General features: G+C 72.3%; 115 protein-coding genes, 1 tRNA gene and 1 riboswitch (1 of these 117 cut by a window edge). Of the genes, 58 read left to right on the top strand and 58 right to left on the bottom strand.

Features of this window, described 5'->3' with window-relative positions; translation table 11 throughout:
• The 3 genes from ACIBBA_RS14475 to ACIBBA_RS14465 all read right to left on the bottom strand — a co-directional run.
• On the bottom strand, nt 1-116 hold the 5' end (the start) of the coding sequence (locus ACIBBA_RS14475; protein ID WP_396697249.1) for a low temperature requirement protein A. 1,066 nt of this gene lie to the left of the window's left edge; the window shows 116 of its 1,182 coding nt (coding positions 1-116); it begins with the start codon at nt 114-116; the stop codon falls past the left edge of the window.
• A 230-nt stretch (nt 117-346) separates the two neighbouring features.
• Nucleotides 347-1,903, bottom strand: coding sequence for an ArnT family glycosyltransferase (locus ACIBBA_RS14470; RefSeq protein ID WP_396697247.1), 1,557 nt, complete (start codon nt 1,901-1,903; stop codon nt 347-349).
• An 84-nt stretch (nt 1,904-1,987) separates the two neighbouring features.
• Complete coding sequence (locus ACIBBA_RS14465) at nt 1,988-3,226, bottom strand: MFS transporter (protein ID WP_396697245.1); 1,239 nt, start codon at nt 3,224-3,226, stop codon at nt 1,988-1,990.
• Nucleotides 3,227-3,294: 68 nt separating this feature from the next.
• Here ACIBBA_RS14465 and ACIBBA_RS14460 point away from each other — a divergent pair, with 68 nt between their 5' ends.
• The 6 genes from ACIBBA_RS14460 to ACIBBA_RS14435 all read left to right on the top strand — a co-directional run bounded on the left by ACIBBA_RS14460 (nt 3,295) and on the right by ACIBBA_RS14435 (nt 6,628).
• A complete protein-coding gene (locus tag ACIBBA_RS14460; RefSeq protein ID WP_396697243.1) occupies nt 3,295-3,792 on the top strand; it encodes a MarR family winged helix-turn-helix transcriptional regulator in 498 nt (165 codons plus the stop codon).
• Between the two features lie 82 nt (nt 3,793-3,874).
• Nucleotides 3,875-4,390, top strand: a complete 516-nt coding sequence (locus ACIBBA_RS14455) for a DUF2087 domain-containing protein (RefSeq protein WP_396697241.1) — start codon at nt 3,875-3,877, stop codon at nt 4,388-4,390.
• 57 nt (nt 4,391-4,447) lie between these two features.
• Nucleotides 4,448-4,921 carry a MarR family winged helix-turn-helix transcriptional regulator gene (locus tag ACIBBA_RS14450; protein ID WP_396697239.1) on the top strand — a complete coding sequence of 158 codons (474 nt, stop codon included), beginning with the start codon at nt 4,448-4,450 and terminating at the stop codon, nt 4,919-4,921.
• Nucleotides 4,922-4,997: 76 nt separating this feature from the next.
• Nucleotides 4,998-5,420, top strand: coding sequence for a DUF6069 family protein (locus tag ACIBBA_RS14445; RefSeq protein WP_396697238.1), 423 nt, complete (start codon nt 4,998-5,000; stop codon nt 5,418-5,420).
• A 184-nt stretch (nt 5,421-5,604) separates the two neighbouring features.
• The gene (locus ACIBBA_RS14440; RefSeq protein ID WP_396697237.1) at nt 5,605-6,099 is read left to right on the top strand and encodes a GNAT family N-acetyltransferase; all 495 of its coding nucleotides are present in this window, start codon (nt 5,605-5,607) and stop codon (nt 6,097-6,099) included.
• Between the two features lie 103 nt (nt 6,100-6,202).
• Nucleotides 6,203-6,628: an Hsp20/alpha crystallin family protein gene (locus tag ACIBBA_RS14435; protein WP_357058548.1), complete on the top strand. Its 426-nt coding sequence runs from the start codon at nt 6,203-6,205 to the stop codon at nt 6,626-6,628.
• Between the two features lie 79 nt (nt 6,629-6,707).
• Here the strand turns inward: ACIBBA_RS14435 and ACIBBA_RS14430 are convergent, their stop codons facing one another.
• The gene (locus ACIBBA_RS14430; protein WP_396697235.1) at nt 6,708-7,607 is read right to left on the bottom strand and encodes a LysR family transcriptional regulator; all 900 of its coding nucleotides are present in this window, start codon (nt 7,605-7,607) and stop codon (nt 6,708-6,710) included.
• Nucleotides 7,608-7,678: 71 nt separating this feature from the next.
• On the opposite strand from ACIBBA_RS14430, the gene ACIBBA_RS14425 reads away from it, so the two are divergent.
• On the top strand, nt 7,679-8,566 hold the full coding sequence (locus tag ACIBBA_RS14425) for a dihydrodipicolinate synthase family protein (RefSeq protein ID WP_396697233.1): 888 nt from the start codon (nt 7,679-7,681) through the stop codon (nt 8,564-8,566).
• A gap of 6 nt (nt 8,567-8,572) precedes the next feature.
• Here the strand turns inward: ACIBBA_RS14425 and ACIBBA_RS14420 are convergent, their stop codons facing one another.
• Complete coding sequence (locus tag ACIBBA_RS14420; protein ID WP_396697231.1) at nt 8,573-9,586, bottom strand: helix-turn-helix transcriptional regulator; 1,014 nt, start codon at nt 9,584-9,586, stop codon at nt 8,573-8,575.
• Between the two features lie 87 nt (nt 9,587-9,673).
• Here ACIBBA_RS14420 and ACIBBA_RS14415 point away from each other — a divergent pair, with 87 nt between their 5' ends.
• Nucleotides 9,674-10,672 (top strand): tyrosine-type recombinase/integrase, encoded by a 999-nt coding sequence (locus ACIBBA_RS14415; protein ID WP_396697229.1) that lies wholly within the window; start codon nt 9,674-9,676, stop codon nt 10,670-10,672.
• 72 nt (nt 10,673-10,744) lie between these two features.
• Here ACIBBA_RS14415 and ACIBBA_RS14410 read toward each other — a convergent pair whose 3' ends face one another.
• The 3 genes from ACIBBA_RS14410 to ACIBBA_RS14400 are packed head-to-tail and all read right to left on the bottom strand — an operon-like array spanning nt 10,745 to nt 14,064.
• On the bottom strand, nt 10,745-11,116 hold the full coding sequence (locus ACIBBA_RS14410) for a VOC family protein (protein ID WP_396697227.1): 372 nt from the start codon (nt 11,114-11,116) through the stop codon (nt 10,745-10,747).
• Nucleotides 11,117-11,151: 35 nt separating this feature from the next.
• On the bottom strand, nt 11,152-12,327 hold the full coding sequence (locus tag ACIBBA_RS14405; protein WP_396697225.1) for a hypothetical protein: 1,176 nt from the start codon (nt 12,325-12,327) through the stop codon (nt 11,152-11,154).
• Nucleotides 12,328-12,360: 33 nt separating this feature from the next.
• On the bottom strand, nt 12,361-14,064 hold the full coding sequence (locus ACIBBA_RS14400) for an acyl-CoA dehydrogenase family protein (protein ID WP_396697223.1): 1,704 nt from the start codon (nt 14,062-14,064) through the stop codon (nt 12,361-12,363).
• Between the two features lie 117 nt (nt 14,065-14,181).
• Between ACIBBA_RS14400 and ACIBBA_RS14395 the strand changes: the two genes are divergently transcribed.
• Both ACIBBA_RS14395 and ACIBBA_RS14390 read left to right on the top strand, forming a co-directional pair.
• Complete coding sequence (locus ACIBBA_RS14395; RefSeq protein WP_396697221.1) at nt 14,182-14,640, top strand: hypothetical protein; 459 nt, start codon at nt 14,182-14,184, stop codon at nt 14,638-14,640.
• A 68-nt stretch (nt 14,641-14,708) separates the two neighbouring features.
• Nucleotides 14,709-15,863 (top strand): low temperature requirement protein A, encoded by a 1,155-nt coding sequence (locus ACIBBA_RS14390; RefSeq protein ID WP_396697219.1) that lies wholly within the window; start codon nt 14,709-14,711, stop codon nt 15,861-15,863.
• On the opposite strand, the gene ACIBBA_RS14385 is transcribed toward ACIBBA_RS14390, so the two are convergent.
• The 6 genes from ACIBBA_RS14385 to ACIBBA_RS14360 all read right to left on the bottom strand — a co-directional run bounded on the left by ACIBBA_RS14385 (nt 15,830) and on the right by ACIBBA_RS14360 (nt 21,330).
• On the bottom strand, nt 15,830-16,546 hold the full coding sequence (locus ACIBBA_RS14385; protein WP_350874414.1) for a thymidine kinase: 717 nt from the start codon (nt 16,544-16,546) through the stop codon (nt 15,830-15,832). The genes ACIBBA_RS14390 and ACIBBA_RS14385 overlap by 34 nt on opposite strands.
• A gap of 91 nt (nt 16,547-16,637) precedes the next feature.
• On the bottom strand, nt 16,638-18,026 hold the full coding sequence (locus ACIBBA_RS14380) for an MFS transporter (protein WP_350874415.1): 1,389 nt from the start codon (nt 18,024-18,026) through the stop codon (nt 16,638-16,640).
• A gap of 15 nt (nt 18,027-18,041) precedes the next feature.
• Nucleotides 18,042-18,809: a glycerophosphodiester phosphodiesterase gene (locus tag ACIBBA_RS14375; protein WP_396697217.1), complete on the bottom strand. Its 768-nt coding sequence runs from the start codon at nt 18,807-18,809 to the stop codon at nt 18,042-18,044.
• Nucleotides 18,810-18,916: 107 nt separating this feature from the next.
• On the bottom strand, nt 18,917-19,876 hold the full coding sequence (locus ACIBBA_RS14370) for an SDR family NAD(P)-dependent oxidoreductase (RefSeq protein WP_396697215.1): 960 nt from the start codon (nt 19,874-19,876) through the stop codon (nt 18,917-18,919).
• Nucleotides 19,877-19,927: 51 nt separating this feature from the next.
• Nucleotides 19,928-20,512: a TetR/AcrR family transcriptional regulator gene (locus ACIBBA_RS14365; RefSeq protein ID WP_396697213.1), complete on the bottom strand. Its 585-nt coding sequence runs from the start codon at nt 20,510-20,512 to the stop codon at nt 19,928-19,930.
• A 41-nt stretch (nt 20,513-20,553) separates the two neighbouring features.
• A complete protein-coding gene (locus tag ACIBBA_RS14360; protein WP_350874421.1) occupies nt 20,554-21,330 on the bottom strand; it encodes a lysophospholipid acyltransferase family protein in 777 nt (258 codons plus the stop codon).
• A 239-nt stretch (nt 21,331-21,569) separates the two neighbouring features.
• Here ACIBBA_RS14360 and ACIBBA_RS14355 point away from each other — a divergent pair, with 239 nt between their 5' ends.
• Genes ACIBBA_RS14355 through ACIBBA_RS14345 form a run of 3 tightly spaced genes read left to right on the top strand, consistent with a single transcriptional unit; the run spans nt 21,570 to nt 25,094 of the window.
• Nucleotides 21,570-22,985 carry a cytochrome ubiquinol oxidase subunit I gene (locus ACIBBA_RS14355; protein WP_396697479.1) on the top strand — a complete coding sequence of 472 codons (1,416 nt, stop codon included), beginning with the start codon at nt 21,570-21,572 and terminating at the stop codon, nt 22,983-22,985.
• Nucleotides 22,986-23,001: 16 nt separating this feature from the next.
• Nucleotides 23,002-24,000, top strand: coding sequence for a cytochrome d ubiquinol oxidase subunit II (gene cydB, locus ACIBBA_RS14350; RefSeq protein WP_350874423.1), 999 nt, complete (start codon nt 23,002-23,004; stop codon nt 23,998-24,000).
• Nucleotides 24,001-24,056: 56 nt separating this feature from the next.
• Nucleotides 24,057-25,094 carry a nitronate monooxygenase gene (locus tag ACIBBA_RS14345; RefSeq protein WP_396697210.1) on the top strand — a complete coding sequence of 346 codons (1,038 nt, stop codon included), beginning with the start codon at nt 24,057-24,059 and terminating at the stop codon, nt 25,092-25,094.
• Nucleotides 25,095-25,172: 78 nt separating this feature from the next.
• Here the strand turns inward: ACIBBA_RS14345 and ACIBBA_RS14340 are convergent, their stop codons facing one another.
• The gene (locus ACIBBA_RS14340) at nt 25,173-25,631 is read right to left on the bottom strand and encodes a MarR family winged helix-turn-helix transcriptional regulator (RefSeq protein WP_396697208.1); all 459 of its coding nucleotides are present in this window, start codon (nt 25,629-25,631) and stop codon (nt 25,173-25,175) included.
• A 96-nt stretch (nt 25,632-25,727) separates the two neighbouring features.
• On the opposite strand from ACIBBA_RS14340, the gene ACIBBA_RS14335 reads away from it, so the two are divergent.
• A complete protein-coding gene (locus ACIBBA_RS14335) occupies nt 25,728-26,186 on the top strand; it encodes a MarR family winged helix-turn-helix transcriptional regulator (RefSeq protein WP_396697206.1) in 459 nt (152 codons plus the stop codon).
• 61 nt (nt 26,187-26,247) lie between these two features.
• Here the strand turns inward: ACIBBA_RS14335 and ACIBBA_RS14330 are convergent, their stop codons facing one another.
• From ACIBBA_RS14330 to ACIBBA_RS14320, 3 genes are all read right to left on the bottom strand, one after another.
• Entirely contained in the window at nt 26,248-26,943 is a 696-nt protein-coding gene (locus ACIBBA_RS14330; protein WP_396697204.1) for a hypothetical protein, read from the bottom strand.
• Nucleotides 26,944-27,018: 75 nt separating this feature from the next.
• A complete protein-coding gene (locus tag ACIBBA_RS14325; RefSeq protein ID WP_396697202.1) occupies nt 27,019-27,474 on the bottom strand; it encodes a peroxiredoxin in 456 nt (151 codons plus the stop codon).
• Nucleotides 27,475-27,518: 44 nt separating this feature from the next.
• Nucleotides 27,519-28,352 carry a patatin-like phospholipase family protein gene (locus ACIBBA_RS14320; RefSeq protein WP_396697200.1) on the bottom strand — a complete coding sequence of 278 codons (834 nt, stop codon included), beginning with the start codon at nt 28,350-28,352 and terminating at the stop codon, nt 27,519-27,521.
• A 76-nt stretch (nt 28,353-28,428) separates the two neighbouring features.
• Here ACIBBA_RS14320 and ACIBBA_RS14315 point away from each other — a divergent pair, with 76 nt between their 5' ends.
• Nucleotides 28,429-29,157 (top strand): SDR family oxidoreductase, encoded by a 729-nt coding sequence (locus tag ACIBBA_RS14315; RefSeq protein ID WP_396697198.1) that lies wholly within the window; start codon nt 28,429-28,431, stop codon nt 29,155-29,157.
• Nucleotides 29,158-29,218: 61 nt separating this feature from the next.
• On the opposite strand, the gene ACIBBA_RS14310 is transcribed toward ACIBBA_RS14315, so the two are convergent.
• Both ACIBBA_RS14310 and ACIBBA_RS14305 read right to left on the bottom strand, forming a co-directional pair.
• The gene (locus tag ACIBBA_RS14310; RefSeq protein WP_350874432.1) at nt 29,219-29,344 is read right to left on the bottom strand and encodes a hypothetical protein; all 126 of its coding nucleotides are present in this window, start codon (nt 29,342-29,344) and stop codon (nt 29,219-29,221) included.
• Nucleotides 29,341-30,759 carry an OFA family MFS transporter gene (locus tag ACIBBA_RS14305; RefSeq protein WP_396697196.1) on the bottom strand — a complete coding sequence of 473 codons (1,419 nt, stop codon included), beginning with the start codon at nt 30,757-30,759 and terminating at the stop codon, nt 29,341-29,343. The genes ACIBBA_RS14310 and ACIBBA_RS14305 overlap by 4 nt, the downstream gene beginning before the upstream one ends.
• A gap of 237 nt (nt 30,760-30,996) precedes the next feature.
• Here ACIBBA_RS14305 and ACIBBA_RS14300 point away from each other — a divergent pair, with 237 nt between their 5' ends.
• The 8 genes from ACIBBA_RS14300 to ACIBBA_RS14265 all read left to right on the top strand — a co-directional run bounded on the left by ACIBBA_RS14300 (nt 30,997) and on the right by ACIBBA_RS14265 (nt 38,856).
• Complete coding sequence (locus ACIBBA_RS14300; RefSeq protein ID WP_396697193.1) at nt 30,997-31,416, top strand: DUF6086 family protein; 420 nt, start codon at nt 30,997-30,999, stop codon at nt 31,414-31,416.
• Nucleotides 31,417-31,460: 44 nt separating this feature from the next.
• Nucleotides 31,461-32,036, top strand: a complete 576-nt coding sequence (locus ACIBBA_RS14295; protein WP_396697191.1) for a GNAT family N-acetyltransferase — start codon at nt 31,461-31,463, stop codon at nt 32,034-32,036.
• A 144-nt stretch (nt 32,037-32,180) separates the two neighbouring features.
• Nucleotides 32,181-32,762, top strand: a complete 582-nt coding sequence (locus ACIBBA_RS14290; RefSeq protein ID WP_396697189.1) for an RNA polymerase sigma factor — start codon at nt 32,181-32,183, stop codon at nt 32,760-32,762.
• Nucleotides 32,759-33,682 (top strand): CU044_5270 family protein, encoded by a 924-nt coding sequence (locus tag ACIBBA_RS14285; protein WP_396697187.1) that lies wholly within the window; start codon nt 32,759-32,761, stop codon nt 33,680-33,682. Before ACIBBA_RS14290 ends, ACIBBA_RS14285 begins: the two co-directional genes overlap by 4 nt.
• A gap of 101 nt (nt 33,683-33,783) precedes the next feature.
• Nucleotides 33,784-35,382: a beta-N-acetylhexosaminidase gene (locus tag ACIBBA_RS14280; protein ID WP_396697185.1), complete on the top strand. Its 1,599-nt coding sequence runs from the start codon at nt 33,784-33,786 to the stop codon at nt 35,380-35,382.
• Nucleotides 35,383-35,501: 119 nt separating this feature from the next.
• Entirely contained in the window at nt 35,502-36,026 is a 525-nt protein-coding gene (locus ACIBBA_RS14275) for a PadR family transcriptional regulator (protein ID WP_396697183.1), read from the top strand.
• On the top strand, nt 36,023-36,703 hold the full coding sequence (locus ACIBBA_RS14270) for an ABC transporter ATP-binding protein (RefSeq protein WP_396697181.1): 681 nt from the start codon (nt 36,023-36,025) through the stop codon (nt 36,701-36,703). The genes ACIBBA_RS14275 and ACIBBA_RS14270 overlap by 4 nt, the downstream gene beginning before the upstream one ends.
• On the top strand, nt 36,700-38,856 hold the full coding sequence (locus ACIBBA_RS14265) for an FtsX-like permease family protein (RefSeq protein WP_396697179.1): 2,157 nt from the start codon (nt 36,700-36,702) through the stop codon (nt 38,854-38,856). The genes ACIBBA_RS14270 and ACIBBA_RS14265 overlap by 4 nt, the downstream gene beginning before the upstream one ends.
• Before the next feature lie 184 nt (nt 38,857-39,040).
• On the opposite strand, the gene ACIBBA_RS14260 is transcribed toward ACIBBA_RS14265, so the two are convergent.
• A complete protein-coding gene (locus tag ACIBBA_RS14260) occupies nt 39,041-39,910 on the bottom strand; it encodes an SDR family NAD(P)-dependent oxidoreductase (protein WP_396697177.1) in 870 nt (289 codons plus the stop codon).
• A 59-nt stretch (nt 39,911-39,969) separates the two neighbouring features.
• Between ACIBBA_RS14260 and ACIBBA_RS14255 the strand changes: the two genes are divergently transcribed.
• The 6 genes from ACIBBA_RS14255 (at nt 39,970) to ACIBBA_RS14230 (ending at nt 45,930) form a co-directional block, all read left to right on the top strand.
• On the top strand, nt 39,970-40,638 hold the full coding sequence (locus ACIBBA_RS14255; protein ID WP_396697175.1) for a TetR/AcrR family transcriptional regulator: 669 nt from the start codon (nt 39,970-39,972) through the stop codon (nt 40,636-40,638).
• An 85-nt stretch (nt 40,639-40,723) separates the two neighbouring features.
• Nucleotides 40,724-41,173 (top strand): helix-turn-helix transcriptional regulator, encoded by a 450-nt coding sequence (locus ACIBBA_RS14250; protein WP_396697173.1) that lies wholly within the window; start codon nt 40,724-40,726, stop codon nt 41,171-41,173.
• 5 nt (nt 41,174-41,178) lie between these two features.
• On the top strand, nt 41,179-41,589 hold the full coding sequence (locus ACIBBA_RS14245) for a VOC family protein (RefSeq protein ID WP_357058616.1): 411 nt from the start codon (nt 41,179-41,181) through the stop codon (nt 41,587-41,589).
• Between the two features lie 53 nt (nt 41,590-41,642).
• Complete coding sequence (locus tag ACIBBA_RS14240) at nt 41,643-44,024, top strand: ATP-binding cassette domain-containing protein (RefSeq protein ID WP_396697171.1); 2,382 nt, start codon at nt 41,643-41,645, stop codon at nt 44,022-44,024.
• A 107-nt stretch (nt 44,025-44,131) separates the two neighbouring features.
• On the top strand, nt 44,132-45,271 hold the full coding sequence (locus ACIBBA_RS14235) for a sensor histidine kinase (protein ID WP_396697169.1): 1,140 nt from the start codon (nt 44,132-44,134) through the stop codon (nt 45,269-45,271).
• Nucleotides 45,268-45,930 carry a response regulator gene (locus ACIBBA_RS14230; RefSeq protein ID WP_396697167.1) on the top strand — a complete coding sequence of 221 codons (663 nt, stop codon included), beginning with the start codon at nt 45,268-45,270 and terminating at the stop codon, nt 45,928-45,930. The genes ACIBBA_RS14235 and ACIBBA_RS14230 overlap by 4 nt, the downstream gene beginning before the upstream one ends.
• A gap of 154 nt (nt 45,931-46,084) precedes the next feature.
• Here the strand turns inward: ACIBBA_RS14230 and ACIBBA_RS14225 are convergent, their stop codons facing one another.
• Entirely contained in the window at nt 46,085-46,507 is a 423-nt protein-coding gene (locus ACIBBA_RS14225; protein ID WP_396697165.1) for a DUF6223 family protein, read from the bottom strand.
• Nucleotides 46,508-46,912: 405 nt separating this feature from the next.
• On the opposite strand from ACIBBA_RS14225, the gene ACIBBA_RS14220 reads away from it, so the two are divergent.
• From ACIBBA_RS14220 to ACIBBA_RS14210, 3 genes are all read left to right on the top strand, one after another.
• The gene (locus ACIBBA_RS14220; RefSeq protein WP_396697163.1) at nt 46,913-48,763 is read left to right on the top strand and encodes a CocE/NonD family hydrolase; all 1,851 of its coding nucleotides are present in this window, start codon (nt 46,913-46,915) and stop codon (nt 48,761-48,763) included.
• 286 nt (nt 48,764-49,049) lie between these two features.
• Nucleotides 49,050-50,252: a M14 family zinc carboxypeptidase gene (locus ACIBBA_RS14215; RefSeq protein WP_396697161.1), complete on the top strand. Its 1,203-nt coding sequence runs from the start codon at nt 49,050-49,052 to the stop codon at nt 50,250-50,252.
• Between the two features lie 13 nt (nt 50,253-50,265).
• Nucleotides 50,266-51,288: a M14 family zinc carboxypeptidase gene (locus tag ACIBBA_RS14210; RefSeq protein ID WP_396697159.1), complete on the top strand. Its 1,023-nt coding sequence runs from the start codon at nt 50,266-50,268 to the stop codon at nt 51,286-51,288.
• A 94-nt stretch (nt 51,289-51,382) separates the two neighbouring features.
• Here the strand turns inward: ACIBBA_RS14210 and ACIBBA_RS14205 are convergent, their stop codons facing one another.
• On the bottom strand, nt 51,383-51,508 hold the full coding sequence (locus ACIBBA_RS14205; protein WP_396697500.1) for a hypothetical protein: 126 nt from the start codon (nt 51,506-51,508) through the stop codon (nt 51,383-51,385).
• Nucleotides 51,509-51,582: 74 nt separating this feature from the next.
• Here ACIBBA_RS14205 and ACIBBA_RS14200 point away from each other — a divergent pair, with 74 nt between their 5' ends.
• The 4 genes from ACIBBA_RS14200 (at nt 51,583) to ACIBBA_RS14185 (ending at nt 56,582) form a co-directional block, all read left to right on the top strand.
• On the top strand, nt 51,583-51,744 hold the full coding sequence (locus ACIBBA_RS14200) for a hypothetical protein (protein ID WP_396697157.1): 162 nt from the start codon (nt 51,583-51,585) through the stop codon (nt 51,742-51,744).
• A gap of 188 nt (nt 51,745-51,932) precedes the next feature.
• Nucleotides 51,933-53,066, top strand: a complete 1,134-nt coding sequence (locus ACIBBA_RS14195; RefSeq protein ID WP_396697155.1) for a DUF559 domain-containing protein — start codon at nt 51,933-51,935, stop codon at nt 53,064-53,066.
• A gap of 104 nt (nt 53,067-53,170) precedes the next feature.
• Nucleotides 53,171-54,424: a hypothetical protein gene (locus ACIBBA_RS14190; protein WP_396697153.1), complete on the top strand. Its 1,254-nt coding sequence runs from the start codon at nt 53,171-53,173 to the stop codon at nt 54,422-54,424.
• A 715-nt stretch (nt 54,425-55,139) separates the two neighbouring features.
• The gene (locus ACIBBA_RS14185) at nt 55,140-56,582 is read left to right on the top strand and encodes a hypothetical protein (RefSeq protein WP_396697151.1); all 1,443 of its coding nucleotides are present in this window, start codon (nt 55,140-55,142) and stop codon (nt 56,580-56,582) included.
• Nucleotides 56,583-56,785: 203 nt separating this feature from the next.
• Here the strand turns inward: ACIBBA_RS14185 and lexA are convergent, their stop codons facing one another.
• Nucleotides 56,786-57,436, bottom strand: coding sequence for a transcriptional repressor LexA (lexA, locus tag ACIBBA_RS14180; RefSeq protein WP_396697149.1), 651 nt, complete (start codon nt 57,434-57,436; stop codon nt 56,786-56,788).
• Nucleotides 57,437-58,595: 1,159 nt separating this feature from the next.
• Between lexA and ACIBBA_RS14175 the strand changes: the two genes are divergently transcribed.
• The 9 genes from ACIBBA_RS14175 (at nt 58,596) to ACIBBA_RS14135 (ending at nt 65,719) form a co-directional block, all read left to right on the top strand.
• Complete coding sequence (locus ACIBBA_RS14175) at nt 58,596-59,921, top strand: DUF4041 domain-containing protein (RefSeq protein WP_396697147.1); 1,326 nt, start codon at nt 58,596-58,598, stop codon at nt 59,919-59,921.
• A gap of 194 nt (nt 59,922-60,115) precedes the next feature.
• Complete coding sequence (locus tag ACIBBA_RS14170; protein WP_396697144.1) at nt 60,116-60,352, top strand: hypothetical protein; 237 nt, start codon at nt 60,116-60,118, stop codon at nt 60,350-60,352.
• Between the two features lie 108 nt (nt 60,353-60,460).
• Nucleotides 60,461-60,979, top strand: coding sequence for a histidine phosphatase family protein (locus tag ACIBBA_RS14165; protein ID WP_396697142.1), 519 nt, complete (start codon nt 60,461-60,463; stop codon nt 60,977-60,979).
• Nucleotides 60,980-61,129: 150 nt separating this feature from the next.
• Nucleotides 61,130-61,447 carry a hypothetical protein gene (locus tag ACIBBA_RS14160; RefSeq protein ID WP_396697140.1) on the top strand — a complete coding sequence of 106 codons (318 nt, stop codon included), beginning with the start codon at nt 61,130-61,132 and terminating at the stop codon, nt 61,445-61,447.
• Nucleotides 61,411-61,848: a GNAT family N-acetyltransferase gene (locus ACIBBA_RS14155; RefSeq protein WP_396697138.1), complete on the top strand. Its 438-nt coding sequence runs from the start codon at nt 61,411-61,413 to the stop codon at nt 61,846-61,848. Before ACIBBA_RS14160 ends, ACIBBA_RS14155 begins: the two co-directional genes overlap by 37 nt.
• Before the next feature lie 639 nt (nt 61,849-62,487).
• On the top strand, nt 62,488-63,159 hold the full coding sequence (locus tag ACIBBA_RS14150; protein WP_396697136.1) for a hypothetical protein: 672 nt from the start codon (nt 62,488-62,490) through the stop codon (nt 63,157-63,159).
• Nucleotides 63,160-63,638: 479 nt separating this feature from the next.
• Complete coding sequence (locus ACIBBA_RS14145) at nt 63,639-64,619, top strand: PIN domain-containing protein (protein ID WP_396697134.1); 981 nt, start codon at nt 63,639-63,641, stop codon at nt 64,617-64,619.
• Nucleotides 64,620-64,634: 15 nt separating this feature from the next.
• Entirely contained in the window at nt 64,635-64,874 is a 240-nt protein-coding gene (locus tag ACIBBA_RS14140; protein WP_396697132.1) for a hypothetical protein, read from the top strand.
• Nucleotides 64,875-64,939: 65 nt separating this feature from the next.
• A complete protein-coding gene (locus ACIBBA_RS14135; protein ID WP_396697130.1) occupies nt 64,940-65,719 on the top strand; it encodes an HNH endonuclease in 780 nt (259 codons plus the stop codon).
• A gap of 462 nt (nt 65,720-66,181) precedes the next feature.
• On the opposite strand, the gene ACIBBA_RS14130 is transcribed toward ACIBBA_RS14135, so the two are convergent.
• A complete protein-coding gene (locus tag ACIBBA_RS14130; protein WP_396697128.1) occupies nt 66,182-66,760 on the bottom strand; it encodes an AAA family ATPase in 579 nt (192 codons plus the stop codon).
• A 53-nt stretch (nt 66,761-66,813) separates the two neighbouring features.
• Between ACIBBA_RS14130 and ACIBBA_RS14125 the strand changes: the two genes are divergently transcribed.
• Nucleotides 66,814-67,809 carry a tyrosine-type recombinase/integrase gene (locus ACIBBA_RS14125; protein WP_396697126.1) on the top strand — a complete coding sequence of 332 codons (996 nt, stop codon included), beginning with the start codon at nt 66,814-66,816 and terminating at the stop codon, nt 67,807-67,809.
• A 6-nt stretch (nt 67,810-67,815) separates the two neighbouring features.
• On the opposite strand, the gene ACIBBA_RS14120 is transcribed toward ACIBBA_RS14125, so the two are convergent.
• The 4 genes from ACIBBA_RS14120 to ACIBBA_RS14105 form a co-directional block, all read right to left on the bottom strand.
• Nucleotides 67,816-69,072: a low temperature requirement protein A gene (locus tag ACIBBA_RS14120; protein WP_396697124.1), complete on the bottom strand. Its 1,257-nt coding sequence runs from the start codon at nt 69,070-69,072 to the stop codon at nt 67,816-67,818.
• Between the two features lie 134 nt (nt 69,073-69,206).
• Nucleotides 69,207-69,857: a fasciclin domain-containing protein gene (locus ACIBBA_RS14115; protein ID WP_396697122.1), complete on the bottom strand. Its 651-nt coding sequence runs from the start codon at nt 69,855-69,857 to the stop codon at nt 69,207-69,209.
• 81 nt (nt 69,858-69,938) lie between these two features.
• Nucleotides 69,939-72,047 carry a M14 family zinc carboxypeptidase gene (locus tag ACIBBA_RS14110; protein ID WP_396697120.1) on the bottom strand — a complete coding sequence of 703 codons (2,109 nt, stop codon included), beginning with the start codon at nt 72,045-72,047 and terminating at the stop codon, nt 69,939-69,941.
• Nucleotides 72,048-72,188: 141 nt separating this feature from the next.
• Nucleotides 72,189-72,968: an endonuclease/exonuclease/phosphatase family protein gene (locus ACIBBA_RS14105; protein WP_350874463.1), complete on the bottom strand. Its 780-nt coding sequence runs from the start codon at nt 72,966-72,968 to the stop codon at nt 72,189-72,191.
• A gap of 251 nt (nt 72,969-73,219) precedes the next feature.
• Here ACIBBA_RS14105 and ACIBBA_RS14100 point away from each other — a divergent pair, with 251 nt between their 5' ends.
• The 4 genes from ACIBBA_RS14100 to ACIBBA_RS14085 all read left to right on the top strand — a co-directional run bounded on the left by ACIBBA_RS14100 (nt 73,220) and on the right by ACIBBA_RS14085 (nt 77,528).
• Nucleotides 73,220-74,122 (top strand): LysR family transcriptional regulator, encoded by a 903-nt coding sequence (locus ACIBBA_RS14100; RefSeq protein ID WP_396697118.1) that lies wholly within the window; start codon nt 73,220-73,222, stop codon nt 74,120-74,122.
• Nucleotides 74,123-74,176: 54 nt separating this feature from the next.
• Nucleotides 74,177-74,950, top strand: coding sequence for a sulfite exporter TauE/SafE family protein (locus ACIBBA_RS14095; protein WP_396697116.1), 774 nt, complete (start codon nt 74,177-74,179; stop codon nt 74,948-74,950).
• 1 nt (nt 74,951) lies between these two features.
• Nucleotides 74,952-75,722, top strand: coding sequence for a GNAT family N-acetyltransferase (locus tag ACIBBA_RS14090; RefSeq protein WP_396697114.1), 771 nt, complete (start codon nt 74,952-74,954; stop codon nt 75,720-75,722).
• 228 nt (nt 75,723-75,950) lie between these two features.
• Complete coding sequence (locus ACIBBA_RS14085; protein WP_396697111.1) at nt 75,951-77,528, top strand: VWA domain-containing protein; 1,578 nt, start codon at nt 75,951-75,953, stop codon at nt 77,526-77,528.
• Nucleotides 77,529-77,629: 101 nt separating this feature from the next.
• Here the strand turns inward: ACIBBA_RS14085 and def are convergent, their stop codons facing one another.
• Together def and ACIBBA_RS14075 are read right to left on the bottom strand one after the other, a co-directional pair.
• Complete coding sequence (gene def, locus ACIBBA_RS14080) at nt 77,630-78,139, bottom strand: peptide deformylase (RefSeq protein ID WP_357058649.1); 510 nt, start codon at nt 78,137-78,139, stop codon at nt 77,630-77,632.
• A gap of 10 nt (nt 78,140-78,149) precedes the next feature.
• Nucleotides 78,150-78,938 (bottom strand): TetR/AcrR family transcriptional regulator, encoded by a 789-nt coding sequence (locus ACIBBA_RS14075; protein ID WP_396697108.1) that lies wholly within the window; start codon nt 78,936-78,938, stop codon nt 78,150-78,152.
• A 74-nt stretch (nt 78,939-79,012) separates the two neighbouring features.
• Between ACIBBA_RS14075 and ACIBBA_RS14070 the strand changes: the two genes are divergently transcribed.
• A complete protein-coding gene (locus ACIBBA_RS14070; RefSeq protein WP_396697106.1) occupies nt 79,013-79,972 on the top strand; it encodes an ATP-binding cassette domain-containing protein in 960 nt (319 codons plus the stop codon).
• Entirely contained in the window at nt 79,969-80,781 is an 813-nt protein-coding gene (locus ACIBBA_RS14065) for an ABC transporter permease (protein ID WP_396697104.1), read from the top strand. The genes ACIBBA_RS14070 and ACIBBA_RS14065 overlap by 4 nt, the downstream gene beginning before the upstream one ends.
• Here ACIBBA_RS14065 and ACIBBA_RS14060 read toward each other — a convergent pair.
• On the bottom strand, nt 80,726-81,949 hold the full coding sequence (locus tag ACIBBA_RS14060; RefSeq protein WP_396697102.1) for a chorismate-binding protein: 1,224 nt from the start codon (nt 81,947-81,949) through the stop codon (nt 80,726-80,728). The two genes, ACIBBA_RS14065 and ACIBBA_RS14060, sit on opposite strands and share 56 nt — an antisense overlap.
• A 167-nt stretch (nt 81,950-82,116) precedes the next feature.
• On the opposite strand from ACIBBA_RS14060, the gene ACIBBA_RS14055 reads away from it, so the two are divergent.
• Complete coding sequence (locus ACIBBA_RS14055) at nt 82,117-82,317, top strand: DUF5999 family protein (RefSeq protein WP_350874477.1); 201 nt, start codon at nt 82,117-82,119, stop codon at nt 82,315-82,317.
• 117 nt (nt 82,318-82,434) lie between these two features.
• Here ACIBBA_RS14055 and gcvP read toward each other — a convergent pair whose 3' ends face one another.
• Together gcvP and ACIBBA_RS14045 are read right to left on the bottom strand one after the other, a co-directional pair.
• Complete coding sequence (gcvP, locus tag ACIBBA_RS14050; RefSeq protein WP_396697100.1) at nt 82,435-85,257, bottom strand: aminomethyl-transferring glycine dehydrogenase; 2,823 nt, start codon at nt 85,255-85,257, stop codon at nt 82,435-82,437.
• Between the two features lie 73 nt (nt 85,258-85,330).
• Nucleotides 85,331-85,429: riboswitch (glycine riboswitch) on the bottom strand.
• Nucleotides 85,430-85,516: 87 nt separating this feature from the next.
• Nucleotides 85,517-86,410: an NAD-dependent protein deacetylase gene (locus tag ACIBBA_RS14045; protein WP_396697098.1), complete on the bottom strand. Its 894-nt coding sequence runs from the start codon at nt 86,408-86,410 to the stop codon at nt 85,517-85,519.
• Nucleotides 86,411-86,459: 49 nt separating this feature from the next.
• On the opposite strand from ACIBBA_RS14045, the gene ACIBBA_RS14040 reads away from it, so the two are divergent.
• A complete protein-coding gene (locus ACIBBA_RS14040) occupies nt 86,460-87,116 on the top strand; it encodes an NAD(P)H-binding protein (RefSeq protein ID WP_396697096.1) in 657 nt (218 codons plus the stop codon).
• Nucleotides 87,117-87,184: 68 nt separating this feature from the next.
• Here ACIBBA_RS14040 and ACIBBA_RS14035 read toward each other — a convergent pair whose 3' ends face one another.
• The 15 genes from ACIBBA_RS14035 to ACIBBA_RS13965 all read right to left on the bottom strand — a co-directional run bounded on the left by ACIBBA_RS14035 (nt 87,185) and on the right by ACIBBA_RS13965 (nt 99,178).
• Nucleotides 87,185-87,880 carry a DivIVA domain-containing protein gene (locus ACIBBA_RS14035; protein WP_396697094.1) on the bottom strand — a complete coding sequence of 232 codons (696 nt, stop codon included), beginning with the start codon at nt 87,878-87,880 and terminating at the stop codon, nt 87,185-87,187.
• A gap of 106 nt (nt 87,881-87,986) precedes the next feature.
• Nucleotides 87,987-89,168 (bottom strand): globin domain-containing protein, encoded by a 1,182-nt coding sequence (locus ACIBBA_RS14030; protein ID WP_396697092.1) that lies wholly within the window; start codon nt 89,166-89,168, stop codon nt 87,987-87,989.
• A 2-nt stretch (nt 89,169-89,170) separates the two neighbouring features.
• The gene (locus tag ACIBBA_RS14025) at nt 89,171-89,569 is read right to left on the bottom strand and encodes a group 1 truncated hemoglobin (RefSeq protein ID WP_396697090.1); all 399 of its coding nucleotides are present in this window, start codon (nt 89,567-89,569) and stop codon (nt 89,171-89,173) included.
• 502 nt (nt 89,570-90,071) lie between these two features.
• Complete coding sequence (locus ACIBBA_RS14020; protein ID WP_396697088.1) at nt 90,072-90,668, bottom strand: MerR family transcriptional regulator; 597 nt, start codon at nt 90,666-90,668, stop codon at nt 90,072-90,074.
• 213 nt (nt 90,669-90,881) lie between these two features.
• Nucleotides 90,882-91,346 carry a bifunctional nuclease family protein gene (locus tag ACIBBA_RS14015; RefSeq protein ID WP_120331353.1) on the bottom strand — a complete coding sequence of 155 codons (465 nt, stop codon included), beginning with the start codon at nt 91,344-91,346 and terminating at the stop codon, nt 90,882-90,884.
• 195 nt (nt 91,347-91,541) lie between these two features.
• Nucleotides 91,542-92,237 carry a MerR family transcriptional regulator gene (locus ACIBBA_RS14010; protein WP_350874518.1) on the bottom strand — a complete coding sequence of 232 codons (696 nt, stop codon included), beginning with the start codon at nt 92,235-92,237 and terminating at the stop codon, nt 91,542-91,544.
• A 50-nt stretch (nt 92,238-92,287) separates the two neighbouring features.
• The gene (locus ACIBBA_RS14005; RefSeq protein WP_007071101.1) at nt 92,288-92,740 is read right to left on the bottom strand and encodes an FHA domain-containing protein; all 453 of its coding nucleotides are present in this window, start codon (nt 92,738-92,740) and stop codon (nt 92,288-92,290) included.
• A gap of 215 nt (nt 92,741-92,955) precedes the next feature.
• Complete coding sequence (gcvH, locus tag ACIBBA_RS14000) at nt 92,956-93,336, bottom strand: glycine cleavage system protein GcvH (protein WP_350874486.1); 381 nt, start codon at nt 93,334-93,336, stop codon at nt 92,956-92,958.
• Nucleotides 93,337-93,395: 59 nt separating this feature from the next.
• Complete coding sequence (locus ACIBBA_RS13995) at nt 93,396-94,388, bottom strand: DUF881 domain-containing protein (RefSeq protein WP_396697086.1); 993 nt, start codon at nt 94,386-94,388, stop codon at nt 93,396-93,398.
• A gap of 10 nt (nt 94,389-94,398) precedes the next feature.
• A complete protein-coding gene (locus ACIBBA_RS13990; protein ID WP_350874488.1) occupies nt 94,399-94,731 on the bottom strand; it encodes a small basic family protein in 333 nt (110 codons plus the stop codon).
• Entirely contained in the window at nt 94,728-95,660 is a 933-nt protein-coding gene (locus ACIBBA_RS13985; protein ID WP_396697477.1) for a DUF881 domain-containing protein, read from the bottom strand. Before ACIBBA_RS13985 ends, ACIBBA_RS13990 begins: the two co-directional genes overlap by 4 nt.
• 44 nt (nt 95,661-95,704) lie before the next feature.
• Nucleotides 95,705-96,346: a CDP-alcohol phosphatidyltransferase family protein gene (locus ACIBBA_RS13980; RefSeq protein ID WP_350874490.1), complete on the bottom strand. Its 642-nt coding sequence runs from the start codon at nt 96,344-96,346 to the stop codon at nt 95,705-95,707.
• A gap of 285 nt (nt 96,347-96,631) precedes the next feature.
• Entirely contained in the window at nt 96,632-97,102 is a 471-nt protein-coding gene (locus tag ACIBBA_RS13975; RefSeq protein WP_396697083.1) for a MarR family transcriptional regulator, read from the bottom strand.
• 50 nt (nt 97,103-97,152) lie between these two features.
• A complete protein-coding gene (locus ACIBBA_RS13970) occupies nt 97,153-98,331 on the bottom strand; it encodes a PP2C family protein-serine/threonine phosphatase (protein WP_396697081.1) in 1,179 nt (392 codons plus the stop codon).
• A gap of 100 nt (nt 98,332-98,431) precedes the next feature.
• Nucleotides 98,432-99,178: an SAM-dependent methyltransferase gene (locus ACIBBA_RS13965; protein WP_396697079.1), complete on the bottom strand. Its 747-nt coding sequence runs from the start codon at nt 99,176-99,178 to the stop codon at nt 98,432-98,434.
• Between the two features lie 119 nt (nt 99,179-99,297).
• Between ACIBBA_RS13965 and ACIBBA_RS13960 the strand changes: the two genes are divergently transcribed.
• From ACIBBA_RS13960 to ACIBBA_RS13950, 3 genes are all read left to right on the top strand, one after another.
• Nucleotides 99,298-100,179, top strand: coding sequence for a universal stress protein (locus ACIBBA_RS13960; RefSeq protein ID WP_396697077.1), 882 nt, complete (start codon nt 99,298-99,300; stop codon nt 100,177-100,179).
• 73 nt (nt 100,180-100,252) lie between these two features.
• Complete coding sequence (locus ACIBBA_RS13955; protein WP_350874495.1) at nt 100,253-100,465, top strand: phosphatidylethanolamine-binding protein; 213 nt, start codon at nt 100,253-100,255, stop codon at nt 100,463-100,465.
• The gene (locus tag ACIBBA_RS13950) at nt 100,462-100,938 is read left to right on the top strand and encodes a hypothetical protein (protein WP_396697075.1); all 477 of its coding nucleotides are present in this window, start codon (nt 100,462-100,464) and stop codon (nt 100,936-100,938) included. Before ACIBBA_RS13955 ends, ACIBBA_RS13950 begins: the two co-directional genes overlap by 4 nt.
• On the opposite strand, the gene ACIBBA_RS13945 is transcribed toward ACIBBA_RS13950, so the two are convergent.
• Complete coding sequence (locus ACIBBA_RS13945) at nt 100,935-101,141, bottom strand: hypothetical protein (protein WP_350874497.1); 207 nt, start codon at nt 101,139-101,141, stop codon at nt 100,935-100,937. The genes ACIBBA_RS13950 and ACIBBA_RS13945 overlap by 4 nt on opposite strands.
• 127 nt (nt 101,142-101,268) lie before the next feature.
• On the opposite strand from ACIBBA_RS13945, the gene ACIBBA_RS13940 reads away from it, so the two are divergent.
• Nucleotides 101,269-101,922: a hypothetical protein gene (locus tag ACIBBA_RS13940; protein ID WP_396697073.1), complete on the top strand. Its 654-nt coding sequence runs from the start codon at nt 101,269-101,271 to the stop codon at nt 101,920-101,922.
• Between the two features lie 4 nt (nt 101,923-101,926).
• Here ACIBBA_RS13940 and ACIBBA_RS13935 read toward each other — a convergent pair whose 3' ends face one another.
• The 8 genes from ACIBBA_RS13935 to fdh form a co-directional block, all read right to left on the bottom strand.
• Nucleotides 101,927-102,109 (bottom strand): hypothetical protein, encoded by a 183-nt coding sequence (locus ACIBBA_RS13935; protein ID WP_350874521.1) that lies wholly within the window; start codon nt 102,107-102,109, stop codon nt 101,927-101,929.
• A gap of 84 nt (nt 102,110-102,193) precedes the next feature.
• Nucleotides 102,194-102,391 (bottom strand): hypothetical protein, encoded by a 198-nt coding sequence (locus ACIBBA_RS13930; protein WP_046570210.1) that lies wholly within the window; start codon nt 102,389-102,391, stop codon nt 102,194-102,196.
• 142 nt (nt 102,392-102,533) lie between these two features.
• Complete coding sequence (gene selB, locus ACIBBA_RS13925; RefSeq protein ID WP_396697070.1) at nt 102,534-104,297, bottom strand: selenocysteine-specific translation elongation factor; 1,764 nt, start codon at nt 104,295-104,297, stop codon at nt 102,534-102,536.
• A 1-nt stretch (nt 104,298) separates the two neighbouring features.
• Nucleotides 104,299-105,603: an L-seryl-tRNA(Sec) selenium transferase gene (selA, locus tag ACIBBA_RS13920; RefSeq protein ID WP_396697068.1), complete on the bottom strand. Its 1,305-nt coding sequence runs from the start codon at nt 105,601-105,603 to the stop codon at nt 104,299-104,301.
• Nucleotides 105,604-105,624: 21 nt separating this feature from the next.
• Nucleotides 105,625-105,720: transfer RNA gene (locus ACIBBA_RS13915), tRNA-Sec, on the bottom strand.
• Between the two features lie 65 nt (nt 105,721-105,785).
• Nucleotides 105,786-106,730, bottom strand: coding sequence for an NrfD/PsrC family molybdoenzyme membrane anchor subunit (gene nrfD / locus ACIBBA_RS13910; protein WP_396697475.1), 945 nt, complete (start codon nt 106,728-106,730; stop codon nt 105,786-105,788).
• 230 nt (nt 106,731-106,960) lie between these two features.
• Nucleotides 106,961-108,088, bottom strand: a complete 1,128-nt coding sequence (locus ACIBBA_RS13905) for a 4Fe-4S dicluster domain-containing protein (protein WP_396697473.1) — start codon at nt 108,086-108,088, stop codon at nt 106,961-106,963.
• Nucleotides 108,081-111,353 carry a formate dehydrogenase gene (gene fdh / locus ACIBBA_RS13900; protein ID WP_396697066.1) on the bottom strand — a complete coding sequence of 1,091 codons (3,273 nt, stop codon included), beginning with the start codon at nt 111,351-111,353 and terminating at the stop codon, nt 108,081-108,083. The genes ACIBBA_RS13905 and fdh overlap by 8 nt, the downstream gene beginning before the upstream one ends.
• Nucleotides 111,354-111,841 lie beyond the last annotated feature (488 nt).

The raw sequence follows: 111,841 nt of genomic DNA, 5'->3' as shown, positions 1-111,841 counted from the left end.
ATCGAGACCAGCGCCAGGGCGGCCACGAAAACCACGTCGAAGAGCAGCTCCAGCAACGTGGCGCGGGCCGACCCGTCCGGTCGGCGCACCAGCTCGGTGCTGCCTCCGGTCGTCATGCCCGGCCTCCCGCCGCATCCGGCATCGCCCCGTCGCTTCCTCCTCGCGGGGCGACGCCGGCACCGCGTACCGCATAGGTCGCCGGCGCGGCCGTGGCGCGCCCGGTCACCCGCTCGGCCGCGGCGCCGCGTCTCCGAGGATTATCGGCGGGTGGCGCGCGGCCCGTCCCGGGATCGGCGATTCCCGCCCGACGGCGCGATCGCCTCGACGCCGGGTGGGAGATCGGTGGCTAGCCGGCGTGCCGTACCTCGGTCTCCCAGATCTGCGCCCACGGTCGGCGCAGCCCGGTGCAGACCCAGATCGGGCCACCGTTCTCCTCGTTTTCCACGTCGACCCGCTGGTCGACCTGGCCGGCGAGGTCGACCTCGGTGAACCAGGCGCGCAGCCGCTCGGGGCGGTCCCAGCCGACGGCGATCACCACATCCGCGTCGGCGGGTGGACGGCCGAAGTCGGCCATGCTGTTGTGCCCGGAGTAGGCGGGTGGCAGGCCGCGGGCCGGGCCGTAGCGGGCGAGGGCGCCGGCCTCGCCGTAGTTGCCGGTAAGGATGACCGCCCGTGACCGCTGCTCGGCGGGGAGCGCCCGGTGCACGGCGGCGACGGAGTCGGCGAACGCCGGCCAGCCGATGGTCTCGCCGGCGTCGTAGTTGACCTCGACGACGAAGGCCGGCAGCTGGTCGGCGGGCAGGGTGGGCAGCAGCAGCACCGCGTTCGGGGCGACCAGCGGCAGCACGCCGAGGACCAGCAGCCCGCGGCGCAGCGTGCTCGCGCCGCGGGCGGCCCAGCCGGCGGTGACCACGGCGCCGGCGGCGGTGAGCACCAGCAGCATCGGCGCGTCGTAGTAGCCCTTGCCGCCGGCGATCAGCACGACGCCGATCACCACGAGACAAGCCCAGGCCATCGCCCGGTACGCTCGCCAGGCCGGCCGGCGCAGCAGCGCCACCAGCCCGGCGATCCAGATCGGCACGGCGTACGGGCTGATGATGACGAACTGCAGGGTGAGCGCGTCGAGCCGGCCGCTGTAGGAGCTGTCGCCGTCGGAGATCGAGGCGGCCACGGAGAGCTGCGGGAACCCGTGCGCGGCCTGCCAGATCAGATTCGGGGCGGCGAGCAGCAGGAACAGGCCGGCGGCCGCGAGCACCCGTCGGTCGCGCAGCAGCGGGCGCGGCCCGGCGATCGCCACCCCGGCGAGCAGGCCGACGGCGAGCAGCGCGGGCAGCAGTTTGTTGAGCATGCCGAGGCCGAGCACCAGCCCGATGCCGAGTGCCCACCGGGTGTCGCCGGTGCGCAGCAGCCGCACCGCGCACAGCGCCGCGCCCAGCCAGACGAGCATGTCGACGGTGGTGGTGCTGAGCAGGTGGCCGCTGGCCAGCACCAGGCCGGAGGAGCCGGCGAGGAACGCCGCGAAGCTCTGCGCGCCCCGGCCGGCGCCGAACTCCCGGGCGATCGCCGCGACGAGCAGGACGCACCCACCGGCGATCAGCGCCGACGGGGTGCGCAGCGCCAGGAGACTGCCCGGCGCGACGGTGTCGACGAGCCGGGCCAACGCGGGGACCAGCGGACCCTGGTCGACGTAGCCCCAGTCGAGGTGCCGGCCGGCGAGCAGGAAGTACAGCTCGTCGCGGTGGTAGCCGTAGCGGTTGGCGAGCAGCAGCAGCACGGCGCTCACCGCGCCGGCGACCAGCCAGGGACCGCGGGCGCGCGGGCCCGGACGGGGCGGCGCGCCGCCGGTTGCGGGCTCCGGCTGACGGGGGTGGTCCAGGTCGGCTACGGATTCGGCCACGTCCATATCATGGCCCGCACCCGCCGGTCCGCGGTGCCCCCGTCGGCCCCGTCGAGGGTCACGGATCGGCCACGGGCTGTGGGGACCGCGTCACCGCGTGGCGACGGTCGCCGCGGTCGGTTCCGGCGTCGCCGGCGCCGGCCAGGCCAGCCGGCGTACGCCGGGCACCAGGGCGGTGCCGGCGCAGGCCACCAGGACCAGCACGCCGGCGGCGGCCAGGGGAGCCGGATCGCCCCAGGCCCGCGCGGCGAGCGGTGCGAGGGCGTAGCCGACCGGCGTCGCCCCCAGCGACACCAGCCAGTCGTACGAGGTGACCCGGGCCAGCACCTGGGGCGGGAACTGGCTCTGCACCACGGTCTCCCAGACCGGGTTGAGGTAGCCCAGGGCGGCCAGCGCGATGCCGTACGCGAGGACGACGGCCGGGGCGGGCGCGGCCACGGCGAGCAGGACCAGCGGTGCGGCGTATCCGGCCAGCCCGAGGTTGGCCAGAAGCACCGGCCGGCGGGGCCGGAGCCGACCGGCGAGCATCGAACCGGCGAGCATGCCGACCGCCCCGGCCTGCAGCATCAGCAGCCAGACGCCTTCGCCGCCGAGCCGGTCCACGGCGACGGCCGGGCCGAGGGTGATCAGCACCGCCGCGGCGCCGTTCCACACGCCGTGCGCCAGCAGGCTGCTCCAGAACCAGCTCCGGGCGCGTACCTCGTGCCAGCCGTGCACGAGGTCGGCGGTGAGCGACCGGCGCGCCGGCTGCGGCACGTGCCGCACCCGGATGACCGCGAGCAGGGCGGCGCTGAGCGCGAACGAGCCGGCGTCGAGGACGAAGGCCCAGCCGGGACCGGCGGCCCAGATGAGCGCGCCGGCCAGGGCCGGGCCGGCGAGGCGGCTGGCGTTGGCGGTGGTCCCGAGCAGCGCGTTGGCCTGCTGCCGCTGGGCGGGGTCGACGGTTCCGGCGACCAGCGGGGACGCGGTGGGCAGGGCGAACGCGGCGGCTGCGCCGCCGACCGCCGAGGCCACGGTGATCGACGTCAGCGACGGGTCACCGCCGAGCAGTTCGAGGCCGACCGCGAGTTGCGTGACGCAGCGGGTCAGGTCGGCCAGGATCGCCACCCGGCGGGCGTCGAACCGGTCGGCGAGCACGCCGCCGAGCGGGAGCAGCAGCAGCCGGGGGACCATCGCCGCCCCGAGGACGAGGGCGATGGCGGCGGTCGAGCCGGTGGCGCGCAGCACGGCGAGGACCAGGGCGGCGGGGACCACCGCGTCGCCCACGGCGGAGACGGTACGACCGAGGAAGAGCAGCCGGAAGGTGCGCAGGCGCAGGGGATGGCTCATGGACAGAAGATACTTCGACATCGAAAGTTTCGGCAACGAATAATTCGGTGTCGTAGTACCATGGCCCGGTGACCAGCGCGGACTACACCGATCGGCACGTGCAGCGTTGGCTGCCGGTGCTGCCCGACCTCGACCCGGACGTCGAAGGCGCGGTGACCCGGATGGGCCGCCTGACACGTCACCTGCGCACCGTCAAGGAACGGGCGCTGGCCGACGTGGACCTGCCGGCGCACGAGTACGACACCCTGCACGCACTGGCCGGCCGAGGAGGCCGCGCCGCCCCCAGCGACATCGCCGCCGACCTCGGCATCGCACCGGCTTCGGTCACCGCCCGGGTCGACACGTTGGTGCGGCGGGGATTCGTCGAGCGGATCCCGTCCACGACGGACCGGCGACGGGTCGACGTGGCGCTCACCGAGGCCGGTCGCGCGGCCTGGCGCGCCGCGATGGAGGCCCGGGGCACCGAGGAGCACCGGCTGCTGGGCGCGCTCGACCCGGACGAGCGACGACTCCTGTCCGACCTGCTGCGCCGCGTCCTGCTCGTCGCCGAGCAGCCGCAGGACTGACCGGCGAGCGACCCGCGTTCCGTCCGCGGGCGCCGGTGAAATCGCCTGGCGCCGCGCGCGCCGACGCTGGCAGGGTGACGCCATGAGCACACAAGCGCTGGCCGGTTCGCTCGCCGAGGACGGACGGCGGCGGGTCTTCGCCGCGATCGTGCTCGGCGCGACGGACGTGGCACAGGTCGCGACCCGAGCCGAGTTGCCGGCCCGCGAGGTGGTGACCGCCGTCCGGAGGCTCACCGACGTCGGCCTGGTCACCGGCGCCGACGGCACGCTGGCGGTGGACGCCGGGCGACTGCGCGAGCTGGCCCGCACCCCGCGGCCGGAGCGGCCGGTGCAGCAGCCGGGGGATGCGGTGCTGCGGACGTTCCTGCGCGACGGGGTGCTGGTCGGCCTGCCTGCGCAACGGGGGCGGCGGCGGATCCTGCTGGAGCACATCGCGGTCCGGTCGTTCGAGCCGGCCACGTCGTATCCCGAACGGGCGGTGGACGACGCGTTGCGCCCCTGGTGCGTGGCCGGCGGGTCCGACCACGTCACGCTGCGCCGGTACCTGGTGGACGAGCAGCTGTTGACCCGGGAGCGGGGTGTCTACCGGCGGCCGTGAGCCGCCGGTCCGGGAGGAGACGATCCCGACCAGGACCATCTTGTTAGCCTCCCTGGCATGACCTCCCGTTCGGCCGGCGACAAGACGCCGGACCTGCTTCTCCTGCTCTCCTGGGCGAGCCACGCGCTGATGGTCGAGCAGGCCGCGGCCCTGGCCGAGCTGAACATCTCCCCTCGGGCGCACTGCGTGCTGCGGCAGGCGCGGGGCGGCGAGCTCACCCAGCGGCAGATCGGCGATCTGTGCGGAGTGGACAAGACCACCATGGTGGTGACCCTGGACCAGTTGGAGGCCGCGGGCCTCGCGCAGCGCCGACTCTCGCCGACCGACCGGCGGGCCCGCCTGGTCGCCGTCACCCCGGAGGGGGAGCGGGTCCTGGAGCAGGCCAGGGAGATCGCCCGACGCATCCAGGACGACGTGCTCGCCGTTCTGCCCGACGGCGACCGGGAAGCCCTGCTGCGCGCCCTCGGCACCCTGGTGACGGGCCGCTTCGCCGGCGCTCCGGGGTGCGGGCCGGCGAACCCCGTCCAATAGTTCCGAGGAAGATAGTCCCGCGCAAGACTATCTGTTACGGTCGCAGTTGTTCGTTGCTGCCGACCGAGGAGCCGCCATGAGCGCGACCGCACCGCCCGCGAGCACGTCCACCCCCACCACCACCTCGTCGCTGCGGCGGCGCGCCGCCGGCGTGGCCACCGCCGTGCTGGCCTGCGTCCTGATCTGGGCCGTCGGAGAGCTGGCCGGGGTCGACTTCACCGTCGAGTACCCGGAGCAGCCCGCCCGGGTGATCGGGCCCGGCGCGGTCGTCACCGCCTCCCTGGCCGCGGCCCTGCTCGGTTGGGCGGCGCTCGCCGTCCTGGAACGCCTCACCCGGCGGGCAGCCGTCGTCTGGACCGTGCTGGCTGTCGTGGTGGCGGTGATCTCGCTGGCTCCGGTCTTCGGCACCGAGGCCACCGGCGGCGCGAAGCTCACGCTCGGTGCGATGCACCTCGCGGTGGCCGCCGCGCTGATTCCCCTTCTGCCAACCCGCCGCTGACCTCACCGCCCCCTGGTGCGCATTCGACCAACTGCCGCGCGCGCCGCCGGCCCACGGTGGATGGGCCGGCGGCGCGCCGGCTCGACCCCGCCACCGGCAACCCACCGACCATGGCCGAGCCGGGGCCGACCGCCCACACCGGTCGGTGCCGAAACTCCGTTGACCGGTGGGTGACGATCGGCGGGTGACGACGACAGGTTTCCAGGCGGCCTGGGTGGTGGACCCGGCCCGGCCCGACCAAGCCGACGCCGCGACCATGCTGTGGGAGTACTACGAGGAGATCGTGGCGCGCTACTACCGCCGCCCACTGCGAGTGGGCGAGGTCGAGGCCGCGATGGCCGAGTTTCCCAGCGACGATCTGGTCGCCCCGACCGGGATCTTCCTGGTGGCCCGGCACGAGGGGAGTCTGGCCGGCTGCGCCGGGCTGCGGTTCCGGCCCGGCTGGGCCGAGCTGACCCGGGTCTACGTCCGCCCGCAGCGACGCGGACGCGGCGGCGGCGCGGCCCTGCTCGCCGCGGCCGAGGCGCGGGCCCGGGCCGCCGGCGCCGACCGGATCCGGCTGGACACCCGCAGCGACCTGGTCGAGGCCCGGGCGCTCTACGCCCGGCACGGCTATGTGGAGATCCCAGCGTTCTCCCGGGACGAGTACGCCGAGCACTGGTTCGAGAAGTTGCTCTGAGCGGTTGACGACGACGGCCGGACGCGCTAAATACAGAGATAGAACTTGAGTCTCCCAGACTCAACCCGACACCTTCGGCCAGGAGAACCGAGGAGGCAGAACAATGCTGATGCGTACCGACCCGTTCCGTGAGATCGACCGCCTCGCCGAGCAGTTCTTCGGCACCACCACCCGTCCGGCGGTCATGCATCTGGACGCCTACCGCGACGGCGACCACTTCTACGCGGCGTTCGACCTGCCGGGCGTCGACCCGGAGAGCATCGACTGCACGGTAGAGCGCAACGTGCTCACCGTCCGGGCGGAGCGGCGCCGGCCCACCGGCGACGATGTCGAGCTCGTCGCCGCCGAGCGTCCGATGGGGACCTTCACCCGACAGGTCTTCCTGGGCGACACGCTGGACGCCGACAACCTCGAGGCCGGCTACGAGAACGGTGTGCTGACGCTGCGGATTCCGGTGGCGGAGCGGGCGAAGCCGAGGCGGGTGCCGATCACCCGCAACGGCAACGGCCGCAAGCAGATCAACGCCTGACCGGCGGGCGCGGTCGGGGCGGCCGGACCGGGTCGTCCCGACCGCGCTTCCCGGTCAGCGCGCCAGGGACTCCCGCCGGTCAGCGGGCCAGGAACTCGTCGGTCGCCGTTCGGATGGCGGTGACGAAGGCAGCCACGGCCGGATGGGCGGCGGCGCCCCTGCGGTAGGCGACCCGGGTGCGCCGCCGGGTCGGCAGCGGCAGCAGCCGGACTCCGCCGGGTGGGTCCGCGGCGGCGAGCTGCGGCACCAGCGAGACGCCCTGCCCGGCCGCGACCAGCGCGAGCACGGTGGCGAAGTCGTCGGCCTGGTGGCGCACCCGGGGCGCGAAGCCCGCGCTGCGACAGACGTGCAGCGTGACCGTGTGGCAGAGGGTGCCCGGGCTGGCCATGACCCAGCCCGCGTTTCGCGTCGCCGGTAGCGGGTCGGCATCGTCGCCGACCGGTGTGGCAGCGGGCATGGCGAGGAAGACCGTCTCGTCGAGCAGCGGCACCGCGTCCAGCGTCGGGTCAGCCTCGGCCGGCGCCACGTCGTAGTCCTGCAGCAGCCCGACGTCGAGCCGCCGCTCGCGCAGCGCCGCCGGGACGGCGACCGGGTCCAGTTCGGTGACGGTCAGCTCCAGGCCCGGGTGCTGGCGACCCAGCGCGACCAGGGTCGCCGGCAGCAGCGTGCGGACCGCGGTCGGGAAGGCGCCGATGCGCAGCGGACCGGTCAGCCCGGTGGCGACGGCGGCGAGCGCGGCGGTGGTCTGCTCCAGCGCGGCGAGGACCGCCTCGGCGTGCGTGACGAGCACCCGCCCCGCAGCGGTGAAGGTGACCCGGCGGCCGGTGCGTTCCAGCAGCGGCACCCCGGCCTCCCGCTCCAACGCCGCGAGCTGTTGGGAGACCGCCGACGGGGTGTAGGTGTGCGCCTGCGCGACGGCGGCGATGGTGCCGAGGCGGGACAGGTCGCAGAGCAGGCGCAGCCGGCGCACGTCGAGCATCAGTTCAGCTTACGCATCTGCCAAGGAATGTGAACTGGACCTTACCGGTCCTGGTGTCGGACGCTGAGGTCATGACGCTCTCCGGTGTGTACGTACCGCTGATCACCCCGTTCGACGCCGCCGGCGCGGTCGCCCACGCCGCGCTGGAAGCTCTCGCACACCAGGTGCTGGACGCCGGCGCGGCGGGCCTGGTCGCGCTCGGCACCACCGCCGAGCCGGCCTCGCTGGACCCGGCGGAACAGCGGGCCGTGCTCGACACGCTCACCCGGGTCTGCCGGGAGCGCCAGGCACCCCTGCTGGTCGGCGCGAACACCCCGGCGGCGGTGACGGCCCTGGGCGGGCGCCCCGAGGTGGCCGCCGCGCTCAGCCTGGTGCCGCCCTTCGTCCGCCCCGGCGAAGCCGGGGTGGTGGCGCACTTCGCGGCGCTCGCCGCGGCCAGCCCGGTCCCGCTGGTCGTCTACCACGTGCCGTACCGCACCGGCCAGCAGCTCCGCCCCGACACCCTGCGACGCCTCGCCGAACTGCCCGGCGTGATCGGCGTCAAGCTCGCCGTCGGGGCGCTCGACACCGATGCCGTCGACCTGCTGGCCGAGCCGCCGGCCAACTTCGCGGTGCTCGGCGGCGACGACGTGGTCATCTCGCCGCTGTTGGCGCTCGGCGCGCACGGCGGCGTCCTCGCCTCCGCGCACCTCGCCACCGCCGGTTTTGTGGAGCTGGTCGACGCCTGGCGGGCAGGCGACGCGGGGCGGGCCCGGGCGCTCGGCCACCGGCTCTCCGCGCTGTCGGCCGCGCTCTTCGCCGCGCCCAACCCCACCGTGGTCAAGGCCGTCCTGCACGCCGAGGGCCGGATCCCGACCGCCACGGTACGGCTGCCGCTGCTGGCACCCGACGACGCGACGGTCGAGGCGGCGCTGGCCCGCCTCGCCGGCGTCGGCGCCCCGGTCGGCGCGCGGAGCTGACCGGGGTCAGCCAGGCCCCTCGTCCGCCACCGGGTCGACCGCGACGGGGGCCGGGTAGAGCGCGGCGAGTCGGTGCGCGGTGGCGGTGAACCGCTCACACAGCTCGGCGGGAGCGAGCACCTGCACCTCGGCGCCGAGCTTGAGCAGCTCGATGTGACCGTGCTTGATCGACTCGATCGGCACCGTGGTGAGCAGCCAGCCGTCGGCGTCCGGCTCACCGGCCGCCGCCCGGGCCGCCCGGCTCATCGCCGGCGGGAAGACGTACGCCATCAGCTCCAGCGCCGCCACGCTCATCCGCACCCGGGCCTCGGCTCGGTAGACGCCGCGCTCGTAGCCTTCGGCGTGCTCCTGCCAGCAGCTGACCAGGTCGAACCCGTCCGGCCGGTCGACCGGCTCGTCCAGCACGGTCAGCTCCAGGACCGCTCCGACCCGGTAGGTGCGCACCTGGCCGTCGACCGCGGCCACCAGGTACCAGCGCCCGGCCTTGAGCACCAGACCCAGCGGCGCGAGGGTGCGGGTCACCTCGCGGGGCCCCCGCGACCGGCGGTAACGCACCCGCACCTGCCGATCCGCCCAGACCGCCTCGGCGAGCGCGGCCAGGTGGGGGGTGGGCTCCGGCTCGCGGAACCAGGTCGGCGCGTCCAGGTGGAAGCGCTGCCGGATCCGCCCGCCCCGGTCGGCCAGCTCGGCCGGCAGCGCGGCCCGCAACTTCAGCTCGGCGGTGCTCAGCAGCGAACCGAGCCCCAGCTCACCGGCCGGGCCCGGGACGCCGGCCAGGAAGATCGCCTCGGCCTCTCCGGCGGTCAACCCGGTCAGCCGGGTGCGGTAGCCGTCGACGAGCCGGTAGCCGCCGGTCGGGCCGCGCTCGGCGTAGACCGGCACGCCGGCCTCGCCGAGCGCCTCGACGTCGCGGTAGACCGTGCGGACCGACACCTCCAGCTGCGCCGCGAGCTCCTGGGCGGTCATCCGGCCGCGGTTCTGCAGGAGCAGCAGTAGGGAAACCAGCCGACTGGCGCGCACCGACCGACGGTAACCGGCCGGCCCGACCTGATCGTCGTCGGGCGCGCCTCACCCCGTTCCGCACCCGGAGCTGAGAACCTTTTTCACATGGTTTTCCCCGACGCCCCGGTGCTGGCCCGCCCGTCGACCGGCCCCGCGCTGCCCGACGCCCCGGTGGACTTCACCGAGGCGTGGCTGCGCAACCGGCGGCTGTCGGCGCACACCCGTGACGCGTACCGGCGGGACATCGCCGGGTGGCTCGCCTGGTGCGCCGGTCAGGAGCTGGACCCGCTGCGGGTCAGTTTCCTGCACGTCAACGAGTACGCCCGCGCCCTGGAGTCCACCGTCGGCGCGCGCACCGGACGGCCGCTCACCCCGGCCACCGTGGCCCGCAAGCTCTCCGCGCTGTCCAGCTGGTACGACTTCCTGGTCAAGCTGCGGGCGGTCGACGCCAACCCGGTCGCCGGCGCGGACCGGCCCCGCGTCGACCGGGACCACTCGGCCACCGTCGGGCTCACCCCCGACCAGGTCGACGCGCTGCTGGCCGCCGCGGAGGCGGAGAACGGGTCCACCGCGGCCCGCAACCGGGCCGCCATCGCGCTCCTGGCCGACCTCGGCCTCCGGGTCGGGGAGCTGGTCTCCCTCGACGTGAGCGACCTCGGCGCCGAGCGGGGACACCGCAGCGTGCGCTTCGTCGGCAAGGGCGGCAAGCCGCGCCGCCGGGCGCTCACCCCCGGCACCGCCTACGCGGTGGACGCCTACCTCGCGCAGCGCGCCGCCGCCCAGGGCGTGCCGGTGCCCGATCTGACCGGCGCGCTGCTGGTCACCACGACCGGCGCCCGGCTGGACCGGCACTCGGTGTTCCGCCTGGTGCGCCGGCTGGCCCGGACGGCCGGCATCCCGGCCTGGGAGAAGCTCTCCCCACACTCGCTGCGGCACGCGTTCGCCACCACGGCCCGCGCCGAAGGGGTGCCGCTGGAGGACGTGCAGGACGCGATGGGGCACGCCGACCCGCGCACCACCCGCCGCTACGACCGGGACCGGCACAACCTCGACCGGGACCCGGCGTACGTCATCTGGGCGGCCCGCTCCCGCCGGCGCGGCTGAGCGTCGTCACACCACGGCCGTACGGTCGGCGCCGGGCCGGCCGCAGCCCCGTACGGCCGGCCCGGGCCGCGCTCAGCCCTGCGGTCGGGGGCAGATGCAGAACGGCTGGCCGAGCGGGTCGGTGAGCACCACCCACCGCTCGCCGCCGGGCTGGAACTCCGGCTTCGCCGCGCCCGCGGCGACGAACTCCTTCTCGGCCCGGGCGAGGTCGTCGACGTAGAGGTCGAGGTGGTAGCGCTTCCCGCCGGCCGGGTCCGGCCAGGACGGTGGCTGCCAGCCGTCGACCAGGCCGAAGCCGATCGACACCCCACCGCCGGTGAGCATCGCGTACTCGGGCTGGCTGTGGGTGACCTCCCAGCCGAGCACCCGCTGGTAGAAGGCGGCGTGCGCGGCCGGGTCGGAGCTGTCCAGGTTGACCATGGCGAGGTCGGCGTTGACTGTCATGCCGGCAGTCTGGCCCCGGTACCTGCCACCCACTGTCAGGTACGCCCGGCGGCCGGCGTCGGCCACACGGTGAGCCGTCCGGCGCTGTCCCGGCAGGCCAGCGCGGCGGCGACGGCACGGCAGTCCCGGGTGCCGCCGGGCAGCACCCCGGTCACCCGAGGTGCGACCCGGCCCGCGACGGCGACCAGGTCGCGCTGGCCGTCCCGCTCCCCGCGCAGCAGCAGCTGCGGCCCGCCGCCGCGCGCGCCCGGGACGGCGCGCCAGGCCGCCCCGCCCGGCCACGTCCACACCCGTTCCCCGGTCAGCGGGTCGAGCGCCCACCGGTCCCGCCGGTCCGCGCCGCAGAGCAGACCCTGGCAGCCCCGGATCGTCACCTCACCGCCGGGGGCCGGCACCCGCCAGCGCACCGACAGCGCGGGCAGGTCGTATCCGAGCAGCTCGTCGCCGCCCGGGACCGGGTGGCGCAGCACCAGGTGCTCCCCGATCACCTGCGGGTTGTCCGGCGCGTAGTCCGCCGCGGGTAGTCGTCCCACGCCGCGCACCGTGCCGTCCCGGACGTCGTACAACCGGGCAAGGCCGTCGTCGCGCAGCACCAGCACCCGCCCGGGCGGGCCGGGCAACGCGATCAGCACGGCGGTGGACGGCACCGACACCGACCAGCGGGTCGCCCCGGTGGCCAGGTCGACACCGTGCACGACGCCCTCGATCCGGCGCCCCGGGTCGGCGACGCTGCGCACCTCGGTCACCGCGACCGCGCCGTCGCCGGCGGCGTAGACCCGGTCGGGGCGGCGCCAGCGCGGCTCGCCGGTGCGCGCGGAACGGGCGGTGGTGGCCACCACCTGCCGCACCGGATCCCGCTCGGTGACCAGCAGCAGGTCGCCGCTGGCCTCGGCGGACCAGCCGGCAGCCGGCGGAACGTCCACCCGCCAGCGCGCCGTGCGCCGCGGCGCCATCGGGTCGTACGCGGCCAGCGTCGGCGGGTCGACGCCGGGATCGGCGACCATCAGCAGCGGACCCGCCCCGACCAGCACGGCCCGCTCCGGCAGCACCGGCCCGGTCAGCGCCGGCAACCGGGCCGGCGGGGCGGCCGCGGCCAGCAGCGCGCACATCAGCAGCAGCGCCACCGCCCGCCCCCAGCGGGGCGTCGGCGGCCTGGGCTCGTCCAGCTCCGGGGCGCCCCGGTCGGCCCCCAACTCGATCAACGTCTGCACCGGCCCCGCCCGCCTCGGCTCTTCGCCGGATGTTCAGCCGAGCAGGTCCAGGTGGTGGTGGGCGTCCTCGGCGATGTCCTCGTGCCGCAGCCAGCGCCGGGTCCACAGCCGGGCGGCCAGCTCCGCCTGCTCGTCGCCCCACGCCGCGTGCTCGACCAGCAGCGCGGCGGTCAGCGCGTGCGCCAGGCGCAGGGCCAGCCCGCGCGCGCCGGCGAGCAGCGCGACGGACTGCGGGTCGGCGGTGATCCCGGCGAGGGTGTCGCGCAGTTCGGCGGTGACGGCGGCCAGCGTGTCGGCCAGCGCGGGGGAGAGCGGCCGGGCCAGCTCGGCCGCGACGGCCAGCCGGCGCAGCAACGGCTCACCGGCATCCTCGCGGCTGACCGCGCGCAGCACGTCCAGGGCGAGCACGTTGGTGGTGCCCTCCCAGATCGGCAGCACCTGGGCGTCGCGCAGCAGCCGGGGCACGCCGGTGTCCTCCACGTAGCCCGCGCCGCCGAAGCTCTCCACGTACTCGCTGGCGGAGCTGACCGCGAGCCGGCCGGTGGCCAGCTTGGCCAGCGGCGCCACGATGCGCAGCTCGGCGGCGGCATCCGGGTCGGCGCCCACCTCGACCCGGCCGAGCAGCGCGAAGGCGTGCCCGGCCAGCACGAACGCGCCGGCGGCGTCGACGGCGAGCGTGCCGAGGGTGGCCCGGTGCAGCGGGGAGGTGGCGAGCGCTCCGCCGGCGACGTGCCGCGCCGAGGCGTAGGCCCGGGCGTAGGCCAGCCCGCGGCGCATCCCGCCGGCGGCCGCGGCGGCGTTGTGCACCCGGGTCACCACCACCAGGGTCATCGCCCGGACCAGGCCGGGCCGCGCCGGGTCACCCAGCGGCAGCGCGTACGCGTCGCGCAGCCCGATCTCGGCGGTGGGCAGCGCCCGGGTGCCGAGCTTGTCCTTGAGCCGGTGCACGGTGACGCCGGGCGCGGGCGTGTCCGGGGCGGCGCCGCCCGCGAGGGGCGAGTCGGCGGCGTAGCGGGGCACCAGGAACGGGGCGAGCACCCGGCTGCCCCGCCCGGCGCCCTCCGGCCGGGCCAACGCGACCGCCATCACCGCGTCGGCGGCCGAGCAGAACCACTTCTCGCCGGTCAGCCGCCACGAGCCGTCCGCGGCGGGGCGGCCGGTGGTGGTGGAGCGGGCCACGTCGGAGCCGCCCGTCGACTCGGTCATCCACTGCCCGCTGGTGATCGCCGTGGCGGGGTCGGTGGAGATCAGTCGGGGCAGCCAGGCGTCGCGCACGCCCGGGTCGACCTCGGGGAGGCTGAGCAGCGCCGCCGCCCCGTCGGCCATCGCCACCGGGCAGGAGAAGGTGGCCGACTCCGGGCCGTACAGGTGCAGCAGGGCGTGCTGCACGACCCGGGCGGCGGCACCCCAGGTGCCGCGCGCCGACTCCAGGTAGGGCAGGGCGACCACGGCGTGCCGAGCGGCGGCGACGCGCTGCGCCTGCCAGCCGGCCGAGGTGTCGATCCGGTCGACCCGGGCCCCCCACGGGTCGTAGCGGACCAGCGTGGGCGGGTGCGCCTCGGCGTCGGCGTGCGCCGCGCGCAGCGGCCCCACCACGTCGGCGGCCAAATCGCCCAGCCGCCCCTTGGCGGCGGCGTGCCCGGCGGCGCCGAGCTGCCGCTCCAGCCACGAGCGCAGCAGCGGGTCACCGGCGTACGGGTCGGCGGGGGCGGGTACCGGCTGCACGTAGCGGGTCATGGTCTCGCTCCTGGCGGTGCTCGGGGGGTGGTGCGCCCGACGGTAGACGATCCGGTCGTACCGGCGACAGAGCCGGTTTGCCGCCCGCGGAGGGGCGGGTTTCTCTACCGTCGAATCGTGGGGGCTGGGCAGTCGTGGAGCCGGCCGGCCCGGCGGCACCGCCCGATGCGCACCGGGCTGGCGTTCACCGGGATCGGTGTGGCGTTGTGCTGCGTCGGTGTGTCCGGCCTGGGCGTGTGGAACCTGCAGTTGGTCACGCAGGCCGCCGGGCCGGTGCGGGAGACCACCGACGAGTTCATGCGCTCGGTGACCGCCGGCGACACCGACGGGGCCTACGAGCGGCTCTGCGCGGACGCCCGCGGCCGGTGGAGCGAGATCGGGTTCACCAGTTGGATGCGGACCCCGCCGATGGTTCGCGACTACGAGATCACGGACGTGTCGGTGTCGACCCGCGGCGGGCGTCCCCGGGGCACGGTGACCCTCGAGCTGACCCGCGACAGCGGCGCGACCGAGGAACGCAAGCTGCCGGTGGTGCTCGAGGACGGCCAGTGGCGGGTCTGCGGTGACCCGCTCTGAGCGGCGCGGCGAGCGGTGAGCCGGGCGGCGGGCCGGTCCACCCGGAGCTGCTGCGCCAGCGCCACGGGGTGGAGCGGACGACCTCCATCGAGCTCTTCTTCGACCTGGTTTACATCTTCACGATCACCCAGCTGGCGCACTACCTGAGCGACCACCTGGACTGGCGGGGCGTCGCCCGGGCCGGGGTGTTGCTGGGCCTGGTCTGGCTGGTCTGGATCTACACCGTCTGGGTGGGCAACTGGCTGCAGCCGGACCGCACGCCGGTACGGGCCATGCTGCTCGGGGTGGCGTTGGGCAGCCTGTTGCTCTCCGCGGCGCTGCCGGCCGCGTTCGCCGGCAGCGGCCTGCTCTTCGCCGCGACCTACGCCGTCGTGCAGGTGGGACGCACGGTGTTCGCCCTGTGGGCGGTACGCGGTCAGGCCCGGCTCAGTGACGGCTTCCGCAAGTCCGCCGTCTGGATGACCGGCACCGGCGCGCTGGCGGTCACCGGCGGCCTGGTGGACGTGCCGGCACGGGAGCTGATCTGGACCGCGGTGATCGTCATCGACGTGCTCGGGCTGGCGACCGGGTTCCCGGTGCCGGGTCTGGGCCGCGCCCGACCGGAGCACTGGGAGGTGGAGGGCGGGCACCTGGCCGAGCGCTGCCAGGCGTTCATCCTCATCGCGCTGGGCGAGTCGATCCTGGTCACCGGCGGCACCCTCACGCAGCGGCTGGACCGGGTGACGATCGCGGCGTTCCTGCTCGCCTTCGCGGGCTCGGTGGCCCTGTGGTGGGTGTACTTCGACCGGTCGGCGCCGGCCGGGGTGGCGGTGCTGGCCGGCGCGGGCGAGCGGACCGGGCGGTTGGGGCGGCTGGCCTTCAACTACCTGCACCCGCTGCTGGTCGCCGGGATCGTGGTCACCGCGGTCGGCGACGAGCGGCTGCTCAGCGGCCCGGGCGAGCGGGCCGATGTGGCCAGGGCGCTGGTGGTGCTGGGCGGCCCGGCGCTCTTCCTCGCCGGGCACGCCGCCTACCAGGCGGTGCTCGGGCAGCCCGGGTGGGCCAGCCGGGGTGCGGGGGCGCTGCTGCTGCTGGCGTTCTCGGCGGTGGCGGCGGCGCTGCGGGTGCCGCTCGCGGCGGCTGCGGGGGTGGCGCTGCTGGTGACGGTCGGCGTGATCGTGGCCGACCGGCTACCGGGGCGGTGGTCGCCTCAGCGGCGCGGGCCGAGGTCGCCGCTGCGGTAATGCCGCCGGCACAGCACCTGGTAGCGCACGTCGGCGCTGTCCACGGTGTCGCCGATCACCACCTGTTCGCCCTCGCGGGCCACCCGCCCCTCGACCACCCGGGCGTTGAGCAGCCCTTCCCGGCCGCACCAGCAGAGCACCTCGACCTGGATGCGGGCCACCTCGTCGGCCAGTTCGAACAGCCGCTGCACGGCAGGGAAGAGGCAGGAGCGGAAGTCGGTGGCCAGCCCGAAGGCGTAGACGTCGACGTCGTAGCTGTCCACCAGTTCGGCCATCTGCTCGACGTGCTCGACGGTGTAGAAGCTGGCCTCGTCGCAGATCAGGTAGTCGACGCGTACCCCCTCGGCCCACCGGCCGCGCACCAGCGCCCGCAGGTCGAGGTCGTCGGTGACCTCGATGGCGGTGTGCGCCAGGCCGATGCGGGTGGTGACCTGCGGTCCCAGCGACCGGTCGATGCGGGTGGTGACCAGACCCCGGCGTCCCTGCCGGGCGTGGTTGTAGTTCATCTGCAGCGCCATCGTGGACTTCCCGCAGTCCATCGGCCCCCAGAAGAACTTCAGCGCGGCGGCGTGCAGCGGCCGTCCGTCCAGCCCGCGCGACGCGGCGCACCCGGTGGGGGAGTCGTCCGGCCCGGCGAGGGGGCGGGCCAGGCAGGTCGGTGCGGCAGCGGCGTCGTCGGTCACGGTCGGGCAGCCTAGCCCATCGACAGCCCCGGATCCGGTCGGGGGGGGGGGGGGGCCGGCCCCGGCGCCCCCCCCCCCCCCCCGACCGGGGTCAGAGCACCCGGGGCGGGGTGTTGCCGGCCGCGACGATGGCCCGGCGCATCGGCACCGCCAGCAGCAGCAGGAAGCCGACCACGAAGAAGATCAGCAGCGAGACCAGGCCCACCCGGTAGGACGCGGTGAGCTGGAAGACCAGGCCGAACGCCAGCGGCCCGAGCCAGCTGGTGCCCTTGTCGCTGATCTCGTAGAAGCCGTAGTACTCGCCTTCCTTGCCGGTCGGGATCAGCTGGCTGAACAGCGACCGGCTCAGCGCCTGGCTGCCGCCGAGGACCAGGCCGATGGCGGCACCGAGGATCATGAACGGCAGCGGCGCCTCGGCGGGCAGCCGGAACGCGGCGATGATCACACCGGTCCAGAGCACCAGGCTGAGCAGCACCGTCTTCCAGGCTCCGATGCGCTTGGCGAGCGCGCCGAGCGACAGCGCGCCGCCGAAGGCGAGGAACTGCACCAGCAGGATGGTGACGATCAGGGTGCTCTGCTCCAGCTTCAGCTCTTCGGTGCCGTACTGGCTGGCCAGGGTGATGACGGTCTGGATGCCGTCGTTGTAGACCAGGAAGGCGAGCAGGAAGAAGAGCGTCAGCGGGTACGCCTTGATCTGGCGCAGGGTGCGGCCGAGCTGCCGGAAGCCGTCGGTGAGCACGTTGCCGCCGCCGGTCAGCGCCGCCTCGCTGGGACGCTCGCGCAGCCAGCGCAGCGGCACCAGGGTGAACAGCGCCCACCACACGCCCGCGGAGACGATCGACCAGCGGGCCAGGTCGAGGGTGCGCTGCGGGTTGCCCTCCTCGCTGAACAGGGTGACCGCGACCAGGTTGAGCGCGAGCAGCAGGCCGCCGCCGAGGTAGCCCAGCGCCCAGCCGCGGCTGGAGATGCCGTCGCGTTCGTCGGGGCCGCCGAGCTGCGGCAGGAACGAGTTGTAGACCACGATCGCCGCGCCGAAGCTGATGTTGGCGATCAGGAAGAGCGCCCCGCCGAGCAGGTAGCGGTCACCGGTGACGAAGGCCATCGCGATGGTCGCGCCGCTGCCGGTGAACGCCGCGCCGGCCAGCAGCCGCTTCTTGTGCGCCGACCGGTCGGCGATGGCGCCGATCACCGGCAGTACGAAGACGGTGAGGAACACCGACAGGGAGATCAGGTACGGGTAGTACGAGCCGGCGGCGACCCGGATGCCGAGCGGGTGCACGTAGCCGTCGCAGCTGTCCGCGCCGAGTTCGCAGCCGGCGGCGAGTTCGGCGACGGTGGTGAGGAACGGTCCGAGGAAGACGGTGATGACCGTGGTCTGGAAGGCCGAGTTCGCCCAGTCGTAGATGTACCAGCCGGTGCGTTCGCGGCGGGTGCTCGCCGGGGGTGGAGTGCTCGCCGTGGAGGTCACGGTCTCGGCCATCGGTTCCTCGCCGGGTCAGGCGGCCCAGTGGCCGCGGCTGCGGTAGACGTCGCGCAGCACGCCGACGTGATCGGTCATGATGCCATCCACACCACGATCAAGTAAGTCGTGCATTTCGGCGGGTTCGTCGATCGTCCAGACGTGCACCTGTAGGCCGAGTGAGTGGGCGTAGCGCAGGAACCGGCTGTCGACGACCGGCACCCGGCCGTAGCGGACCGGGACCTGGGCGGCCACCACGGACGGCGGCAGCCGCAGCCGGCTGCCGGTCAGCGAGGCCATCCGCAGCCGGGCCACCCCGCGCATGCCCAGCGAGGTGGCGACCCGCCCCTCGGTGAGCGCCCGCAGCCGGGCCAGCCGGGCGTCGCTGAACGAGGCGAGCAGCACCCGGCCGCCCGCGCCGACGCGGGCCACGGTGGCCACGGTCGGCTCGACGCCGGGGTCGGACTTCACGTCGATGTTGAACCGCACCTCGGGCCACGCGCCCAGGACCTCGTCGAGGCGGGGTACCACGGCGGCGCCGCCGACGCGTACCGCGGCGAGGTCGGCCCAGCGCAGATCGGCGATGCGGCCGGGCTCGCCGGTGACCCGGCGCAGGGTGGCGTCGTGGAAGACGACGCTCACCCCGTCGGCGGTGGCGTGCACGTCGGTCTCCACGTACCGGTAGCCGAGCGCGACCGCGCGGGCGAACGCCTCGGCGGTGTTCTCGTCGCCGTCGGCGGCGCCGCCGCGGTGGGCGAAGGCGAGCGGCGCGGGCGCGTCCAGGTAGGGATGACCGGTCAGCACGCAGCGCAGTATGCCCGGTGCCGGTGGCCGTCGGGTGGCCGGCCGACGACTGTTCAGAGCCGGTGTTGGTCCCCGCACGCCGGGCGCCGCACGGGGACCGGCCGGGGTCAGCGCCCCAGGAGCCGGAGCGTCTCCTCCCAGAGGCGCTCGGCGTCCTTCTCGTCCAGGGCGTACGGGAGCACGCCGCTCATCCCGTCGGCCCGCTCGGTGAGCAGCACGGCCTCGTTGCCGTCCTCGAAGTAGCGGCCGGTCACGCCGTCGACGTGCGGGGAGGCGGCGAGCAGGACGGAGGTGGCGGCGCCCTGCTGCGGGGTCTTCCAGCCCGGCGGCACCGCCAGGCGGTTGCCCTGCTCGTCCACCGCGCCGACGTACCGCAGCTGCGCGTCGTCGAGGTGCCGCTGCAGGTTGGTCATGATGCCGCCGGGGTGCAGGGCGTTGACGGTGATGCCGTCGGCGGCCCACCGGCTGGCCAGGGCGACGGTGAACAGGATGCTCGCGGTCTTCGACTGCCCGTAGGCCGACCAGGCCTCGTACGGCCGGTCGGTGAAGTGGATGTCGTCGAAGACGACCGGGGACTGCTGGTGGGCCGAGGAGCTGACGACGACGATCCGGGCGCCCCGCGCGGCGGCGAGCGCGTCGTGCAGACCCAGGGTCAGCGCGGCGTGACCGAGGTGGTTGATGGCGAACTGCCGCTCCCAGCCCTCGACGGTCCTGCTCACCTCCGGCAGGGCCATGACCCCGGCGTTGTTGACGAGGATGTGCAGCGGACCCATCCAGCCGGCGACGAAGGCGTCGATGGAGCCGCGGTCGGCCAGGTCGAGGCGGGCGACGTGGACCGTGCCGCGGCTCGTGCCCGCGGTGATGTTGGCCGCGGCGCGCTCGCCGGCGGCGGTGTCGCGTACGGCCAGCGTCACCTCGGCGCCGGCGTCGGCCAGCGCGCGGGCGGTCTCCAGGCCGATGCCGGACGCGCCGCCGGTGACCACGGCCCGCTTACCGGTGAGGTCCACGTCGGCGATCACGTCGGCGGCTGGCGACTGTGCGGAGTAAGGGGTGGTAAAGCGTGACATTTCGGAACTCCCGGGGTGCAGGGATGGTGGGAAGGGGTGGGTCGGCGGGTGTCAGGCCGCGGCGCGGCGGATCAGTCCGAGGGCGCGGCGGATCCGGTCGCGGAACTCGTCGCGGGTGGCCGAGGTCGACTTCCAGGTCAGCGCGGCGGCGAAGAGCACGTCCATCACGTCGTCGGCACGCAGCTCAGCGTCGAGCAGGCCGGGCGGGGCGAGGGCGTCGATGTGGGCGCTGAGCGTCGCCCGGGCCCGCTCCTGGTAGTCGTGGAACATCGAGCCGAGCTGGGGCTCGCTGTTCTCCAGCAGCTCGTTGAGGTCCCGGGCCAGCTGGGTGTCGATGTACTGGCCCATCAGCGCGTCGAGCCCCGCGACGATCCGCTCCTCGAAGCTCAGCGTCCCGTCGGCGAAGCGTGCCTCCATGCCCTGCTGGGCGCGCTCCATGACGCCCTGCATGGTGGCGCGATAGAGCTGCTCCTTGTTGGCGAAGAGCAGGTAGAGACCGGGCCGGGAGATGCCGGCGGCCTTGGCGACCAACTCCATCGACGTTTTCTGGAATCCGTAACGCCCGAACACGCCCACCGCCGCGTCGAGGACGGCGGCGCGCTTCGGGTCGTCGTACTCCACGTCCGCGTTGCTCACGCTAGACAGCCTAGACAACTTTCCGAATATTGTCTAACGCGTCAGGCCGGCGGGCGGCGGCGGTGCTTTCGGCTGGTGTCCGCGGGGCGACCGGGGTCGACGTGCCGGGGGCGCTCGGGTTCATCCGGACGCAGCGGGACCAGCGCGTCGGTGATTCGGTCGATGATCCGGTCGGTGGCCCGGCGGGCCGCGCCGGGCGTGCCGGGGGCCAGGCTGCTGAGGTCGATCGGGTCACCGAAGTGCACCCGGATCACCGGGCGGCGCACCAGTGCGCGGGCGAGTCCGCGCAGTAGCCCCTTCGGCGCCCGGTACGGCAGCACCTCGTGCGAGCCCCACTGGGCCACCGGGATCACCGGGGCGCCGCAGGAGAAGGCGAGCCGGGCGGCACCGGTCTTGCCCCGCTCGGGCCACATCCCGGGGTCCAGGCCGATGCGGCCCTCCGGGTAGACCAGGATCACCGAGCCGGCGGCGACGGCCGAGGCGGCGTCGTCGAGGGCCTGGCCGACGGCGGCGGTGCCCCGGTCGACGCGGATGTGCCCGGCGTGGCGCATCGCGGCTCCGATCACCGGGGCGCGGAAGAGCCCGGCGGTGGCCATGATCCGGGGGGCGACGCCCCGACTCCGGCAGGCCGCGGTGAGCACCACCGGGTCGAACGGGCTGATGTGGTTGGCGGCGAGGATCAGCGGCCCCCGGCGCAGCGCCTCGGGCACCTCCCCGCTGACCTCGAGCCGGGCCACGGCGGCGACGACGCCGCGAGCGAGCAGTTGGGCGGCGCGCCAGATCGCCGGGGGCTGCCAGGTGGTGTGGGCGGTGTCCATCAGCGCTGAATGGTCGCACGCGCTGCCGGCCTCGCGGCGGTGAGGGCGATTCTTTCCCTCTCGGCAGCCCCGCCGCAGGCCAGAGCCGGGCGTGCGGTGCCCGCCCGGCGGGCCGCGCGGCCCGGGGTGATCAGGGTCATTGGTCCCGGGGCGATTCGGGCCCCCCGCCCCTGCCGATTCTTCTACGACGAGCAGTAGTATTTACTACGTCCCGTAGTATGAATAGCTGGGGGTTCCAGGTGGACGCGTTGGACGTCGCCCGCTGGCAGTTCGGTGTCACCACCGTCTACCACTTCCTCTTCGTGCCGTTGACCATCGGCCTCTCCGTGCTGGTCGCCATCCTCCAGACGATGTGGCACCGCACCGGCAACGAGCGCTACCTCAAGCTCACCAAGTTCTACGGCAAGCTCTTCCTGATCAACTTCGCGATGGGGGTGGTCACCGGCATCGTGCAGGAGTTCCAGTTCGGAATGAACTGGAGCGACTACTCCCGCTTCGTCGGCGACATCTTCGGCGCGCCCCTGGCCATCGAGGCACTGGTCGCCTTCTTCCTCGAGTCCACCTTCATCGGACTGTGGATCTTCGGCTGGGACCGGCTGCCCAAGCGGGCGCACCTGGCCAGCATCTGGGCCGCGGCGATCGGCACCAACCTCAGCGCGTACTTCATCCTCGCCGCGAACTCCTTCATGCAGAACCCGGTGGGCTACCGGATCAACCCGGACACCGGCCGCGCCGAGCTGACCGACTTCGTCGCGGTGCTCACCAACAAGGTCGCCCTGGTCACCTTCCCGCACACCATCGCCGGGGCTTTCCTGGTGGCCGGCTCGCTGCTCGTCTCGGTCGCCCTGTGGCACCTGATCCGCCACCGCGACCCGGCCGAGGCCCCGACCTACCGCTTCGCCGCGAAGTTCGGCTCCTGGGTCACCCTGGTCGCCGCCGCCGGCGTGCTGATCACCGGTGACATCCAGGGCAAGATCATGACCCAGGTGCAGCCGATGAAGATGGCCGCCGCCGAGGGCCTCTACGGCACCGAGAGCCCCGCCTCGTTCTCGGTGCTCACCGTCGGCAGCCTCGACGGCTCCCGCGAGATCTTCTCCATCAAGATCCCCTACCTGCTGTCCTACCTCGGCACCGGCGACATCAACGGCACCGTGCACGGCATCAACGACCTGCAGGCCCAGTACGCCAGCCAGTACGGCCCCGGCAACTACGCCCCGATCATCCCGGTCACCTACTGGAGCTTCCGCTTCATGATCGCCTTCGGGCTGGCCGCCGCCGCGATCGCCCTGCTGGTGCTCTGGACCCACCGCAAGGGCCGCACCCCGAGCAGCCGCTGGCTGCTGCGTGCCGGCCTGGCCATGCCCGTGCTCCCGCTGCTGGCCAACTCCTTCGGCTGGATCTTCACCGAGATGGGCCGCCAGCCGTGGATCGTCTTCGGCGAGATGCTCACCCGCAACGGCGTCTCCCGCAGCGTGTCGCTGGCCGAGGTGCTCACCTCGTTCACCGCGTTCACCCTGATCTACGCCACCCTCGCCGTGATCGAGTTCAAGCTGCTGGTCCGCTACGCCAAGGCCGGCGTACCCGACCTGACCCCGGAGCCCGAGATCGACGACAGCCACGACGACGCCGAGCGCCCGCTCGCCTTCGCCTACTGACCCCGGGGAGCGCACCGTGGACCTCACCACCATCTGGTTCCTGCTCATCGCCGTGCTCTTCACCGGCTACTTCATCCTGGAGGGCTTCGACTTCGGCGTCGGCATGCTGCTGCCCGTGCTCGGCCGCGACGACCGGGAACGCCGCGTCCTGATCAACACCATCGGCCCGGTCTGGGACGGCAACGAGGTCTGGCTGATCACCGCCGGCGGCGCCATGTTCGCCGCGTTCCCCGAGTGGTACGCCACCCTCTTCTCCGGCTTCTACCTGCCGCTGCTGCTGATCCTGTTGGCCCTGATCGCCCGCGGCGTGGCCTTCGAGTACCGGCACAAGCGCCCCGAGCCGTCCTGGAAGCGGCGCTGGGACGCGGCGATCTTCTTCGGCTCGTTGGTGCCGGCGGTGCTGTGGGGGGTGGCGTTCGCCAACATCCTGCGCGGGGTGCCGCTCAACGCCGAGCACGAGTACGTCGGCGGGCTGTTCGACCTGCTCAACCCGTACGCCCTGCTCGGCGGCGCGACCACCGCGGCGCTCTTCCTGACCCACGGCGCGGTGTTCGTCGCGCTGAAGACCGTCGGTGAGATCCGCGAACGCGCCGGCGCGCTCGCGGTGCGCGTCGGCGTGGTCGCCGCAGTCCTCGCCGTGGCGTTCCTGACCTGGACGCTGGACATCCGCTCCAGCACCGCCGCCGTCGTGCTCGCGGTCGGCGCGGCGCTCGCGCTGCTCGGCGGTCTCGCCGCCGCCCGGGTACGCCGGGAGGGCTGGGCGTTCACCGGCACCGCCGTGGCGATCGGCCTGGCCGTGGCGACCCTGTTCGCCGCGCTCTTTCCGAACGTGCTGCCCTCCACCCTGGACGCGGCCGGCACGCTGACCGCCACCAACGCCGCCTCCACCCCCTACACCCTGAAGATCATGACCTGGGTGGCCGTGGTGTTCACCCCGGTCGTGCTGGCCTACCAGGGCTGGACGTACTGGGTGTTCCGCAAGCGCATCGGGGTGGTGCACATTCCCCGGCACTGACCGGGCCGGGCCCGCCGCGTCCGCGCGGTGGGCCCGGTGCGTCGTAAGGTGAGGCGGTGACCGGTGCGCCGTGGACCCCGCTGCTCGGCGCCGCGACACCGTTCGTCGCCGCGCCGATGGCCGGCGGTGCCACCACCCCCGCCCTGGTACGGGCCGTCACCGGGGCGGGCGGCTTCGGCTTCCTCGCCGCCGGCTACCGGACCCCCGAGGCGGTCGCCGCCGACCTGACCGCCCTGGCGGCCACCGGCACCGAGTGCGGAGTGAATCTCTTCGTCCCCGGCCCGCGTGAGATCGACGAGGCCGGCTTCCGCCGCTACGCCCGCCAGATCGCCGTCGAGGGCGAGCCCTACGGCCTGGACCTGACCGACGCTCCGCTGGTGCACGACGACGACCAGTGGCCCGAGAAGATCGACCTGCTGGTGCGCCAGCCCGTGCCGGTGGTCAGCTTCACCTTCGGGCTGCCCGACCCGGCGGCGCTCGCCGCGCTGCGCCGGGCCGGCTCCCGGGTGCTGGTCACGGTGACCTCGGTGCCCGAGGCGCTCGCCGCCCGGGACCTCGGCGTCGACGGGCTGATCGCCCAGGGCACCGAGGCCGGCGGCCACAGCGGCACCCACACCCCGGGCCGGCCTGCCGCGCCGGTGACGACCCGGGCGCTGGTACGCGACGTCGCCGGGGCCACGGGACTGCCCGTGCTGGCGACCGGCGGCGTCGCCGGCCCCGCCGACGTGCGCGACCTGCTCGCCGCCGGCGCGAGCGCGGTGGCGGTGGGCACCCTGCTGCTGCGCACCGACGAGAGCGGGGCCAGCGACACCCACCGCGCCGCGCTGGCCGATCCGGCGCGGACCGGCACGGTGCCGACCCGGGCCTTCACCGGCCGGCCCGCACGCGGGCTGCGCAACGCCTTCATCGACCGCTACGAGCCGGTCGCGCCGCTCGGCTACCCGGAGCTGCACCACCTGACCCGGCCGCTGCGAGCGGCTGCCGCTGCGGCCGGGCATCCGGACCGGCTGCACCTGTGGGCCGGCACCGGCTACCGCCACGCCGGGACCGGATCGGCCGCCGCGGTCGTCGAGCGGCTCACCGCGACGCTCTGACGCGGCGGCCGCGATCGCGACGAGCGCCGGTGGGCGCGTCGTCGGCCGGGGGCTCGGACCGACGCGTCCACCCGCGCGTCACACCGCCGGCGTTGCTCCGCCGGCGGCCAGGGCGAGCTCGGCGTCGGCCCGCTGCCGCACCAGGGTGAGGACGCGTCCGGCAACGGCCAGGTCGTCGGCGGGGATGTCGCCGTACAGCCGGGTGGTGATGGCGGTGACGGCCTCGGCGACGCGGCGCTGGACCGCGCGGCCGGGGTCGGTGAGCGCCAGGCCGGAGCCGCCGGCGGGCGCTCTGCCCAGCAGACCGGCGTCGGTCAGGTCACCGACCACCGCCAGCACCGCCGATGCGTCGATCTTCAAAGCGCCGGTCATCCGCTGCACGAGGTGCGCCGGTTCGACGGCCCCGTCCTCGGCGGCGACCGCGTTCAGCGCGAGCGACTGCTGGAAGGTGAGGCCGAGCCCGGCCAGTTCCCGCTCCAGCAGGCTCCGGGTGGCGTAGTGGGCCAGGCCGATGATCTGGCCGTTCAAGGTGGTCATGACACTCCTCGCCGCATTCGTTGGAAGGGCCAACGTTGGTATCGCCAACATAGCAGGATTCGTGGGTCACACCAACGATTGGGTTAGGCTTGCGGCATGGACCACACCGGCGAGCAGGAGAGCCTCACCCGGCTGCTCACCACCCCGAGCTGGCTGCTCAGCCAGAGCGCCGCCCACGCCGGCCGACTGGTCAGCGACGGTTTCGCCAACATCGGTGCCCGCGGCTACCACTACCGGATCCTCGCCGCGCTCGAGGAACTCGGCCCCGCCAGCCAGGCCGACCTCGGCCGACGTGGCGGCATCGACCGCAGCGACGTGGTGGCCACCCTCAACGAACTCGCCGCGAAGAACCTCGTCGTGCGGGCGCCCGACCCCGCGGACCGACGGCGGAACGTCATCACCCTCACGCCCGCCGGGCACCGCGAGCTGCGGCGGATGGAGAAGGCCCTCGCCGGCGTCCAGGACACCCTGCTCGCCCCGCTCACGCCCACCGAACGCGACCAGCTCACCCGCCTGCTCGGCAAACTCCTCGCGCACCACCGGCAGCGGCACTGACCGGCGGAAAACGACGGCGGGGCGTACGGCGCCAGCGCCGCCGCCCCGCCGTCGGCGACTCTCAGCCGGCCTCGCGCAGCTCCGCCAGCCGGGCCTCGATCTCGGCCAGCTCGGCGCGCAGCTTCTCGGCCTGCTGTTCCGCCTCGGCCCGCTCGGCGGCCAGGATCTGCTCGACCGCCTCGTGCACCCCGGGCACGTCGACCAGCGCCACCATGCGCAGCGCTTCAGCCGGCTTCACCACGTACGGCTTAGCGAGGGCCTTGCTGCCCTGCTGCGCCGCCACCGTCCACTCGCCGTCGGCGTAGGCCAGGGTCACCGTCAACCCGGCCGGTCCCTTCGGCTTCGCCGCCTTCACCGGCCGGCGCGCCGGCTTCGTCGCCTCCACCGTTTCCACCTTCGGCTCCTCTCGCCGCTCCGAGCGCTGCGCCGGCACCCGGTCCAAGACGAACTCCGGCTCCGCCACCGCCGGCGCCTCCTCGGCCGGCGGCTCCGCCGGCGCCTCGACCGGCTTACGCCCCGCGCCGCGCGGCGCCACCGCCACGTCGGCGGGGGAGAACGGCAACTCGTCACGACCGAACCGGACCACCACGAACTCGTCCGACGCCGTCGGATCGGTCAGCTCCACCACCTGACCGACCTGCCCGGCGATCTGCCCGGCCGCGGCGGTGAACACCACCTTCGGCTTACGGCCCGCCGCCAACGCCTCCCGGAAGCTGCGCACGTCGTCTTCGGACAACCCCTGGCCCGCGGCACTCATCTGCAACCTCTTCCGTACACCTGTTTGATTCCTGCTTTGATACCAGCCAGCTGCGACACCACCCGATCGGGGGGCTCAGCCGCCCAGCGCCCGCAACGCACGGTCCGCGTGCCCGGTCATGCTGAGCTCACTGTGGACCACCTCGATCACCCGCCGGTCCTGGCCGATCACGAAGGTCATCCGCTTGGTGCTCAACGGCCCCAACGGCAGCCGCCGCCGCACCCCGAACTGGTCCGCCACCGCACTGTCCGGGTCGGACAGCAGCGGATAGTCGAAGCCGTGCAATTGGGCGAACTCCGCCTGCTTCGCCACCGGGTCGCGGCTGATCCCCACCCGCTGCGCGCCCAGCGCCGCGAACTCCGCGGCCAGGTCCCGGAAGTGGCAGCTCTCCGCCGTGCACCCCCGGGTCATCGCCGCCGGATAGAAGAAGAGCACCACCGGCCCCGCGGCGAGCAGCTCCGACAACCGCCGCACCGCCCCGGTCTGGTCCGGCAGCGCGAAATCCTCCACCACGTCCCCGACATCCACCACCGCGCACCTCCACCTCGACACCGACGCGCGGCGAGCCTAAGGGATCAGCTCCACACCGCTGACACCTCGTCCAGCACCGAGGCCGCCTGCGCCCGCCCCGATCGCGCCGCGGCCGCCCGCCGCGCCGGGTCCAGCATGTTGCGCCCGATCGCCGAGCGCGCCGCAGCGTCCGGTGCCACCACCGCCACCTGCGCCCCCGCCGCCTGCAGCGCCGTCACCTGCGCCGACAGCCGAGGCATCGGCCCGAACGCGGCCGCGGTCGGCGCCAGCACCACCACCCGCTGCGCGCCGGCCGCCAGATCCGCGTTCACCGGCGAGCGCATCCCGCCGTCCACGTACCGCCGCTCACCGATGCTCACCGGCGGCCACACCCCGGGCACCGCGCAGCTGGCCCCCACCGCGTCCACCAGCGACACCCCGGACCCGGCTTCGAAGACCACGAACTCGCCGGAGGACGCGTCCACCGCCGTGACCAGCAACCGCCGCTGCGGCCACTCCCGCGCCGGCAGCCGCGACTCGATCACCGCCCGCCGCGACGCCTCCGACGGGGTACGCGCGGCCAGCGCCATCGCCCCGATCCGGGCCCGCGACCGGGCCGCGTCCCGGGTACGGCCACCCGCCCACACCAGCCGCGCCACCGCCGCGAACCCGAACCGCGCAGCCACCTCGCCCTGTGGCGGCGCCAACTGCGCGCCGTACGACTCCTCGACCGGTCGCCCCGAGCACAGCTGCGCGCCGACCACCGAACCGGCCGAGGTGCCCACCACCAGATCCGCGTCGGCCAGCTGCACCCCCCGCTCGGCCAGCCCGGCCAGCACGCCCCACTCCCACGCCACCCCGGTGACCCCGCCACCGCCCAGCACCAACGCCCGCGTCATGTGATCCTCGCCTCGCCGTCGCCACGTGCCGGTCACGGTAGCGTCGGCGCACCGGCAACGGCAGGGGAGAGGCTCGATGGGTTCCATCACCGTCATCACCGGCGGCAGCCGTGGCATCGGCGCCGCCACCGCCCGGCGTCTCGCGCGCGCCGGGCATGACATCGCCTTCGGCTACCGGCGCGACCACGACGCCGCCGCGGCGGTGCTCGCCGACGTCCGCGCCGCCGGCCGCCGTGGCCTCGCGCTGCCCGCCGACACCACCGACCCCGACCAGGTGGCCGCGCTGTTCGACGCGGCCGCCGACCTCGGCCAGCTCACCGGCCTGGTGAACAACGCCGGCATCACCAGCCCGATCGGCCCGTTCGTCGACCTCGACCCCGACGACCTGCGCCGCGTGGTCGACGTCAACCTCATCGGCTATGTGCGCTGCGCCCAGCACGCCGCCCGCCGGATGGGCACTGGCGCCGCCATCGTCAACGTCTCCTCCGCCGCCGCCACCCTGGGCAGCCCGGGCGAGTACGTGCACTACGCCGCCGTGAAGGCCGCCACCGACACCCTCACCATCGGTCTGGCCAAGGAGCTGGCCCCACGCGGCATCCGGGTCAACGCGGTCGCCCCGGGCATCATCCGCACCGACATCCACGCCGTCTCCGGCGTACCCGACCGCGCGGACTCCGCCGCCGGACGCGTTCCGCTCGGTCGCGCCGGGGAAGCCGACGAGGTCGCCGGGGCCATCGCCTGGCTGCTCGGCCCCGACGCCTCGTACACCACCGGCGCCGTGCTGCGCGTCGCCGGCGGCCTGTGACCGCAGGCGAACAGCACGGCGACGAACGACGGCCCGGGGCGCACGCCCCGGGCCGCCCACGTCAACTCGTGAACAACTTCGCCGCCGTGATCACCGTCTGGACCACCCCGTAGCCCAGCAGCACCGACACCACCAGCCAGGAAATCCACAACCGGGCCTGCTGCCCGCGCGGGTCCACCTCGTTCATCGCGTACCGCTCCTCTGCGCAGTCTCCGTCTCGACATCGCCCGCCACGTCCCGGGTCGCGGGTTCGTGGAACCGCTCCGGCACCGGGCGGATCAACAGGTTCGCGATGAATCCGACCGCCAGCACCCCGACCATCGTGAACAGCGCCGGCCGGTACGCCGCCGCCGTCAACGTCCCCGGCTCACCCTGCGCGTCGAGGAACCCGTTGACGATCAGCGGCCCGGCGATCCCCGCCGCCGACCACGCCGTCAACAGCCGACCGTGGATCGCGCCCACCTGGAACGTGCCGAACAGGTCCCGCAGATATGCCGGCACCGTCGCGAACCCGCCGCCGTAGAAGGAGAGGATCACGCACGCCAACAGCACGAACAGCGCCGTCGCCGCGTGCCCGACCAGCGCCAGCAGCGCGTACAGCACCATGCCGACGCCCAGGTAGACCAGGTAGATCGGCTTGCGGCCGATCACGTCCGACGTCGACGACCACGCGAACCGGCCGGCCATGTTGAACAGCGACAGCAACCCGACAAAGCCGCCCGCCGCGGCCACCGACACCGCCGAGGTCCCGTTGTCCCGGAAAAAGTCCTGGATCATCGGGCTGGCCTGCTCCAGGATGCCGATACCGGCGGTCACGTTGCAGAACAGCACCACCCACAGCAGCCAGAACGAGCGGGTCTTCACCGCGTTGGCCGCCGACACGTTCGCCGCGGTCACCAGCGGCTTCGCCGCGACCTGCGCCGGGTCGAAGCCCGCCGGGCGCCAGTCCGGCCCCGGCACCCGGACGTTGAACACCCCGAACATCATGATCAGGAAGTAGCCGACGCCCAACGTCACGAAGAGCCACACCAGCGCGCTGCCGGAGGCCGTCGAGCCCGCGTTCGCCGGGTCGTACCCGGGGTCGTAGAACGACAGCAGCTGCCGGGACAGTGGGGAGGCCACCATCGCGCCACCGCCGAAGCCCATGATCGCCAGCCCGGTCGCCAGGCCGGGCCGGTCCGGGAACCATTTGATCAACGTGGAGACGGGGGAGATGTAGCCGATTCCCAGCCCGATGCCGCCGAGCACGCCGTACCCCAGGTACAGCAGCCACAGCTGCCCGGTCGCGATGCCCAGCGCGCCGACCAGAAAGCCCGCCGCCCAGAAACACGCCGAGACGAACATCGCCTTACGCGGCCCGTTCGCCTCCACCCACGTGCCCGCCACCGCGGCCGACAGGCCGAGCATCACGATCGCGATGCTGAAGATGACCCCGATCGCGGTCTGACTCGCGTCGAAGTGCGCGATCAACGAGTTCTTGTACACGCTCGTCGCGTAGACCTGGCCGATGCAGAGATGGATCGCCAACGCCGCGGGCGGAATCAGCCAACGGCTGTAGCCCGGCGGCGCGACGGTGTGCCCACGATCGAGTGCGGAAAGCATGCGCTGCTTCCTCTCCGGTGATGGCGAGAAACCTTCCCGGAATTCATGCCCCTGATCAAGGCTCGCGGCAAACCCGCCCGGGGGTGGTCCGTCGCCGGACGGTTGACCCGGTGAGCCGAACGGTCACTGTGCGCCCCACCCACCACCGGCTCGCACCGTGCGGGCGCGTACGCCTGGTCTTCGGCGAGGTCGCCGACGTCGTCGACAGCCACACTCCCGTTCCGTGATCATGGGGGCATGAGCCAGTACTTCCAGGTCGGCACGCAGGTGCTGTGGAACCCGTCCAACAACGTCGCCGAACTCTTCGTCCGCACCGGCGACGCCCTCAGCCCGCTGGTCGGCCTGCCCACCGGCGTCGGCCCGAACGTCAACGACGGCTACGAGATCGACCTCGACGCCTTCGGTGCCTTCGTGACCGCGCTGGCCGACCGGTACCGCTCGAGCACCCACCTGATCCTGCGCTCGCTGATCGAGGGACACCTCGTGACCGCCGTCGTCATGCTGGGCCGAGCCGGTTGCGCCGTACCGGACCTCGACGCCACGGCCGCACCGCACCCGCGGGACGTCTCCGTCGGCCCGGCCGGCTTCGGCCGGCAGGCCGAGCCGGGCCGGCTGCGCGCGCTCGTCGCCGAGCACGCCCGCTCGATGCCCTGCTGATCCCGCGCCCCCGGGTGCGGCGGGCACCGGTGAGAATCACACCCATGCCGCTGACCGTCGCACCCGCCCTCGCCCCGGGCGGGATGGCCCGCCTGCCCCAGCCCGAGATCGCCGCGGACGGCCTACGGCTGAGGCCGTGGCAGCCGGACGACCGACCGGCCGTGCTCGCCGGCTACGCCGACCCCGCCATCCGGCGCTGGCACTGCCGCACAATGGACGACGACGAGGCCCGCGGCTGGATCGCCGCCTGGCCCGAGCGGTGGCGGCGGGAGACCGGCGCCGGCTGGGCCATGGTCGACGGCTGCGAGGTGCTCGGCCAGATCAGCCTGCGTCGACTCGAGCTCGCCGACGGCCTGGCGGAGGTTTCCTACTGGGTGCTGCCCGCCGCGCGGGGCCGGCGCAGCGCACCCCGCGCCCTGTCGGCGCTGGCCGGCTGGTGTTTCACCACTCTGGGGCTGCACCGGGTGGAGCTGTCCCACTCGACCGCGAACCCGGCATCGTGCCGGGTGGCCCAGCGCGCCGGCTTCCTCGCCGAGGGCACCATGCGTGGCGCGGCGCTGCACGCGGACGGCTGGCACGACATGCACGTGCACGCCCGCCTCGCCACTGACGCTGCCTGAAGACGGGCCGCCCCGCGCGGGAGAGGCAGCGCCGTCCGCGCCTTGGGCGCGGGTTGCTGGCACGACGGTGGGTTCGCGGTGTAACGCGGCGGCGCCGCCGGACCAATGAAGGGGTGCAACGGCGGCCCGAGGAGGGGACAGCCTATGAGTATCCCGAGTCCGGACGGCGATGACCTCGTCGCCATCGGCACGGATCCGGCGGCGTTCGAGGTGTTCTACCGCCGACATGTGGAGACGATCGGCCGGTTCGTCGCGCGTCGGGTCGACGACCCGCACACGGCGGCCGACCTGACGGCTGAGGTGTTCCTGGCCGTGATCGACTCCGCCGCTGGGTACCGGCCGGAGAGGGGCAGCCAACTGGCCTGGCTCTTCGGGGTCGCCCGCAACGTGATCGCCGCCGAGCACCGCCGGGTGGCCCGGCAGTTGCGAGCGAGCACGCGCGTGGCGGGACGCCGGCTGCTCGACGCGGACGACATCGCCCGGATCGAGGAGCGCATCGACGCCGAGTCGGCGGCCCGCCGCACCTATGAGGCCTTGCGGGGGCTGCCGGAGCGTACCCGCGCGCTGCTGGAACTCGTCGCCGTGGACGGCCTGTCGATGACGGACGCGGCCGGCGCGCTGGGAATGACCCCGGTCGCCGCCCGGGTCCGCCTGCACCGGGCCCGCCGCACCGTACGCCTGGCGCTCACTCACCCCGCACTCGTGCTGACGGAGGGACGATCATGATGACCGGCAACGGCTCGTCCTGGGGCAACTTCGAGGAACGCCTCCTCACCGAACTGAAGGAGCACGTCGGCGTCAGGGCGGCGGATGGGGCACTGGTCCGCTCGACCCGCTCCGGCCGGTGGCGTCCGTCGGGCTGGCGGCTGGCCGCGGTCGCCGGGCTGGTTGCCGTGGCGACCGTCGGCGGGCTGGTGGTCCAGACGACGGGCGACGCGCCGCCGACGGCGAGCGCCGCGCAGGTTCTCACCGACGCCGCGGCGGCGGCCCGGCAACAACCCGACCTGGTGGCGCGCCCGGGCCAGTTCCTCTTCGTCGAACTGCACGTCGCCCACCGGGATCGGCCGGATTCCGGCCCGTACATCTCGCAACGGCTCCAGCGGTGGGTGCCGGTCGGCGACGAGCCGACCTGGCAGCAGCGGAGGCGGTCGGCGGACCGCCCCGACGAGTGGCGGGACGACCCCGTCTCGCACCTGCCCCGGCCGCCCGGCTACTTCGTCGACCTGCCCACCGACCCGGAGCAGATGACCCGCTACCTGCGGGACCAGCCGCTTACGGTCCCGCTGCCCGCCGGCGCCGATCTGGAAGCCATCCGCAACGATCCTCAGACGCCGTTCGCCACCGGCATGTCGATGCTCGAGGGCTACCTGCCGCCTGAGTCGCTGGGTGCGCTGTTCCAGGCGATGGCCCAGGTGCCCGGAGCCCAGGTGCTGCCCGGCGAGATGCGCGACGCGGCGGGCCGGCGCGGAGTGGCGCTGCGGACGCCCGGCGTGTTCGGGGCCCACATCGACCTGATCTTCGACCCGGCCACCCACCGCTACCTCGGCACCCGCCGCGTCCTGGTACGGGACGGCAAGGAGTCGCTCTACAGCGACGTCGCCGTCGTCCGGATGGCGATCGTCGACCGGTCGGGGCAGGTGCCCTGAGCGGGCCGGCTTCCATAAGGAAGGTTTACAGTCCGAAGGCGGCGCGGGTAGCGTGCGGGTCAGATCGATCACCGCCGATCAGACGAGGCCTGGAGGTATCCGTGCGTCGCCGACCCACCACCATGACGCGGCTGCTGGCCATAGCCGCCCTCGGACTACCGTTCGTCCTCCCGGGCGCTCCGGCAGTCGCCACGCCCACCACCCCGACCCGACAACTGGGCGAGGTGATCCCCGCGCCGGTCGAGACCCGCCCCGACGCCCGGGGCACCTTCACGCTCGGCCGGCACACCGTCATCCGCACCTCGCCCGGCTCGGGTGCCGCCTGGCGGGTGGGCCGACAGCTCGCCGAGACGCTGCGCCCGGCGACCGGCTACCCGCTGCCCGTCCTGCCGGTGCGCGCCACGCCGCTGCCCGAGATCGCCCTGCTGCTGGGCGGCGCGGACGCACGCGTCAGTCAGGAGGGCTACCAGCTCGACGTCACCCGCCGCGGCGTGACGATCCGGGCGAACACCGCCGCCGGGCTCTTCGCCGGCACCCAGACACTGCGCCAGCTTCTGCCGGCCGAGATCGAGGCGTCGCAGCGGCAGCGGGTCACCTGGAGCGTTCCCGGCGGCCGGATCGTGGACTACCCGCGTTTCGCCTACCGGGGCGCGATGCTCGACCTGGCGCGGCACTTCCACACCGTCGACGAGATCACCGCCTACCTGGACCTGCTCAGCCAGTACAAAATCAACTACCTGCACCTGCACCTCAGCGACGACCAGGGCTGGCGCATCCAGATCGACTCCTGGCCGAGGCTCACCACGGTCGGCGGGGGCCCCGGCACCGGCGTCGACGGCGTCGGGCCTGGCTACCTCACCAAGGCCGACTACAAGGCGGTGGTCGCCTACGCCGCCGCCCGGCACATCACCATCGTCCCCGAGATCGACATGCCGGGACACACCAACGCCGCCCAGTCCACCTACGCCGAGCTCAACTGCGACGGGGTCGCGCCGGCGCCGCGTACCGACATCGCGGTCGGCTACAGCTCGCTCTGCATCGACGACGAGCTGACCTACCGCTTCGTCGAGGACGTCATCCGCGAGCTCGCGGCGATCACCCCCGGGCCGTTCCTGCACATCGGTGGGGACGAGGCCCACGCCACCACCGACGAGGAGTACCGCACGTTCATGACGCGGGTCCTGCCGCTGGTCGCGAAGTACGGCAAGCGCGCCTACGGCTGGAACGAGGTCATGCAGGTCGACCCGCCGACCGACGTGGTGGCCCAGTTCTGGGGCACCGGCACGACCAACGCCGACCTGGCCGAGGCCGCAGCCCGGGGCAACAAGGTGGTCATGTCGCCGGCGAACAAGGCGTACCTCGACATGAAGTACGACCGCAACACCCGCCTCGGCCTCTCCTGGGCGGCCTACATCGAGGTCCGCGACGCCTACGACTGGGACCCGGCGACCCGGGTCGCCAACGTCGGCGAGCAGTCGATCCTCGGCGTCGAGGCGCCACTGTGGTCGGAGACGCTGCGCAGCCTCGACGACATCGAGTACATGGCCTTCCCGCGGCTGCCCGCGATCGCCGAACTCGGCTGGTCGACGGCGGCCAGCCACGACTGGGAGTCGTTCCGGACGCGGCTGGGGGAGCAGGCGCCGCGCTGGCGGCTGCAGCAGGTCGACTTCTACCCGTCGCCGCAGGTGCCGTGGATCTGAGCAGGTGAGGTGGGGGTCCGGTTCGGACCCCCACCTCCGCGGTCGGCGCGCGTCCCGCCTCATCCGAGGATTCTCCGAGTGTATATACGCGAGGTATACCCTCGGTGTAGTCTCCTCGCATGAGCGTGCCACTGACCCTTCTCGGCCTCCTCGAACGAGAGCCCAGCCACGGGTACGACCTGAAACGCGACTACGACGCCTTCTTCGGGCGCGGCAAGCCCCTGCCGTTCGGCCAGGTCTACTCCACCCTCAGCCGCCTGGCCCGCGACGGCAAGGTGGTCATCAGCGACGTCGCCCCCGGCGCCGGCCCGGACCGCAAGCGCTACATCATCACCGACCTGGGCGCGACCGAGGTCGAGCAGTGGCTGACCCAGCCGGTCGAGCCGGAGCCTCACCTGCAGACGGTGCTCTTCGCCAAGGTCGTGCTCGCGCTGATGCTGGATCGTCCGGCCGACGACTACCTCGACACCCAGCGCAGCGCGCACCTGCATCGGATGCGCGAGCTCACCGAGGTCAAGCGCGCCGGCAACCTGGTCGACGCGCTGCTCGCCGACCACGGCCTCTATCACCTGGAGGCGGATCTGCGGTGGATCGAGATGACCGGCGCCCGGCTGGACGCCCTGCGGAAGGCGGTGCGGCCATGAGCGTCGTGATCGAAGCACGCGAGGTGGAGTTCTCCTTCGGTCGAACGCCCGCGCTGCGCGGCGCCAGCGTCGCCGTGGAGGCGGGCGAGATCCTCGCCATCATGGGTCCCAGTGGCTCGGGCAAGTCCACCCTGCTGCACTGTCTGGCCGGCATCCTCGTGCCCGACTCCGGTGAGATCCTCTTTGCCGGGGCCCGGATCGACACCATGGCCGAGACCGAACGCAGCAGCCTGCGCCGGGACCGGTTTGGCTTCGTGTTCCAGTTCGGCCAGCTCGTCCCCGAGCTCACCGCGGTGGAGAATGTCGCCCTGCCGCTGCTGCTCAGCGGCGTCCGCCGGGCGCAGGCGCTGCGCAAGGCGCGAGCCTGGTTCGAGCGCCTCGGCCTGGACGGCCTGGAGCAGCGCCGGTCCGGTGAGCTGTCCGGCGGGCAGGCGCAGCGCGTCGCCCTCGCCCGCGGCCTGGTCGCCGAGCCGCAGGTGCTCTTCGCCGACGAGCCGACCGGCGCGCTCGACTCGCTCACCGGCGAGCAGGTCATGGACCTGCTGGTCGACGCCGCCCGCGAGCAGGGCACCACGGTCATCCTGGTCACCCACGAGCCCAGGATCGCGGCGTACGCCGACCGTGAGGTCATGGTCCGCGACGGGCGTGTGAACGCGCCGGACCGGATCGCCTCATGATCGCCTTCGCGTTCCGCCTCGCCGTGGCCGGCGGCCGGGAGGCCCTCACCCGCCTGGTCGTCATCGCCGCCGCCGTCGCGGTCGGCACCGGGCTGCTGCTGACCACCCTCGCCGGGGTCAACGCCGTCAACGCGCAGCTCACCCGGTACGCGTCGGTGTATCCCAACGCCTCGACCGGCGGCGACGCCGACCCGCTGTGGTGGTCGACCCGGGACGACTACTTCCACGGCTGGCAGATAACCCGGATCGACGTCGCGGCGACCGGCCCGAACGCGCCCACCCCGAACGGCATTCCGGCCACCCCCGGGCCCGGGGAGTACTACGCCTCGCCCTCGCTGCGGACGCTGTTGGCCGCCCACCCGGCCGACCAACTGCGCGACCGCTACCCGGGGCGTGACCTCGGCGTCGTCGGCCCGGCGGCGCTGACCTCACCGGACACCCTGCTGGTCATCGTGGGCGGCACCCCCGACGAGGTCGCCAAGCTGCCCAACGCCAAGCAGGTCACCAGCGTCGGCGACAAACCCGCGCTCCCCGAGACCACGGTGAACCTCATCCTGGGCGTGATCGCCGGTGGGCTGCTCTTTCCGGTGCTGATCTTCATCGGCACCGCCACCCGGCTCAGTGCCGCCCGACGCGAGCAGCGCTTCGCCGCGATGCGCCTGGTCGGCGCGACACCGAAGCAGATCTCGGTGGTCGCCGCGGTGGAGGCGACCGCAGCGGCCGTCGCCGGCACCGCCGTCGGCTTCCTGCTGTTCTACGCGTTCCGCGGCCCGCTCGCGGGCATCCCGTTCACCGGCATGCCGTTCTTCCCCAGCGACATGTCGCTGGGCGTGCTGGACGTCCTGCTCGTCGCGCTCGGCGTCCCGGCCGGCGCCGCGGTGGCGGCCCAGGTGTCGCTGCGCCGCGTACGGATCTCGCCGCTGGGCGTCACCCGCCGGGTCACCCCCCGCGCCCCGCGTGCGTACCGGTTGATCCCGGCCCTGCTCGGTGTCGCGGTGCTGTTCTTCGCTCTCGGTTTCCGGCCCGAGACGTCCGACGGTCAGACGGCGGTGTTCCTGCCCGGCCTGCTGCTCATCATGGCCGGCCTGGTCTTCGCCGGCCCGTGGTTGACGATGGTCGGCGCCCGCGTCATGGCCCGGTACGCCAGTCGCCCGGCCACGCTCATCGCCGCGCGACGCCTCGCCGACAACCCGAAGGCCGGCTTCCGGGCGATCAGCGGGATCATGCTCGCGCTCTTCGTCACGAGCGTGGCCGTCGGCGTGATCACCACGATCGTCGCGAACCGCGGCCCGGCCCCGGTCGGCTCGACCGACGCGGGCACGGTGACAACCGTCTTCGACGAGAAGGCCTCGTCGGTGCCCGACACTCTCTTCGCCGACCTGCACGCGATCACCGGCGTGCGCTCCGCGACCGCGATCCGCGAGAACCCGGTCCTGACCGGCTCCAGCGAGGTCGGGGTGATCGCGTGCACCGACCTCCCGAGCGCGTACGGCCGGTGCGCCGAGGGCGCCACCGTCGCCGAGGTGCCGTCGGGCCTCAGCCTTTTCGGGGAATCGGCGTCGTCCACAAAGGTCTGGCACGCCGCGTCGGTCACGATCGACGATCTTCAGCGGCTGCCGGTGATGTCGATCGTCGTCGGCACGGACGGATCCGCCGCCGCCGTGGAGCGCACCCGCACCGTGCTCGAGAACGCCTACCCGACCTTCTGGGTGGGGCCGAACGTGCCCGGCGACTTCGAGTCGGACTTCGCCAACACGCTGCGCGGCTGGGAACAACTGGCCAACGTCGTCATCATCGCCAGCCTCGCGCTCGGCGGGTGCAGCCTCGCGGTCAGCGTGATCGGCGGTCTCACCGAGCGCCGACGTCCGTTCAGCCTGCTGCGCCTCAGCGGCGCACCGGTGCGGGTCCTGCGCAGGGTGGTCGCGCTGGAGAGCGCCGTACCGATGCTCGCCGTCACCGCCATCGCCATCGGGATGGGCTTCCTCGCCGCCCACCTGTTCCTCCGGGCGCAGATGGACTACACGCTCGTCGCGCCGGAACCGCGCTTCTACGTGATCATCGTCGTCGGGTTGGCCACCTGCCTCGGCGTCATCGCTGCCACGATGCCGCTGCTGGAGCGCGTCACCGGACCGGAGACCGCACGCAGCGAGTAGCCCTCCCACCTGGCGCGGCCGGGTGGGCGGGCGCACGGGCCGATCGGCGCCCCGTCACTGCGCACCCGGCCGCGGGGGGGGGGGGGGGGGGGGGGGGCGGGGGGGGGGGGGGCCCGGCCACGGCCCCCCCGGCCGCCCCCCCCGGGGCCCCCCGCCCCCGCGGCGACGCGGCCGTGCGGCCGGCTCAGCCGTTCGCCGCGGGCTGCTGCGGCGGCAGGTCGACCGGGTACGGCTGGTCGAAGTCGGCCGACCGGCTGACCTGCTCCCACGCGCTGGCCTCGGCGATCTGCTGCCGCGAGTAGTCCAGTGCCATCGTCGCCGCGAGGGCGCCGATCGGCAGGTGTGAGGGCAGGTCGCCGCGGTGCACCATGCGCACCAGGATCTCGGCGGCGCGCTTGGGGTCGCCGGCGGTCAGCAGCGGGTTGTTCTGCCGACGCAGGCCCACCGTGTCCGCGTACTCCGGCGGTACGTCGTGCACCGTCATCGACGAGCCCGCCCAGTCGGTGGCGAAGCCGCTGGGCTCGACGACGAGGGTGCGGATGCCGAACGGGGCCGTCTCGGCGGCGAGGACCCGGGTGAAGCCGTCGACGGCGAACTTCGCCGCCTGGTAGGAGCCCAGCCCGGGGCTGCCGCCGACCCGCCCGCCGATGGACGAGAACTGGATGATTGTGCCGCCGCGCTGCGCCCGCAGCACCGGCAGCGCCGCCTTCGACACGTGGTAGACGCCCCAGAAGTTCGTGTCGAACTGGCGTCGGAAGTCCTCGTCGGCGCCGGTTTCGATCGGTGCGAGGTTCGCGTATCCGGCGTTGTTGACGACCACGTCGATGCGGTCGAAGCGGTCGACCGCGGTCTGGATGGCGGCCACGGCCGCAGCCTGGTCACTCACGTCGAGGGCCACCGGCAGGATGCGGTCGCCGTACTGGTCGACCAGGTCAGAGAGCTGCTCAGGCGTCCGCGCGGTGGCGACGACCTGATCGCCGGCATCGAGCGCGGCGGTGGTGAGGGCTCGCCCGAAGCCGCGGGTCGAGCCGGTGATGAACCATGTCCTTGCCATGCATCTAGCGAAACACGGTTTCGTTATTAGTGCAACCGAGTTGTGTTAAGCTGGATGTGATGTTTCCGACCCCTCCGAAACGTGCCCGCAGCGGCGAGGCCAAGCAGCGTCGCGAACGCGCCATCCTCGACGCGGCGCGCTCCCTCGGCGCCCAGCGCACGGTCCGCGAGGTGACCCTCACCGACATCGCGGCAGCCGTCGGCATGCACAAGTCCGCCATGCTGCGCTACTTCGAGACCCGCGAGCAGATCTTCCTGACCCTCACCGCCGAGGGGTGGCGCGAGTGGTCCGCCGCCGTCCGCGCGGCCCTCGACACCCTCGACCCGGCCACCCCCGAGACCATCGGGGCCGCCCTCGCCGAGACGCTGACCGCTCGCCCCTTCTTCTGTGACCTGCTTTCCCAGGCCCCGCTGAACCTCGAACGCAACGTGTCACTCGACGCCGCCCACCGGTTCAAGACGATCGCCCTGAGCCAGGTCGCCGCGATCGTCGAGGAGTTGCGCCGGCACCTCGACGTCACCGAGCGCCAAGCGGTCGACGTCGTCGCCACCGCCACGAGCATGGCCGGCGCCCTCTGGCAGATGGCCGCCCCCGGCACCCAGCTGCGCACCCTTTACGAGACCCACCCCGAGCTCGCCCACGCCGCGGTCGACGTCGGCCCCCAGCTCACCCGCATCCTCACCGCGCTGCTGACCGGGATGCGGGCCGGCGCCGAAGCCACCACCTGACCGGCGGGCCCGCACCACCGGCGTGCCACGCCCACCGGGCGCGGGGCGTGGGCAACTGTCGGTCAGGTGTGGCACCATCCAGCACGTGACCAGCAGACCCGCCGAGGAGCAGCACCTGCGTGACCTCGCCCGGCTGCGCCGCGTCCGCGACCGCATCGACAGGGAATACGCCAAACCCCTCGACGTCGAGGCGCTCGCCCGCGGGGCCAACATGTCCGCTGGGCACCTCAGCCGCCAGTTCCGCCAGGCCTACGGCGAATCGCCCTACTCCTACCTCATGACCCGCCGCATCGAACGGGCGATGGCGCTGCTGCGCCGCGGCGACCTCACCGTCACCGAGGTCTGTTTCGCCGTCGGCTGCTCGTCGTTGGGCACCTTCAGCACCCGCTTCACCGAGCTGGTCGGGGTGCCGCCGAGCATCTACCGGGCCCAGGCCGCCCCCGCCACCGCGGAGATCCCCCCGTGCCTGGCCAAACAGGTCACCAGACCGATCAGGAATCGAGAAGCGCGGGCCAGCCAGCCGCAACTAGCGTGACGGCCATGAACATCACCATTCACTACGCCTTCCTCCCGCAGACCGACCCGGAGGCCGCCCTGGCCTTCTACCGCGACACCCTCGGCTTCGAGGTCCGCAACGACGTCGGCTACTCCGGGATGCGCTGGCTCACGGTCGGCCCCGCCGATCAGCCGGGCACCTCCATCGTCCTGCACCCGCCGGCCGCCGATCCCGGCATCACCGACGACGAGCGCCGCACCATCCTCGAACTGATCGCCAAGGGCAGCTACGGAGCCATCACCCTGGCCACCGACGACCTCGACGGCGTCTTCGAGCGACTGCAGGCCAGCGACGCCGAGGTCGTCCAGGAGCCCACCGAGCAGCCGTACGGTGTTCGCGACTGCGCCTTCCGCGATCCCACCGGCAACCTCATCCGCATCAACGAGCTGCGCTGAGCCGTCCCGCGCTCACCACCCTGGTCCGCACCACCGGCACAGATGGAGACACGATGAGCATGGCCACCCGGTCGCCCGGGCTGCACGACGCCGACAGCCACGATCTGATCCGCGTGCAGGGCGCGCGCGAGAACAACCTGAAGGACGTCAGCGTCGAGATCCCGAAGCGTCGGCTGACGGTCTTCACCGGCGTCTCCGGCTCGGGCAAGAGCTCGCTGGTCTTCGGCACCATCGCCGCGGAGTCGCAGCGGATGATCAACGAGACCTACAGCGCCTTCCTGCAGGGCTTCATGCCGACGCTGTCCCGCCCCGAGGTCGACATGCTCGACGGGCTGACGACGGCGATCATCGTCGACCAGGAGCGGATGGGCGCCAACCCCCGCTCCACCGTCGGCACCGCCACCGACGCCAACGCGATGCTGCGCATCCTCTTCAGCCGGCTCGGGCAGCCGCACATCGGCTCGCCCAACGCCTACTCGTTCAACGTCCCCTCGGTGAAGGCCAGCGGCGCCATCACCATCGAGCGCGGCGCCGGCAGGACGAAGACCGAGAAGGCGACCTTCAACCGTCTCGGTGGCATGTGTCCGCGCTGCGAGGGCATGGGCTCGGTCAACGACATCGACCTGGCCCAGCTCTACGACGACAGCAAGTCGCTCAACGAGGGCGCGCTCACCATCCCCGGCTACAGCATGGACGGCTGGTACGGCCGCATCTTCCGCGGCTGCGGCTACTTCGACCCCGACAAGCCGATCCGCAAATACACCAAGAAGGAGCTGTACGACCTTCTCCACAAGGAGCCGACCAAGATCAAGGTCGACGGGATCAACCTGACCTACGCGGGTCTCATCCCGCAGATCCAGAAGTCGTACCTGTCCAAGGACGTCGACGCCCTGCAACCGCACATCCGCGCCTTCGTCGAACGCGCGGTGACCTTCACGACCTGCCCCGAGTGCGACGGCACCCGCCTCACCAAGGAGGCCCGCTCGTCGAAGATCAACGGGAAGAACATCGCCGACGCCTGCGCGATGCAGATCAGCGACCTCGCCGACTGGGTCCGGAAACTCGACGAGCCCTCGGTGGCCCCGCTGCTCACCGGCCTACAGCACCTCCTCGACTCGTTCGCGGAGATCGGCCTGGGATACCTCTCGCTCGACCGGCCCGCGGGCACCCTGTCCGGGGGAGAGGCCCAGCGCACCAAGATGATCCGCCACCTCGGCTCCTCGCTCACCGACGTCACGTACGTCTTCGACGAGCCCACGATCGGCCTGCACCCCCACGACATCCAGCGCATGAACAACCTGCTGCTGCGACTGCGGGACAAGGGCAACACCGTGCTCGTGGTCGAGCACAAGCCCGAGACGATCGCGATCGCCGACCACGTCGTCGACCTCGGCCCCGGAGCCGGCACGGGCGGCGGCACCATCTGCTACGAGGGCCCCCTGGCGGGGCTGCGCAGCAGCGACACCATCACCGGACGCCACCTCGACGACCGGGCGAGCCTCAAGGAATCGGTGCGTGCCGCCGCCGGCGCGCTGGAGGTCCGCGGCGCGTCGACGCACAACCTCCAGGACGTGGACGTCGACATCCCGCTCGGGGTGCTCTGCGTCCTCACCGGCGTCGCCGGCTCCGGCAAGAGCTCGTTGATCCACGGCTCGGTCGCCGGCCGCGACGGCGTCGTGGTCATCGACCAGGGTGCCATCCGCGGATCGCGACGCAGCAACCCCGCCACCTACACCGGCCTGCTCGACCCGATCCGCAAGGCGTTCGCGAAGGCCAACGGCGTGAAGCCGGCTCTTTTCAGCTCCAACTCCGAGGGCGCCTGCCCCGCCTGCAACGGCGCCGGCGTCATCTACACCGACCTGGGCGTCATGGCCACCGTCGAAACCACCTGCGAGGAGTGCGAGGGCCGGCGTTTCCAGGCATCGGTGCTGGAGTACACACTGGGCGGCCGCAACATCGCCGAAGTGCTCGCGATGTCGGTGACCGAGGCCGAGGAGTTCTTCGGCGACGCAGAGGCCCGCACGCCGGCCGCCCACAAGATCCTCGACCGGCTCGCCGACGTCGGGCTCGGCTACCTCACCCTCGGCCAGCCACTCACCACCCTCTCCGGCGGCGAGCGCCAGCGGCTCAAGCTGGCCACCCAGATGGCCGAGAAGGGTGACATCTACATCCTCGACGAGCCGACCACCGGCCTGCACCTCGCCGACGTCGCGCAACTGCTCGGGCTGCTCGACCGGCTCGTCGACTCCGGCAAGTCCGTCATCGTCATCGAACACCACCAGGCGGTCATGGCCCACGCCGACTGGATCATCGACCTCGGACCGGGCGCCGGCCACGACGGCGGCCGGATCGTCTTCGAGGGCACCCCCGCCGACCTCGTCGCCGCCCGCGCCACCCTCACCGGCGAACACCTCGCCGACTACGTCGACCACTGACCGAGAACGCCGCACCGCCACCCGCAGCCCGAGGCGGGGAGGTCACCGCACCGCCCCGCCCGGCCGGGCCTTCTTCCGCCCCGCCACCGGAGGCTAGGCTTCGACGCATGTCCAGCTGGCGATGGCACGGCCGGGCGGCGAACACGGCCCTGATACTCGGAGTCGGCCTGGTCGCCCTCGTCGGCCTGCTGGCCCAGTCACGTGGCATCGACACCACCAACGACTGGGCGGCGCTGCTGGCCGTGCTGGCCTCCACCGGCGCGCTCCACCTGCGCCGCCGTCACCCGGTGGCGGTGGGCGTGGTGGCGCTGGCCGCCGTCGGCGCGTACGGGGCGTTGCTGCACCGCCCCGGCCCCATCATGCTGGTCTTCGTCGTCGCGCTCTACACCGTCGTCGACGAGGGCCACCTCGCGGTCGCCATCGGGCTCGGTGTCGCCTCCGTGGCCGCCTTCGCCCTCGCCGACGACTACGACCCCACCGCCAACACCGCGAACGGGGCCACGCTGCTGCACGCCGGCTGGCTCATCGCGGTCATCGTCGGCGTGACCCGCAACCGCCGGGCCTACCTCGCCGAGGCGCAGGCCCGCACTCTCGCCGCCGAGCAGGGCAGGGAGGAGGAGGCCCGGCGCCGGGCCACCGAAGAGCGGCTGCGCATCGCCCGCGAGCTGCACGACGCCCTCGGCCACCACCTGTCACTGATCAACGTGCAGGCCAGCGCCGCGCTGCACCGCCCCGACCCCACCCGCTCCCTGCAGGCGCTCACCGCCATCAAACAGACCAGCAAGGAGACGCTGCGCGAGTTGCGCACGACGCTCGGCATCCTGCGGCAGGAGGGCGAGGCGCCGAAGACGCCCGCACCCGGCCTGAACCGCCTCGACGAACTGGTCAGCACGGCCGGGCACTCCGGGCTGGCGATCCGCACCGAACTCACCGAGACCCGGCCGCTGCCGCCGGAGGTCGACCTGGCGGCGTACCGGATCGTCCAGGAGGCGCTGACCAACGTGACCCGGCACGCCGGCGCGACCACCGCGGTGATCCGGGTCCGACCCGACCGCGACGACGTGCTCGTGGAGGTCGACGACGACGGCACCGGCACACCGGGCCGGCCCGGCAACGGCATCCTCGGCATGGGGGAGCGGGCCCGAGCGCTGGGCGGCTCGCTCACCACCGGCCCCGGGCCGGACGGCGGCTTCCGGGTGCACGCCCGCCTCCCGCTGCGGCCCATACCGGCGGGAGCGCCAGCGTGATCCGGGTGCTGCTCGCCGACGACCAGACCCTGGTACGCGCCGGCTTCCGATCCATCCTCGACGGCGAGGACGGCATCGAGGTGGTCGGCGAGGCCGTCGACGGCGCCGAGGCGGTCCGGCTCGCCCGGCAGCTGCGACCGGACGTCGCCCTGCTCGACATCCGGATGTCGCGGCTGGACGGCCTGGCGGCCACCCGGGAGATCACCGCGAACTCCGACGTCCGCGTGATCATCCTGACCACGTTCGACCTGGACGACTACGTCTACGGCGCGCTGCGCGCCGGCGCCAGCGGTTTCCTGGTCAAGGACACCGAGCCGGCGGAGCTGATCCACGGGGTGCGGGTGGTGGCCCGCGGTGACGCGCTGCTCGCGCCGTCGATCACCCGCCGGCTGATCTCCGAGTTCGCCGCCCGGGCCACGCACCCGGACCCGCGGCCACGGCTGAACGCGCTCACCGAGCGGGAACGTGAGGTGATGGCGCTGGTCGCCACCGGCCTCTCCAACGACGAGATCGCGGCGCGGCTGGTGCTGAGCCCGGCCACCGCGAAGACGCACGTCAGCCGGATCATGACCAAGGCCCAGGTCCGGGACCGGGCCCAGTTGGTGATCCTCGCGTACGAGTCGGGCCTGACCGTCCCCGGCTGGCTCGCCGGCACCTGACAACAACCATCCGGGGACGCCACCCCGAGCTGTACGGCGATCGTCCGCCCGAGCAGGCCGGCCTTCACGCGCCTGCTCGGGCCGCATGGACACGCACGTGCCCGAGCTGCCCGGCGGACGCCCGCCGCGCCGCCTGCCGGGCGTTGGTGCCGGGTCAGTTGGTGCGGCGGGCGCGGGCCAGAGCCAGCCCACCGAGGACGATGCCGATCAGCCCCACCACCAGGGCCACGTAGGCCCCACCTCGGCCGTTGCCGGTGCCGATGCCACTGTCGGAGGTGGCCACCACCAGCCCGCCGAGGACGATGCCGATCAGCCCTGCCACCAGGGCCATGAGGGCGCCGCCGCGCCCGTTCGCGGTGCCGATCCGGGTGGCGGGACGGGCCAGAGCCAGCCCACCGATCACCACGCCGATCAACCCCACCACGGCGGCCACGGAGGCCCCGAGTCGCCCGGCGCTCATGGCGAAAACATCGGCGGCGGCCGGCTGGACCGAGACGTGCGCGGCCGCCGGTGCGGCGAGCCCGAACCCCCCGAGCAGGGCGGCTGAGGTGGCGGCAAGCAGGTGACGAACGTACATCTAGGATCCCCTTCGCTCGCTTGACGGGTACAGGCGGCAGCGTATGTACCGGCGTGGTCACTCGTCGTCATGCCGGAGTTGGCTGTGGGCGTACCACCCGGGTTGTCAGCGCTCGGGGCGGCGTACCCCCGCAGTTGTCTCCTCCGGCGAGCTGATCAGAGCTCAGCAGCAGGCGATCGCCGATATCTCGGATCGGACTGTTTGCATGGTCATCACCGGAACGGCCCGTACAGCACGACATTTGTCGTAGCGGAGGAGAACCTCTTCGCTACGGATGGTCATTGACCCGTCCGATCGATATAGATCACGCTGCATTAACCATGCATCTCTGGAGCTGACGGAGGTAGGGACATGGCAGTTGTGCGGCGATTGCTAGCCGTCGGAACTGTTGTCGGGGTGGTGATCATGAGTGCGCCCGCGGCGGCGAGTGCCACGGCGGACACACCCGGAATCGTGATCGAGAATGGAGTGACGCAACCGGTCTTCTCGTACGGCGAGGCGGTCCAGGAGGTCGTCTACGTCGAGGCACCGATGGACAGCGACGCCGACGGCCGCCGGGATCTGATCGAGGTCGACGTGATCCGGCCGGCGGAGACCGAGGCGGGCATGCGGGTGCCCACCATCATGGAGGCCAGCCCGTACTACGGCCGGGACGCCGGTGACCCGCTGCCGGATCAAACCCGCGGCTTCCCCGGCTGGTGGGACGAGTACTTCGTCCCCCGGGGCTACGCCGTCGTCCAGGTGGAGATGCAGGGCACTTCGCGCTCCTTCGGCTGCCCAACCACCGGCGGACCCGAGGACACAATCAGCATCAAGGCGGTTGTCGACTGGCTCAACGGCCGCGCGCCGGGCTTCCACCACGACGGAAGCGCGGCGATCGCCGACTGGAGCACCGGCAACGTGGGGATGCAGGGTGTGTCCTACGTCGGCACCCTGCCCAACGCGGTCGCCACCCAGGGCGTGCCCGGCCTCCGGACCGTGGTGCCCATCTCCGCGATCTCCAGCTGGTACCGGTACGTGAACGACCAGGGGATCGCCTGGTCGACCTGGAGCGAGAACGTCGACAACCGGTACACCGAGTACCTCGCGGACTATGTGTCTGTCGGCCGGACGCTACCGGGATCGGTGACGGCACCGGCCTGTGAGTCGGTCATCACCGGAATCGGCGACGCCGAGGAGGCCAGCGCCTCCGACTTCACCCCGTTCTGGCAGGAGCGGAACTACCTGCCGGACGCCAACAAGATCAAGACGGTCGACACGTCCGTGTTCATGGTGCACGGCCTCACCGACTTCAACGTCAAGACCATGCACTTCGCCGACCTCTGGCGTGAGGTCGAGAAGCGCCAGATGCCCCGCAAGATCTGGCTCCACCGCGGCGCGCACGTCAACCCGACCAGCTTCCGCCTCACGGAGTGGCAGGCGGTCATGCACAGGTGGATGGACCACTGGCTGCATGACATCCCCAACGGGGTCATGAACGAGCCGATGGCGGACATCCAGCGTCCCGACGGCACCTGGGAAACCCACTCGAACTGGCCGGACGCAGACGCCAAGAACGTGAACCTGCGCTTCGGTCCGACGACGGCCGACGCGGCGGGCACCCTGTCGCTCGACGCGCCGAACGGCAACCCCTCGCAGAACTTCGTCGACCAGATCGAGTCGCAGGCAGTCAAGATCGGAAACGCCGAGCAGACCAAGCCCGGCCGGCTCGCGTACGTGACCCCTCCGCTCGCGGCGGACGTACGCCTCTCCGGCACGCCGCAGCTGGCGGTCCGGATGTCGACAACGGGCGAGACGGCGCTGCTGTCGGCCCTTCTCGTCGACTACGGCGCGGGGCCGACCGTCGCCCTGGCGGGCAAGGACCCGCTGGAGGTAGTGCAGGAGTCCTGCGAGCCCGCGGACCTGGCCGGTCGGACCGGATGCGCCGAGCCGATGGAGGCGAGCGTCGAGATCACGCCGGAGCGCGTCCTGGCCTGGGGCCACATCGACGTGAAGAACTCGCCCGACCTTCGGCAGAGCCACGCGCTGACGCCGGGCGAGGAGTACAACGTGCGGTGGAAGACCCTCCCGTCCGAGCACGTCATCCCGGCCGGGCACCGGATCGGCGTCGTCATCACCGGTAACTACAACGCGAACCCGACGTCGAACCGCCCGGCGCGCGACGCGGCCGCGGTGGGCAGCCAGGTCACCGTGTACCTCAACGGCAGTGCCCTGACGCTTCCCGTCGTGGGGGGCACGGACGTCCTGGGCTTCTGACCAGGAAGTCCCGTTGTTGACTGCGTGAACGAGCGGACGGTCCCTCGCCAGGGCTTGGCGCCGGGGTGAGGGACCGTCCGCCCGGTGACGCGTCATGCCGCCTCGAGCCTGCAGCCGGCCTTGCGGCTGGGACGAACTTTTCATCATCTGAGCAAAAGTTAACGCGTGGTCGACGAATGTCATCCCCCTGATCACGCACCGTACTCGACCTTGACACCCACAGTAGGACGTTGTTGGCTCGGCAGCCAACGGAGCTGTGCATGCCCATGCGGCAGAAGGGACAACGATGCGTCGACGTGCATTCCTGGGTGGGGTGGCCGGCGTTGGGGCAGGTGCGTTACTGCCCTCGCTGGCTCACGCCGACCCGCAGTCCATCCCCAACGGTCCATGGAACCAACCAGAGCAGGTCGTCCAGAAGGCGGCACTCACCGCCAACACGGAACTCGGCCCGAAGCTCGAGCAGATCGCGGCCCGGTCGAAGGGCCGCATGGCGGTGGAGGTCGTGGGGCGATCCGCGGCCGGCTGGCCCATCCACCTCGCCCGGTTCGGAGAGCCGTCGTCCGGCAAACTGCCTGTCCTCATCCAGACCCAGATCCACGGCGGCGAGCCGCTGGGCACCGAGGTCGTGCTGCATCTCATGCAGACCCTCGCCACCAGTTCGCACCCGACCGTACGCGGGATCCTGGACCGACTCGCCCTGTGGTTCATCCCGCGACTGAACATGGACGGTGCGGACTTCCGCAACGCCGAAGGCTTCCTCGTGCAGCGCCGGCAGAACACGCAGGCGTGGACGCCGGGTGAGTGGGGTCTGGTGGGCGGGACGCCGGCACCGTGGTACCTGCCTCGATCGCTGCTGCAGCCCGGCAGCGTCTCCGGTTACGACATCAACCGCGACTTCCACCCCGACCTGACCTTCCGGTTGCGGCCCGGAGACGAGCCGCTGCTGCCCGGGGCGTCGGAGCTGCCCGGCTTCTTCGTGACACCGGAGGCGCGCACGTCAGCCGCGGTCTTCCAGCGACTACGCCCGTGGTTCTTCATCGATCATCACCACCGCGGCAGCAACACCCAGTCGGAGACCGACAACCAGCTCACCACCCTGCAGGTCATCGGCCTCGTCACGCAGGGGACGGCGGCGTTTCCGCTCGACCCGGCCGTGCGCGATCTCAGCTTCCGGGTCAACGTGCTGGTCTGGGACAAGCTGCGCGCCCTCGGCAACTCGCCGTTCGGCGGAATCACCCGCTACCCCGACGTCGAGCTACCCGGTACGGCGCTCGGATCGTACGCGCTCAACGGCTCCGGGATCATGCTCTACGAGACGCGTTCGGTCGCCCAGAAGTCGATGGGCATGCTGATCCGGCAGTCGCTGATCGGCATGGGCGCCACGCTGGAAGCGGTCGCGTTCGATCAGCTCGACACCATCGACCCGGCCAGGTATCTCGACATCCCGCCGGCCGGGCCGTCCATCGGCAACCCGCGTTCCGACCTCTGAGAAAGGCGCGACGATGCGCAGAATCCTGACCACGATGACCGTGGCCAGCCTGCTGGCCGCCGGATTGACCACTGCTACGCCCGCGCTCGCGCAGAACCCGGGCGGGCCCTGCCTCCAGCCGGGGCAGACCGTCAGCCTGTCAAGCGTCGCCGGGTACGCCGACGTTGTCCAGCAGCTCAACCAGATCGAGCGGACGAGCAACGGCCGCGTGGCCGTCGACTCCGCCGGGACGTCCGGCGAGGGACGTGAGTTGTTCTACGCGACCGTGGGCACCGGGCCGACCACCTTCTGGCTGCAGGCCCGCATCCACGGCAATGAGTTGCACAGCACCGAAGCCGTCCTGCAGATCCTCAAGTACCTCGCCGGTGGTTCCCCCGAGGCACGGGCCATCCGGGAAAAGCTCACCGTCGTGGTCATCCCGATGTACAACCCGGACGGCAGCGAGGCCAACATCCGGCAGAGCACCACCCCGACCCGGGTCGACCTCAACCGCGACTGGGAGAACTTCGCCCAGCCCGAGTCGGTGGCGTTCTGGAAGCTGTGGCGTGACGTCGCCCCAGAGCTGGCACTCGACCTGCACCACATGAGCGAGGCGCCGGTGGTGGCGGGGACCGACGACCTCAACCAGTTTCAGATCGGTGCCCGCTCGATCGCCCCGAACCGGATGACGGATGAGCAGTGGCGCACCAACCGGCAGATGGCCATGGTCAGCGTCGAGGCGCTGGACCGGTACGGGCTGGCCAACGTTGCGCACTACCCGCTCATCGACATCACCAACGCGGTGTTGAGCCGGATGCTGATGGGCGGCACCGCGCCCGCTGGTGAGCAGCCGGTGCCGGGTACGCCGACCAAGGGCGCGATCTTCTATGAGGTGCGCTCGGTCGGGCAGAAGAGCAACGGGCAGCTCGAGAACCTGTTCCGGGTGCCGACGATGGCGGTGCTCCTGGCTGCCGCTGACGGTTCGCTGGCCGGGCAGGACATCTCGGCGTACCCGGCCGTGCCGTTCGCCGAGTCCGGGACCTGCGGTCAGTTCTGATCCCTACCGCACACCGGCGCCCGCAGCCGTGGCTGACCGCGGCGCAGGGGAGGGGCCCCCGGTCACCGGCTCGGTGACCGGGGGCTCCTCCGCGTCAGTCGAGGTCGAACCGGTCCAGGTTCATGACCTTGACCCACGCCGCGACGAAGTCCTGGACGAACTCCTGCGCGATGGCGCGGAGCTGGGAGCTCGCGCCGAAGACGAAGAAGGAGACGTGCACGGCCGGGTGATCCGCATCGGCCGCGAGGCCCTGCGCTAACCAACGACGACGAGATCGTCGACCGGGCGGTCGCCGTGCAAGCCCTCGCCGGCCGGCCTGTCCGGCTGGTCACCTACGACACGAAGATGGCCATGCGCGGCCGCCACGTCGGTCTGCGGGTGCACAGGCTGGAACAGGCGGAGAAGGAAAAGGAAGACGAGAAGCAGCCGCGGCGGCGCCGTGGCCGAACCCCCTGACCGGCGTCGGCCTGTAACGGCGGCCTCCCCTTGCGGGCGGACCTGACCAGCACTGCCGTTGGCTTTGGGTTGGAAATTACGGACGGGCTTGAACACTTCCTACGGCCTCGGGTTAGCCGGTGACTACGACCTTGCGAAACCGGCGCTGAGGGCGGCTCGTCGGGGACTAGCAGTACACTCCGGGCCCGATGATGTCCTCGCCGATACAGCGCGCGACCGCGACGGGCCGGATCACCCACGTCACCCGCCGCCGCCTGGTTGAGGGGTTCGCGGCCATGCCCACGGCACACTGGAGCGGCGACCTCGACGAGCCAGACTTCCTGGCCCGGCTCTACCCGCTCGAAGAGATGCCGAGCAACGACCCGCGTTACGACACCGCCGGTCGCGACATCTTCCAGCACCGTGTGCTCAACCCGCTCGACTGGCCCGACGACTGGATCTTCAGAGATGAGCGGTTCGGGCTGGCGGACAACGACGAAGCACTGCTGGCCTTCCTCGTCGAGATGCTGCACCCCGAGGTCCGCACCAATCTTGCCGAGGTCGAACAGCTTCGGGACTTCCTCAACGAGGTGCTGATCCACGACGGCTACGAGATCGTCCAGGTCGATGCCATCAGCGGTGCCCCGATCTTCGACTACCGCCTGATCGGCTCCGGCGTGCGCGGCTCCATGAAGAACCTCATCTTCGCCGCGCTCGGGCCCAAGCCGGAGATCGTGCTGGACGACGCGGTCAACAACGACCTGCACTTTGTCCGCAACGCCGAGAACTGCCTGGTGTACGACCGGCCGCTGGGCGCACACGGCCTGACCTGGGCCGAGCTGACCGACTGGTGGGCCGATCGACAAGGGATGACCGGCGAGCCGTACCGGGACATCTCACGCAGCCTCTATCGCAGACTGGACCAGTCGCTCGGCGACAACGACGCCGAGCGGCGCATCCTGCGCACCTACGCCGGGCGCTACGTCCGGCTCGGTCCCGACATCCCGGCCCTGATCCCGCAGGTCTACCTGCACTACGACCCATACACCGCGACCGAGCGACGGGCACCCGGCCCGCTCCCACGTCAGCGCATGGACTTCCTGCTGTTCCTGTCTCACCGGGCCCGTGTCGTCATCGAATGTGACGGCAAGCAGCACTACGCCGACGCCGACGGTCGCGCCGACCCGCGCCAGTACGCCGACATGATGCGCGCAGATCGCGACCTTCGCTTGAAGGGGTACGAGGTGTACCGCTTCGGCGGCGCCGAGCTCGTTGACGACGATGTCGCACAGCACCTGCTCAGCGCGTTCTTCGACCGCCTGCACCAGCGGTACCACTCATGACCGGGACGCAGGCACCAGTACCGTGTCGGTGTCTTCGCCTACAGTGACACCCGTGCCCGAGGGACGCCACGGTGGATAGCCAGACGAGCCAGGAGCTAGCCACCGTGTCGCAGATGCTGGTCCAAGCCGGGAACCAGCACACGGCGCGGCTGCTGTCACTGGCCGAGCAGGCAGAGATCGGGCAATCGCTGCCCTGGGAGCCCGCGCCCGTTCCCGTGGTGCTGCGCGTACATCCCGCGTTCGTTGGGCTGTTTCGGCCGGCGGATCTGCAGGTGATCGCAGCGCAGTTCGATCGGGTCCGACAGTGGGGGAACGGCGACCGTCACCAGGTGAGCATCGCACCCGTGCTCGCCGACCCCTTCGTCCGCAATGACCTGGGCAGCGGCACGGACGCCATGCAGTTGCGCGACGAGATCGCCGAGACATTGTGGCAGGAGGTCAGTGCCACCAAGCTCCCGGACGTCTGTCGGGCGCTCGGGCTCGATGATGGCGACGTCGACGAGGCGATGGCCAGCAAGCGCGCGTACGTGCGCAGCCGGACCAGCGACTACACCCTGGACCAGCTGTGTCAGCTCGGCTCACGTGTCGTCGAGCAGCATTACCGTCCGCGGCTATGGGGGCTGCTCCAGGTGCACGCTGGCCGGCGTACCGGAGTCGACTCGCCGTTCAAGAACCTCATCTTCGCCGCGGACGGTCCCAAACCGGAATTGGTGCTGACCGACGCGGTGAGCAACACCATCGAGATCAGCAAGAACGGCGAGTTCTGCCTCGTCTACGACCGCGGCTTGGACCCCGGCGGGTTGAGCTGGCGGCAACTGGTCACCTGGTGGACCGTAACCCACACTGAGCCCGGGACCAGCGAACAGGAGGCCGGTCGGCAGCTGTACCTGCGTCTCCGGCGCTCGCTGGACCGCGACCGCAAGCCCTCGGACCCGCCCGGCCCCGAGCGGCAGGTATTCCGCGCATACGGCGAACTGCTCCGCGAACACGGCTTTGACCTGCCGGCGCTGATTCCACAGGTCTACCTGCACTACGACCCCTACACCCGGGCCCAGCGGCGTGAGCCGGGACCGCTACCGCGCCAGCGGATGGACTTCCTGCTGCTGATGCGCGGCCGTTGGCGGCTCGTCATCGAGTGCGACGGCAAGCAGCACTACGCCGAGGACGACGGGCGGGCAAGCCCTCGTCGCTACGCCGAGATGGTCGCCGCAGATCGGGAACTCCACCTGGCCGGCTACGAGGTCGTGCGCTTCGGCGGCGCGGAGTTCCAGTCGCAGGAACAGTCTCTGCCGATGCTGCGCCGCTACTTCACCCGGTTGTTCATCGGCCACGGCTACCTGCCTGAATCCGCAGCGTGACATCGCTGGTCGACGGCCGGGAGAGCACGCCGCCAGCTCGGGCAGCAACCACCGAATGACGACCCGGCACCACGGCTGGGCCAACGCGAGCACACCGGGACGTAACCCTGACCCGACACGGATGGCGACCGGCCTGCCGGTAGTAAGCAGCGAGAAACCAACGGTAACGCTGGTCAGAGCCGGTACCGCAGGATGGCGGGACCGCTCGTGCCGACGACCAGCTGACCAGCGCTACCGTTGATTCCGGACTGAAAACTACGGCTGGGCCAAATCAGCGCGTCGTCACCCATCTCGGGGAAGCAGTTATCGCTGCCCATCGCGAAGGCGCCCCAACGATGAAGGACACCAGGACCAGCCCTAGCAGGCCGAACGTGCCGAGCAACGCGACCAGGCTCGACCGAGTGCGCGTACGGGCCGAGTCGGGATACAGCGGCTCCATCTTCGGATGCACGAGAGGGCACGCTATCGCAGGTCCGCAACACACTTGGGCGGGCGACGGAGACCTAGTGGTGGTCACTGGCGCTCTTCCCAGCGGGAACACCAGAGCCGCCTCTGCAGCGACGATGCTACTGGCCCGCCGGTAGTTTCCAGCCTGAACCGGCGCAGATGATGGCCCGGCCCCCGATCGGCGGTTACCGGGGCCAGGACCCGACCCACCACGGCGTCCGATGGCCAGTTGCGCCCGGGCTCGGTCGAGGGGACTACCCTCGCCGTCATGAGCGGATCACTGGAGCCCCGCCCGGCCGGCACTGTCGCGACTGGATCGCCCGAGACTGCCCTTGCAGGGCTGCAGTCCTTCGAGGTCATGATCCTCGACCGTCTCGCCGCGGCCGGCCTTCCGACCCAAGGCATCCTGGTCGATCTCGGCCAGCGGGACGTATTGATGCGGACCGCCCCATTCGCGCTCACCGACCTGACTCCCGAGAAGCTGATCCAGTCCAGCTACATCTCCAAGATGATCATTGCTGGGTCCGTGGGCCTGTTCGACGCGGCGCTGAACTACCTCTGGGACGAGACCGTCCTGGAGCTTCGCAAGCGTGTCGTGAACTTCGACTTGCAGTACTTCTACGAGGTCGCCGAGAAGTCCGACAAGAGGCGCCAGGAGCTCAAGACCGAGGATGACCTGCCCAAGCTCGACGACCAGAAGCTTCTCACTGGTTGCCGTGAGATCGGTCTGGTCAGCGAGATCGGCTTCCAGGAGTTGGAGCTTATCCGCTACATGCGGAACTGGGCCAGCGCGGCCCACCCCAACCAGGCCGAGTTGAACGGCCTCCAGTTGGCCAACTGGCTAAGCGTCTGCATCCGGAACGTCATCACGCTGCCCTACGACCACATCACCGCTGAGGTGAAACGGCTTCTGGTCAAGGTGAAGGAGCAGCGGCTGGACGACAGCACGATCAGGGAGATCAGCGCCTTCTTCGTGAACCTCCCGGCCGCCCAGGCCGACCCACTCGCGTCCGGACTTTTTGGCCGATACACCGATCTGACCACCACACAGGACACCCTGGACAACATTCTGCGGCTCTGGCCCGCGCTCTGGAACCGGACCTCGGACGAGATCCGCTACAACTTCGGGTTCCGGCTCGGCCGGTTCCGCGCCAACGGCGATCAGGCCGAGGCGACCCTCGCCCGGCAGCTGATCGACCTCGTCGACGGCGCCGCCTATCTGACGGTCGAGGAACGGTCCTGGGAGATCGACAGCACCCTCGATGAGCTTCGCGACGTGCACTACGCCTGGAGCAACTTCTACAACGAGCCGCCGGTCGCCCGTCGGCTCCGTGAGGTCGTTGGCCAGAACAGCGCCATTCCGGCCAGTCTGAATCGGAAGTACGTCCTCGGCCTCGTCGAGGTCTTCCTGACCAACGGCAGCGGCGTTGCGGTCAGCGCCGACCCGATCTATCAGGAGCTGATCGAGAAGTTCACCCCCGAGCAGGCGTCAGTGGCGCTGAGGTCGTTCACCGACCCTGACGTCGTCGCCAAGCTGCACCGGCCGCTCTCCCAGCAGAAGTGGGCCCAGCTCCTTCAGATCATCGGGCACAAGCTCACCGGCCGGAACGAGCGCGAGCTGTTCGATGCCGTTCAGGCCTTCGCCGGCGAGCCCTTCCATCTGGCCAAGGACGCTGGAATCAAGCTCCAGCTCCAGCGATTCCCGAACTAGAAGCCCGGCGGCCATGGTCGGCGCCACCGTCCGCGCGTCGACGGTCGTGCGTCCGGCGCGTCGCGGACGGGGGGCTCCGGTGACCCATCATGGCGTGCCGCCGGGTGCCTTGACCCCGCACCCCTGGACAGACAGCCCCAACGAGTGGACATCGCAGTAGACCAAGGACGGCGCCGACACCCGTAAGCAGACGCCGGTTGACCCTAGACGCGCCGAAGCACACAGACGACCTTGCCCATGATGACCGCGTGTTCTGCGGAGATCACCTCGTAGAGTGGATTTCGGGGGACCAGCTCGATGCGACCGTCGCAGGTCCGGTAGGCCTTGACCGTCGCCTCCCCCTCGATCATGGCAGCAACGATGTCGCCGTTCTCGGCGACCGCCTGCTGGCGCACAACCACGACGTCTCCGTCGCAGATTGCCGCCTCGATCATGGAATCGCCCTTAACCATCAATGCGAACAACGTGCCGTGCCCTACCAGGGCGCGAGGCAGCGCCAGCTCGTCCTCCACGTGTTCCTGAGCGAGGATCGGGGCGCCAGCAGCGATAGTGCCAAGCACCGGAACTTTGACACCTGGCTCGTCTGCTCCGTTCGATGTTGTACCAACCTGCGCCCTGCGGATGTCGACCGCCCTGGACGCGTTTGCCTCACGACGCAGGAGGCCACGCCGTTCCAGCATGTTCAAGTGGTGCGCCACGGACGAGGGGGAGCCAAGCCCGACTGCTGCGCCGATCTCGCGCACCGTGGGTGGGTAGCCGTGCTGCAGGATCCAATCGCGTATCACAATCAGGATGCGCTGCTGCTTGGCACTGATGTGGGGCGGCTCGGCTTCAGCCCCATCGGAGGTTGTCATCCACGGACAATACAACGAATTTAGAACGCGCGTACTAACACGCTTGGTGCGGGCGCCGGTCGCCCGGCATCGGCACCGCGTACGGCACGGCGGGCATCATCGGGTACCCGAACCCCTCGGGCTCCCCGCCGGGAGGCGGCGAAGCCGTATCCAGACGTGCGTTCTGAGGCAGGCGTGGGTGTAGCCGATGTTGTCGCCGATCACCGTCAGCCGCGAACACGTGCCCGGCTGTGGGAGGTTCGTCTCCACGAACAACCGCCGCTGCACATCCGATCTGGCCTCGTTAGGATATGAGGCTCAAAGCGACCGCCACCGGCAGCTGGCTGAATCTCCTTCCGGTCTTCGGTACGGCCGATCGATATTCGGTTGAAATCAACTCGGACCCCGGCGTGGCCCGCTGAATGTCCTCCGCCTTCGGCCATGCGACCGCTACTATCATGGTCGATCAATTCAGAGAGCCTCGCGGTGGCGGAGCACCAGCGGCTGCGAGTCGGGTGGTGGCACCCATCTGCACCGCGGCATCCGCCTCTGCTCGCCCAACCGGTACATGACCCCGTAGACGGGATGACCCTTGACGGTGAGCACCTCGGCACCATCGTCGATGGCGTCGTCGTCCGGTCCGGGGCGCGGATCCTCCGGGTGGCGAATGGATCGGTCAACCCTTCTCAGGCTGACGCACTAGGTCTGCGACCCCAGCTACATCTCGCCGAAGTAGCCCTCTTCCTCGCCCACCAGCGTACGGAGCAGCGGGGACATCCGCCCTGCGCTGGCGGGTGGAGTGGCGCGGCCGCGACGGGCCACTGCGCTTGCTAGGGACGGTGCTAACGGTCTGCCCGCCGCGGCCCGTCGGCCTGACACCCAAGCACCTGCGGCCGATTGACCAGTTCATCGAAGACCTCCACGCTTGATCAGTTCGCTTCCGTCCGGCCCTCCACGGGCCGGCGCGGTGGCTGACTGGTGTGCGGCAGCTGGAAAGGACACACGACTCCCCGTGACGACGCGATACAACCCACCGCCGAACTGGCCCCCGCCCCCGGCCGGGTGGACGCCCCCGGCCGGCTGGACGCCGGACCCGGCATGGGGCCCTCCGCCGCCGAAGTGGCAGCTCTGGGTCGATGAGGAAATCCCCCTGTTCGGGGCCCGCGGCAAGGCGCGAGAGTTGGCCGCCGAGAACGGTGAGCTGCAGAAGAAGCTGAACGCGTGGCATGCCGAGGCCACCAAGCTGCAAGGCCAACTGAACCAGCGCCAGGGTGAGCTCACCCAGCTGCGAGGCGAGCACGACCGTCTGCAGTCCGAGATGCGGCGCCTGGGGCAGATGGCGGCGTTCGAGCTGGAGCAGTACCGCGACCGGCTGACGCAGCAGACAGCCGAGCTCGAACAGCGAGTGGGCGCGCTGAGCCAGCAGGTGGTCGTCACCGAGGAGACCGTGCTGCTGCAGGAAGCCGGCGTGTACGAGTACCGGCACCCGCTGACCGACGCCGTCGCCTACCAGAGCAAGCTCGCGACCGTCCAGGACCAGATCAAGGCTATGGCCATGAAGGATGGTGGCGCCGTCCAGGCGGACACCCGCGTAACCATCTCCGGTTCCGAGGCCAAAGGACGGGCCATGGTCCGGGACTACTCGAAGCTCATCCTGCGCGCCTACAACGCTGAGGCCGACAACCTGGTTCGCGGCCTCAAGCCCTACAAGATGGACTCGGCCATCGAGCGCCTGAACAAGGTGGCGGAGACGATCGCGCGTCTGGGCAAGTCGATGGACATTCGGATCTCCAACGACTACCACCGCCTGCGCAGGAAGGAGCTCGAGCTCACTGCGGACTATCTGGCGAAGGTTGCCGAGGAGAAGGAGCGGGAGCGGGAGGAGAAGGCGCGCCTGCGCGAGGAGCGGAAGGTCCAGCAGGAGATCGAGCGCGAGCGCGCACGCCTGGAGAAGGAGAGGCAGCACTACGTCAATGCGCTCGCCGCCCTTCGGGCCAAGGGTGACGCCGAGGGCGTGGCCCAGATGGAGGAACGCCTCGTCGAGGTCGAGGCGGCGGCGGAGGCCGTGGACTATCGGGCCGCGAACGTTCGCGCCGGGTACGTCTACGTGATCTCCAACATCGGAGCGTTCGGCGAAAGCATGGTGAAGATCGGCATGACCCGGCGGCTCGACCCGCTCGACCGTGTGCGGGAGCTCAGCGACGCCTCGGTCCCGTTCAACTTCGACGTGCATGCCCTGTTCTTCTCCGAGGACGCCGTCGGCATCGAGACCCAGATGCACACCCGCTTGGCGGATCGCCGCGTGAACCTCGTCAACCAGCGCCGCGAGTTCTTCCACGTCACCCCTCAGGAGGCCAAGACGCACCTGCTCGCGCTGACCGGCAACCTCTTGCAGTACGACGAGGTGCCTGAGGCCCTGGAGTACCGGCAGAGTCTCACCAGCGTGCGGGTGGAGCCGTTGAGCGGCACCAGCAGCGCGGCAACTGCCGACGGGCCCAACGCCTGACCGTCTGGCCCGCCAGGCGCGGGCCGGCGCGGTGGATGAGCGATCAGCGGCAACCAGTACCGAAAGCAGTTGCTCGCTCGTCGTGCCCTAGCTCAGCTTCCACTCAGCCGGCTGCCCCTGGTTGGCCCCTCCCTCGTACACCGCGACGGACGGTTTGCTGGGCGGCATTCCCGCGTCACCATGGACCTGCCCGCTTGTTCACGCTCGCGCCAGGGCATGTCGGCCGATATCGAGCCAACTTCCGGTTCACCGGCTGCGCCGGTGAACCCAGCTGGTTCTACGAGGAATGGGTGGTACACGTCAGCAACGGCCAGGTCGAGCCTGACCGGTTCATCCAGGGCGCACCGGACCGCGACGTCGACGACCGCGTGCATCTCTACGGCGGACGACACGGCCAGAAGGCTATAGCCATCGCCGACAGGCCAGGCTGACGCGCTGACGGCGGCAGAAGAGTGCACCTGGCCCCCTGTTCTCGGCCGGGCCCTCCGTGCTTCCGTGACCTATCGTGCTCATCGTCGAATACAGACCGGAGGTAGCTGATGGCTCGAACACAGCTGTACCTCGTCCGCCACGGCGAACAGGATCCGGCGTCCGGTCACGCCTCGGACGGAGGCCTTTCGCAACTCGGTCGCGAGCAGGCGGACAGGCTGGGCCGACGGCTGCGTACGGTGCCCTTTTCGACGATCCACCACAGCCCGTTGGCCCGGGTGGCCCAGACCGCCGACATCATCGCCGGCCATCTCCCACAGGTGCCACGACACGACTGCGACCTTGTAGCGGACCGAACGCCGGTGCCCTCCGCCGGACAACGTGGCCGATACCCGGGCCGGTGGCTCGACTGGCTCGATGGCGTGCCCGACGAGGAGCGCGACGAAGACGCGACGGCCCTGCAGGCCGCTGTCGAACACTTTGGTGTCACCGGCGACAACGACCGGCACGAACTGCTGATCACGCACAACTTCGTGATCGGGTGGTTCGTCCGCCACATGCTTGAGGCCCCGGTGTGGCGTTGGATCGGCCTCAACCAGGACAACTGCGCGATCACCATCGTGCAGTGAAATTCCGACCGACCGCCGACCTTGGTTAGCTTCAACGACACCGGGCACCTGTAGCTGTGCGGCATGCGCTCTTCGGCTAGGAGAGGGCGCCGTCCCTGACAGCTGCGAACTCGGTGGCGTGAGCTCTGGGTCAGGCGTGAGGATGCGTCCATGGCCTGTGATCCGTCGCTCGCTCGCGCTCGACAGGTCTGGCTTGAGATGGCTGGTGTTCCGATGGCCTTTCCCGCTGACGGCGGCGTTGACGTGGCCGTCTCGACCGGATCGCGGATCTCCCCGCCGGGTTGGATCGGAATCGTCGCGTTGGGCGACGCCGCCATCATCACCGTGCCGGCCAACAGTTGGGTCGGGACCGTTCGCGAGGTGCTGCAGGGTCTGCCGGTCGAGGTTTTGACCAACTCTGACCGGCTGGCGCAGTCCTGCCGGTCGCCGAGGTGCTGGGTCCGGCGAGCCTGGCTTACCTCCATGTAGGCGACTTCCGTCCGGCTGGGCTCGATACCGTGGATGTGGTTCCTGGGGAGCCTACCGATCTCGCCAGGCTCCTGGCGTCTGTCACGGCCGACGACGCCGACGAATGCGGGTTGGCCGATATCACCTCCCGCGCGTTTGTGGTGCGCTGGGGGAACCAGGTTGTCGCGGCGGCTGGCTACCGACGATGGCCGGGGCTGGTGGCCCACTTGTGCGTCCTCACTGCGCCGAATCACCGCGGGCGCGGGCTGGCACGTGCCGTTGCCTCCGTAGCAGCCGCAGACGGCGTGGCGAACCATCTGCTGCCGCAGTGGCGGGCCCGCCCGGAACCCTCCCGCCGAGTGGCGCGGGCGCTGGGATTCCGCCAGCTCGGCGCCCAAATGAGCATCCGAATCGGAACCTGAGCCCACACACCAGTCGCCGGCTACGGCCTTGCTCGAGCGCGGCGCGAGTCGCGCGACCTGCGGCAGATCCGTGCACCTGATCGTGGCTGATCGCCTGTGCGCCGCGAGAAGCCGGCGAGCGACTAACGCACCTAGGTCCGGAGCGCGGCGCAGCATGAGCAAGGAGCCGCGATCGCATGCTCAGGCATGCGACCGCTGGAACCGGCAGCTACTAGGGAGCATTCACGGTCACGGTGAGTCCGTTCGGCGAAACGGCGATCTCGCCCCCCGCAGTAGAGAGGACCTTCAGTGCCACTAGCCCGAGCAACACTATGGCCGGCAGCATCACCGGCCTCGCCAGATCAGCCCAGTCCTGCCTGGCCGCGTTAGAGCCGCTCGTTCGCGAGCCGCCTCGCTGGTGAGGTGCAGAACCCGCCTTGTTGCTGGTTGGTCGCATGGTCATGCCGAAGACTCCAATCATGTCTGTGTCGAGCAGTGTACGCACGCTGTATCAGCTTCTGCAAGACTGATAAGAAGGCTACGTATGCATCTCTCTGAGATGCGTTGTGGTAGATTCGGAGCGTGAGGCGAGGAACACCGTCGGCCCAGCTTTTTGGTGCGCTGCTCGGCCTGGTTCGGACGGTAGGGACCGGGGAGTCCATGCGGCAGGTTGCGGAAAAGATCGGTGCGCCGGTCGCGACCGTGTCGCAAACCGAGAAGGGCCAGCGGGCTCTCAAAGAGCCGAAGATCGGGGTGTGGGCTGCTGCGCTCAAGGTGGGCGAAGCTGAGCTGCACGAACTCTGGGTGTTGTCCCAGGGCCTTGTCCCCGCAGGTGACCGCCTCGTCTTCTACGCCGACCCGTCCAATCCCCTGGCTGCGGCGTTCCTGGGTGCCGAGACCCTCCGGGCGTTGCGTGAACGGCCTGACCTCGAACCGATCTACCGTCTCGCCGAGCGGATAGCAGATGTGTTGGGCCGTCTACTTCCATACGGGAAATTCCAAGTTGAACCGGACGATATTGGACGATTCAAGGAGGAAAGGGGTTTGACGGGGCGTGCACTGGCGAATGAAGCCGAAGAGTACGCAGCTGTCATAGCCGCCTTTGTCCCCATACCGTTCATCAATTACTACGAGGACGGCTGGAGCGGCCCCTCTTACGGCGTTGGGGTGCCTCTTCTAGAGAAACCCACTCGCGTCGTGCGGCGACGCGGCAAGTCCGTGAACACGGTTGAGCTTGAGGACCTCATTCGCGACCTGTCAGGGCCCGAAAGGGAGCGGGTGCGGGGCTACGTCGAGGCCATCGTCGAGCAGCGAGCTCACTCGGAGGACTAAGCCCAGCCGGAAAGCCTCGCCCGGGGGTGACACCGCGAAGGACGCGCACATGGCGATTAACCAGCATCTCAGGAGAGCACGGGGCGGCATGAATGGCGACCGGTCGGGTCGGGGCTCCCGATTCTCACCCGACGCCTTCCGAGGCAGCCCACTCTGACGCCTGTTGACTGCGCGGCGACGTCTCGCTCCTGAGACACCTCGAAATCTCTGGAGACCCGTCCCACTTGGGCTCTTGGATCAGGTCGGGGCCCTCGCGCACGGCGTCGACCCGGCGTGGCGAGCATCGGCGCGACCGGCCGGCGCAGCGCGGGGTCCACGGCCGCGCTAGCCCGGCGTCGGGCCGGGCTCACCGCCCGCGCCGGCCGCGAACGCTCCTCACCTCCGAATCGTGGGGGAGGGGACACCGTGCGGAGGCGAAGATCCGCAGAAACGAATGCCCGTGCTGGCGCGCGAGCACCCTGCGAGGCAGGATCACCGGCGTGCTGATCGCCTCCGTCCCCGGCGTGAACCGGGAACACCTACTCGACACGCTGAACAGCCTGCACAATTCACTCGTCTCCGTGCAGGCCGCTGGTCCGATCTCCGCCGTGCAACGAGCCCTCCGCTACCTGGAATGGACGCATGAGACCCGGCGGATGCTGCGGCGCCAGGTCCACCCGGACAGCCTGGAGTACCTGATGCCGGGCAGGAGCTACGAGGTGGTGCTGACGGCGGCCGCCGCGGTGCGCGACTTCAACCTTGCAGCCGCCGAGTCTGGCGAGGAGAGCTACTCCCGATCCGCATCGCGCGATGGTTCGCGGCAGCTGAACGGGCTGCTCGCGATGCTGATGGACGAGCAGGTCGAAACGCTGATCGCCGCCCGGGATGCGCTGGCCGGGGAGATGCAGCGGTTCCAACGCGACGGCGTCCTGGTCGTGCTCGACACCAACATCTACATGGAACACCCGCAGCAGATTGAAGACATCGACTTTGCTGCCCTCCTGCACGCCGGGTTCGAGCCGATCCACATCCTGGTGCCCCTCGTCGTCGTCGACGAGCTCGACAAGGGCAAGCGGTCCGGCTGGAATGGGTGGAGGGCCGGCTACTCGTTGTCCTACATCGACCGCGTCGGGCAGCAGGGTGGCCTGATGCGGGAGAAGGACATGAGGCACGACGAGACCGCGCGAGGCCAGGTCACCATCGAGGTGGTCCTCGACCCGCCGGGCCACGTCCGGCTGCCGATTAACGACGACGAGATCGTCAGCCGCGCTCTCGCTATCAAGACTCTCGCCGGCAAGCAGGTCAGACTGGTCACCTACGACACGGGCATGGCGATGCGTGGCCGAGCTGCGGGGCTCCAGGTGTGCTGGCTCGAGCAGCCACCGAAGGACAAGAAGATGCAGGCGCGACGCCGCCATGGGGAAGAGGCCGACGATGGAGAGCGGCGAGGCCAGCGTGGCTCGGCAGGAGCCGCCGGCTGAGATCGGCCGCCGGCGGTGGTCGTCTTCGAGGTGGCCACCGCGCGGCGGGTCGGCGCGCATCTGCGCTACAACGGCGGGCCGCGGCTTGACGAGATCCGGTGTAGGTGTGGCAGCGAATGTTGCCACGCGTGGAACACCATCGCCCGTGCCAACGGCGCCGACCTGGAGGACCGGCAGCACCACGAGCCCGAGACTGAGACCGAGTCCGCCTCCGCCATCGCGGACTACAAGCGGGCGCTGGGCATCGCCCAGTGACGCGAACGGGTGGAGGGGTCAGAACCCGCTGGCATGATCATGGCCTCCTCCACGGAAGGACATGAGTGAGGCTCTGCGAGATCAAAGGCTGTGACGGCAAGTTCGTCGCTCGCGGCTGGTGCCGGAAGCACTACATGCAGTGGAAGCGCACCGGAGACCCATTGGGCACGGCGCGGAGGCCGAAGCCGACGTGCGGCGAGGATGGCTGCGAGCGCGATCACTATGCCAAGCAGCTCTGCCATAGGCACTACCAGCTTGCCAAGAAGTGGGGCAAGAACTGGCGGGAGCTGGCTCGGCCGACTCCGCAGCCACGAGCCGAGACGTGCTTTGTCGACGAGTGCCCCAACCCTGTCCTGGCGGTCGGGTACTGCGGCTCCCACTACCAGCGCCTTCAAAAGTACGGCGACCCGCTGGGGTTCAGGCATCGTCCGTGGACGCCGCGCCTGAACGGAGCTGCTTGCCCGTGGTGCGGCGGGGCGGTCAAGCGATCGGCCGGCAAGCACAAGGTCTTCTGTAGCTCCGGGTGCGCCGATGCGAGCTGGACCGCCGGGCCGAACGGCATCAGGCACAACTCGCGCCGCCGCAGCGCCCTGGCCCGGGAGAAGGCGGACCTCATTACCGAGCGGGACCTAGCGCGACTCCTGGCGCGCCAAGGCGGTCTCTGCGCGTACTGCCGCCTCGCCGCGCCGGCCAGCATTGACCACATCGTGCCGCTCAAGCTGGGCGGACGTCACAGCATCGGCAACCTCGCGTGGGCCTGCGGGTCATGCAACTCCAGTAAGAGCGACCGCCTGCTGTTCGCATGGCGAGTCACTCAGCGAAGGGCGCTCGCGCTCGCCGCGTAGCTCGGCAAGGGAGTGATGTCCCGCGCACATCAACGTGTTAGGTCGCTACGCCCTTCCTCGCCCCATCGACCGACAGCGCTCTTGCCCGGGATCGGGGGAGCAGGAGCCGCACCACCGACGAACCGACAGCGCTCTTGCCCGGGATCGGGGGAGCAGGAGCCGCACCACCGACGACCCGACCGCGTACGAGGACCTCGGCCTTCCCCTTCGGACCGAAAAACATCACCTAGCGGGTGACGGTCAGGCGGCGGAGGATGAACAACCCATACCGTCACGCAGCGAAGGGGACAGGATCCCAAGCGGCTCACGGGCGCCCGCCGTGGCTCAAGTAAGTGAGAAGACTCAGGAGATGGCTCAGTTTGTTGAGAATGGCTCAGGACGAATGAGAAGTGACAACTTCCTGGCATGGGAGCGCCGGATCCGGGAGATCGCGCCGGCCTACAACAGGTTCGATAATGTACATTATGTCAAGTAGACCGGATCGGGGGTCTCCTCGATCGGGGCCGGCGGCCCGAGATACGTCGCCACCGCAGTCGCCCGCTGCTCGATGGAACTGGGTGCGATCGCGACCAGTTCGTGGCCGTGCTCGACGTACACCTGGGCGTGCACGCGCGCGAACTCCAGTGACTCGGCGAGGCTGATCCGGCGGGCCGAAGTCGGTGTCACGAAGCCCAGCGGCTCGACCAGGAAAACCTGGCGCTGGTAGATCCCCTTCAGGGTGACCCGGTCCACCTCAGCGGCCAGCGTCGGACCCACCGGCCGGCCCAGGTAACGCGCCAGCGCCAGGGTGCACAGTGGTGAGCGGTCGTAGACCTGCACGTGGCCTCGCGCGTCGGCCGCCTGTTGGCGGTGCCGCTGAAGGCGTACGACGGCCTCGACGAAGCCGGGCTCGCTCCACGGCTCGTCGCTGCCCCGCCTCTGCCGCACCGTGATCACATCGGTCGCCGCCTCGGCGACGACGGGATATCCCCGCCGCCGAAGCTCCTCGGCGATGCTGGTCTTACCCGCCCCCGGCGCCCCGGTCAGCACATATCGGCGCATCTCCGCACTCCCCCCGCCTGCCACAAACGCGAAAATCATGCATAATATCCCTTATGCATGACAAACAGGACAACTCGGTGGCCGACCTGATCGAGGAGTTCCTGACCGCCCGGGCCACCCGCAAGCCCTCCCCACACACGCTGGAGGCGTACCGGCGAGACCTGCGCGCCGTCGCCGCGCTGGCCGGGGACGTGCTCGCCCCTCCCCTCCCCCTCGACGTGCTGCCCGTCGACGCCCTCTCCCCCCGCGTCATGCGGGCCGCGTTCGCCGGGTTCGCCGCGCCCCGCGCCGCCGCGTCCGTCCACCGTGCCTGGTCCACCTGGAACAGCTTCTTCACCTTCCTCGTCGCCGAAGGGGTGGTAACGGGAAATCCGATGCCGGCGGTGGGACGCCCTCGCACGCCGCTCCCCCAACCCAAGCCACTGCGAGGTGAGGACACGCCGGAAGAGTTGCTCGCCGCGGTCGTACGCGAGGCCGGCCGGCAGCGCGACCCCTGGCCGGAGCGCGACCTCGCCGTGCTGGCGGTGGCGCTCTGCGCCGGGCTGCGCCTGAGCGAGCTGTTGGCGCTGCGGGTGGCGTCCCTGGCCGGTCGCGCCGGTGAGCGCCGGATCGAGGTGCTCGGCAAGGGTGGGCGGCCGCGTTCCGTGCCGATCGAGGACGGTCTGGACCGGGTGTTGGCCGACTACCTGGACAGCCGCCGGCGTCGGTTCGGGGCGCGCAGCGTGCGGCCGGATTCGCCGTTGCTGGTGGACCGCCGGGGTGAGCCGCTGCGCCGGGGTGGGCTCCAGTACCTGGTGGAGTCATGCTACCGGCGGGCGGGCATCACCGACCGGGTGCCGCGCGGGGCGCGGTTGCACGCGTTGCGGCACACGTTCGCGACGCGGCTGGCGGAGGACGGGGCGAGCGCGGCGGAGATCATGCGCCTGCTGGGGCACGCGTCGTTGGCGGCGTCGCAGGCGTACATCGAGGTGACGGCGGGTCAGCAGCGCGCGGCGGTGCGGTCCAACCGGACCAACCGGGCGCTGGCCGTCCCGACAGCTGCGAGGTAGCTGTCGTCACGGTGGGCCGGGGGCCGGTGCGGGGCGAGCATCCGTGGCGTCGCGGTCTTGTTCGGGTCCGGAGAGCAACTCGTAGCAGACGAGGGCGATGAGGAACGCGGTGAGCAGGCCGAGGGCGATCATGCCGGGCAGGAACCGGCCGGCGGGCAGTAGCAGCAGTACCGCGCCGGGGGCGAGGAGTTGTCCCGGTGTCCCGCATCGGAGGCTGAGGCTGAGAAACATCGCCCGGCCGGCGAGGTACAGGGCCGTCCCGCCGAACAGCGCGACGGCCGGGATCCAGCCAAGGGGTGGGTCGGCGCCGCCGTGGGCCTGCTGGTGGGTCAGTCGGGCGAGCACCTGCTCGACCCCGAGCGCCAGGTAGATGGTCCCGGCGATCAGCGGGAAGTGGGCGACGCTGTAGGCGTTGGTGGCCATCCGGCCCCGTTCCGCGCCGGTCTCCGTCCTCAGCGTCTGCTCGGCGGTCGTCGCGCTTCGCGCGTACAACCGGTACAGGCACACCGTGGCGGCGAGGGTGAGCAGTGCGGCCAGCAGGACGGGTCGATGGGTCGTGCCCGCTCCGACGCCGGCGCCCACCGAGATGAGGGATTCGCCGAGCGCGATGATCACCACGAGGCTGTGCCGCTCGGTGAAGTGACCCGGGCTGCGTACCGGCCAGCCGCTCAGGTGTCCGGCGAGCACTCCGCCGGACAGGTCGACGACGAGGGCTGTGGTCCAGAGCAGGATCTGCGTGGTGCCGCCGTACATGGCCCCGAGGACGAGCGGGATCCAGGACAGCGCGGTGGTGAGGGTGTAGTAGCGAATGGTCGTGCGCAGCCTCCGGTTGCCCGCCGCCGACCAGTGGTAGAGGGCCAGGTGGGTCGACCTCAGCACGATGTAGGCCAGGACCATGGTCAGCCGGGGTTCCGCCGTTCCTGGACCGGATTCCCAGACCTCGGGGATGACCAGGGCGGTGAGGAAGACGGCGGCCATCGCGAGGGTGGTGCCGACGCGCAGCAGCCCGGCGTCGATTCGGGCGTAGTTTCCCAGCCAGGCGTAGACCAGCCAGGAGATCCACAACAGCAGCAGGACGACGAGTCCCTGGATCAGGGTCGCCGGGGTGGGCCGCGCGGTCATGAACTGGGTGACCCGGATGAGGGCGAAGACGAACACCAGGTCGAAGAAGATCTCGAAGAGGGTCGTCCGGTGCGTCTCCGCGGTCATGACCGCCCGTGACCGCTGGATCCGCCCCATCACGTCATCTTCGTGCTTCGCCACGCCGAGTGGGCTTCTTCGCCCGGCTTGCCGTCTGGACCTGGCCGCTCGGCGGTGCTTCGCCCGCCCGGGCCGGCTGGAGCAGCTGCCCCTGGTGTGCAGCGGGCGCGTCGATCTGGCCGGCGGGCGGCGACGGGTCAGTGGGCGCGGTGTCCGGTGCCGTCGGCGGTGGTGGGTAGCGGGCCGAGCACGGCGTTGACGAGGTGGATGCGGGCGCCGGTGGCCTGGTAGTCGGCGCAGACGGCGTCGGCCTTGTCGGCGAAGCGGGCGCTCGTGCCGGTGCGGGTGACGGTGAGGCTGGTGCCGTCGACGGTGGTGGCGGTGCCGGCGGCGACGAGTTCGTCGACGGTGTGGGCGCCGGTGATCAGGTGCGCTTTGAGCAGGGTGCGCAGCTTCTCGTGGTCCCGGGTCATCAGGGTGTCCCAGGTGTCGTCGTTGAACTTCGCGGCGAAGGCGTCGTCGGTGGGTGCGAGCAGGGTGATGCCGTCGCGGTCGAGGTCGGTGAGCAGGCCGCTGGCGCGCATCGCCGCTTCGAAGGTGGTGATGGTGGGGATCCAGCGCAGCGCGGCGTCGACGGGCTGGCCGGCGAGGAAGGTGGGGTTGCCGGGTTCGGCGCCGGTGGGCAGGGCGGCGCAGAGCGGCCCGCTGACCTGTACTGCCGCTACGGCGGCGGGGCTCGGGTCGGGGCTGGCGTCGTCGCTGGTGCAGGCGGCGGTGACGGCGAGCAGCAGGGCCGCCGCGGCGAGGCGGGCGGCGCGCCGCGGGGCGCTGGTGCGGGGGTACGACACGGCGGTCTCCACTGGCTCGGGTGTGGTGCCGGCAGGGCGGGCGTGGGGCCCGTCCTGCCGGCACCTGTCACCGGGTGGGTGTCACAGGGTGGCGCACTGGTTGGCGCGGGGGCCCTGGACGGTGTTGGCGATGCCGAGGTTGATCGGCGCGGGGGTGTTGGCGGTGCAGTTGAGCGGGCCGCGGACGGTGCTGCCGGCGATCAGCGGGGTGTCGGTGCCGGTGGTGTTGGCGGAGAGGTCGACCGGGCCGGTGACGGTGACGTCGATGACGGAGACCGCGCCGGTGGTGCCGGTGACCCGCAGCGGGCCGTTGACGGTGCTGTCGGCGAGCAGGACGCCGGCGGCGCCGGCGGCGGCGATCGGGCCGTTGACGGTGCTGCCGGTGGCGACGAGTGCGGCGCCGGGCCGGACGGTGATCGGGCCGTTGACGGTGGCGTCGGCGAGGCAGGTGAACCCGGTGACGGTCAGTGGTCCGTTGCGTCGGCCGGTGAGGGTCGGGTAGACGCGTTCGCCGTCGGTGAGGTTCTCCACGCCCTGGCCGTCGAGCAGCAGCGGGATGAGGCCGCGTTCGGGCTGGTTGAGGGGGACGTAGTAGCCGTCGGCGGTCTTGACGACCTTCCAGCCGTGTGCGGCGATGCGGTCGGCGACGGTGGTGCCGACGCCGCCGGGTCCGTCGGTGCGGGCACCGCGGTACTGCTCCTCGGTGAGCTTGTAGGCGCAGGGCGCGTTGTCGAGGATGAGGTCGGCCGGCGGCGCGTCGATCGGCGGCGGGCTGTCGCCGGGGTGCGGCGCCGGGTGGGCGGGGATGGGGCGGGAGCCGCGGAAGACGAGCCGGCCGGTGTTGGAGGCCTGGAAGGTGATGGCTTCGGCGCGCGCGCCGGTGATGTCGGCGAGCTTGGCGCGGTGGTAGTCGAGGAACTGCTGGAAGGTCCAGAGGGCGGAGAAGGTCTTGCGGCGGCGGTTGTTGGCGCTGTTGCCCTCGTCGGGTCGGGTCTGGCCGCCGGAGCTGCGCAGTTCGAGCAGGCTGTTGACGACGTTCTTCAGGCCGAGAGTGTTGCGCAGGATGGTTTCCTCGCTGAGGCCGACGTTGCCGCCGCCTTCGCAGCCGTAGGGGCAGGCCCACCAGCCGGCTTCGGCGCCCTTGGCGTACATGTGGCCTTCGATCATGTCCTGGGACTCGTCGAAGATGGCCTGGGCGACGTTCTGGTGTCGGGGCGGCAGCATGGGCAGGTCGCCGGCGCGGGAGTTGCCGAACTCGTGACCGTCGTAGCCGGCGATGGGCCGGTATTCGCGGATCATCTTGACGTACGACGCGGTCTCCGGCTGGCGGATGAGCGAGTAGTCGCGGTTGAGGTCCTGGCCGGTGGAGTTGCCGCGGGTGTTGGCGGCGCGGCCGTCACCGTTGATGGTGGGGACGATCAGGACGGTGGTGTGGCTGAGCAGGTCGATGGTGCGGGGGTCGGTGCTGAAGGCGAGTTGCCGGGCCATGATGAGGCAGGCTTCGCGGTCACCGGGCTCGTTGCCGTGCACGTTGCAGTTGACGGCGAGTGGTGAGGTGGCGGCGACGGCGGCCGGGGTGGCCGGCGGGGTGGGGTAGCCGATGACGAACATGTTGATCGGCCGGTTGAGTACGGTGCGGCCGATCTCGACGACCCGTACGCGGTCGCTGAGCTGGTCGATGGCGGCGGTGTAGGCGTACTCGTCGGTGTCGCTGGTGTACTGCGCGGCGTGGGTGGTCTCCCACTGGGTGCGCAGCTGCTCGCCGGGGGTGGCGGGGTTGCCCCAGGGGGCGGTGGTGGTGGCGACGACGGGCTCGGAGTACGGCTGTTCGGTGGTGCCGGTGCGGGCGCGTACCCGCCAGCTGAAGCGGTCGCCGGGGTTGAAGCCGGCGTCGGCGAAGGTGGGTGACTGCTGGTTGATCTGTCGGTTGGGGCGCCACACGCCGACGATGGTGGGGGTGCCGGTGGCGGTGCCGCTGGCGTCGACGGCGGTGCGTTCGATCTGGTAGTCGGTGGCGCCGTCGACGGGCTGCCAGGCGAGGGTGGCGTACCCGTCGGCCTGGCGGACGGTGAGGTCGCTGACCTGGTTGGGTTCGGCTGCCTGTTGGGCGCTGGCCGGGGTCGCGATGGTCGCGAGGCTCGCGGCGAGCAGTGTGGACAGTGCGATCAGCAGGGACCGCTGGCGTTTCATCTGGCCTCCATGGCGAGGACTGGTTGACCTTGGCGCGGTGGGGACCAGCATGATCGGCATGGATCTGCGACGCAACGATCTTGAGGGAATCTTGCGGCTGGGAACAGTAAGGGGTCCTCTCCCCCGCCGCCGCTGACGGTGTCAGCCGAGGTCGACCAGCAGGGGCCGGTGGTCGGAGATGGTGGACAGCGGTGTGCTGACGGCGGTGACCGGAGGCAGTCGGTGGTGGGCGTGCCGGTCGGCGAGGATGTGGTCCAGCTGCACCCGGGGCTCCCCGGACGGGTAGGTGGGGCGGCGGCCCAACAGCCGCCAGCCGGAGACCGCCCGCACCACACCGGCGGGCAGGTTGAGGTCGCCGAGCAGGACGCGCGGCGCCGGCAGGGCCCGCAGCGCGCGGACGACCTGGCGCAGTTGACGCAGGTTCCACCCGGGCACGAAGGACAGGTGGGTGGCGGCGGCGGTGAGCGGCCCGTGGGGGGTGTCCAGGACGGCGGCGAGCACGACCCGCGGTTCGTCGTGGAGCAGGACGAGCCCCCGGCCGGGGCCGGGGACGTAGACCGGGGAGCGCACGGGCGCGGGCTTGAGCCGGGTGACCTGCCAGGTGCGTACGGGGTAGCGGCTGATCAGCCCGATGCCGTAGCAGGGTTCGCCGTGGCCGTCGTCGTCGTGGTTGAGCGGGCGGAACCCTTCGCCGGGGGTGCCGACGACGGCGGCGGCGAAGCGGTGGTGCGGGGCGTCGAGGGCGCGGGCGGCGATGGCGGTGAGGTCGAGGTGGCCGCTGCGGCTCTGGTCCCGGTCGACCTCCTGCAGGGCGAGCACGTCGGCGTCGAGCGCGGTGACGGCCGCGGTGAGCCGGTCGGGGTCGACGAGCCCGTCGGTGAGCGAGCGACCGTGCAGCAGGTTGAAGGTGGCCAGGCGCACTCCTGCACCCTACGTCCCCGTGGCACTCTTGCCGGGTGGTCAAGGTGCTGCTCTGTTCCGTGCTGGTGTTCGTGATGGTGGGGGCCGTGGGCGTGTGGCTGCGGCGCCGCCGGGGTCGGTGAGCGGGCCGCCGGGGTCCGCCGGGTGACCGGAGCGCCGCCGGGGTGAGCCCGGTCGGCCGGTGGCGCGCTCCCTCGTCGCGTCTCGTTAGCCGAGCAACAGCTTTCCCGGGCGTCGTTAAGCTGCGCTGCATGTTGGATGTGCGGCGGATGCATGTGCTGCGGGCGGTGGTGGCCAGCGGGTCGGTCAGCGCGGCCGCCCGGGAGCTGGGCTACACCCCGTCGGCGGTGAGCCAGCAACTGGCCGTCCTGGAGCGGGAGGCCGGGGCGCAGCTGCTGGAGCGCTCCGGGCGGGGGGTACGCCCGACCGAGGCCGGGCGGCTGCTGTCCCGGTACGCGGCGGTGATCGGCGAGCAGTTGGCCGAGGCGCAGGCGGGGCTCGACGACCTGCGGGCGGGTCGGGCCGGTCGGGTGGCGCTGCGCTACTTCGCCACCGTCGGCGCGAGCCTGGTCGCCCCGGCGGTGGCGACGCTGCGCCGCGAGCTGCCCGGCGTCCGGGTCGAGTTGCGGCTGACCGACCCGGAGGACCCGTTGCCGCAGGTGCGCGACGGGCGCGCCGACGTGGCCCTGGTGGTACGCGCGGCGGACGCGCCGCCGGTGGACGGGATCCGTTTCGTGCACCTGCGCGACGACGCCTACCGGGCGGTGCTGCCGGCCGGGCACCGGCTCGCCGATCGGCGGGTGCTGAAGCTGGCCGAGCTGGCCGACGAGCCGTGGGTGGGCAGCGAGGGGCCGGGCCCGTGCCGCGACGCGGTGCTGGCGGCGTGCGCCGCGGCCGGCTTCGCCCCGAGGGTGGCGGTGCAGAGCGAGGACTACCCGACCGCGCAGGGGTTCGTGGCCGCCGGGCTGGGTGTCAGCCTGCTGCCGGAGACCGGGCTGGGTGGGGTGCACCCGGCGGTGCGGGTGCGGCCGGTGCGCGATCCGCGGCCGGTCCGGGTGATCTGGGCGGCGCTGCGCGAGTGCGCCCCCACCACCCCGGCCGTGCACACCCTGCTGAGCGCGCTGCGCGCCGTCGCTGATCCCCACGGCGGGTGAGGCTGGACACAGGCGGCGGCGTGCGTGGTGGGCGGGTGGGAAGAATTGCCGGCCGTGGACCCCGTATCGCTGACCACCCTGCTCGCCGCGGCCGCGATGGCCGGCTGGGTGGACGCCGTGGTGGGCGGCGGGGGTCTGCTGCTGCTGCCGGCGCTGCTGGTGGGGGCGCCGGGTCTGCCGGTGGCCACCGCGCTGGGCACGAACAAGCTCGCCGCGATCGCCGGCACCGCCACGGCGGCGGCGACGTACGCGCGGCGCACCAAGGTCGACTGGAGGGTGGTCGGGCCGGCCGCCGGGCTCGCGGTGCTCAGCGCCGGGTTGGGCGCCGCGCTGGCCGGCTCGGTCCCGGCCGCGGCGTACCGGCCGGTGGTGCTGGTGGTGCTGCTGTCGGTGGCGGTGTTCGTGCTGTTGCGCCCCCGGCTGGGGGTGGTGGCCGCGCCGCAGCGGCGTACCCCGACCCGGGTGGCCGTCGCGATCGCGGTCGCCGGCGTCGGCATCGCCCTGTACGACGGGCTGATCGGCCCGGGCACCGGCACGTTCCTGGTGTTGGCGTTCACCGCGCTGATCGGCGCGGACTTCGTGCACGGCTCGGCGATGGCGAAGGTGGTCAACGCCGGCACCAACCTGGGCGCGCTGGTGGTGTTCGCGGCGACCGGGCACGTGTGGTGGTTGCTCGGCGCGGGGATGGCGGTGTGCAACATCGCCGGGGCGGTGCTCGGGGCGCGGATGGCGCTGCGCCGTGGCGCCGGGTTCGTGCGGATCGTGCTGCTGGTGGTGGTGCTGGCGCTGGTCGGCAAGCTCGGCTACGACCAGTGGTTGGCGGGCTGACATGCCGGTGCGGGCCGAACACGACCGGGAGGTGCTGGCCGGGCTGCTGGGCCGCGATCCGGTGCTGCACGCCTACCAGCTCGGCGACCTGGACGACTTCTTCTGGCCGTACACCTCGTGGTTCCGCCGCGGTGATCAGGTGGCGCTGCTGTACCACGGCGCGGACCCGCCGACGCTGCTGGCGTTCGCCGCGCCGCCGGACGTCGCCGAGCTGGCCGCGCTCCTGCGCGAGCTGGGCCCGCTGCTGCCGGCCCGGCTGTACGCGCACCTCTCCCCCGGCCTGGACGCGGCGCTGTCCCCGTGGTTTCACGGCGGCGGCGCCGCGCACCGCAAGATGGCGCTGACCGACCCGGCGCGGCTGGCCCTCGTCGCGCCGGCCGGGGTCGCGCTGGGGGCGGCGGACCTGCCCCTGCTGCAGACGCTCTACGCCGAGGCGTACCCGGGCAACTGGTTCGACCCGCGGATGCTGGACACCGGCCAGTACCTGGGTGTGCGCGACGGCGGCGCGCTGGTCGCGGTGGCGGGCGTGCACGTCTGGTCACCGACCTACAGGGTCGCGGCGCTGGGCAACGTCACCACCCACCCGGCGGCCCGGGGGCGGGGTGTGGCCAGCGCGGTGGTGGCCGCGCTGTGCCGGCGGCTGCTCGGCACCGTCGAGCACGTCACGCTGAACGTGCGGGCGGACAACACCGCCGCCGTGCGGCTCTACGAGCGACTCGGTTTCACCGTGGTCGCCGACTACGGTGAGTACTCGCTGACCGCTCGGCGCTGAACCCCGGCCGTCCGGCCGAGCCGGCCGGCCGTTCGTTCGCGCGGGTCGGCACGCCCGGCCCAACGGTGGCGGCGAGCATCTCCCCGGTACCTTGTCCAGCCGCCACGCAGGGTCAGCAACCCGACGCTGAGCTGGTCTGATGTCGCAGTGGTGAGTCGGCGTCGCGCGCCTAGCGTCTCCGGGCAGAGGCCGCGCGTACCGCGCGCGGCGGAGCTGAAGGAGCACCACATGGCAGCATCCGCACGACCCGCACGCCGACAACGGACGGTGATCGTCGCCGCCGTCACCGCCCTGCTGACCGGGCTGGCGACGCCCGCCATGGCCGCGCCGGGGGTCACCCCGGCGACGGTCGAGCAGAACACCGACCCGGGTACCACGATCCCGGTCAGCAAGATGGTCTCCACCCCGCCGATCCCCCCGAAGCCCGACGTGGTCCTGCTGGTCGACACGACCGGCAGCATGGGTGGGGCGATCGCCAACGTACGGACCAACCTGCAGCAGGTCATCACCGACGTGCGCGCCGCCCAGCCCGGGGCGCAGTTCGCGGTGGCCTCGTACCGGGACGAGGGTGACGGCGCGGAGCTGTTCCGGGTCCGGCAGAACGTCACCGACGACGCGACGGCCCTGCAGGACGCCGTCGACGCCCTGGCCGCCGGCGGCGGCGGGGACGCCCCGGAGGGGTGGGTGAACGCGCTGTTCCAGGTCTCCGACGGGGCGATCGCCTACCGGGCCGGAAGCAGCCGGATCGTGGTGCTGGTCGGTGACGCGCCCAGCCACGACCCGAGCGCCGGGCACACCCTCGCCCAGGCCACGGCGGCGTTGCAGGCCGACGACACCCGGGTGCTGGCGGTGGACGTCTCCGGCGGGGCCGGCGGCCTGGACGCCACCGGCCAGGCCGCCGCGGTGGTCGCGGCCACCGGCGGGCAGCTGGTCGGCAGCTCCCCGGACACGGTCACCGCGGCGATCCTCGACGGCCTGCGCGACCTCGACGTCACCGTCACCCCGACGGTGACCTCGTGCGACCCGGGCCTGGCGGTGAGCTTCGACGCGGCGTCGCGGACCCAGCAGTCCGGCACGGACGTGCCCTTCGCCGAGACCATCACGGTGGCCGCCGACGCCGCGCAGGGCGCGGTGCTGACCTGCACGGTGGAGTTCCTGCTCAACGGCCTCTCCGGCGGTCCGGCGTTCGTGCAGCAGATCCGGGTACGGGTCAACGACGTCACCCCGCCGACCGTGGTGGTCGACGACCGGACGGTGGAGGCGACCAGCCCCGCCGGCGCGGTGATCGACTACCCGGCGACGGCCACCGACAACGTCGACGGGCCGCTTACCCCGACCTGCGCGCCGCCGTCGGGCGCCACGTTCCCGCTCGGCGCCACCACGGTCACCTGCACCGCCACCGACGCCGCCGGGAACACCGGCAACGACACGGCGGTGATGCGGGTGGTCGACACCACGGCGCCGAGCACCGGGTGCGTGCCGACCAACAACCCCAGCGGCGGCAACACCCCCGGTTCGTACAACCCGGACGGGTTCTACGAACTGACCGCGACCGACATCGTGGACACCGCGGTGGCGGTCTACATCGCCGACGGGGCTGACCCGTCGGTGCGGTTCGGACCGTTCCCGGCCGGCACCAAGATCAAGCTGGTGCAGGCGCCGGGTGCGCAGTCGAGGGTGAAGGACGGCACCGGGGACATCGACTACAAGGTGACGCTGCGCGGGGACGCGTTGATCACCGGGGTGGACGACGCGGGCAACGTCTCCACCGCCGCGGTGTGTCTGGTGGCGCCTCCGCCGAAGTGAGCCGGCGGTGCGGGGGTGGCCGGCCGGTCACCCCCGCACCATCGCGCCGGGCGGGGGCGCGGCGCGACCGGTCCATCAGCCCGTGTCGCGGCGGGCCGGAGTCAGCCGCGGCGGCTCGGTGAGTCGAATCGTCCGGCCCGGATCTCCCGCAGCGCCCGCCGGCGGGTCTCGCCGCGCAGGGTGTCCACGTAGAGCCGACCGGCGAGGTGGTCGGTCTCGTGCTGCAGGGCGCGGGCCAGGAAGCCGCTGCCGGAGATGGTCAACGGCTCGCCGTGCTGGTCGAAGCCGCGCGCGGTGGCGTGCAGGGCCCGCTGGGTCGGGAAGTACAGCCCGGGGATGGACAGGCAGCCCTCGTCGTCGTCCTGCAGCTCGTCGGAGAGCTCCAGGGTCGGGTTGATGAGGTGACCGCGGTGCCCGTCGGCGTCGTAGACGAACACCTGGGCGTCGACCCCGATCTGCGGTGCGGCGACGCCGGCCCGGCCGGGCGCGCCGAGCAGGGTGTCCATCAGGTCGCTGACCAGGGCCTGCAGCTCGGCGTCGAAGCTGGTCACCGGCGCGCACGAGGTGCGCAGCACCGGGTCGCCGATGATCCGGATGGGGCGCATCGTCATGTCGGAAAGGTTAACCGCCCGCGGACGGGGCGGGCGCGCCCGGGCGGTCGCGGACCAGCGTCTCGATGCCGTCGAGGATGCGGGCCAGGCCGAACTCGAACGCGCGGGCCGGGTCGCTGGCCGCCTGGTACTCCTCACCGGCCGCGGTGCCGACCCGGGCGGCGAGCGGGAAACGGCGCGGGTCCATCGCCTTCTCCAGGTACGGGGCGTGCGCCCCCCACCACTGCTCCTCGGTCATCCCGGTGCGCTCGGCGGCCTGCGCGGCCTCGACCGCGCCGCGTACGGTGCCGTGCACGAACCCGCCGATCAGGGTGACCACGGCGTCCATCTCCAGGTCGGTCAGGCCGATGCCGTCGACGGCGCGTAGCTCCTGCTCGTAGCGGGCGATCAGGTTGGGCCCCAGCGGGGGGCGGGTGGTGGCCACCTGCAGCAGCCACGGGTGGCGCAGGTAGAGCGCCCAGCTCTGCCGGGCAACGTCCTCCAGTCGGGCCCGCCAGCCGGTGGGCGCCGCGTCCGGCGAGACCGTCTCGCCGTAGACGGTGTCGAGCATCAGGTCGAGCAGTTCGCCCTTGCCCGGCACGTGCGTGTAGAGCGACATGGTGCCGACGCCGAGGCGCTCGGCGACCCGGCGCATGGAGAGCGCGGCGAGCCCTTCGGCATCGGCGAGTTCGATGGCGGCCCGCACGATCCGGTCGACGGTGAGGTCGGTGCGACCTCGGCGGCTGGCCGGTTCCCGGGTGCGCCAGAGCAGGGCGAGGCTGCGCGCGGGGTCGCCGGTGCCGCTGTACTCCGTGGTCACTCCCCGGACTCTACCGACGCTCTCACCGTACGGTGTACGGTACGTCGTACGGTGTACGTCGGGAGGAGCACGGGATGCGAAACGGAACACCAACCATCGACGCCGAGGGACTGCGCAAGCGCTACGGCGGCACCACCGCCCTGGCCGGGCTGGACCTCACGGTGCCGGCCGGCGCCGTGTGTGGGCTGCTCGGCCCGAACGGCGCCGGCAAGACCACCGCGGTACGGGTCCTGACCACCCTGTTGCGCCCGGACGGCGGCCGGGCCCGGGTCGCCGGGCACGACGTGGCACGCCACCCCGACCGGGTGCGCGCCGCGATCGGACTTGTCGGGCAGCACGCCGCGGTCGACGAGGTGCTCACCGGCCGGCAGAACCTGGTGCTCTTCGGCCGGCTGCACCACCTGACCCGGCGCGCCGCCCGGACCCGCGCCGACGAACTGCTCGACCGCTTCGCCCTGACCGAGGCCGGCGCCCGGCCGGTCGCCGGCTACTCCGGCGGGATGCGCCGTCGCCTCGACCTGGCCGCCAGCCTGATCCTCGCCCCACCGGTGCTGTTCCTCGACGAACCCACCACCGGGCTCGACCCGCGCGGGCGCAGCGAGATGTGGGACGCCATCCGCGCCCTGGTCGCCGACGGCACCACCGTCCTGCTGACCACCCAGTACCTGGAGGAGGCCGACCAGCTCGCCGACACCGTCGCGGTGGTCGACGCCGGCCGGGTCGTCGCGGCCGGCACCCCCGAACAACTGAAGGACGAGCTCGGCGGCGACCGCCTCGACGTGCTGCTGCCGCGCGCCGAGGACCTGCCGCGCGCCGCCGCGGTGATCGCCGCGAGCACCGCCGCGACCTGCGACGTCGACACCGGCGCCCTGCGGGTCAGCGTGCCGGTCGACGACCGGGTCACCGCCCTGAGCGCGGTGCTGCGCGGGCTGGACGAGGCGGGGCTGCGCGCCGCCGACGTCGCGGTACGCCGTCCCACCCTCGACGAGGTGTTCCTGCGCCTCACCGACGAGCGCGAGCAGGTGCCGGCATGAGCAGCCTCTCGCTCGCCCCGCGCCGGCTGCGCTGGGCCGTCGCCGACACTCTCGTGCTCACCGGCCGGGCGATGACGCACTGGGCCCGGCAACCCGCAGAGCTGATCATCGGGCTGCTCTTCCCGGTGCTGCTGGTGCTGATGTTCGGCTACCTCTTCGGCGGCGCGATCGCGGTGCCCGGCGGCGGCGACTACCGGGAGTTCCTGCTGCCCGGAATGTTCGCCATGACCATGGCCTTCGGCCTCGAGGCCAGCTACACCGCGGTGGCCACCGACACCGCCCGGGGCGTCACCGACCGGTTCCGGTCCCTGCCGATGGCCCGCAGCGCGGTGGTCACCGGCCGCGCGGCCGCGGACCTGCTGCACTCCGCCGCCGGCCTGGCCGTCATGCTGGCCTGCGGCCGGCTGGTCGGCTGGCAGTGGCACAACGGGCTGGGCGCCGCCATGGCGGCGGTGGGGCTGCTCCTGCTGCTGCGGGTCGCGTTGATCTGGGTCGGCATCCATCTGGCGCTGGTGCTGCGCCGACCGGAGTCGGTGATGGTGCTGCAGATCCTCGTCTGGCCGGTCGGGTTCACCTCGAACGCGTTCGTCGCCCCGCAGACCATGCCGGGTTGGCTCGCCGCGATCGCCGAGCTCAACCCGCTGTCGGCGACCGTGGCCGCCTGCCGGGAGCTGTTCGGCAATCCCGGCTGGGGCGGGGAGTCGTTCGCCGCGCAGCACGCGCTCGCCCTCGCGGTGGCGTGGCCGGTGCTGCTCATCGCCGTGTTCCTGCCCCTGTCGGTGCGCCGCTACCGGCAGCTGAGCCGCTGAGCCCCGCGCCGGTGGCTGCGTGGCCGGCGAGGGCGGCGCGCACCGGGACGGTCTTCGCCGCGGCCTCGGCCACCTCCGCCCACGGCTCGCTGCCCCAGGTGATGCCGCCGCCGGCCCAGACGTGCAGCCGCTCGGCGTCGGCGGCGGCGGTGCGGATGGTCAGGCCCAGGTCGATGCGCCCGGGGGCCACCCAGCCGAGCCCGCCCATGCTGGCTCCGCGGCCCACCGGCTCCAGGGCGGCGACCTGCTCCAGCGCGGCGCGCTTCGGCGCGCCGGTCACCGACCCGCCGGGGCAGACCGCGCGCAGCAGGTCGGCCAGGCCCAGGCCGTCGCCGACCTGCGCCGACACGGTCGACTCGGCCTGCCACAGGTCGCACCAGCGGCGCACCGCGAAGAGCTCGTCGACCCGGACCGAGCCGGTGCGGGCGACCCGGGCGAGGTCGTTGCGCTCCAGGTCGACGATCATCACGTGCTCGGCGCGTTCCTTCGCACTGGCCAGCAGCTCTCGCCGGCCGATGGCGGTGGCCGGCCGGGTGCCCTTGATCGGGCGGGTGACCAGCCGCCCGTCGGTCAGCTCGATCAGCGTCTCCGGTGAGGCGCAGCCGATGGCCCACCCGGCGCCGGTCAGGGTGCCGCCGTAGCGGGCGCCGGGCAGCGCGCCGAGGCGGGCCAGCGCCGGCAGCGGGTCGCCGGCGTACCGGGCGGCGGCGTGCCCGACGACGCTGACCTGGTAGACGTCGCCGCGGCCGATGGCCTCGCGTACCGCCCGCACCGCGGCGGCGTGCTCGGCGGGGCGCCAACTCTCCGCCCAGTCGCCGAGCCACCAGCGTCCGGCGGCCGGGCGGGCGGGTGGGGTCGGCTGGTCCGCGTGGCCGTACACGACCACGGCGACCTCCGGCAGGGCGGGCGCCGGGTTGGCCGCGCCGGGCGGCGCGCCGGCCAGCAGCGCGCCGGCGGCGGCGGAGACGTAGAGGGCGGCGCCGCACGGCCCGGCCGGGTCGTGGCCGGGGGCCGGGCGGCCCAGGTCGTGCAGGGGCAGCCCGTGCGCGGCGAGGAACTCCTGCGCGGTGGCGGCGGGGTCACCGCCGTCGGCCGGGCGCCACTCCCACCGGGCCCGTTCGACCAGGGCACGGCGGCACCCGGCCGGCGCCCCCGGCACATCGATCACCGCAATTGGAAGGGTTTCCACGCCGTCCGGCCCATTCTCCCTCGTCCGTTCAGTGGATTCGCGCCACCCACGCGTACACCTGCTCGATGTTGGCCACTTTCGCTTGGTACTGTGCGTCACTGGTCATGTGAACCATGACACAGTGCCCCCACAGTCCGGAGAACCCGATGTGCCAGCACCAACCGACCTGCCCCTCCGCCGACGCGACTGACCGGGAAGCCGCCCGGGTCATCGCCTGCTTCCGTGAACAGGGCTGGAGCCTGCTCTGCAACGGTGTCATCGTCTTCGAGGACACCGGCGAGCTGCTCCCCGACGGCAGCTGCATCGCCCCGCACCGTGGCCCCGCCCGCCACGCCCTCGTGGCCTGACACGAACACTCTGCGTAACACCTGCCAGCGTCGACCAGGCTAGTTCCCCGGTACGGGACACCCCACGCCCAGGTCGACCCCGCCGGGGCGGCGCACGACCGCCCCGGCGCGCCGCCGTCAGCTCTCGAACGCCTCCGGCGACGGGCACGAGCAGACCAGGTTCCGGTCGCCGTACGCGCCGTCGATCCGCCGCACCGGCGGCCAGTACTTCCCCGCCCGGTCCACCCCGGCCGGGTACGCGCCCACCGACCGCGGGTACGCGTGCGGCCACTCGTCGCCACTGACCATCGCCGCGGTGTGCGGCGCGTTCGCGAGGGGATTGTCCCCCGCCGGCCAGTCGCCGGCGCCCACCTTGTCGATTTCCGCCCGGATCGCGATCATCGCGTCGCAGAACCGGTCCAGCTCGGCCAGGTCCTCGCTCTCGGTCGGCTCCACCATCAGCGTCCCGGCCACCGGGAACGACATCGTCGGCGCGTGGAAGCCGTAGTCGATCAGCCGCTTCGCCACGTCGTCGACGCTCACCCCGGTCGCCTTGGTCAGCGGCCGCAGGTCCAGGATGCACTCGTGCGCCACCAGGCCCTTGTTGCCGGCGTACAGCACCGGGAAGTGCTCCCGCAGCCGCGCCGCCACGTAGTTCGCCGCCAGCACCGCCACCCCGGTGGCCCGGGTCAGCCCCGACGCGCCCATCATCCGCAGGTACGCCCACGGGATCGGCAGGATCCCCGCCGAGCCGTACCGGGCCGCGGAGATCGCCGGCCGGCCCTCGACCTGCCCGCCCAGCGGGTCGCCGGGCAGGAACGGCGCCAGGTGCCCGCGCACCGCCACCGGGCCGACGCCCGGCCCGCCGCCACCGTGCGGAATGCAGAACGTCTTGTGCAGGTTCAGGTGCGACACGTCCGCGCCGAACTGGCCCGGCTTGGCGAACCCGACCAGCGCGTTGAGGTTCGCCCCGTCGACGTACACCTGCCCGCCGGCGTCGTGCACCTTCGCGCACAGCGACGCGATGCCCGTCTCGTACACCCCGTGGGTGGACGGGTAGGTGACCATGATCGCGGCGAGCGCGTCCCGGTGCTTGTCGATCTTCGCGTCGAGGTCGACCAGGTCGACGTTGCCCTCGTCGTCGCAGGCCACCACGACCACCCGCATGCCGGCCATCACCGCGCTGGCCGCGTTGGTGCCGTGCGCCGACGACGGGATCAGGCACACGTCGCGGTGCTGCTCACCGCGGTCACGGTGGTAGGCGCGGATGGCCAGCAGGCCGGCCAGCTCACCCTGGGAGCCGGCGTTGGGCTGCACGCTGACCGCGTCGTAGCCGGTCAGCTCGGCCAGCCACCCCTCCAGCTGGCCGATCATCTCCCGGTAGCCGGCGGTCTGCTCCGCCGGCGCGAACGGGTGCACGTGCGCGAACTCGGCCCAACTCACCGGCTCCATCTCGGTGGTCGCGTTGAGCTTCATGGTGCAGGAGCCGAGCGGGATCATGCCCCGGTCCAGGGCGTAGTCGAAGTCCGACAGCCGGCGCAGGTAGCGCAGCATCGCCGTCTCCGAGTGGTGGCTGCGGAACACCGGGTGGGTGAGGAAGTCCGACGAGCGGCGCAGCGCGGCCGGCAGCGCGGCGTCGACGTCCCCGTCGACCCCGGCCACGCCGAACGCGGCCCACACCGCCGCCAGGTGCGCCGCGGTGGTCGTCTCGTCGCAGGAGATCCCGACCCGATCGGCGTCGACCAGCCGCAGGTTCACGCCGCGCTCGGCGGCCGCCGCGACGACCTCACCGGCGCGCCCGGGCACCGTCGCGGTGACGGTGTCGAAGAACGCGACGTCCGCGACGTGCACCCCGCCGGCGCGCAGGCCGGCCGCGAGCCGCGCCGCCATCTCGTGGGTACGCCCGGCGATGGCGCGCAGCCCGTCCGGGCCGTGGTACACCGCGTACATGCCGGCCATCACCGCGAGCAGCACCTGCGCGGTGCAGATGTTGCTGGTCGCCTTCTCCCGACGGATGTGCTGCTCGCGGGTCTGCAACGCCAGCCGGTAGGCGGGATTGCCGTCGGCGTCCTTCGACACCCCGACCAGGCGCCCGGGCAGCATCCGCTCCAGCCCCGAGCGGACCGCCAGGTAACCGGCGTGCGGGCCACCGAAGCCCATCGGTACGCCGAAGCGCTGGGTGGTGCCGGCGGCGATGTCGGCGCCGATCTCCCCCGGCGCGCGCAGCAGGGTCAACGCGAGCAGGTCCGCGGCGACGGTGACCAGCGCCCCGACGGCGTGCGCCGCCTCGACCAGCCCGGCGTGCTCGCGTACCGCCCCGGACGCCCCCGGGTACTGCAGGTGCAGGCCGAAGAACTCCGCCGGCAACTCGTCGTACTCCACGTCGAGTACCCGCACCTCGATGCCCAGCGGCTCGGCCCGGCTGGCGATCACCGCGATGGTCTGCGGCAGCGCGTCGGCGTCGACCACGTACACCGGGCTCTTGCTCTTCGACGCGCGGCGGGCCAGGGTCATCGCCTCGGCCGCGGCGGTGCCCTCGTCGAGCATGGAGGCGTTCGCGGTGGCCAGCCCGGTCAGGTCGGTGACCATCGTCTGGAAGTTCAGCAGCGCCTCGAGGCGGCCCTGGCTGATCTCCGGCTGGTACGGGGTGTAGGCGGTGTACCAGGCCGGGTCCTCCAGCACGTTGCGGCGGATCACCGCCGGGGTGTGCGTGCCGTGGTAACCCAGGCCGATCATGGAGACGGCGACCGTGTTACGGGCGGCCAGCGCGCGCAGCTCGGCGAGCGCCTCGGCCTCGCTGGCCGGCTCCGGCAGGTCCAGCGTGCCGTGCCAGCGGATCACCTCGGGGATCGCCGCGTCCATCAGCTCGTCGATCGAGTCGTAGCCGACGGCCTGCAGCATCCGGCGCTCACCGTCGGGGCCGGGGCCGATGTGACGGGTGGCGAACTGCTCTGTGGTCATGGGCGGCGCTCCCGAGGGCGAGGTCGACAGGTCGGCCTCCCCCTCTGTCGCGCCGCGCAGCGCTCCACAGTGCCTGACCCACGAGGTCCTTTTGCCTGAGAGGTTCCGGGGAGGATTTGCCCCTTCGGCGCCGCCCCGGGTGCTGTTGGGCGGTCTCTCCCACGTGGGTGTTACCGGCATTGCCAACGCTACCAGCGCGCATGTTTCCGGCCGATGTCGTACCCCCAAGTGTGATCATCGGGGCCCGACTGGGGCGCGGTCAGCCGGCTACCGGCGCGACGGCGTCGAGCCCGGCGGGCACCGCACCGGGCCGCGCCGCGCCGGCGGTGCGCTCGGCGAGCCCGGTCAGCAGCCGGCCCAGCGGCGCGTCGACGGTCAACGCCGCGTACCCGTCACCGCGGGTCGGCCCCTGGTTGACGATCACCACCGGGATGCCGAGCTTCGCCGCGCGCAGCACGAACCGGCGGCCCGACATCACCGTCAACGACGAGCCCAGCACCAGCAGCAGCCGGGCCCCCTCGACCAGCTCGAAGCAGCGCGCCACCCGCGCGGCCGGCACCGTCTCGCCGAAGAACACCACGTCCGGCTTGAGCGTGCCGGTGCCGCAGAACGTGCAGTCGACGACGTGGAACCGGGCCTCCGCCGCCTCGTCGAGATCCACGTCCCCGTCCGGGTTGACGGCCGCGACCCGGGCGTCGAACCCGGGGTTCGCCTCCCGCAACCGCCGGTCCAGCTCCTCGCGTGAGGTCTGGTTGCCGCAGTCGAGACAGATCACCTCGTCAAGACGGCCGTGCAGCTCCACCACGGCCGGGCTGCCCGCGGCGGTGTGCAGCCCGTCGACGTTCTGGGTGATCACCGCGTCGACCAGGCCGTGCTGCTGCAGCCGGGCCACCGCCCGGTGCCCGTCGTTGGGCAGCGCCCGGGCCATCAGCCGCCACCCCAGGTGGCTGCGCGCCCAGTAGCGGCGCCGCGCCAACGGGTCACGGGTGAACACCTGGTAGGTCATCGGGGTGTGCCGGCGCGCCACACCGCTCGGCCCCCGATAGTCCGGGATGCCCGATTCGGTGGAGAGCCCCGCCCCGCTCAGCACCACGACACCACCGCCGGCCATCCGCTCGGCCAGCGCGTCGATCGTCTCCGTCACGGCACCCATGCTGCCTCAGCCCGCACCCCGCGCCCACCGGCGGGCTAGGTTGGCGGGTATGCGCGTCGTCATCGCCGGAGGCCACGGCAAGATCGCCCAACTGTTGGAGCGGCAACTCGCCGGACGCGGCGACACCGCCGTCGGCCTGATCCGCAACCCCGAACACGCCGCGGCGCTGACGGCGGCTGGCGCCGAACCGGTCCTCTGCGACCTGGAGCACACCGACGCCGCCGAGGTCGCCGGGCACCTCGCCGACGCCGACGCGGTGGTCTTCGCCGCCGGCGCCGGCCCGGGCAGCGGCGCCGCCCGCAAGGACACCGTCGACCGGGCCGCCGCCGGCCTGCTCGCCGACGCCGCGCAGCGCGCCGGCGTGCGCCGCTACCTGCTCGTCTCCTCGATGGGCGTGGAACGCGACCCGGCGCCCGGCACCGACGAGGTGTTCGTCGCCTACCTACGGGCGAAGAAGGCCGCCGAGGACGACGTGACCTCCCGCGACCTGGACTGGACGGTGCTACGCCCCGGGCGCCTCACCGACGAGCAGCCGACCGGGCGCATCACCCTGGCCCGGCACGCGCCGCGGGGCGCCGTCACCCGCGCCGACGTCGCCCAGGTGCTGGTCGCGCTGCTCGACCGGCCCGCCAGCGCCCGGCGGATCCTGGAACTCGTCGGCGGGAACACCCCGCTGGGCGAGGCGGTCGCCACCGCCACCGCCTGACCATCCTCCCGACCGCCACCAGCGGCTCCGGTCGGCCCGCGCGAAACCGCAGGCCGACCGGACACCGTTCAGCGCTGCTGGTGCCGGGGCAACGCCGCCGGCTGCGGCCCACCGGAGACGAACGGCGCCCCCGGGGTCTCCTTCGCGATCCGGTCCATCGTCCGGGCCAGATGCTCACTGCCGTCGTCGAGATGCCGCGCCGCGGCCTGCATGTGCGAGATCATCATCTCGCCGAAGATCCGCAGCGCCTCCCGGGTGGCGACCGTGTCGTCGAAGCTCGGCCCGGCCGCGCTGCGATACTCCGTCACCGCCCGCTCGGCCTCCTGCTTCGCCTCCTCCGCCGCCGCCCGCATGTAGCTCTCGTACTGCACCCGGGCGTACTCGGCGACCCGCCGGGCATAGTCGTGCGCCTGCGCGATGATCTGCTCGGCCTCCCGCTGCGCCGCCGAGAGCAGATTCACCTCCTTCGCCGCCGGCACATTCGACGCCTCACCCTTGCTCGGGATCACCCCGTGCCGGTGCAGCTCCACCCGGTCGTTGAGCCGCTCGTTCTCCGCCCGCAGGTGCGCGATCTGCGCCGCCAACACGTCCAGCTCGTCGGCCACCTGCAACCGGAACCGGTCCACCTCGGCGTTGTCGTAACCGCGCCGGGTGAACGGCGCGGCCCCGAACTCCCACCGACGCGCCCGGTCGGCCGTCATCCGCACCTGCACGCCGCCGGAGACCTGCATCCCGTCGTACCTGCTGATCGGGGTCGCGCTCACCGGACCCCCCTTCCGTTCGCGGCTGCGGGGCTCGCAAGCTCACTCCTCGCGCTCACCGAGCCCCCTTTGTTCGCGGCTGCGGGGCTCGCAAGCTCACTCCTCGCGCTCACCGAGCCCCCCTCTCCGAGTTGTCAGTGGTGGACGGCGACTCCACGGCCGTCCGCCACGCCGGGCCGTACCAGTGCTTGCCGAGCCCTTCGTGGTGCAGCTGACCGGCGTGGTAGCCGGCCCGGGTCAACGCCTGCACCGAGTGGGTGACCATCTCGTCGGAGCCGCACACGTACACGTGCCGAGTCCGCCAGTCACCGTCGGCCAACGCCCGGTCGACGGCCTGCATCAACTCCCCCGGCCGCTGCGGGTCCGCACCCACCACGTACGTCACCGTCAACCACGGGAACGACGACGCCAACTTGTCGATCGCGTCGGTGTCGTAGAACTCGCTGCGCGACCGGGCCCCCACGTACAGGTCCACCCGGCGGCGGGAACCCTCCGCCGCGACCTGCTCCACCAACGCCTTCACCGGCGCCCAGCCGGTCCCGCCGGCCAGCAGCAGCAGGTCGCTGGAGCCGGCCGACCAGAGGGTCAACTGATCCCCCACCGGCGCGGCCAGGTGGATCTGGTCACCCACCGACGTCCCGTACACCAGCCGGGAGGAGACCGCGCCACCCGGCGCGGCCCGCACGTGCAGCTCCAGCGTGCCGTCGGCCCGCGGCGCGTTCGCCGGCGAGTAGTACCGCCACGACCGCACCGACGGATGCGACACCCCGATCGACTGCCCCGGGGTGAACGGCAGCAGGTACTGCGGACGCAACGTCAGCACCGCCACGTCGAAGCCCCGCCGCTCGTGGGCCACGATCTCCGCCACCCACCACGGCGGGTTCACCGACTCCGCCGCCTGCGCGGCCTCGGTCATCACCTGCGCGACCAGCCCGTACGCGGCCGTCCAGTCCTGCGCCAGCTCCTCGGTCCACTGCTCAGCGAGGAAATGCCGCAACGTGGCGATGAGGGCCTCGCCCACCGCCGGATAGTGCTCGGCGCGCACCGCGAACTTGCGGTGGTCCGCGCCGAGGTCCTGCAGGAACCCGACCAGCCGATCCAGCTGGTCCACGTTGGTGACGATGTGCCCCAGCGCGGTGACCAACCGGTCCCGCTGACCGGCCATGTTCGTCGGGAACATCTGCCGTGTCTCGGGATGGGCCAGGAACAGGGTCGAATAGAAGTAGAGCGGCACCTGATCGCCGTGCGCGGCGACCGCGGACCAGCTCTGCTTGAGTCGGGCGACGTCCACGCTCAGACGCCCGAGGAGTTCCCGCTGGCCACCACCTGGCTCTGCACCTCGACGAGCACCGTCTGCACGTCCGCCAGCACGTCCTGCGGGACGTCGAGCTCGGTCAGCGTCGCGGTCAGGTGCTCGCCCACCTTGGCGTAGTGCGCGACCGGAATGTTCAACGGCTGGTGCGCCTCGGCCAGCCCGCGGCCGGCGTACTCGTTCGGGCCACCGAGCACCACGGTCAGCATCAAGGCCAGGTGCCGGCGCTGACCCACCATCTCCACGTCGGCGAAGTAGCCGGCGAGGTCCGGGTCGGCGAGCACCTTGTCGTAGAACAGCTCGACGGCCGCCTTAACCGAGCTGGCACCACCAATGCGCTCGTAGTGCGAGACGGGGGTGGCTTCTTCCGTAACCGTCACGGTCGTTCCTTCCAGGGTGGAGGGTGGTCGCGCGGGGTCGGCGCGGAGGGGCATCGGCCCGTCGGCACGCGATGACGCGGTCCCGCTGACATCGGCACCAAATGGGCCGTGTCGGACCATAGCGTGCCGGCGGCCGCCGGTCACGGCCCCCCTATCAGATTCCCGACAGCGCCCACGCACGCACCGTCACCACCACTGACACGCAGCGAAACGGCCCGCACACCAAAAGTGGTCCTCAGTGGACGGCGGACGGCGGCTTGCTCCACCCTGGACGGTGGCGCCGCACGGACCACCTCGCGACCCGCGGAAACCCCCGCTGACCACCGCCGATGTCCACCCGCGCCGGCCAACCGCAGGCCGCCGTCGACCCCGACCGGGACGCCCTACCGCAGCCCGCACCAACCCGGATCAGGCGAGCGGCACCAACCGACGCCCAGGACACAGCGTCACCACGCCATCGCCGAAAAGAGGTTCCCCGCCACGCCGGGGAAAGACGCCGGACTCAGCCGGCCCGCCGCCGCGCCCGCCGCGCGGCCAACTCGTCGCCCACCGGATCCGCAGCCGGGACCGCCGGCTCCACGGAACTCGCCCCGGCCGCCGGCTCCGCCGGCAGATGCGACAACGAACCCTGGATCTCCTTGAACGCCCCACCGATCGCGATGCCGAACACGCCCTGGCCACCCTGCAACAGGTCGACCACCTCCTCCGGGGAACGGCACTCGTACACCGTCGTCCCATCCGAGATCAGCGTGATGCCGGCCAGGTCCTCGACCCCGCGCGAGCGCAACGCCTCGATCGCCTTGCGGATGTTCTGCAACGACACCCCGGCGTCCAGCAACCGCTTCACGACCTTCAACACCACCAGGTCGCGGAACGAGTACAACCGCTGCGTGCCCGAGCCCGACGCGTCACGCACGCTCGGCACCACCAACGACGTACGCGCCCAGTAGTCCAACTGGCGATAGCTGATGCCCACCGCCTGGCACGCGGTCACACCCCGGTAGCCCACCGAACCGTCACTGTCCGTCGCCGATCCCGGCGGCGCCATACCCGGCTCGTCCAGTTCCGTACCCGGATCGGAATTCCGCGGCTCGTGCATCCGGACAACCTCCCCGCCAGTGTGGTGACGCGCCGTTTCCGGGACGCGCACCCCTCGACACGGCAACCCTATAGCGACCTTCAAGGGTTACCACGGAGGAACGACCGCGACACGCCGCGCAGCCACGCGAAAGATCACCACATACGCGAGACGTCACCCACCGTGACGCCCGGGAAAGACGACCAGCTGCCCGTGACCCCACGGACCCGCCGCTCAGCCCGCGAAATCCTCCGGACGCACCTGCTCCAGGAACTCGCGGAACTTCTCCACCTCGTCCTCCTGCTCGTCCGGGATGACGATCCCCGCCTCGCTGAGGACCTGCTCGGCACAACGAATGGGAGCCCCCACCCGCAACGCCAACGCGATGGAATCGCTCGGCCGCGCCGACACCCGCACCCCGTCACCGATCAACAGGTCCGCGTAGAACACGTTCTCCTTGAGCTCGGTGATCTCCACCGCCCGCAACGGCGCCTCCAGCGCCGCCAACACGTCGCGCAGAAGATCATGCGTCAACGGTCGGGCCGGCTTGACCCCCTGCTGCTCGTAAGCGATCGCCGTCGCCTCCACCGCACCGATCCAGATCGGCAGATAGCGGTCCCCCTCGACCTCCCTGAGCAGGACGATCGGCTGGTTACTGGGCAGCTCCACCCGAACCCCGACCACGCTCAGCTCGCGCACCGCCGCCTCCGTGTCGTTGTCACCTACGCCGCACCGCGCCCTTTCCCTGCACGGTACACGGACCGCGACACGGCCGTCCCATGCGCTACCCGCACCACGCCCGCGCCAGAAAGGGGTTACCCCGGCAAGCCTACGACACGCTTCCCGGAGCAGATCTTTCCGCTCGACCACCACCGGAACGCACCGGCACACACCTCACCGGCCCAGCGTCGAACGCAACCCCACCCGCACCAACGCCGCATGCAACTGCTGCGACAACGCCACCAACTCGCGCGCCGTCTCCGCAGCCCTGGCCCGCGCCGCCGGATCACTCTGCCGGGCCAACGGCGCCACCAACTGAGCGAACAGACCGACCTCCCGATCCGCCGCCGAGCGGTAACCGCGCAGATGCCTCGGCTCCAACCCGTACGCCGCCAGACCCGCCACCGCCGAAGCGATGATCAACGCGTCCCCGTCGTACCAGCCCGGCGGATCCGACACCACCACACCGAGACGCTCCAACTCGCCCAGCGTCGACTCGTCGATCCCGCTGCGCGCCACCAGATCCGACCGGCCGAGCCGCACCTCCGGCGACTCGACCGGCTCCTCCCGCCCCGGCACCTCACCGGAGGGGCCCACCGCGACCAGCATCGGCCGCGACCGCTCCGGCGCGTCCCCGGACGCGTCCCACTCGGCCAGCTGCTCCCGGATCACCCGCAACGGCAGGTACTGGTCGCGCTGCGCGGTCAGCACGAACCGCAACCGCGCAACATCGTCCCAGCTGTACTTCCGGTAACCCGCCGCCGTCCGCTGCGGCTCGACCAGCCCCTCGGCCTCGAGGAACCGCAACTTCGAGATCGTGACGTCCGGGAAGTCCACCCGCAACTGCCCCAGCACCTCACCGATGCTCATCAGCGGCTGGGACCGGGCCGCCCCCGGTGGCGTGGAGGCCGCAGGCTCGTTCACCCCCGGCCGGCCTCCTCCTCCGGGCGCGGACCGGCGATGAACACCACCCGGAACTTGCCGATCTGCACCTCGTCACCATTGCTCAACGTGGCCGCCTCGACCCGCTCCCGGTTCACGTACGTGCCGTTGAGGCTCCCCACGTCGCGCACGGTGAACGTGCCACCGTCACGGTGGAACTCCGCGTGCCGCCGGGACACCGTCACGTCGTCCAGGAAGATGTCACTGTCCGGGTGCCGGCCACTGGTCGTCACATCGTGGTCGAGCAGGAACCGGGCGCCCGCGTTCGGGCCGCGACGAACCACCAGCAGCGCCATTCCCGGCGGCAACGAGCCGGACATCCGGCTCGGCACCACATCGGTGTCCGGCCCCTCCAGCACTTCGTCGAGCGAACCGAGATTGAGCGTCGAAGTGACGTCGAGTGGGGGGAACTCGTCGTCTGGCCGCGTCATGGGACCACCTCACGGATCTGTTCGGTCGGCGTCGGGTGATGGCGGGTCTGGCCGCCGGGCAGTCGCACACCCGGCGGCTGGCTCCCCGTGCCAGGGAAGGCAATTCCGCAACGCTCAACTATTTGGGTTCTCGGTCGACTGGGCGAGCCTAGCCAGCGCCGAAATGCAGGGCAACCGGACGCGCGGACTCGACGGGCGCACCGGATCAAGCAGACTCAGCTCTCAGTGAGCTCGCGGTACGCGCCCGCGGTCAACAACCCGTCCACCGCCGTCGGATCAGCCGGGGTGATCTCCACCAACCAACCCGCACCGTACGGGTCCGTGTTGATCGCCTCAGGCGCGTCGCCGAGCGCGTCGTTGCGCGCGGCCACCGTGCCGGCCACCGGCGCGTAGATCTCCGACACGCTCTTCGTCGACTCGATCTCACCCAGCGACTCACCGACCGCCACCACGGCACCCGGCTCCGGCAACTGGACGTACACGATGTCACCCAGCGCGTCCTGCGCGAAGTGCGTGATGCCGACCCGGACCGTGCCCGTGCCGTCACCCGCCACCCACTCGTGCTCGGCGGTGTACCGCAGATCCTCAGGAATCACCAGACGCGTCCTTCATCCATCGGTGCGCCGAGCCACCCGGCCCGGCGCGGCCGCGCCGGTCAGGAGACCGGACGGGCGTGTTCCAGCTTGATCGGTGCATGAAGCGCCGAAACCTCGACAGCCTCATGCTCCTCAGGGGTCACCGTACCGCCGTCACCCTGGACCGACGCCACCACCCCACCAGGAATGGTCAACGCCGTGCGCATCGTCGCCGGATCACCGATCACCGTGATCGTGTACGGCCCGGTCAACCGCCGCCCGTCCACCACCAACGACCCGTTCTCCCCGTCCAGGAAGTACGTCGACGCGATGATCCGCACCGTCGCCCGATCACCACCGGAGATCTGCATCGCCTCCGCGCCCGCGCCCCGCAGCTCCTGCACCGCGTCCAGCACCCGGGTCGCCGAGACCGGCTTCGCGCCCGCCTTGAACTCAACCGTCAACCCCGGCCCCGTCGCCGGCAGCGTGCCCGCCAGGATGCCCAGCTCGTCCGCCCGCCGCGTCGCCTCGTCCAACGCCGCCTGCCGCCCCTGCTCACCGGAGCGCAACTGCCGCTGGCTCTCCTCCAACGCGGCGATGTCCTGCCGCAGCCGGTTCTCCCGGGCATCCAGGTCCGACAGGATCCGGACCAGGTCCTCCTGCCGCGTCGCGCCCAACGTCGGATCCGCCGACGTCGTCTTCAACTGCACCACCAGGGTGAACCCCAGCAGCGCCAGCAACACGGCGATCATCACCCCCGCCGCCGAGAACCGGGACCGCGCCGCCGACACCGGCGCCGCCGACGAGTCGTCGCCCGACACCCCGGCCGCCGCACCCTCCCCCGACACGGCCCGGGACAGATCCACCGTCGCGTCCTCGACCGGCTGCCCGCCCTCGCCGGGACGCTCCACCGGCTCCGGCTCGTCCACCGGCCCGTCCGGCACCAACGGGCTCAACTCGTCCGGATCCGGCGCGTCCGGCCGCGGATCCGGCTCACCCGCCGGGCCCGCCGGACGCGCCGGACCCGCCGGCTGCGGCCATCCCGTGCCGGTCTCGGTCTGCTCGTCGCTCATCGCCACAAACCTACGCCCGGAACAGGTGCCGACGGATCGCCGCCACGTTTCCGAAAATCCGCACCCCGAGCACGACCACGACACCCGTGGAGAGCTGCCCGCCCACGCCCAACTGATCCCCCAGGTAAACGATCAACGCCGCCACCAGCACGTTCGAGATGAACGACACCACGAACTGCTTGTCGTCGAAGATGCGGTCGAGCTTCGCGCGCACCCCACCGAAGACCGCGTCCAGCGCGGCCACCACCGCGATCGGCAGGTAGGGCTGCAACGCCGCGGGCACGGTCGGATCGAGCCAGACCCCGAGAACCACACCGGCGACCAGCGCCAGCACCGCGATCATCGACCACCTCCGGAGGGGCTGGGAGACGTCCCCGAGTCGGACGACCCGGGACTTGCGGACCGGTCACCCGACGCAGAGGGGCTCGGGCTGGCCGGTGGCTCCGCGTAGCGTAGCTGCGGCTCGGGAGCGGCCGGCAGGGTGAGGTCGTCGGCCTCCCGCACGCCGAACGACAGGCCGGTCTTCTCGGCCACCTCCCGCATCAACGCGGCGTTGCGGCTCTGCTCGAAGCGACGCTTCATCGACCCCGGCCCGATCGCGGACACCTCGTACGGCCCGGTCACCGGCCGGAAGTCGACCAGGATCGCCTCCCCCGCCGAGCGGATGGTCGACGTCGCCGTCAGCCGCTGCCCGTTGATCGCGATCGCCTCCGCGCCGGCGCCCCACAGGGCGTTGGCGACCCCCTGCAGGTCGCTGTAGAGCACCCGGGGCGGACCGGCGCCGGCGCCGGTCACCGCGTCCGCGTTACCCGGGGCGTCGGCCAACCGGACCACGACCCCGTCGCCGCGCACCCGGCCCACGCCGGTGCCCGCCTCCAGGTCCCGCAGCCGCGCCGCGGCCGAACCGCTCAGCGCCGCGTCCCGCTCCCGGCTGACCTCCTCGCGCAGCTGGTCGGCGCGCGCGGAGAGCTGGTCGGTCGCGCTCTCCCGCTCCTTGATCTGGGCCACCAGCCCGGAGCGGGCCTGACTGCGCCCCGGCTCGTCCTCCAACGTCTGCCGGTACGCCACGGCCAGCAGGAAACCGAGCAGCAGCAGCACGACGACCGTGACGGTACGGGCCGAGCGGGTCCGCCAGGCCGGAGGCGGGTTCTCCCGACGGCGGGCCGCCGCGTCGGCGTACCCGGGGTCGAGCGGATTGCGGAACAGCTCGGTGAGGAAGTCAGGGGTGAACACCCGCGCGGGGCGCTCGCGCTCGTCCCGGTCGCCGCTCATGCCGGCGTCCCGGTCGCCGCTCATGCCGGCGTCCCGGTCGCCGCTCACGCCGGCGCTCCCCGGCCGCGGGCCGCCCGGACCAGCCGGACCGCCTGGATGACGTACATCGCGCCGGCCACCCAGTAGAGCACCAGACCCCACCAGGCCAGCCCCCACCCGATCGCGCCGGCCACCGTCGCCGCCCCGGACACCGCCGTCGCCAGCAGCAGGGTCGGGAACGCGGCCAGCAGCAGGAAGGTGGCGGTCTTGCCGACGTAGTGCACCGGCGGCGGGCCGTAGCCGTAGCGGCGCAGCACCGCCAGCGAACCGAGCAGCAGCAGCTCCCGGGCCAGCAGGGCAGCGGTGAACTGCCACGGCACCACGTCCCGCACGGTGAACGCGATCAGCGTGGCGAGGATGTAGAGCCGGTCGGCGAGCGGATCGAGCAGCTCGCCCAGCCGGCTCACCTGGCGCAGCCGGCGGGCGACCCAGCCGTCGACCCAGTCGGTGGTCCCACCGATGGCGAGGACCACGACCGCGGCGACATCCGCGTGTGGCACCAGGAGGAGATAGAGGAAAAGCGGCACGCCGAGCAGGCGTACGAAGCTGATCAGATTGGGCAGCGTGAGCACCCGGTCCCCGGCCGCCGCACCGTCCGTGCCGCCCGAGGCCTCGGAATGCCCTGCCCCAGCCGGCCGACGCGACACCGAACCTCCTCCACGGCACGCCTCGACGCCCGGCGATCGTCGGGCGCTGCGGAGGACGTGCGCGCTGTCGGGCCGGCCACCGCCGGCGCCCCCTGCGGCCCCGTGGAACGGGACCTTCGCCTGAAGTCGGCCCACGATCGACGATCGCGGGCCGAGTGAGTTGCGCTGCCACTATATCGGGCCGTCGGTGCGGGGCCGCTGCCCCGAGCGCCGGCTTGCGGTTTGCCGTGTCCGATGTGGCGGAGGTCACCCCGCGTAGAGCGTCCTAGGATACTAGTCGAAGGGTCAGGCGGTGCGTACGGCCGAGTCGGTCTGCTGCTGGGCGGCCGCCGGCGCGGCGGCCTGGCCGAACGCGAGCAACGCGAGCAGTAGGTCGTGCTGGGCGTGGGGCGGCATCCGGTCGAGTACCGCCTGCACCGCCTGGTGCCGCCGCTCGGTCAACTCGCGCAGCAGCTTCTCGGCGGCCGCGGTGGGCCGCAGCCGCACCTCGCGCCGGTCCCGCGGGTCCGCCACGCGACGCAGCAGGCCGGTGGCCTCCAACCGGTCGCAGAGCCGGCTCGCCGAGGAGGGCACCACGTCCAGCAGCTCGGCCAGCCGGTTGACGTTCGTCCCCGGCCGGCTGCTGATCAACGACAGCACCCGCAGCTGGGTCGGGGAGACCGAGATGTGGTGCCGGGAGGCCGCCGAGTCGAGCACACCGACCAGCACTTCGGCGGCGGCGTCGATCGCCGCGGCGAGATCCGGAGGTCGCTCCATCCGATGTCCTCTGCCATCGTCCCGCTCGTGCCCAACCGCGGCGGGGCCGCTCATCTGCCGTCCCGGCCGCGGAAACCGCGCCAGTCCAGGCAGACAACGACGGCGTCGTCGCGCAGGTCGGTCTCCGCGTGGTAGGCGTGCAGTTCGCGCATCACCGTACCAACCGCCTCGGCGGCGGGCTGCAACCGCGTGGCCCGCATCGACCGGGCCATCGCCCGCTCGCCGTACGGTTCCTGCTCGGCCGGGGCGGCGGCCCAGACGCCGTCGCTGACCACGAAGAGGCGGTCGCCCGGCACCAGCTCGAACTCCTGCAGGTCGTAGCGCGCCTCAGCGAACATGCCCAGCGGCAGCTGCTGGTCCAGCGCGATCTCCTCGACCGTGCCGCCGCGCAACCGCAGCACGTGCGGCGACCCCGCGTCGACCGCCCGCACCCGTCCGGAGCGGATGTCCACCTCGAGCAGCAGCGTCGCCACGTACCGCCGACCCCGGTGCTGGTAGTAGAGCGTGTCCGAGGCCAGCTCGGCCTGCTCGGCGAGGCCGCCACCGGAGCGGCGGGCGTTGCGCATCGCGTTGACCGCGACCGCGGTGAGCAGGGACGCGGCCAGTCCGTTGCCGTCGCCGTTGAGCACCGTCACGGTCAGCCGGTCACCGTCCACCGACCAGTCGAAGTGGTCACCGCCCACCGTGTACGCCGGTTCGAGCTGCCCGGCGAGGTCGAACGCCTGGTGCGACACGCTGCGCCCGGGCAGCAGCTCCCACTGCATCTCGGCGGCCATGCTCAGCCGCTCCCGGCGCCGCGCCCGACGGTAGCGGTCGGTTTCCCGGTCGGCTGCGCGCAATGCCACCGCCAGGTCGCCGGCGATGTCGGTGGCCTGCTCCTCGATGCCCCGACCGGGCGCGCCGGGCAGCTCGATCAGCAGCACCCCGAGCCGCTCCCCCCACACCGACAGCGGCAGGTAGAGCCGGCACCGCCCGTCGTCGGCGGCGTCGCGGACCGGCTGCTGACTGCTGAAACAGCGCTGGGCCACTCCCTGGCAGGCGAGGAAGCCGGCCGCCGGCAGTTCCGGGTCGAGCACCGGCCAGAGCCCGCTGATCCGGTAGTCGGCGATGAAGACATCGGTCCGGGTCGCGCCGAGGGCGGACCGGATAGCCTGGTCGGCGGCCTCCACCAGCTGGTCGGGCGGGGCAGCGCGGAGAGCACGCGACACCGGATCGGGCGCGTCCACCATGGTTGTTCCTCCGGGATACTTGCTGTAGGGCAAGCATCATACGGACAGGCTCCGACGGCCGGACGGCGCGGTGCCCGGCGGCCCCCGAGACGGGGAACGGCTAGTCGTCGCCCCGGACCGCGACCCCGCCGTGGAACGCGTCCGGCACCTGCAGCAGCGGCCCTTCCGGACGCCACTGGGTGACCGGGACGATGCCGTCGTCGGTCGGCGTCCAGCGGCCCAACAGCGGCCGGAACGCCGACGGCGGACGCATCCGGAACGCCGGCCCCATCATCGCCAACGCCTGCGGATAGCCGGCCAACTCCTCGGTGTCGAAGTCGACCGCCAGGCAACTGCCCGGCGCCGCTGCCGTGTACAACTCGTCGAGCGTACGGGCCAACGTGTCGTCGTCGAGGAACGCGGCCAGACCGAGGAAGACCACTCCCACCGGCCTCCTCCCCCAGCCCGGCACGAACCGGTGCAGCTGGGCCGGGTCGACCGTGCCGACATCGGTGGCGTCCCCGTAGCCGTAGCCGGCCCGGTCGCTGCCGGCCAGGATGCGCTGGCCGAGCCGGATCGTCACCGGGTCGACGTCGGTGTAGAGCACGGTGGCCTCCGGCGCCACCTCGTGCACGTTGCCCATCGTGGGCACCCCGGCGCCGAACACCAGGAAGTTGTCCACCCCAAGCGCCGCGATGGCGCGTACCGACCGGCCGAGGAAGGCGCGCAACGCCCGGAACACCGGCGCGCACGGCCCGTACGCCTGCTCGAAGGCCTGCGCCGCGGCCACGTCGACCGGGAAGTGGTGCTCCCCGCCGAGCCAGAAGTCGATCATGCGCGCGGTGCTGGGCTGGTCGGGTTCAACCATCGATGACGCTCCCTCCCCGGTGGTCGTCGCCAGCGTACCGACCGGGCGTCCTGGGCGGTATCGCCCCGCCCGTGGCACCTCGGCCGGGATACTGGCGCAGGGTGGGCGGGAGGTGGGCGGTGAACTCGGCGGAGAGCGCGGCCGTGGTGGTCGGCGTGGACGGCTCCGAGCTGTCACTGCGCGCGGTACGGCTGGCCGCGGCGGAGGCCGCCCGCCGACACCGGCCGCTGCGGGTGGTGCACGGGTTCATCTGGCCGCTTCTGCACGTGCCGCTCACCGCCGCGCCGGACGGCCCGCCCGGCGGCGGGCTGCGCAACCAGGCGGAACAACTGGTCGCGGCGGCGGTCGCCGAGGCCGAGGCCGCCGCACCCGGGGTACGGGTCTCCGGAGAGATCATCGACGGAGAGGCCGCGGCGGTGTTGCTCGGCGAGTCGCCCACCGCCGCGCTGATCGTGCTCGGCGACCGGGGGCTGGGCGGCTTCACCGCCCTGGTGGTCGGGTCGGTGGCCATCCAGGTTTCGTCGTACGCCGACTGCCCGGTGCTGGTGGCCCGCGGCGCCGAGCGCACCGACGGGCCGGTGCTGGTCGGCGTCGACGGCTCGGAGCTCTCCGACCACGCGATCGAGTTCGCCGCCGAGACCGCGTCCGTCCGCGGCGCCGCGCTGCTCGCGGTGCACGCCTACCGCCATCCGGCCTCCACCGGCCCGGGTGACATGCAGCCGCTGGTCTACGACGCGGCGCAGCTGCACACCGACGAGGACCGGCTGCTCGCCGAGTCGATCAGCGGTGTCCGCGAGCGGTACCCGGACGTGCCGATCAGCCGCAAGGCGGTACGCGGGAAACCCGGGGCGGTGCTGGCCGAGGCGTCCCGGCAGGCGCAGCTGGTGGTGGTCGGCGGTCAGGGGCGCGGCGAGTTCAGCGGGTTGCTGCTGGGGTCGGTGAGCCAGGCGGTGCTGCACCACGCGGACTGCCCGGTCGCCGTGGTCCGCGCGCCCCGCTGAGCACGGTTGGCCCGCCGGCCAGCGGGTAGACGAGCGCGTACGCCATCGGCGACAGCGACCGGAGGAGGCAGTGATGCCAGGACCACGGCCGGGCAGCAACGCGTACGACAAGCAGCGGGCGCGGATACGCAACGCGATCGACGATTCCGGGCGGCGGGTACCCGACGGCCGGGCGAACCAGGTCGCGAACCGGATCCTGCAGGAGGACCGTGGCCAGCGCGGCGTGGTCCGCGGGGAACGGACCTACGGCCCCAAGGGCGAGCGCGAACCGGGCGACCCGAAGTGAGGACCGCGGACCTGGCCGACGGCGCCATCGCTGGCGCCGTCGGCACCACCGCGTTGAACGTCGTGACCTACCTGGACGTCACGCTGCGGGCACGGCCGTCCAGCAGCACGCCGGACGAGGCGGCCGGGCGACTCGCCCGCGCCGCGCACCTCGACCTGGGGCCCCCGGCGAAGGCGACGAACCGCCGATCCGGGCTGGGCGCGCTGCTGGGCTACGCCACCGGGATCGGCGTCGGTATCGGATTCGCGCTGCTGGCGCGCGGACGCCGGCAGCCGTTGGCGGCGGCCGGCGGTCTGTTGGGAGCGGGTGCGATGACGATGACCGACGGTTCGCTGACGGTGCTGCGGGTCAGCGATCCGCGCACCTGGCGGCGTTCCGACTGGCTCTCCGACATCGTGCCGCACCTGGTGTACGGCGTGGCGACCGCAGCCACCTGGAACCGGCTGCGGCCGCCCGCGAAGCGCCGGGGCTAGCCCGGGTCGCCACTCTCGTCGTCGGCCAGCGGCTCGCCCGTGGGGCCGTACGGCGACGCCTGTCCCTTCGGCACCGGCCTGCCCGCGTCCCCCTTCGAGGAGCCGCGGTTGAGTGGATGACCGGTCGGCTTCGGACCCTTGCTGTCCTGGCTCGTCGCGCCCTTGGCGTTGCGGCGCAACTCCTGCTGCTGCGGATTCACCATCGGTGTCTCCTTCCGGCTGGGCTGATCACGGGATCGACCGCCTCCGCAGCCGGTTACCCGCCGCCGTCGGTGGCATTCCGCCCGGGGCGGCGGGGCTAGCCGAGCGCCGGGCGGGTACACCCCGAGGATGGGTGACCAACGAGCGGTGGCGCGGGCTCTGCTGGACCGGCGGGGACGGACCTACGCCGAGGAGGCCGGCATCCAGCTCGCCGACCGGCCGGCTCCGCTGTACCAGCTACTCGTGCTGGCCACGCTGCTGAGCACCCGGATCCGGGCCTCGGTGGCGGTGGCCGCCGCTCGGGAGCTCTTCGCGGCCGGCTACAAGACCCCGCAGGCGATGGAGGCGGCCAGCTGGCAGCAACGCGTCGACGCACTCGGCCGCGGCCACTACCGCCGCTACGACGAGCGGACCTCCACCATGCTCGGCACCGGCGCCCGGCTCTGCCTGGACCGCTGGCACGGCGACCTGCGCCGGCTGCACCGTGAGGCGGGTGGCGAGCCGGCCGGGCTGCGCAAGCGGCTCACCGAGTTCCCCGGCATCGGCCCGACCGGCGCGGACATCTTCCTGCGCGAGGCGCAGTCGGTCTGGACGGACCTGCGCCCGTTCGCCGACCGGCGGACCCTGGCCGGCGCGAAGCGGCTCGGCCTGCCCGGTTCGCCGGACCGGCTGGCGGGCCTGGTCGGTGGCGCCGAGTTCGGGCGGCTCGCCTCGGCCCTGGTCCGGGTGGCCCTCGGCGAGGAGTCCGCCGGCGAGGTCACCCGCGTCGCGGCCGCCCGCTGATCCGCTACTTCGCCGGCTGGCCGGGCTTGGTCAGGTGCCACACCAGCAGCGACGCGAGCAGGGCCAGCAGCACCAGCCCGCCGGTGAGCCCACGACCCTCGTCGGGGTCCCGGCCGGTGGTCCCGAAATAGATCACCGCAAGCCCGGCGAGCACCGTCAGAAACGTCCGAAGACCTCGGTCCTTCACGTACCGGACGGTACGAGCGGGCACCGGCGACGGTGGTGGTTTTCGGGCAGATTCCCCCGTCCGGGGTGGCACCGGGGCGTCGCGTCAGTCGGTCTCCAGGTCGTCCAGCGAGATGGCGTGCGTCATCAGCCAACGAGCCAGCGCCGACATCCCGAACAGCCAGAGCGGGGCCGACTCGGTGGTGCCGTTGGTGGCGAAGATGGCGAAACGCAGGTCGGGCGCCCGGTACGCCTCGATCCGCCACCGGTGCTGCCTGTCGCGCCAGACCGCGGAAGGGTCCATGCCGTCACGGTAGGTGACGCCGGCGTGGTGACAGGCGCCCTTCGACAGCGCGGGCCGCCATCCACCGTCACACCAGCCAGCCCGGCAGGATGTCGACGAGCGCGGAGCCGGTCACCAACCGTCGCGCGGCCCCCTTGTCGGCTCAGCGGGCGGCGGTGACCACGACCCGGGCGTCGTCGGGCAACCGCCGGGTGAGGCCGCGCCGGTCCAGCAGCTCCAGCAGCGGCACCGCCACCCGGCGGGTGGTGTCCAACGCCTGCCGGGCCGCGGAGAGGGTGAACGGCTGGGGCAGCCCGGCCAACACCCGGACCGCGTCGTTCGCGGCGTCCGGCAGCAGCACCACGTTCTCCGCCAACCGCAGCAACGCCCCCGCCCGGACCGCCGCGCCGATCTCCCGGGGTCCCAGCCCCAGATCGGCGAGGTGGTCGGCCTCGGGCGCCCGGAACGGGCGGTCGCCGTACTCGTCGCGGATGCGCTGCACGGCTCGAGCCACCGGTGCGGGCAGCGCGTCGCCGCTCGTCGCGGTGACCCGGCCGCCGTGCACCCGCAGCGGTGGCCGGACCAGCGCCTCGACCAACGCCCGGTCCGGCAGGGCGAGGCGCTGCCGCAGCGTCTCCACGGGCGCGCCGGGCTCCAGCGGGTGCTCCCGGGCGTGCCGGGCGACCTCGTCGACCAGCCGGGCGGCGAGCTGCCGCCAGTGCTCCGGATCGGCCAGCCAGTCGCCGGCCACCGGGCGGGCGTCGACCGGGACGCCCATCCGGGTCAGCTCGACGGCCCGGGCCAGCCGTCGGCGGCGCAGCTCCCCCGCCAGGTCGGGACGACCGTCCAGCCCCGCCAGCACCGTCGCGCGGGCCGCCGCCGCGCCCCGGCGGGCCAGCGGCGGTGGCGCCACGTCGAGCACGGTCACGCCGCCGGCGACGTGGTGGCGACCGGGGTCGCGCAGCAGCGCCCGGTCGCCGACGAGCAGCGGCAACGCCCGGGCCAGCCGCAGCCGGACGGTGTCCGGCCCGAGCGGGCGGACCCGCGCCGGCACCGCGGCCGAACCGACGTGCAGGGTGAGGGTGGCCGGCAGGTCCGCCGCCGGGTCACCGGCGACCCGGACGTCCACCACGTCGGTGCGGTGGAACCGGTCCGGGCTGAGCAGCGCGTCACCGCGGGTCAACCGGTCCCGTGCGGTGCCGCGCAGGTTCACCGCGACCCGGGCCACCGCGGTCACCTCGGACCGGGCCACGCCGAGCGACTGCAGGCCGCGTACCCGCACGGGTTCGCCGGTGCCGGCCAGTTCCAGCTCGTCGCCGACCCGCAGCCGGCCCGCGCCGAGCGTGCCGGTGACCACGGTGCCGCTGCCCCGGATGGTGAAGCTGCGGTCGACCCAGAGCCGTACCGGGGCGGCCGGGGCCGGGGCCGGCTGCCGCGCGGCGAGCCGGTCCAGCGCCGCGCGCAGCTCCGGTAGCCCGGCGCCGGTCACCGCGCTGACCGCGACCGCCTCGACCGCGCCGAGGGAGGTGGCGGAGATCTCCTTGCCGGCCCGGGCGGTCGCCGGACCGGGATCGGCCAGGTCCGCGCGGGTCACCGCCAGCAGGCCGTACGAGACGCCGAGCGCATCCAGGGCGGCCAGGTGCTCGGCGGACTGCGGCATCCAGCCCTCGTCGGCGGCGACCACGACCAGTGCCGCCGGCACCGGACCCACCCCGGCGAGCATGTTCGGCACGAACCGCTCGTGCCCCGGGACGTCGACGAAGGCGACCGTGCCACCGGAGGGCAGCGAGGTCCAGGCGAAACCGAGGTCGATGGTCATGCCCCGGCGGCGCTCCTCGGCCCACCGGTCGGGTTCCATCCCGGTCAACGCCCGGACCAGGGTGGACTTGCCGTGGTCGACGTGCCCGGCGGTCGCGACGACCCACACGTCAGTCGTCCCCCGGCACGGCCAGCACCGCCGCGCGTATCGTCTCGTCCGCCTCCGGTGGCACGCACCGCAGGTCCAACAGCAGCCGCCCGCGCACCACCCGGCCGAGCACCGGCGTCTCGCCGGTGCGCAGCGGCGCCGCGTACCGCTCGGGCAGGCTCAACGCCCACGAGTCCAACTCCAGCCCGGGGGCGCCGCCACCGCCGACCACCGCCACCGCCGGCACCACCTCGGCCTTGCGGCCGTCGGCACCGAGCCGGTCGCGCAGCCGTTCGGTACGCGCCCGCAGCGCGCCCGCGTCGGCGTGCAGGGCCGCCCACGTCGGGTTCTCCGGCCGCTGCAGGGTGGCGGCCAGCGCGGCGAGGGTGAGCTTGTCCACCCGCAACGCCCGGGCCAGGGGGTGCCGGCGCAGCCGCTCGACCAGCTCGGCGCTGCCGAGCAGCAGCCCGGCCTGCGGACCGCCGAGCAGTTTGTCGCCGCTCGCCGTGACCAGGTGCGCGCCGGCGCGCAGGGTGCTGGCGGCGTCGGGCTCGTCGGGTAGCAGCGGATCGGCGGTCAGCAGCCCGGAGCCGATGTCCACGACGACCGGCACGTCGAGGGTGGCCAGTTCCCGTACCGCGACGGCGGAGGTGAAGCCGGTGACCCGGAAGTTCGACGGGTGCACCTTGAGCAGGAAGGCGGTGTCCGGGCCGACCGCGGCGGCGTAGTCGGCCAGCGTGGTCCGGTTGGTGGTGCCCACCTCACGCAACCGGGCGCCGGTGCTCTCCAGCAGGTCCGGCAGGCGGAAGCCGTCGCCAATCTCGACCAGTTCGCCGCGGCTGACCACGATCTCCCGGCCGGCGGCCAGCGCGGTCGCGGCGAGCACCAGCGCCGCGGCGCCGTTGTTGACCACGTGCACGGCGGCGGCGTCGGGAACGGCGCCGGCCAACGCGTCGATGGTGTCCCGGCCCCGACGGGCCCGGCGGCCGGTGGCCAGGTCCAGCTCGACGTCGGTGTGCCCGGCGGCGGCGAGCAGCGCGCTGACCGCTGGGCCGGACAGCGCCGCCCGGCCCAGGTTGGTGTGCAGCACGACGCCGGTGGCGTTGAGCACCGGCCTGGGGGCCGGCGCCGGCAGGGCCGCCATGGCGGCGTCCGGTACCTCGTCGGGCGCTATCTCACCGCGCCGGGCGCGGTCCTGGGCGTACGCCACGGCGGCCTTGACCCGGCTCCGGCCGAGGGTGTGCACGGCAGCGGCCAGCCTGGGGTCGGCGAGCAGCACATCGGTGCGGGGTACGCGGCGACGCGGGTCGACCTGCCCGTCACGCATCGCGTCATCTCCCACTGCGGTTGGCGGAGACGGACGGGAATCGAACCCGCCTGGCCCGGGTCCCGGACCACACCGGTTTTGAAGACCGGGAGGGGCACCAGCCGCCTGAACGCCTCCATCGAGCATTTGACCACAGCGCCGCGGCGTCCGCGCGGGGAGGTCGAAAACCTCTCGGACCGCGGTCAGTCGGTGGTCGCGTCCCGGCGGTTCGCCCGCTCCCGCTGCGGCACCACCGTGTACTTCGGATCGCGGGCCGAGGCGACACCGGCGTAGAAGACGCCGAACCGGGTGGCCACCGAGGCGGCGAGCAGAGCGGCGCCGGAGAGCGCGGAGAGCACCCGGCTGCGCCGGCCGATCAGCGCGCCGGCCACCCCGGCCGCGGTGAGCGTGCGGCCCAGCCGCAGCATCCGGCCCGGCCGGCCGGTGCGGTAGGGCTCGCTGAGCAGACCGAGTCGGGTCTCCACCCGATGCGCGCCGGTCAGCTCCAGGGCCGCGCCGGCCACCGCCATCCGCCGGGCCGGGCCCGCCTGGCCGGTCGGCGCGGCGATCAGCCCGACCCCGGCGCCGCTGGCCAGCGCGCTGCCCGCGAAGATGATCGGCAGTTCGGGGTACGCCTCATGCCAGGACGGCACGGCGGTGTCCGCGAGCAGGACGCCGGTGTACGTGGCCAGCGCCGGCGCGGTGACCGCGGCGGCCAGCCCGGCCGCGTGCCCCAACGGCGGCAGCAGCCGGCGTGCGACGCCGGGCAGTCCGCGCTCGGGCAGCCAGGGCGCGGCCTCGCTGATCGCGGCCAGGCCGGCGACCGGCCCGTACGCGGTGAGGATCCAGGTGCCCACCGACATCGGCGAGGTCGGCTTCGCCACCCGCAGCATGTGGTGGAACCGCGCCGGCCGGCCCAGGTCCTTGATCAGGAAGACGGCGCTGGCGCTGACCGCGGCGAGCGCCGTGACCCGGCCGGCCTTGCGCAGCGCCGGCCGGCCGGTGAGCTGCCCGCCGGCGGCGAGCAGCGACGAACCGGCCGCGAGCCCGCCGGTGAAGAGGTACGCGGCGATGTCCCACTTCCACACCGGCGCCTTCAGGATCGGCCGACCGTAGTAGGAGGTGAACTCGGCCTCGGGAACCCGCAGCTCCTCGCCGCCTCCGCGACGTCTGCGGCGCCGGTCACCGCGCCCCGCCGCCCGATCCGACCTGGACGCCGGAGCGGGCGCGTCACGGCCGGTGCCGACGCTGAGCTCGTTGGCCGGCGGCTCAGCGGGGTGGTCGCCCCGCGCGGGATCGGCGCCGGGGGCGGTCAGGTCGGTGTCGAGGCGTTCCCGGAACCGGCGGAAGCGGTCGCCGACCGGCGAGGGGTCGCCACTCACGAGGAACCTCCGACGAACGCGGCGACGGCGGCCGCCGCCATGGTCAGGGCCGCGAGGCCGGCACGTTTCCACATCTTCGGCAGGTCACGGGTGGTCACGACCGGATCCGGGGGCAGACCGTACACCTCCGGCTCGTCCAGCAGCAGGAAGAACGCCCCGTCACCACCCACGCCATCGTTCGGGTCGTGCCCGTACAGCCGCGCCTCGGGCACTCCGCGCTCGTGCAGGGTCGCGACCCGCGTGGCGGCACGCTCCCGCAGCTCGTCCAGTGGCCCGTACTGGATCGACTCCGTCGGACACGCCTGCGCGCACGCCGGCGTCATGCCCGCACCGAGCCGGTCGTAGCAGAGCGTGCACTTCCACGCCCGACCGTCGTCCTTACGCTGGTCGATCACCCCGTACGGGCAGGCGGAGATGCAGTAGCCACAGCCGTTGCAGATGTCCTCCTGCACCACGACCGTCCCGAATTCGGTACGGAACAGCGAGCCGGTCGGGCAGACGTCCAGACACGCCGCGTGGGTGCAGTGCTTGCACACGTCCGACATCATCAACCAGCGGAAATCGGTGCGTTGCTCCGCGCCGGTGCCCCGGCCCGGCGGCTGCGCCCCCGGCATCCCCAGGAACTGCGGCGCCTGGCCAGCGTCGCCCGCCACCGGTCCAGCGTGGTCCGGCCGCTCGCCGGCGGCGACCGGGGCGCCGAGCACGTCGGCCGGCCCGCCGGCCATCCGGGCGGCGGCCGACGGTGCGCCCGTCGGCAACCCCGGATCCGTGCCGGTCCGGTTGCCGGTGCCGGCCGCGACGGCGGCCGACGCCGCGCTGACCGGCTCCCCGGTCGGCGTCCCCGCGAACGGCGGGCTGCGGTGCCCGGCCGGGCGGGGCTGCTCGATGAACGCCACATGCCGCCACGAGTTCGCGGTCAACGCGCCGGTGTTGTCGTACGACATGCCGAGCAGGTCCAGACCGGAGCCGGGTACCCCGTTCCACTCCTTGCAGGCCACCTCACACGCCTTGCAGCCGATGCAGACGCTGGTGTCGGTGAAGAACCCCATCCGCGGGGGCGCGGACGTCCAACCGGCGTCCGGCGCCGGGTCCAACGGCCCGTACAGGCTGTTCGGGTCAGGAATCATCGCGCCCCTCCCCGTCGAGGTCGCTGGTGACCACCGGGACGTTCCGGCCCGGCGTGATGCCGGCCCGTCGCTGATACTCGGCCACCAGGTCGAGCAGGGCCGGCCCGGTGGGCCGTCGGCCCGGCCGGATGTCGCAGGTGCCGACCTTGCTCTCCTGGATCAGCACGTTCGGGTCCAGGGTGATCCCGAACAGGTCGTTCGCGGAGTCACCGGTGACCAGACCCTCGAAGCCGAAGTGGTAGGGCAGCCAGATCTGGTGGATGATCCGGCCCTCCACCCGTAGCGGGGTGAGTCGGTCGGTGACCAGCACCTTCGCCTCGATCACCGCCCGGCCGCTGACCAGGTGCGCCCAACCCAGGTGGTCCAACCCCACCTCGGCGGCCAACTCCGGCGACACCTCCACGAACATCTCCGGCTGCAACTCCGCCAGCGGCCGCACGGTACGGCTCATCCCGCCGGCCGTGTGGTGCTCGGTCAGCCGGCTGACGCTGAAGACGTACGGGAAGACCTGACTGTGCTCCTCCGGCGGGCTCGGGTTCACCGAGTTCGCCGGGTGCGGATACACCTTGCGGGTCGGGTTGGCCTGCTGCCGGTAGAGCGGGTTACGCACCGGCGACTCCGCCGGCTCGTAGTGCGTCGGCAGTGGCCCGTCCAGGACGCCGCTCGGCGCGTAGAGCCAGCCCTTTCCGTCGCCCTGCATGATGAACGGATCGTCACCGGCGATGCCCTCCGTGCCGGACGCGCCCGCCGGGGGCCGGTACGACGGTGGCTTGGTCTTCTCGAAGTCGGGCACGTCGTAGCCGGTCCACTCGCCCTTCTCCGGATCCCACCAGACGTACTTCTTGCGCTCGCTCCATGGTCTGCCGTCCGGGTCGGCGGAGGCGCGGTTGTAGAGGATCCGCCGGTTCGCCGGCCAGGCCCAACCCCACTCGGCGGCCACCCAGTCCTGCTCGTGGCGGGACTTGCGCCGGGCCGCCTGGTTCACACCGTCGGCGTACACCCCGGTGTAGATCCAGCAGCCGATCGCGGTGGAGCCGTCCGCGCGGGCCTCGGCGAACGTGGACAGTGGACGGCCGGTGGACACGTCGTACCCGTTGATCTCGCGCAGCACCGACTCGGCGCTCGGCTCGGCGTGCGGGCCGTGCGTGGGGTAGTCCCAGGTGAGGTCGAGCAGCGCCCGGTCCCGGGGCAGCTTTGAGCCGGCCAGCTTCTCCCGCAGCTTCCGGCCGAGGTGGTAGAAGAACCACAGCTCGGAGCGGGCGTCGCCCGGCGGTTCGACGGCCTTCTCCCGCCACTGCAGCAGCCGTTGGGTCTGGGTGAAGGTGCCCTCCTTCTCCACGTGCGAGGCGGCGGGCAGGAAGAACACCTCGGTGCGGCACTCCTCGGGCACGATCTCGCCGGTCTCGGTCTCCGGGCCGTTCTGCCAGAACGTCGCGCTCTCGATCATGAACAGGTCGCGGACCACCAACCAGTCCAGGTTCGCCATGCCCAGCCGCTGCGCCCGGCCGTGCGCCGAACCGACAGCCGGGTTCTGACCGAGCAGGAAGTAGCCCTTGATCTTTCCGTCGATCATGTTGAGCACCTGCTGGTAGGTGCCGTGGTCGCCGGTCAGCCGGGGCAGGTAGCCATAGCCGTAGTCGTTCTCAGGCGTCGCCGCTTCACCCCAGTACGCCTTGAGCAGGCTGGCAGCGAACGATCGGGCGTTACCCCAGAAGCCCTTCTGCCCCGGGTGCCGAATGCTGTCGACCCACTCGTCGAAGGTCGGGTGGTCCGCGTGGTGTGGCATCGGCAGATAGCCCGGCAGCAGATTGAACAGCGTCGGGATGTCGGTGGAGCCCTGGATGCTGGCGTGCCCGCGCAGCGCCATCACTCCCCCGCCCGGGCGGCCCATGTTGCCGAGCAGCAGCTGGATGATCGCCCCGGTGCGGATGTACTGCACACCGACGGTGTGCTGCGTCCAGCCCACCGAGTAGATCAGCATGCCGGTGCGCTCCCGGCCCGAGTTCCGCGTCCAGGCCTCGGCCAGCTCCAGGAACTTCTCCTGCGGAATACCGCAGACCCGCTCCACCATCTCCGGCGTGTAGCGGGCGAAGTGCCGCTTCAGGATCTGGTAGACGCAGCGCGGATGCTGCAACGTCTCATCCCGCCGGGTCTGCCCGCCCACCTCCGCGCCGTGCGACTCGTGCCGCAGGCCGGCGGCGGTGTCCCGCTCCTTGGCGGTGTGCCCGCTCCCGGAAGATCCCTCGTGCCCCTCGTACTGCCAGCTGTCCTGCACGTAGCTGCCGGTCGCCGGGTCGAAGCCGGAGAAGAAGCCGTCGCCGTCCTCGGTGTCGGTGAACTGCTCGCTGACGATCGTGGCGGCGTTGGTGTAGGAGAGCACGTACTCCCGGAAGTCCAGCTCGTTCTCCAGGATGTAGCGGACCACCCCACCCAGCAGGGCGATGTCGCTGCCCGCCCGGATCGGCAGGTACGCATCGGCCACCGCGCTGGTCCGGGTGAAGCGTGGGTCGACATGGAACACCTTGGCGCCGCGCCGCTTGGCCTCCATCACCCACTGGAACCCGACCGGGTGTGCCTCGGCCATGTTCGAGCCCTGGATGACGATGACGTCAGCGTTGGCGATGTCCTGCTGGAAGTCCGTCGCACCGCCACGACCGAAGCTGGCCCCCAGACCGGGGACGGTGGCGGAGTGTCAAATACGCGCCTGGTTCTCGATCTGCAACGCCCCCAAGGCGGTGAACAACTTCTTGATGAGGTAGTTCTCCTCGTTGTCCAGCGTCGCCCCACCCAGGCTGGAGATCCCCAGTGTCCGGTTGAGTGGCCGTCCCTCGCTGTCGACGTCCTCCCAGGTCTGCTCGCGGGCGGCGAGGATCCGGTCGGCGATCATGTCGACCGCGGTGTCGAGTTCGAGATCCTCCCACTGCGTCGAGAACGGCCGCCGGTAGCGGACCTTCGTCTGGCGCAACGGGCTGGTCACCAGACTCTTGCTGGCGGCGCCCTTCGGACAGAGCCGACCACGGGAGATCGGACTGTCCGGATCCCCCTCGATCTGACTGACCTGCCCGTCCTTGACGAACACCCGCTGACCACAACCCACGGCGCAGTAGGGGCACACCGACCGCGCCGTCGAATCCGCGGCCTCGGTACGCGCCGTCAACTCCGCCGAACGAGCCGACTGGGCGGCGGCACCCCGACCCAACGGGTCGGTGCCGGTGAGCTGCCGGTAGACCGGCCAGCCCTCGATGAAGGTACGCAGACCCATCCGCGAACCTCCCTCCCCAGAGGTCGACGTCGACCCCAAGAACATAAGCCAGCCGGCACGCTCCCGCGACCCGGGGAGAGCCCGGCTTCAGACCCGAACGCGTTCCGGCGCGGCGGTGCGGTGCGCGGGCGCGGTGCGCGGGCGCGGCGGGGCGACCGGGGGTCGACGTGCCGGTGGCGCTCGGGTTCGGGCCGGCCGGCTCCACGACTGCCCAGCCCCCACGATCAGACGTGGTGCGGCGCGGTGTGCGGGCGCGGCAGTGCGCGGCGCGGCGCAGCGGGGCGCGGCGGTCGGCGGGGTGGCGGTCCGCGAGGTGGCGGGGCGGGCAGGCCGCGGGTTGACGGGTGGTGCGTAGACAGCGTCGGGCCCCGCCGGCGGGGGGGGGGGGGGGGCGGGGGGGGGGGGGGGGGGGGGGGCGCGGGGGGGGGGGGGCGGGGGGGTGGGGGGGGGGGGGGGGGGGGGCGGGGGGGGGCGGGGCGGCGGGGGCG

This window comes from Micromonospora sp. NPDC051006 (assembly GCF_044456245.1).
Taxonomy (GTDB): domain Bacteria; phylum Actinomycetota; class Actinomycetes; order Mycobacteriales; family Micromonosporaceae; genus Micromonospora.
This window is presented reverse-complemented; position numbering and strand designations above follow the sequence as displayed.

Coding starts and splice junctions, on each gene's coding strand:
- ACIBBA_RS14160 (WP_396697140.1), top strand. CDS start 61,130: ATGGCCTGTGATCCGTCGCTCGCTCGCGCTCGACAGGTCTGGCTTGAG.
- ACIBBA_RS14455 (WP_396697241.1), top strand. CDS start 3,875: ATGAGCACACAAGCGCTGGCCGGTTCGCTCGCCGAGGACGGACGGCGG.
- ACIBBA_RS14185 (WP_396697151.1), top strand. CDS start 55,140: ATGAGCGGATCACTGGAGCCCCGCCCGGCCGGCACTGTCGCGACTGGA.
- ACIBBA_RS13975 (WP_396697083.1), bottom strand. CDS start 97,102: ATGGAGCGACCTCCGGATCTCGCCGCGGCGATCGACGCCGCCGCCGAA.
- ACIBBA_RS14380 (WP_350874415.1), bottom strand. CDS start 18,026: ATGGCCGAGACCGTGACCTCCACGGCGAGCACTCCACCCCCGGCGAGC.
- ACIBBA_RS14270 (WP_396697181.1), top strand. CDS start 36,023: ATGAGCGTCGTGATCGAAGCACGCGAGGTGGAGTTCTCCTTCGGTCGA.
- ACIBBA_RS14360 (WP_350874421.1), bottom strand. CDS start 21,330: ATGGACACCGCCCACACCACCTGGCAGCCCCCGGCGATCTGGCGCGCC.
- ACIBBA_RS14245 (WP_357058616.1), top strand. CDS start 41,179: ATGAACATCACCATTCACTACGCCTTCCTCCCGCAGACCGACCCGGAG.
- ACIBBA_RS13985 (WP_396697477.1), bottom strand. CDS start 95,660: ATGAGCGGCGACCGGGACGAGCGCGAGCGCCCCGCGCGGGTGTTCACC.
- ACIBBA_RS14285 (WP_396697187.1), top strand. CDS start 32,759: ATGATGACCGGCAACGGCTCGTCCTGGGGCAACTTCGAGGAACGCCTC.
- ACIBBA_RS13990 (WP_350874488.1), bottom strand. CDS start 94,731: ATGATCGCGGTGCTGGCGCTGGTCGCCGGTGTGGTTCTCGGGGTCTGG.
- ACIBBA_RS14275 (WP_396697183.1), top strand. CDS start 35,502: ATGAGCGTGCCACTGACCCTTCTCGGCCTCCTCGAACGAGAGCCCAGC.
- ACIBBA_RS14470 (WP_396697247.1), bottom strand. CDS start 1,903: ATGGACGTGGCCGAATCCGTAGCCGACCTGGACCACCCCCGTCAGCCG.
- ACIBBA_RS13955 (WP_350874495.1), top strand. CDS start 100,253: ATGCCAGGACCACGGCCGGGCAGCAACGCGTACGACAAGCAGCGGGCG.
- ACIBBA_RS14300 (WP_396697193.1), top strand. CDS start 30,997: ATGAGCCAGTACTTCCAGGTCGGCACGCAGGTGCTGTGGAACCCGTCC.
- ACIBBA_RS14335 (WP_396697206.1), top strand. CDS start 25,728: ATGGACCACACCGGCGAGCAGGAGAGCCTCACCCGGCTGCTCACCACC.
- ACIBBA_RS14260 (WP_396697177.1), bottom strand. CDS start 39,910: ATGGCAAGGACATGGTTCATCACCGGCTCGACCCGCGGCTTCGGGCGA.
- ACIBBA_RS14410 (WP_396697227.1), bottom strand. CDS start 11,116: ATGACAGTCAACGCCGACCTCGCCATGGTCAACCTGGACAGCTCCGAC.
- ACIBBA_RS14130 (WP_396697128.1), bottom strand. CDS start 66,760: ATGCGCCGATATGTGCTGACCGGGGCGCCGGGGGCGGGTAAGACCAGC.
- ACIBBA_RS14195 (WP_396697155.1), top strand. CDS start 51,933: ATGATGTCCTCGCCGATACAGCGCGCGACCGCGACGGGCCGGATCACC.
- ACIBBA_RS14215 (WP_396697161.1), top strand. CDS start 49,050: ATGCGTCGACGTGCATTCCTGGGTGGGGTGGCCGGCGTTGGGGCAGGT.
- ACIBBA_RS13970 (WP_396697081.1), bottom strand. CDS start 98,331: ATGGTGGACGCGCCCGATCCGGTGTCGCGTGCTCTCCGCGCTGCCCCG.
- ACIBBA_RS14235 (WP_396697169.1), top strand. CDS start 44,132: ATGTCCAGCTGGCGATGGCACGGCCGGGCGGCGAACACGGCCCTGATA.
- ACIBBA_RS14290 (WP_396697189.1), top strand. CDS start 32,181: ATGAGTATCCCGAGTCCGGACGGCGATGACCTCGTCGCCATCGGCACG.
- ACIBBA_RS14045 (WP_396697098.1), bottom strand. CDS start 86,410: ATGGGTGCCGTGACGGAGACGATCGACGCGCTGGCCGAGCGGATGGCC.
- ACIBBA_RS13940 (WP_396697073.1), top strand. CDS start 101,269: ATGGGTGACCAACGAGCGGTGGCGCGGGCTCTGCTGGACCGGCGGGGA.
- ACIBBA_RS14310 (WP_350874432.1), bottom strand. CDS start 29,344: ATGAACGAGGTGGACCCGCGCGGGCAGCAGGCCCGGTTGTGGATTTCC.
- ACIBBA_RS14320 (WP_396697200.1), bottom strand. CDS start 28,352: ATGACGCGGGCGTTGGTGCTGGGCGGTGGCGGGGTCACCGGGGTGGCG.
- ACIBBA_RS14450 (WP_396697239.1), top strand. CDS start 4,448: ATGACCTCCCGTTCGGCCGGCGACAAGACGCCGGACCTGCTTCTCCTG.
- ACIBBA_RS13995 (WP_396697086.1), bottom strand. CDS start 94,388: ATGAGCGACGAGCAGACCGAGACCGGCACGGGATGGCCGCAGCCGGCG.
- ACIBBA_RS14110 (WP_396697120.1), bottom strand. CDS start 72,047: ATGAAACGCCAGCGGTCCCTGCTGATCGCACTGTCCACACTGCTCGCC.
- ACIBBA_RS14065 (WP_396697104.1), top strand. CDS start 79,969: ATGAGCAGCCTCTCGCTCGCCCCGCGCCGGCTGCGCTGGGCCGTCGCC.
- ACIBBA_RS14295 (WP_396697191.1), top strand. CDS start 31,461: ATGCCGCTGACCGTCGCACCCGCCCTCGCCCCGGGCGGGATGGCCCGC.
- ACIBBA_RS14090 (WP_396697114.1), top strand. CDS start 74,952: ATGCCGGTGCGGGCCGAACACGACCGGGAGGTGCTGGCCGGGCTGCTG.
- gcvP (WP_396697100.1), bottom strand. CDS start 85,257: ATGACCACAGAGCAGTTCGCCACCCGTCACATCGGCCCCGGCCCCGAC.
- ACIBBA_RS13965 (WP_396697079.1), bottom strand. CDS start 99,178: ATGGTTGAACCCGACCAGCCCAGCACCGCGCGCATGATCGACTTCTGG.
- ACIBBA_RS14370 (WP_396697215.1), bottom strand. CDS start 19,876: ATGTCACGCTTTACCACCCCTTACTCCGCACAGTCGCCAGCCGCCGAC.
- ACIBBA_RS14165 (WP_396697142.1), top strand. CDS start 60,461: ATGGCTCGAACACAGCTGTACCTCGTCCGCCACGGCGAACAGGATCCG.
- ACIBBA_RS14055 (WP_350874477.1), top strand. CDS start 82,117: ATGTGCCAGCACCAACCGACCTGCCCCTCCGCCGACGCGACTGACCGG.
- ACIBBA_RS14340 (WP_396697208.1), bottom strand. CDS start 25,631: ATGACCACCTTGAACGGCCAGATCATCGGCCTGGCCCACTACGCCACC.
- ACIBBA_RS14010 (WP_350874518.1), bottom strand. CDS start 92,237: ATGAGCATCGGTGAGGTGCTGGGGCAGTTGCGGGTGGACTTCCCGGAC.
- ACIBBA_RS14020 (WP_396697088.1), bottom strand. CDS start 90,668: ATGCACGAGCCGCGGAATTCCGATCCGGGTACGGAACTGGACGAGCCG.
- ACIBBA_RS14465 (WP_396697245.1), bottom strand. CDS start 3,226: ATGAGCCATCCCCTGCGCCTGCGCACCTTCCGGCTGCTCTTCCTCGGT.
- ACIBBA_RS14220 (WP_396697163.1), top strand. CDS start 46,913: ATGAGTGCGCCCGCGGCGGCGAGTGCCACGGCGGACACACCCGGAATC.
- ACIBBA_RS14265 (WP_396697179.1), top strand. CDS start 36,700: ATGATCGCCTTCGCGTTCCGCCTCGCCGTGGCCGGCGGCCGGGAGGCC.
- ACIBBA_RS14415 (WP_396697229.1), top strand. CDS start 9,674: ATGGTTTTCCCCGACGCCCCGGTGCTGGCCCGCCCGTCGACCGGCCCC.
- ACIBBA_RS14150 (WP_396697136.1), top strand. CDS start 62,488: ATGCGGCAGGTTGCGGAAAAGATCGGTGCGCCGGTCGCGACCGTGTCG.
- ACIBBA_RS14125 (WP_396697126.1), top strand. CDS start 66,814: ATGCATGACAAACAGGACAACTCGGTGGCCGACCTGATCGAGGAGTTC.
- ACIBBA_RS14435 (WP_357058548.1), top strand. CDS start 6,203: ATGCTGATGCGTACCGACCCGTTCCGTGAGATCGACCGCCTCGCCGAG.
- ACIBBA_RS14100 (WP_396697118.1), top strand. CDS start 73,220: ATGTTGGATGTGCGGCGGATGCATGTGCTGCGGGCGGTGGTGGCCAGC.
- def (WP_357058649.1), bottom strand. CDS start 78,139: ATGACGATGCGCCCCATCCGGATCATCGGCGACCCGGTGCTGCGCACC.
- ACIBBA_RS14255 (WP_396697175.1), top strand. CDS start 39,970: ATGTTTCCGACCCCTCCGAAACGTGCCCGCAGCGGCGAGGCCAAGCAG.
- ACIBBA_RS13930 (WP_046570210.1), bottom strand. CDS start 102,391: ATGGACCCTTCCGCGGTCTGGCGCGACAGGCAGCACCGGTGGCGGATC.
- ACIBBA_RS14070 (WP_396697106.1), top strand. CDS start 79,013: ATGCGAAACGGAACACCAACCATCGACGCCGAGGGACTGCGCAAGCGC.
- ACIBBA_RS14445 (WP_396697238.1), top strand. CDS start 4,998: ATGAGCGCGACCGCACCGCCCGCGAGCACGTCCACCCCCACCACCACC.
- ACIBBA_RS14430 (WP_396697235.1), bottom strand. CDS start 7,607: ATGCTCGACGTGCGCCGGCTGCGCCTGCTCTGCGACCTGTCCCGCCTC.
- ACIBBA_RS14240 (WP_396697171.1), top strand. CDS start 41,643: ATGAGCATGGCCACCCGGTCGCCCGGGCTGCACGACGCCGACAGCCAC.
- ACIBBA_RS14305 (WP_396697196.1), bottom strand. CDS start 30,759: ATGCTTTCCGCACTCGATCGTGGGCACACCGTCGCGCCGCCGGGCTAC.
- ACIBBA_RS14315 (WP_396697198.1), top strand. CDS start 28,429: ATGGGTTCCATCACCGTCATCACCGGCGGCAGCCGTGGCATCGGCGCC.
- ACIBBA_RS14225 (WP_396697165.1), bottom strand. CDS start 46,507: ATGTACGTTCGTCACCTGCTTGCCGCCACCTCAGCCGCCCTGCTCGGG.
- ACIBBA_RS14005 (WP_007071101.1), bottom strand. CDS start 92,740: ATGACGCGGCCAGACGACGAGTTCCCCCCACTCGACGTCACTTCGACG.
- ACIBBA_RS14085 (WP_396697111.1), top strand. CDS start 75,951: ATGGCAGCATCCGCACGACCCGCACGCCGACAACGGACGGTGATCGTC.
- selA (WP_396697068.1), bottom strand. CDS start 105,603: ATGCGTGACGGGCAGGTCGACCCGCGTCGCCGCGTACCCCGCACCGAT.
- ACIBBA_RS14400 (WP_396697223.1), bottom strand. CDS start 14,064: ATGACCCGCTACGTGCAGCCGGTACCCGCCCCCGCCGACCCGTACGCC.
- ACIBBA_RS14040 (WP_396697096.1), top strand. CDS start 86,460: ATGCGCGTCGTCATCGCCGGAGGCCACGGCAAGATCGCCCAACTGTTG.
- lexA (WP_396697149.1), bottom strand. CDS start 57,436: ATGACAACCTCCGATGGGGCTGAAGCCGAGCCGCCCCACATCAGTGCC.
- ACIBBA_RS14425 (WP_396697233.1), top strand. CDS start 7,679: ATGACGCTCTCCGGTGTGTACGTACCGCTGATCACCCCGTTCGACGCC.
- ACIBBA_RS14210 (WP_396697159.1), top strand. CDS start 50,266: ATGCGCAGAATCCTGACCACGATGACCGTGGCCAGCCTGCTGGCCGCC.
- ACIBBA_RS14330 (WP_396697204.1), bottom strand. CDS start 26,943: ATGAGTGCCGCGGGCCAGGGGTTGTCCGAAGACGACGTGCGCAGCTTC.
- ACIBBA_RS13945 (WP_350874497.1), bottom strand. CDS start 101,141: ATGGTGAATCCGCAGCAGCAGGAGTTGCGCCGCAACGCCAAGGGCGCG.